This window comes from Roseomonas sp. OT10, assembly GCF_020991085.1.
GTDB lineage: Bacteria > Pseudomonadota > Alphaproteobacteria > Acetobacterales > Acetobacteraceae > Roseomonas > Roseomonas cutis.
In genome coordinates this window covers 559,513-671,904 of record NZ_CP087719.1, presented here as the reverse complement: position 1 = coordinate 671,904, position 112,392 = coordinate 559,513, and the positions used below count along the sequence as shown (strand labels likewise).

At 72.2% G+C, this 112,392-nt stretch carries 100 protein-coding genes and 1 tRNA gene (1 of these 101 only partly in view); 50 read left to right on the top strand and 51 right to left on the bottom strand.

From position 1 onward, the window contains the following. The first annotated feature begins 232 nt into the window (after positions 1-232). On the top strand, positions 233-1,387 hold the full coding sequence (locus LPC08_RS03135; protein ID WP_230451289.1) for a helix-turn-helix transcriptional regulator: 1,155 nt from the start codon (positions 233-235) through the stop codon (positions 1,385-1,387). Here the strand turns inward: LPC08_RS03135 and LPC08_RS03130 are convergent. Continuing rightward, positions 1,353-2,312 (bottom strand): dienelactone hydrolase family protein, encoded by a 960-nt coding sequence (locus LPC08_RS03130; protein WP_230451288.1) that lies wholly within the window; start codon positions 2,310-2,312, stop codon positions 1,353-1,355. The genes LPC08_RS03135 and LPC08_RS03130 overlap by 35 nt on opposite strands. Positions 2,313-2,569: 257 nt before the next feature. Here LPC08_RS03130 and LPC08_RS03125 point away from each other — a divergent pair, with 257 nt between their 5' ends. The 3 genes from LPC08_RS03125 to LPC08_RS03115 are packed head-to-tail and all read left to right on the top strand — an operon-like array spanning position 2,570 to position 5,765. After that, positions 2,570-4,048 (top strand): FAD-linked oxidase C-terminal domain-containing protein, encoded by a 1,479-nt coding sequence (locus LPC08_RS03125; RefSeq protein ID WP_230451287.1) that lies wholly within the window; start codon positions 2,570-2,572, stop codon positions 4,046-4,048. Further along, on the top strand, positions 4,045-5,241 hold the full coding sequence (locus LPC08_RS03120) for an FAD-binding protein (RefSeq protein ID WP_230451286.1): 1,197 nt from the start codon (positions 4,045-4,047) through the stop codon (positions 5,239-5,241). Before LPC08_RS03125 ends, LPC08_RS03120 begins: the two co-directional genes overlap by 4 nt. 35 nt (positions 5,242-5,276) lie before the next feature. After that, on the top strand, positions 5,277-5,765 hold the full coding sequence (locus tag LPC08_RS03115) for a GNAT family N-acetyltransferase (protein WP_230451285.1): 489 nt from the start codon (positions 5,277-5,279) through the stop codon (positions 5,763-5,765). 382 nt (positions 5,766-6,147) lie between these two features. On the opposite strand, the gene yddG is transcribed toward LPC08_RS03115, so the two are convergent. After that, positions 6,148-7,020 carry an aromatic amino acid exporter YddG gene (yddG, locus tag LPC08_RS03110; RefSeq protein WP_255702331.1) on the bottom strand — a complete coding sequence of 291 codons (873 nt, stop codon included), beginning with the start codon at positions 7,018-7,020 and terminating at the stop codon, positions 6,148-6,150. A 109-nt stretch (positions 7,021-7,129) separates the two neighbouring features. Between yddG and LPC08_RS03105 the strand changes: the two genes are divergently transcribed. After that, positions 7,130-7,492 (top strand): phage holin family protein, encoded by a 363-nt coding sequence (locus LPC08_RS03105; RefSeq protein WP_230451284.1) that lies wholly within the window; start codon positions 7,130-7,132, stop codon positions 7,490-7,492. A gap of 87 nt (positions 7,493-7,579) precedes the next feature. Here the strand turns inward: LPC08_RS03105 and LPC08_RS03100 are convergent, their stop codons facing one another. From LPC08_RS03100 to LPC08_RS03090, 3 genes are all read right to left on the bottom strand, one after another. Then, positions 7,580-8,584, bottom strand: a complete 1,005-nt coding sequence (locus LPC08_RS03100; RefSeq protein WP_230451283.1) for a Bug family tripartite tricarboxylate transporter substrate binding protein — start codon at positions 8,582-8,584, stop codon at positions 7,580-7,582. A gap of 2 nt (positions 8,585-8,586) precedes the next feature. Next, positions 8,587-9,570, bottom strand: coding sequence for a Bug family tripartite tricarboxylate transporter substrate binding protein (locus LPC08_RS03095; RefSeq protein WP_230451282.1), 984 nt, complete (start codon positions 9,568-9,570; stop codon positions 8,587-8,589). A 175-nt stretch (positions 9,571-9,745) separates the two neighbouring features. Beyond that, positions 9,746-10,495 carry an RraA family protein gene (locus tag LPC08_RS03090; protein WP_230451281.1) on the bottom strand — a complete coding sequence of 250 codons (750 nt, stop codon included), beginning with the start codon at positions 10,493-10,495 and terminating at the stop codon, positions 9,746-9,748. Between the two features lie 125 nt (positions 10,496-10,620). Between LPC08_RS03090 and LPC08_RS03085 the strand changes: the two genes are divergently transcribed. Next, positions 10,621-11,532 (top strand): LysR substrate-binding domain-containing protein, encoded by a 912-nt coding sequence (locus tag LPC08_RS03085; protein WP_230451280.1) that lies wholly within the window; start codon positions 10,621-10,623, stop codon positions 11,530-11,532. A gap of 34 nt (positions 11,533-11,566) precedes the next feature. Here the strand turns inward: LPC08_RS03085 and LPC08_RS03080 are convergent, their stop codons facing one another. Continuing rightward, positions 11,567-12,331, bottom strand: coding sequence for an IclR family transcriptional regulator (locus LPC08_RS03080; RefSeq protein WP_230451279.1), 765 nt, complete (start codon positions 12,329-12,331; stop codon positions 11,567-11,569). A gap of 119 nt (positions 12,332-12,450) precedes the next feature. Here LPC08_RS03080 and LPC08_RS03075 point away from each other — a divergent pair, with 119 nt between their 5' ends. The 7 genes from LPC08_RS03075 (at position 12,451) to LPC08_RS03045 (ending at position 21,771) form a co-directional block, all read left to right on the top strand. After that, positions 12,451-14,073, top strand: coding sequence for an ABC transporter substrate-binding protein (locus tag LPC08_RS03075; protein WP_230451278.1), 1,623 nt, complete (start codon positions 12,451-12,453; stop codon positions 14,071-14,073). 5 nt (positions 14,074-14,078) lie between these two features. Then, complete coding sequence (locus tag LPC08_RS03070; RefSeq protein ID WP_230451277.1) at positions 14,079-15,899, top strand: CocE/NonD family hydrolase; 1,821 nt, start codon at positions 14,079-14,081, stop codon at positions 15,897-15,899. Positions 15,900-16,090: 191 nt separating this feature from the next. Further along, entirely contained in the window at positions 16,091-17,698 is a 1,608-nt protein-coding gene (locus LPC08_RS03065; RefSeq protein WP_230451276.1) for an ABC transporter substrate-binding protein, read from the top strand. 9 nt (positions 17,699-17,707) lie between these two features. Further along, complete coding sequence (locus LPC08_RS03060) at positions 17,708-18,685, top strand: ABC transporter permease (RefSeq protein WP_230451275.1); 978 nt, start codon at positions 17,708-17,710, stop codon at positions 18,683-18,685. Further along, positions 18,682-19,572, top strand: coding sequence for an ABC transporter permease (locus LPC08_RS03055; RefSeq protein ID WP_441295826.1), 891 nt, complete (start codon positions 18,682-18,684; stop codon positions 19,570-19,572). The genes LPC08_RS03060 and LPC08_RS03055 overlap by 4 nt, the downstream gene beginning before the upstream one ends. Further along, entirely contained in the window at positions 19,569-21,218 is a 1,650-nt protein-coding gene (locus LPC08_RS03050; protein WP_230451273.1) for an ABC transporter ATP-binding protein, read from the top strand. Before LPC08_RS03055 ends, LPC08_RS03050 begins: the two co-directional genes overlap by 4 nt. Positions 21,219-21,285: 67 nt before the next feature. After that, complete coding sequence (locus LPC08_RS03045) at positions 21,286-21,771, top strand: L-2-amino-thiazoline-4-carboxylic acid hydrolase (RefSeq protein WP_230451272.1); 486 nt, start codon at positions 21,286-21,288, stop codon at positions 21,769-21,771. A gap of 98 nt (positions 21,772-21,869) precedes the next feature. On the opposite strand, the gene LPC08_RS03040 is transcribed toward LPC08_RS03045, so the two are convergent. Then, on the bottom strand, positions 21,870-23,477 hold the full coding sequence (locus LPC08_RS03040; protein WP_230451270.1) for an ABC transporter substrate-binding protein: 1,608 nt from the start codon (positions 23,475-23,477) through the stop codon (positions 21,870-21,872). A 141-nt stretch (positions 23,478-23,618) separates the two neighbouring features. On the opposite strand from LPC08_RS03040, the gene LPC08_RS03035 reads away from it, so the two are divergent. Beyond that, complete coding sequence (locus tag LPC08_RS03035; RefSeq protein ID WP_230451268.1) at positions 23,619-24,005, top strand: VOC family protein; 387 nt, start codon at positions 23,619-23,621, stop codon at positions 24,003-24,005. Positions 24,006-24,059: 54 nt separating this feature from the next. Here LPC08_RS03035 and LPC08_RS03030 read toward each other — a convergent pair whose 3' ends face one another. From LPC08_RS03030 to LPC08_RS03015, 4 genes are read right to left on the bottom strand one after another with little or no spacing between them, the layout of a single operon-like run. Continuing rightward, entirely contained in the window at positions 24,060-24,962 is a 903-nt protein-coding gene (locus tag LPC08_RS03030; protein WP_230451267.1) for an ABC transporter permease, read from the bottom strand. Next, positions 24,959-25,912 (bottom strand): ABC transporter permease, encoded by a 954-nt coding sequence (locus LPC08_RS03025; RefSeq protein WP_230451266.1) that lies wholly within the window; start codon positions 25,910-25,912, stop codon positions 24,959-24,961. The genes LPC08_RS03030 and LPC08_RS03025 overlap by 4 nt, the downstream gene beginning before the upstream one ends. 12 nt (positions 25,913-25,924) lie before the next feature. Continuing rightward, on the bottom strand, positions 25,925-26,941 hold the full coding sequence (locus tag LPC08_RS03020; protein ID WP_230451265.1) for an ABC transporter ATP-binding protein: 1,017 nt from the start codon (positions 26,939-26,941) through the stop codon (positions 25,925-25,927). A 10-nt stretch (positions 26,942-26,951) separates the two neighbouring features. After that, positions 26,952-28,004 carry an ABC transporter ATP-binding protein gene (locus LPC08_RS03015; protein ID WP_230451263.1) on the bottom strand — a complete coding sequence of 351 codons (1,053 nt, stop codon included), beginning with the start codon at positions 28,002-28,004 and terminating at the stop codon, positions 26,952-26,954. 203 nt (positions 28,005-28,207) lie between these two features. Here LPC08_RS03015 and LPC08_RS03010 point away from each other — a divergent pair, with 203 nt between their 5' ends. Next, a complete protein-coding gene (locus LPC08_RS03010; RefSeq protein ID WP_230451262.1) occupies positions 28,208-29,764 on the top strand; it encodes a sensor domain-containing phosphodiesterase in 1,557 nt (518 codons plus the stop codon). Positions 29,765-30,334: 570 nt separating this feature from the next. On the opposite strand, the gene LPC08_RS03005 is transcribed toward LPC08_RS03010, so the two are convergent. Together LPC08_RS03005 and LPC08_RS03000 are read right to left on the bottom strand one after the other, a co-directional pair. Beyond that, complete coding sequence (locus LPC08_RS03005; protein ID WP_230451260.1) at positions 30,335-31,951, bottom strand: ABC transporter substrate-binding protein; 1,617 nt, start codon at positions 31,949-31,951, stop codon at positions 30,335-30,337. 97 nt (positions 31,952-32,048) lie between these two features. Then, positions 32,049-33,200, bottom strand: coding sequence for a zinc-binding metallopeptidase family protein (locus tag LPC08_RS03000; RefSeq protein ID WP_230451259.1), 1,152 nt, complete (start codon positions 33,198-33,200; stop codon positions 32,049-32,051). Positions 33,201-33,380: 180 nt separating this feature from the next. On the opposite strand from LPC08_RS03000, the gene LPC08_RS02995 reads away from it, so the two are divergent. Further along, complete coding sequence (locus LPC08_RS02995) at positions 33,381-34,226, top strand: transglutaminase-like domain-containing protein (RefSeq protein WP_230451257.1); 846 nt, start codon at positions 33,381-33,383, stop codon at positions 34,224-34,226. A 63-nt stretch (positions 34,227-34,289) separates the two neighbouring features. Here LPC08_RS02995 and LPC08_RS02990 read toward each other — a convergent pair whose 3' ends face one another. The 6 genes from LPC08_RS02990 to LPC08_RS02965 all read right to left on the bottom strand — a co-directional run bounded on the left by LPC08_RS02990 (position 34,290) and on the right by LPC08_RS02965 (position 43,716). After that, positions 34,290-35,561, bottom strand: a complete 1,272-nt coding sequence (locus LPC08_RS02990) for a glycosyl hydrolase family 28-related protein (protein WP_230451256.1) — start codon at positions 35,559-35,561, stop codon at positions 34,290-34,292. A gap of 79 nt (positions 35,562-35,640) precedes the next feature. Beyond that, positions 35,641-37,467, bottom strand: a complete 1,827-nt coding sequence (locus tag LPC08_RS02985; RefSeq protein ID WP_230451255.1) for a DUF4214 domain-containing protein — start codon at positions 37,465-37,467, stop codon at positions 35,641-35,643. Between the two features lie 93 nt (positions 37,468-37,560). Beyond that, complete coding sequence (locus LPC08_RS02980; RefSeq protein WP_255702297.1) at positions 37,561-39,819, bottom strand: glycosyltransferase family 4 protein; 2,259 nt, start codon at positions 39,817-39,819, stop codon at positions 37,561-37,563. A 137-nt stretch (positions 39,820-39,956) separates the two neighbouring features. Continuing rightward, positions 39,957-40,913, bottom strand: a complete 957-nt coding sequence (locus tag LPC08_RS02975) for an acetyl-CoA carboxylase carboxyltransferase subunit alpha (protein WP_230451253.1) — start codon at positions 40,911-40,913, stop codon at positions 39,957-39,959. Positions 40,914-40,985: 72 nt separating this feature from the next. Beyond that, positions 40,986-41,825, bottom strand: a complete 840-nt coding sequence (locus LPC08_RS02970) for a phosphatase PAP2 family protein (RefSeq protein ID WP_230451251.1) — start codon at positions 41,823-41,825, stop codon at positions 40,986-40,988. Positions 41,826-41,898: 73 nt separating this feature from the next. Beyond that, positions 41,899-43,716, bottom strand: coding sequence for a chloride channel protein (locus LPC08_RS02965; protein WP_230451250.1), 1,818 nt, complete (start codon positions 43,714-43,716; stop codon positions 41,899-41,901). Positions 43,717-44,081: 365 nt separating this feature from the next. On the opposite strand from LPC08_RS02965, the gene LPC08_RS02960 reads away from it, so the two are divergent. Further along, the gene (locus tag LPC08_RS02960) at positions 44,082-45,251 is read left to right on the top strand and encodes a hypothetical protein (protein WP_230451248.1); all 1,170 of its coding nucleotides are present in this window, start codon (positions 44,082-44,084) and stop codon (positions 45,249-45,251) included. A gap of 492 nt (positions 45,252-45,743) precedes the next feature. Here LPC08_RS02960 and LPC08_RS02955 read toward each other — a convergent pair. Then, positions 45,744-45,833: transfer RNA gene (locus LPC08_RS02955), tRNA-Ser, on the bottom strand. A gap of 277 nt (positions 45,834-46,110) precedes the next feature. Between LPC08_RS02955 and rplU the strand changes: the two genes are divergently transcribed. From rplU to proB, 4 genes are all read left to right on the top strand, one after another. After that, on the top strand, positions 46,111-46,428 hold the full coding sequence (gene rplU / locus LPC08_RS02950; RefSeq protein WP_230451246.1) for a 50S ribosomal protein L21: 318 nt from the start codon (positions 46,111-46,113) through the stop codon (positions 46,426-46,428). A gap of 32 nt (positions 46,429-46,460) precedes the next feature. Next, positions 46,461-46,730, top strand: coding sequence for a 50S ribosomal protein L27 (gene rpmA, locus LPC08_RS02945; protein WP_230451244.1), 270 nt, complete (start codon positions 46,461-46,463; stop codon positions 46,728-46,730). A gap of 96 nt (positions 46,731-46,826) precedes the next feature. Continuing rightward, positions 46,827-47,939 (top strand): GTPase ObgE, encoded by a 1,113-nt coding sequence (gene obgE, locus LPC08_RS02940; RefSeq protein ID WP_230451243.1) that lies wholly within the window; start codon positions 46,827-46,829, stop codon positions 47,937-47,939. Next, a complete protein-coding gene (gene proB, locus LPC08_RS02935; protein WP_230451242.1) occupies positions 47,939-49,048 on the top strand; it encodes a glutamate 5-kinase in 1,110 nt (369 codons plus the stop codon). The genes obgE and proB overlap by 1 nt, the downstream gene beginning before the upstream one ends. Before the next feature lie 28 nt (positions 49,049-49,076). On the opposite strand, the gene LPC08_RS02930 is transcribed toward proB, so the two are convergent. The 5 genes from LPC08_RS02930 to LPC08_RS02910 form a co-directional block, all read right to left on the bottom strand. Next, positions 49,077-50,300 carry an MFS transporter gene (locus LPC08_RS02930; RefSeq protein ID WP_230451241.1) on the bottom strand — a complete coding sequence of 408 codons (1,224 nt, stop codon included), beginning with the start codon at positions 50,298-50,300 and terminating at the stop codon, positions 49,077-49,079. Between the two features lie 180 nt (positions 50,301-50,480). Continuing rightward, complete coding sequence (locus LPC08_RS02925) at positions 50,481-53,612, bottom strand: efflux RND transporter permease subunit (protein ID WP_230451240.1); 3,132 nt, start codon at positions 53,610-53,612, stop codon at positions 50,481-50,483. Next, positions 53,609-54,787, bottom strand: a complete 1,179-nt coding sequence (locus LPC08_RS02920; RefSeq protein ID WP_230451239.1) for an efflux RND transporter periplasmic adaptor subunit — start codon at positions 54,785-54,787, stop codon at positions 53,609-53,611. The genes LPC08_RS02925 and LPC08_RS02920 overlap by 4 nt, the downstream gene beginning before the upstream one ends. 122 nt (positions 54,788-54,909) lie before the next feature. Beyond that, entirely contained in the window at positions 54,910-56,046 is a 1,137-nt protein-coding gene (locus tag LPC08_RS02915; protein WP_230451238.1) for a DegT/DnrJ/EryC1/StrS family aminotransferase, read from the bottom strand. Positions 56,047-56,062: 16 nt separating this feature from the next. After that, positions 56,063-57,145 carry an NAD-dependent epimerase/dehydratase family protein gene (locus LPC08_RS02910; RefSeq protein WP_230451237.1) on the bottom strand — a complete coding sequence of 361 codons (1,083 nt, stop codon included), beginning with the start codon at positions 57,143-57,145 and terminating at the stop codon, positions 56,063-56,065. A 211-nt stretch (positions 57,146-57,356) separates the two neighbouring features. Here LPC08_RS02910 and LPC08_RS02905 point away from each other — a divergent pair, with 211 nt between their 5' ends. The 4 genes from LPC08_RS02905 to LPC08_RS02890 all read left to right on the top strand — a co-directional run bounded on the left by LPC08_RS02905 (position 57,357) and on the right by LPC08_RS02890 (position 60,589). Further along, positions 57,357-57,557, top strand: a complete 201-nt coding sequence (locus LPC08_RS02905; RefSeq protein ID WP_230451236.1) for a type II toxin-antitoxin system VapB family antitoxin — start codon at positions 57,357-57,359, stop codon at positions 57,555-57,557. 2 nt (positions 57,558-57,559) lie between these two features. Next, positions 57,560-57,952 (top strand): type II toxin-antitoxin system VapC family toxin, encoded by a 393-nt coding sequence (gene vapC / locus LPC08_RS02900; RefSeq protein WP_230452967.1) that lies wholly within the window; start codon positions 57,560-57,562, stop codon positions 57,950-57,952. A 352-nt stretch (positions 57,953-58,304) separates the two neighbouring features. Then, positions 58,305-59,126, top strand: coding sequence for an IS5 family transposase (locus LPC08_RS02895; RefSeq protein WP_230450819.1), 822 nt, complete (start codon positions 58,305-58,307; stop codon positions 59,124-59,126). Between the two features lie 125 nt (positions 59,127-59,251). Next, entirely contained in the window at positions 59,252-60,589 is a 1,338-nt protein-coding gene (locus tag LPC08_RS02890) for a Fic family protein (protein WP_230451235.1), read from the top strand. 44 nt (positions 60,590-60,633) lie between these two features. Here the strand turns inward: LPC08_RS02890 and LPC08_RS02885 are convergent, their stop codons facing one another. From LPC08_RS02885 to LPC08_RS02870, 4 genes are all read right to left on the bottom strand, one after another. Continuing rightward, positions 60,634-60,981: a RidA family protein gene (locus tag LPC08_RS02885; RefSeq protein ID WP_230451234.1), complete on the bottom strand. Its 348-nt coding sequence runs from the start codon at positions 60,979-60,981 to the stop codon at positions 60,634-60,636. 67 nt (positions 60,982-61,048) lie between these two features. Next, entirely contained in the window at positions 61,049-61,915 is an 867-nt protein-coding gene (locus tag LPC08_RS02880) for a metal ABC transporter permease (protein ID WP_230451233.1), read from the bottom strand. Position 61,916: 1 nt separating this feature from the next. Continuing rightward, positions 61,917-62,477, bottom strand: a complete 561-nt coding sequence (locus LPC08_RS02875) for a GNAT family N-acetyltransferase (protein ID WP_230451232.1) — start codon at positions 62,475-62,477, stop codon at positions 61,917-61,919. A 31-nt stretch (positions 62,478-62,508) separates the two neighbouring features. After that, positions 62,509-63,285, bottom strand: coding sequence for a metal ABC transporter ATP-binding protein (locus LPC08_RS02870; protein ID WP_230451230.1), 777 nt, complete (start codon positions 63,283-63,285; stop codon positions 62,509-62,511). Positions 63,286-63,464: 179 nt separating this feature from the next. On the opposite strand from LPC08_RS02870, the gene LPC08_RS02865 reads away from it, so the two are divergent. Then, the gene (locus LPC08_RS02865) at positions 63,465-64,787 is read left to right on the top strand and encodes a DUF445 domain-containing protein (protein ID WP_230451229.1); all 1,323 of its coding nucleotides are present in this window, start codon (positions 63,465-63,467) and stop codon (positions 64,785-64,787) included. Positions 64,788-64,799: 12 nt separating this feature from the next. Here LPC08_RS02865 and LPC08_RS02860 read toward each other — a convergent pair whose 3' ends face one another. Beyond that, a complete protein-coding gene (locus LPC08_RS02860; protein WP_230451228.1) occupies positions 64,800-66,305 on the bottom strand; it encodes a bifunctional serine/threonine-protein kinase/universal stress protein in 1,506 nt (501 codons plus the stop codon). 10 nt (positions 66,306-66,315) lie between these two features. Beyond that, complete coding sequence (locus LPC08_RS02855) at positions 66,316-67,053, bottom strand: metallophosphoesterase family protein (RefSeq protein WP_230451226.1); 738 nt, start codon at positions 67,051-67,053, stop codon at positions 66,316-66,318. A gap of 241 nt (positions 67,054-67,294) precedes the next feature. Between LPC08_RS02855 and LPC08_RS02850 the strand changes: the two genes are divergently transcribed. After that, complete coding sequence (locus LPC08_RS02850) at positions 67,295-69,502, top strand: CHASE3 domain-containing protein (RefSeq protein ID WP_230451224.1); 2,208 nt, start codon at positions 67,295-67,297, stop codon at positions 69,500-69,502. Between the two features lie 230 nt (positions 69,503-69,732). Beyond that, on the top strand, positions 69,733-70,896 hold the full coding sequence (locus LPC08_RS02845; protein ID WP_230451223.1) for a multidrug effflux MFS transporter: 1,164 nt from the start codon (positions 69,733-69,735) through the stop codon (positions 70,894-70,896). A gap of 513 nt (positions 70,897-71,409) precedes the next feature. On the opposite strand, the gene cysE is transcribed toward LPC08_RS02845, so the two are convergent. From cysE to LPC08_RS02830, 3 genes are read right to left on the bottom strand one after another with little or no spacing between them, the layout of a single operon-like run. Beyond that, a complete protein-coding gene (gene cysE / locus LPC08_RS02840) occupies positions 71,410-72,054 on the bottom strand; it encodes a serine O-acetyltransferase (protein WP_230451221.1) in 645 nt (214 codons plus the stop codon). Further along, the gene (locus LPC08_RS02835) at positions 72,054-73,076 is read right to left on the bottom strand and encodes a cysteine synthase A (protein ID WP_230451219.1); all 1,023 of its coding nucleotides are present in this window, start codon (positions 73,074-73,076) and stop codon (positions 72,054-72,056) included. Before LPC08_RS02835 ends, cysE begins: the two co-directional genes overlap by 1 nt. Then, complete coding sequence (locus LPC08_RS02830; protein WP_255702296.1) at positions 73,073-73,723, bottom strand: peroxiredoxin; 651 nt, start codon at positions 73,721-73,723, stop codon at positions 73,073-73,075. Before LPC08_RS02830 ends, LPC08_RS02835 begins: the two co-directional genes overlap by 4 nt. Before the next feature lie 168 nt (positions 73,724-73,891). Between LPC08_RS02830 and LPC08_RS02825 the strand changes: the two genes are divergently transcribed. The 3 genes from LPC08_RS02825 to LPC08_RS02815 all read left to right on the top strand — a co-directional run bounded on the left by LPC08_RS02825 (position 73,892) and on the right by LPC08_RS02815 (position 75,462). Next, the gene (locus LPC08_RS02825) at positions 73,892-74,473 is read left to right on the top strand and encodes an L-2-amino-thiazoline-4-carboxylic acid hydrolase (RefSeq protein WP_230451216.1); all 582 of its coding nucleotides are present in this window, start codon (positions 73,892-73,894) and stop codon (positions 74,471-74,473) included. 76 nt (positions 74,474-74,549) lie between these two features. Then, positions 74,550-74,786 (top strand): hypothetical protein, encoded by a 237-nt coding sequence (locus LPC08_RS02820; protein WP_230451215.1) that lies wholly within the window; start codon positions 74,550-74,552, stop codon positions 74,784-74,786. Between the two features lie 193 nt (positions 74,787-74,979). Next, entirely contained in the window at positions 74,980-75,462 is a 483-nt protein-coding gene (locus LPC08_RS02815) for a septal ring lytic transglycosylase RlpA family protein (protein ID WP_230451213.1), read from the top strand. Here the strand turns inward: LPC08_RS02815 and LPC08_RS02810 are convergent. Continuing rightward, a complete protein-coding gene (locus LPC08_RS02810; RefSeq protein ID WP_230451212.1) occupies positions 75,440-76,354 on the bottom strand; it encodes a LysR family transcriptional regulator in 915 nt (304 codons plus the stop codon). The two genes, LPC08_RS02815 and LPC08_RS02810, sit on opposite strands and share 23 nt — an antisense overlap. 91 nt (positions 76,355-76,445) lie before the next feature. On the opposite strand from LPC08_RS02810, the gene LPC08_RS02805 reads away from it, so the two are divergent. Then, positions 76,446-77,192, top strand: coding sequence for a sulfite exporter TauE/SafE family protein (locus LPC08_RS02805; RefSeq protein ID WP_230451210.1), 747 nt, complete (start codon positions 76,446-76,448; stop codon positions 77,190-77,192). Positions 77,193-77,283: 91 nt separating this feature from the next. Here the strand turns inward: LPC08_RS02805 and LPC08_RS02800 are convergent, their stop codons facing one another. Together LPC08_RS02800 and LPC08_RS02795 are read right to left on the bottom strand one after the other, a co-directional pair. Continuing rightward, the gene (locus LPC08_RS02800) at positions 77,284-79,179 is read right to left on the bottom strand and encodes a bifunctional sugar phosphate isomerase/epimerase/4-hydroxyphenylpyruvate dioxygenase family protein (protein WP_304622056.1); all 1,896 of its coding nucleotides are present in this window, start codon (positions 79,177-79,179) and stop codon (positions 77,284-77,286) included. A 127-nt stretch (positions 79,180-79,306) separates the two neighbouring features. After that, positions 79,307-80,146, bottom strand: coding sequence for a 3-oxoadipate:acetyl-CoA acetyltransferase (locus tag LPC08_RS02795; RefSeq protein ID WP_230451209.1), 840 nt, complete (start codon positions 80,144-80,146; stop codon positions 79,307-79,309). A gap of 214 nt (positions 80,147-80,360) precedes the next feature. Here LPC08_RS02795 and aroQ point away from each other — a divergent pair, with 214 nt between their 5' ends. The 4 genes from aroQ to LPC08_RS02775 all read left to right on the top strand — a co-directional run bounded on the left by aroQ (position 80,361) and on the right by LPC08_RS02775 (position 83,438). Beyond that, positions 80,361-80,813, top strand: a complete 453-nt coding sequence (gene aroQ / locus LPC08_RS02790; RefSeq protein WP_230451208.1) for a type II 3-dehydroquinate dehydratase — start codon at positions 80,361-80,363, stop codon at positions 80,811-80,813. Continuing rightward, the gene (locus LPC08_RS02785; protein ID WP_230451207.1) at positions 80,810-81,670 is read left to right on the top strand and encodes a shikimate dehydrogenase; all 861 of its coding nucleotides are present in this window, start codon (positions 80,810-80,812) and stop codon (positions 81,668-81,670) included. Before aroQ ends, LPC08_RS02785 begins: the two co-directional genes overlap by 4 nt. A gap of 177 nt (positions 81,671-81,847) precedes the next feature. Continuing rightward, complete coding sequence (locus LPC08_RS02780; protein WP_370643285.1) at positions 81,848-82,303, top strand: nucleoside deaminase; 456 nt, start codon at positions 81,848-81,850, stop codon at positions 82,301-82,303. A gap of 121 nt (positions 82,304-82,424) precedes the next feature. Then, positions 82,425-83,438, top strand: a complete 1,014-nt coding sequence (locus LPC08_RS02775; RefSeq protein WP_230451205.1) for a Bug family tripartite tricarboxylate transporter substrate binding protein — start codon at positions 82,425-82,427, stop codon at positions 83,436-83,438. Positions 83,439-83,900: 462 nt separating this feature from the next. Here the strand turns inward: LPC08_RS02775 and LPC08_RS02770 are convergent, their stop codons facing one another. The 4 genes from LPC08_RS02770 to LPC08_RS02755 form a co-directional block, all read right to left on the bottom strand. Next, positions 83,901-85,130 carry a pyridoxal phosphate-dependent aminotransferase gene (locus LPC08_RS02770; RefSeq protein ID WP_230451204.1) on the bottom strand — a complete coding sequence of 410 codons (1,230 nt, stop codon included), beginning with the start codon at positions 85,128-85,130 and terminating at the stop codon, positions 83,901-83,903. A 132-nt stretch (positions 85,131-85,262) separates the two neighbouring features. Next, complete coding sequence (gene fghA / locus LPC08_RS02765) at positions 85,263-86,111, bottom strand: S-formylglutathione hydrolase (RefSeq protein ID WP_230451203.1); 849 nt, start codon at positions 86,109-86,111, stop codon at positions 85,263-85,265. A 1-nt stretch (position 86,112) separates the two neighbouring features. Next, positions 86,113-87,240, bottom strand: coding sequence for an S-(hydroxymethyl)glutathione dehydrogenase/class III alcohol dehydrogenase (locus tag LPC08_RS02760; protein ID WP_230451202.1), 1,128 nt, complete (start codon positions 87,238-87,240; stop codon positions 86,113-86,115). 61 nt (positions 87,241-87,301) lie between these two features. After that, positions 87,302-88,084, bottom strand: coding sequence for an NUDIX hydrolase (locus LPC08_RS02755; protein WP_230451201.1), 783 nt, complete (start codon positions 88,082-88,084; stop codon positions 87,302-87,304). Positions 88,085-88,369: 285 nt separating this feature from the next. On the opposite strand from LPC08_RS02755, the gene LPC08_RS02750 reads away from it, so the two are divergent. Both LPC08_RS02750 and radC read left to right on the top strand, forming a co-directional pair. After that, positions 88,370-89,002 carry a JAB domain-containing protein gene (locus LPC08_RS02750; protein WP_230451200.1) on the top strand — a complete coding sequence of 211 codons (633 nt, stop codon included), beginning with the start codon at positions 88,370-88,372 and terminating at the stop codon, positions 89,000-89,002. Next, positions 88,999-89,760 (top strand): RadC family protein, encoded by a 762-nt coding sequence (radC, locus tag LPC08_RS02745; RefSeq protein WP_230451199.1) that lies wholly within the window; start codon positions 88,999-89,001, stop codon positions 89,758-89,760. The genes LPC08_RS02750 and radC overlap by 4 nt, the downstream gene beginning before the upstream one ends. A 38-nt stretch (positions 89,761-89,798) precedes the next feature. On the opposite strand, the gene LPC08_RS02740 is transcribed toward radC, so the two are convergent. Together LPC08_RS02740 and ahcY are read right to left on the bottom strand one after the other, a co-directional pair. Beyond that, positions 89,799-90,221, bottom strand: a complete 423-nt coding sequence (locus LPC08_RS02740) for a DUF4149 domain-containing protein (RefSeq protein WP_230451198.1) — start codon at positions 90,219-90,221, stop codon at positions 89,799-89,801. 17 nt (positions 90,222-90,238) lie between these two features. After that, a complete protein-coding gene (gene ahcY, locus LPC08_RS02735; protein WP_230452965.1) occupies positions 90,239-91,669 on the bottom strand; it encodes an adenosylhomocysteinase in 1,431 nt (476 codons plus the stop codon). Positions 91,670-91,868: 199 nt separating this feature from the next. Between ahcY and LPC08_RS02730 the strand changes: the two genes are divergently transcribed. Genes LPC08_RS02730 through LPC08_RS02715 form a run of 4 tightly spaced genes read left to right on the top strand, consistent with a single transcriptional unit; the run spans position 91,869 to position 95,689 of the window. Then, on the top strand, positions 91,869-92,900 hold the full coding sequence (locus tag LPC08_RS02730) for an extracellular solute-binding protein (protein WP_230451197.1): 1,032 nt from the start codon (positions 91,869-91,871) through the stop codon (positions 92,898-92,900). Next, positions 92,900-94,012: an ABC transporter ATP-binding protein gene (locus LPC08_RS02725; protein WP_230451196.1), complete on the top strand. Its 1,113-nt coding sequence runs from the start codon at positions 92,900-92,902 to the stop codon at positions 94,010-94,012. The genes LPC08_RS02730 and LPC08_RS02725 overlap by 1 nt, the downstream gene beginning before the upstream one ends. Further along, a complete protein-coding gene (locus tag LPC08_RS02720) occupies positions 94,009-94,884 on the top strand; it encodes an ABC transporter permease (RefSeq protein ID WP_230451195.1) in 876 nt (291 codons plus the stop codon). The genes LPC08_RS02725 and LPC08_RS02720 overlap by 4 nt, the downstream gene beginning before the upstream one ends. Positions 94,885-94,894: 10 nt before the next feature. After that, complete coding sequence (locus tag LPC08_RS02715; RefSeq protein WP_230451194.1) at positions 94,895-95,689, top strand: ABC transporter permease; 795 nt, start codon at positions 94,895-94,897, stop codon at positions 95,687-95,689. Between the two features lie 573 nt (positions 95,690-96,262). Here the strand turns inward: LPC08_RS02715 and LPC08_RS02710 are convergent. Next, positions 96,263-96,838, bottom strand: a complete 576-nt coding sequence (locus LPC08_RS02710; RefSeq protein ID WP_255702329.1) for an AAA family ATPase — start codon at positions 96,836-96,838, stop codon at positions 96,263-96,265. Positions 96,839-97,041: 203 nt separating this feature from the next. Further along, positions 97,042-98,496: a dihydropyrimidinase gene (gene hydA / locus LPC08_RS02705; protein WP_230451192.1), complete on the bottom strand. Its 1,455-nt coding sequence runs from the start codon at positions 98,494-98,496 to the stop codon at positions 97,042-97,044. 146 nt (positions 98,497-98,642) lie between these two features. On the opposite strand from hydA, the gene LPC08_RS02700 reads away from it, so the two are divergent. The 5 genes from LPC08_RS02700 to LPC08_RS02680 all read left to right on the top strand — a co-directional run bounded on the left by LPC08_RS02700 (position 98,643) and on the right by LPC08_RS02680 (position 102,068). Further along, positions 98,643-99,497 carry an NHL repeat-containing protein gene (locus LPC08_RS02700; RefSeq protein ID WP_230451191.1) on the top strand — a complete coding sequence of 285 codons (855 nt, stop codon included), beginning with the start codon at positions 98,643-98,645 and terminating at the stop codon, positions 99,495-99,497. A 76-nt stretch (positions 99,498-99,573) separates the two neighbouring features. Further along, positions 99,574-99,780 (top strand): hypothetical protein, encoded by a 207-nt coding sequence (locus LPC08_RS02695; protein ID WP_230451190.1) that lies wholly within the window; start codon positions 99,574-99,576, stop codon positions 99,778-99,780. 134 nt (positions 99,781-99,914) lie between these two features. After that, entirely contained in the window at positions 99,915-100,268 is a 354-nt protein-coding gene (copM, locus tag LPC08_RS02690) for a CopM family metallochaperone (RefSeq protein ID WP_230451189.1), read from the top strand. A gap of 39 nt (positions 100,269-100,307) precedes the next feature. Continuing rightward, on the top strand, positions 100,308-101,135 hold the full coding sequence (locus LPC08_RS02685) for an RNA methyltransferase (protein WP_230451188.1): 828 nt from the start codon (positions 100,308-100,310) through the stop codon (positions 101,133-101,135). A 222-nt stretch (positions 101,136-101,357) separates the two neighbouring features. Then, positions 101,358-102,068 (top strand): metal-dependent hydrolase, encoded by a 711-nt coding sequence (locus tag LPC08_RS02680; RefSeq protein ID WP_230451187.1) that lies wholly within the window; start codon positions 101,358-101,360, stop codon positions 102,066-102,068. Positions 102,069-102,530: 462 nt separating this feature from the next. Here LPC08_RS02680 and LPC08_RS02675 read toward each other — a convergent pair whose 3' ends face one another. Further along, the gene (locus tag LPC08_RS02675; RefSeq protein ID WP_230452964.1) at positions 102,531-104,306 is read right to left on the bottom strand and encodes an aminopeptidase P family protein; all 1,776 of its coding nucleotides are present in this window, start codon (positions 104,304-104,306) and stop codon (positions 102,531-102,533) included. A gap of 191 nt (positions 104,307-104,497) precedes the next feature. On the opposite strand from LPC08_RS02675, the gene LPC08_RS02670 reads away from it, so the two are divergent. Next, positions 104,498-104,854, top strand: a complete 357-nt coding sequence (locus LPC08_RS02670; RefSeq protein ID WP_230451186.1) for a DUF1127 domain-containing protein — start codon at positions 104,498-104,500, stop codon at positions 104,852-104,854. 92 nt (positions 104,855-104,946) lie between these two features. Here LPC08_RS02670 and LPC08_RS02665 read toward each other — a convergent pair whose 3' ends face one another. The 3 genes from LPC08_RS02665 to LPC08_RS02655 are packed head-to-tail and all read right to left on the bottom strand — an operon-like array spanning position 104,947 to position 108,607. Further along, a complete protein-coding gene (locus LPC08_RS02665; RefSeq protein ID WP_230451185.1) occupies positions 104,947-105,861 on the bottom strand; it encodes a 50S ribosomal protein L11 methyltransferase in 915 nt (304 codons plus the stop codon). Next, a complete protein-coding gene (locus LPC08_RS02660) occupies positions 105,861-108,107 on the bottom strand; it encodes an ATP-dependent helicase (RefSeq protein ID WP_230452963.1) in 2,247 nt (748 codons plus the stop codon). The genes LPC08_RS02665 and LPC08_RS02660 overlap by 1 nt, the downstream gene beginning before the upstream one ends. Before the next feature lie 5 nt (positions 108,108-108,112). Further along, positions 108,113-108,607, bottom strand: coding sequence for a pentapeptide repeat-containing protein (locus tag LPC08_RS02655; protein WP_230451184.1), 495 nt, complete (start codon positions 108,605-108,607; stop codon positions 108,113-108,115). 135 nt (positions 108,608-108,742) lie between these two features. Here LPC08_RS02655 and LPC08_RS02650 point away from each other — a divergent pair, with 135 nt between their 5' ends. Further along, entirely contained in the window at positions 108,743-109,624 is an 882-nt protein-coding gene (locus LPC08_RS02650) for a hypothetical protein (protein ID WP_230451183.1), read from the top strand. A 480-nt stretch (positions 109,625-110,104) separates the two neighbouring features. Here LPC08_RS02650 and LPC08_RS02645 read toward each other — a convergent pair whose 3' ends face one another. Further along, a complete protein-coding gene (locus LPC08_RS02645; RefSeq protein WP_230451182.1) occupies positions 110,105-110,833 on the bottom strand; it encodes a lysophospholipid acyltransferase family protein in 729 nt (242 codons plus the stop codon). A gap of 204 nt (positions 110,834-111,037) precedes the next feature. Beyond that, the gene (gene metF / locus LPC08_RS02640) at positions 111,038-112,090 is read right to left on the bottom strand and encodes a methylenetetrahydrofolate reductase (RefSeq protein ID WP_230451181.1); all 1,053 of its coding nucleotides are present in this window, start codon (positions 112,088-112,090) and stop codon (positions 111,038-111,040) included. A 141-nt stretch (positions 112,091-112,231) separates the two neighbouring features. Here metF and LPC08_RS02635 point away from each other — a divergent pair, with 141 nt between their 5' ends. Then, positions 112,232-112,392 carry the start of an MlaA family lipoprotein gene (locus LPC08_RS02635; RefSeq protein WP_230451180.1) on the top strand. The gene runs 628 nt beyond the window's last position, so the window shows 161 of its 789 coding nt (coding positions 1-161); it begins with the start codon at positions 112,232-112,234; its stop codon lies off the right edge, out of view.

Genomic DNA, 112,392 nt, shown 5'->3' with positions numbered 1-112,392 from the left:
TCCCCGCGCGGGAGGCGGACCCGTCCGTTACAGGAGAGAGGACCGCGGCACGGGCAAGCCCCGTGGTCCGCGGTTTTGTCATGCCCGGCCTCTTGCCCCAGGGCAGCCGGACCGGCGGGCAGCGGCGGCGTCCGGCCAGGGCGCCGGCCCGAACGGGAATTTTACCGATTCGATATGAAATCGGACCCTGCGGTGACCTTACGGTGCGGACCTCGCCGCGCCGAGGTCGCGCATGCCCGAACTCCTCCCCATCCCGGATGCCATCGGGGCCATCTACGCCGCCGCGGCCGATCCCTCGCTCTGGCCGGCGGCGCTGACCCGGCTGGCCGATGCCACGGGCGGGCTGGGCGGGATGATGGTCCACAACCTGGCACCGGACCGTGGCGGCTTCTGCACGGTCGGCCGGCTGCGGGACGACCTCAGCCGGCTCTACCAGCAACGGTACTACGACAACCCCTATAGCCACGGGCTGGCGGCCGCGCCGCCGGGGCAGCCGGTCATCGCCTCGGCCTGGGCCGACATGGAGCGGGTCCGCCGCTCCGCCCTGCAGGCCGACGTGCTCGCCCCCCAGCGCATCGTCGAGATGGTCTGCCTCACCCACCCCGCCTTCATGCAGAGCAGCAGCAGCGGCGGCTTCTCCGTCGTCCTGGACTCGCGGCAGGCGGCGGATGCGGGGCGGGTGGTCCGGCGCATGGCGCGGCTGGCGCCGCATCTGGGCCGTGCCCTGGATCTGGGGGTGCGGCTCGGCGCGACCCCGGGCGCGCCGCAGATGGCCGCCATGCTGGACCGGATGACGGGGGCGGCACTGCTCCTCGACGGGCTCGGCCGCATCCTGCAGGCCAATGCGATGGCCGAGGCGCTGCTCCGCCAGACTGACGGCCTCTCGGTCGAAGCGGCCGGCGGCCTGCGCCTGCGCCTGCGCGCCGCTATCCCGTCGGAGCAGCGTGCGCTGGCGCAGCGCCTGCGCCAGGGCCTGGCCACGGCGGCCGGCCAGGACGAAGCGCCGGGCGGGCCGCTGCGGCTGACGCGCCCCTCGGGCCGGCCTGCGCTGCTGCTCCTCGCCTTCCCGCTGCCGCCCGCCGCCTTCGAGCCCTGGCAGGCCTCCGGCCACCCCCGCCTGCTGGTGCTGGTGGTGGAGCCGGAGGCACCGCTGCAAGCCTCCGCCGCGCTGCTGCGCGAGGCCTTCGGGCTGACCGGGGCCGAGGCCCGGGTGGCGTGGCTGATCGCCGGCGGGATGAGCGTGCCGCAGGCGGCGGCGCGGCTGGGCGTCTCGCCGGCCACGGTGAAGACCCATCTCGCCGGCTGCTTCGGGAAGACCGGGCTGCGCTCCCAGACATCCCTCGCGCGGCTCCTCAGCGCGTTGCCACCGGCGTCGCGCCGACCGTGACGGCGCGCCCGGCCGGCGCCCCGGTCGGCGCCCCGGTCGGCGCGGTGGCCGCCTCCAGGAAGCCCAGGACGCGGTCGATCGCATCGGTGCTCACCACACTGTCCTGGCGGACCGGCGCGAGCCGCCCGGGCGCGATGGGCAGGGACACGGCCGCCCCCTGGGCGGCCCCGTAGTCCCAGCCATACGTGGCCAGCGGGTAGTCGTGCCACAGGCGCGGCATCCGCCCGAGCCCGGCCAGGCCGCGCCGCAGCGACGCACAGGCACCCGGCGGGTCGCGCGCATCGCGGCCGGCCCACAGCACCGCGACCGGGGCTCCGGACCAGGGCCGGTCCTCGGCATAGCCCTCCTGCGCCAGGGCGGCGCAACCGGGGTAGAGCGCCACATGGGCGGCCGGGCGCGGCCCGAAGGGGCCCAGCACCGACGTCGCCTCCTCCTCGGCCCCGGCCATCAGGGCGGTGCGTCCGCCGGCCCCCCAGCCGATCACGGCCAGGCGCGCCGCATCGATCTCGCCATCCTCGGCCAGCCGCGCGATCAGCTCGTGCAGGGCCTGGATGCGCCCGGGGGCGTCGGCCGCATCGTCGGGAGCGGTGGCGGGCCGGTCGCCATCCGCGGGGTGGGGATGCAGCTCGATCTCCAGCACTGCCCATCCCCGCCGGAGCAACGCATCCCCCAGGGCGAAGACCCGGTCGTCCAGCCCCTGCCCGTCATCCAGCAGGATCGCCGCGGGGTAGGGCGCCGTGCCGGCGGGGCGGATGAGCAGCCCGGCCAGGGCACCGGGCGGCAGGCCGGGCAGGTCGTGCCGCAGGGACAGGACCTCGGCCCGTTGCGCAGGAGCCGCGCGGGCCGCGGCCGGGCCGGCGACCAGGCCGGCAAGGCCGGCCCCGGCGAGGAGGGTGAGCAGGACGGAAGGCTGGCGGGTGGACATGATGGACCTCCTGGCGACGGCGTCTCCTGGGCCGGTCGCCGGCGTGTCCGGCCGACCGCGTCCGGGACGCTGCGGCGGAATTCGTTCCGATTCATCAACCGATCGGGGGAGAGGCGCCGCCGCTTGCCGGGGGCCGGGGCCGGGACCACCTCCGGCGGGCGGCATCCCTCCCGCGAAGGCGGCGGATGTGCCAGTCTGCCGGTCCGTCGCGGCGCTCCGCCGGGACGCCCGCGGCCTATCGCCTCAGGGAGTCGTCCATGATCCGCCTGCCCGAGCCGAAGCCCGAGATTCTCGCCCGGCGCGAGGAGATCGTCGCCGCGCTGCGCGCCATCGTCCCCGGGGGTCCGCTGGGCGAGGGGGTGATCGGCGAGGCGGTCCGCCTCCGCCCCTACGAGACGGACGGGCTTTCCGCCTATCGCCAGCCGCCGCTCGCCGTGGTGCTGCCGCAGACGACGGAGCAGGTGGCGGCGGTGCTGCGCTACTGCCACCGCAACGGCATCCGGGTGGTGCCGCGCGGGGCGGGGACCTCGCTCTCCGGCGGGGCGCTGCCGCTGGCCGATGCGGTGGTGGTCGGGCTGATGCGGATGAACCGCATCCTGGAGATCGACCTGGACGACCGCCTCGCCGTGGTGGAGGCGGGGGTGACCAACATCGGCATCACGAAGGCGGTGGAGGGCGACGGCTTCTTCTACGCGCCCGACCCGTCCAGCCAGCTCGCCTGCATGATCGGCGGCAACGTGATGATGAACTCGGGCGGCGCGCACTGCCTGAAGTACGGCGTCACCGCCAACAACCTGCTGGGCGTGAAGCTCGTCACCATCGAGGGCGAGGTCATCGACATCGGCGGCGATCACCTCGATGCCGCGGGCTATGACTGGCTCGGCCTGATCACCGGCAGCGAGGGGCAGCTCGGCATGGTCACGGAGGTGACGGTGCGCATCCTGCGGGGCCCGGAGGGGGCGCGCGCCATGCTCGCCGCCTTCAGGGCGAACGAGGTCGCAGGCCAGGCGGTGGACGCCATCATCGGCAGCGGCATCATCCCCGTGGCGCTGGAATTCATGGACAGGCCCGCGATCCATGCCTGCGAGGCCTTCGCCCATGCCGGCTATCCGCTGGACGCGGAGGCGATGCTGATCATCGAGGTGGAGGGCAGCCCGGCGGAGCAGGACATGCTGCTCGACCGCATCAAGGAGATCTGCGCCCGCTTCGACCCGATCAGCCTGAAGGTCTCGCAATCCGTCGAGGAGAGCATGGCGATCTGGAAGGGCCGCAAGGGCGCCTTCGGGGCCGTCGGCCGCATCTCGCCCGACTACCTCTGCATGGACGGCACCATCCCGACCGGCGAGCTGCCCAACGTGCTGCGCCGCATGGGCGAGATGTCGGACGCCTACGGCCTCAAGGTCGCGAACATCTTCCACGCGGGCGACGGGAACCTGCACCCGCTGATCATGTTCGACGCCAACGACCCGGAGAGCTTCCGCAAGGCGGAGGCCTTCGGCGCGGACATCCTGAAGCTGTGCGTCGAGGTCGGCGGCTGCCTGACCGGCGAGCACGGCGTCGGCGTGGAGAAGCGCGACCTGATGGACGTGCAGTTCGACGCGCGCGAGCTGGACCAGCAGCGCCGCATCAAGAGCGCCTTCGACCCGCAATGGCTGCTGAACACGGCGAAGGTCTTCCCGCTGGACGGTCTGCCGGAGGCGGCGCGCGCCACCACCCCGGCGCTGGCCGCGGAATGAGCGACCTGCTGGCCCCGGCCGACGAGGCGGGCGTGGCCGCCGCCGTCGCCGCCGCCCATGCCGCGGGCGAGCCGATCGCCGTGGAGGGCGGCGGCAGCAAGCGCGCGCTGCTGCGCCCGGTGCAGGCGGCGCGGACGCTGTCGCTGCGCAACCTCTCCGGCATCACGCTGTACAAGCCGCAGGAGCTGGTGCTCTCCGCGCTCGCGGGCACGCCGATCCCGGAGATCGAGGCGGCGCTGGCCGAGAAGGGCCAGCAGATCATCGCCGAGCCGCCCGACCCGCGCCCGCTCTTCGGCGGCGAGGTTGCGGCCACGCTGGGCGGCACGGTCGCGACCAACCTGTCGGGGCCCCGCCGTATCTCCTGGGGCTCGATGCGCGACCACGTGCTGGGCGTGCGCTTCGTGAACGGGGAAGGCGAGGTGCTGCGCTCCGGCGGGCGGGTGCTGAAGAACGTCACCGGGCTCGACCTGTGCAAGCTGCTCTCCGGCAGCCACGGCACGCTGGGCGTGCTGACGGAGGTGACCTTCAAGGTGCTGCCGGCCGCCGAGGCGACGGCGACGCTCGCCGTGCGCGTGCCGGACCTGGCGCGCGGGGTGGCGGCGCTCTCCGCCGGGCTGGGCAGCCCCTTCGGGCCGAGTGCGGCGGCGCTGCTGCCCGACGGGCTGCCGCGCTGGGGGCTGGACGGGGCGACCGCCCTCCTCCGCCTGGAGGACTTCGCCGAATCCGTCACCTACCGCGCCGGGCGGCTGCGCGAGGCGCTGGGCGCCTTCGGCCCGCTGGCGCTGATCGAGGGCGGCACGTCCCGCGCCCTGTGGCGCTCGATCCGCGACGCGGAGGCGCTGGGCGCCGCGCCGGAGGAGGCGGTCTGGCGCCTCTCGGTGCGCCCCTCGGCGGCGCCGGCGCTGGCGCGGGCGCTGCGCGAGGCGTTCGAGGCAAAGCTGCTGCTCGACTGGGGCGGCGGGCTGGCCTGGGTGGCCGGGCCGGCGACCGAGACCGCGCATGCCGCCGTGGTGCGGGCGGCCGTGGCGGCCCGGGGCAGCTTCACCCTGTTCCGCGCCCCGGAGCCGCTGCGCGCGGCCGTGCCGGTGATGAACGACGAGGTCGCGCCGCTCGCCGCCCTGTCCCTCCGGGTGAAGGCGGCGATGGACCCGCGCGGCGTGCTCAATCCCGGCCGCATGCGCGCCGGCCTCTGACGGCGGGCGCCGCGGTGCCGGGGGGCTGGCGGGCGATGCGGGCGGAGGACCTGCCCGCCGTCGAAAGTGTGGCGGCGGCGGTGCATGCCGACTATCCCGAGGGAGCCGCGGTCTTCGCCGAGCGTCTGCGCCTCTTCCCCGCGGGCTGTCTGGTGCTGGAGCGAGAGGGGACAGTGACCGGCTACGTGGTCAGCCATCCCTGGCACCGCTCCCGCCCCCCCGCGCTCGACACGCTGCTGTGCGCGCTGCCCGGCGCGCCGGGCACCTACTACCTCCACGACATCGCCCTGCTGCCGGCGGCGCGAGGCGGTGGCGCAGCACGGGAGGCGCTGCGACGGCTGGAGGCGCTGGCGCAGCGGCAGGGGCTGGCCGAGATCTCGCTGGTCGCCGTCGGTGGGTCCGCCCCGTTCTGGCGGCGCCAGGGCTTCCGTGAAGTGGACGATCCGGCACTCGCCGCGAAGCTGCGCAGCTATGGCGAGGATGCCTGCTTCATGCAGCAGGCGCTCATACCGGCGGCGGGATGACCTGACCGGTCGTGCTGTGGTGTTCCGGCGTCGGCACTGGGAGGGGACGCCGTCCCCTCCCAGACCCTCCCCTGCCGGGGCCACAAGCGGGCCCCGGTCCCCGCTGGGAGTCTGGTGCTGCGCGGCTGCCGGTAGCCTCCGGGCTGAACCCTGACGGAGCGCGGACAGGCGGGACTCTGAAGAAAGCTTTCAGAGGGCGTCAGCGAGTGCGGAGGCCGTACCCGCCGAGGAGCCAAGCTCCTCGGCGCCTCGACCCCGCTGCAGACTGTCCCGCGGCAGCGCTGATCGGGTCCAGGGCCCGCAGGGTCCTGGCGGAGTGGGGGTACGGGGGCGAGGCAGAGCCTTGCCCCCGGGGAACGGGCGCACCCTACGCCGGCAGGGATCAGGGCATCGCACCGTCCGTATAGCGGGCAGAGGCACCCCGCTCATCGTCGGCCCGTGCCGCCAGCCAGCCGCCGCCCACCACCAGCGCGCCCGACAGCAGCACCCGCCAGCCCGGCTCGCCCTCTCCCGTCACGAGGAGCAGCAGGGTGGAGACGAGGGGCACGGCGTAGGCCAGCGTACCCAGCAGACGCGGATCGCCCCGCTTCATGCCGATATCCCAGAGGAAGAACGCCAGCCCCACCGGCCCCAGCCCGAGCAGCAGCACTGCCAGCGCCTGCCGCGCATCCGGCAGCACGCTCGCCTCCGTCGCCAGATGCGCCAGGGTGCCGAGCAGCGCCGCGCCGAGGCAGAACCCCGCCACGGCCTCGGTCGGCACGGCGGCGAGGCGGCGGGCGGTAACGGAATAGAGCGCCCAGACCAGCGCGGCGGCCACGGCGCAGGCGAAGCCGGTCCAGGCGTCGGGCGGGAAGGCGGCGCCCGCGCCCACCAGCACGGCGCAGCCCGCCGCGCCCAGTGCCACGCCCGCCAGCCGGCGCGGCCCCAGGGGCAGGCCAAGGACCGGGGCGGAGAGCAGGACGATCAGCAGAGGCCAGAGGTAGTTCAGCAGGTTCGCTTCCACCGCCGGCGCCAGCGCGAGGGCCGCGAAGTAGAGCGCGTGGTAGGAGAAGAGCCCGCCCACCCCGTGCAGCCAGACGATGGGCGGCTGGCGCAGGTCGCCGAGGTGGCCGCGCGCGGCCACGATGCAAAGGGAGGCGACGCCGGCCACCGCCAGGGCCATCGCCGTGATCTGCATCGGAGGCAGGCCTGCCGCCAGGCGGGACAGCACGCCGAGCAGGGACCACAGGGCCAGGGCCCCGAGCCCGGCGAGCAGCGCCCGATCGTCGCGCCGCCCGGCAACCGCGCCGGAAGGGTCGCGTTGAGGGGGCGATGTGGAGGCCGTCCCTCCCGACCCAACCCCCAATGCCACGGACCCGACCATCATGGGCTTCTTGCTACGCACCGTTATCACCGCCATCGCCTTCTGGGCCGCTTCGCGGCTGGTGAGCGGTATCCAGATTCCCGGCGTCTTTGGAACCCTGATGGCCGCGATCGTCTTCGGGCTGGTGAACGCGGTGGTGCGCCCGGTGCTGGCGACGTTGTCGCTGCCGCTGACCTTCATCACCCTGGGATTGTTCACCCTGGTGGTCAACGCGGCGATGTTCGGTCTCACCGCGCTGCTGATTCCGGGCATGCGGGTCCAGGGATTCGTCCCGGCAATCCTGGGTGCGATCGTCGTGGCCGTCGTCTCCTGGATCGCCAACAAGGTCATCGGCGACCGCAACGAGACGCTGGCGACGCGCTGAACACCGGCCGTCCCGGCTCGCTCCGGGTGCGTGACGACGATCAGGCGCCGTGGCCCAGGCCACGGCGCCTGTTTCGTTGCGGGGGCATCAGCCCAGGCGGATCTCCGCCTCGCGGATCAGGCCGGTCAGGATGTCCTCCTGCTGCTTCAGGAAGCCGCCGAAGGCATCAGGCGTGCTGGCCACCAGCTCGCCGCCGGTCGGCTCCAGCCTGGCGCGCACCGTGGGGTCCTGCGCGGCCTGCGCCACGGCGGCCTGTATGCGACGCAGGATCGGCTCCGCCGTGCCGGAGGCGGCGAACAGGCCGAACCAGTCCACCATGTCGAAGCCGGGCAGCACCGTCTCGGCCAGGGTCGGAACCTCGGGGCAGGCCGGGGTACGGCGCCCCCCGGTCACGGCCAGCAGCCGTGCCCGCCCCGCCTGCGCCGCCTGGGCGATGGTCGAAGGCGTCAGGATCACGGCATCGATCGCACCCGATGCGACGTCGCGGGCCGCATCGGTGGCGAGGCGGTAGGGCGAGTGGATCATCCGCACGCCCGCACGGCGCTGGAACAGCTCGCCCGTCAGGTGCCCGATCGCCGCGGCCGGAGGGGTGCCGTAGGTCACCGCGCCGGGGCGGGCGCGCAGGGTCCGGACGAACTCCTCGATGCCCTCCGCCGGGTAGTCCTTCCGCACCGCCAGCACCTGGTTGAAGAGGCAGAGCTGCGTCACCGGGGCGAAGGCGGTGCGGAAGTCGAAGGGGATGTCCGTCAGCAGCAGCGGGTTGGTGACGTGGTGCGCCGCGCCGATGAGGAAGGTGTAGCCGTCGCGCGGCGATTGCAGCACGGCACCGGCGGCGGGCACGGCGTTGCCGCCCGTCCGGTTCTCGATGACCACGGGCTGGCGCAACAGCTCCGAGGCGCGGGCGAAGAGCAGCCGCGCCATGGTGTCGGCGGCGCCGCCCGCGCCATAGGGGATGACGATGCGCACCGGGCGCGCGGGCCATTCCTCCGCCCGCGCGCGCCCTGGCCACAGCGCCGGGACGCAAAGCGCCGCTGACAGCGCCGGCAACCCGCGCCGCCCGATCGTGGACATGTCCTGCTTCTCCCGCGTCATGCCTATCCGATGACCAGCCCCACGCGGCGGACGAGGTCTCCGATGCGCTCGTCCTCCCGGCGCAGGAAATCGGTGAACTCGTCGGGCGTGTAGGGCAGCGCCTCCGCCACGAATTCCTCCAGCCGCGCCGCCACGGCCGGACTGCGCATGATCGTCAGCACCTCCCGGTTCAGTCGCTCGACGACCGGCTCCGGCGTTCCGGCAGGCACGACGATGCCCGTCCAGGAGAAGAAGACGAGGTCGGGGAAGCCCGCCTCCGGCATGCTGGGCACGTCCGGGAAGGCCGGCAGGCGCCCTGGCTCGGCCACCGCCAGCAGCCGCACCTCGCCGGCGCGGTACAGCGGGACGAGGTTGAACAGCGCCTCGAAGGACACCTGCACCTGCTGCGCCGCCAGCGCGGTCAGGGCGGGGGCGGAACCGGCGTAGGGGATGTGCTCCACCTTCACGCCGGCCGAGAGCTTGAACGCCTCCATGAAGACGTGGCTGATCGTGCCGGCGCCGGAGGAGCCATAGGAGAAGCGGTCCGGCTGTGCCCGCAGCAGCGCCACCAGCTCCTGCACCGTGCTGGCGGGGACGGAGCGGTGCACCGCCAGCGCCGCCGGGGTGCGTGTCAGCGGCACCACCGGGCGGAAGTCGCGCACGGGGTTGTAGGGGATGTTGCGGTAGAGGTGCAGGTTGGTGACGAGGTTGGCGTTCGCCCCGAGCAGCAGGGTCTGGCCGTCCGGCGCGGCGCGGGCGACCTGGGCGGCACCGAGGCTGCCGGCCTGGCCCGGGCGGTTGTCCACCACCACCGGCTGCCCCAGCGCCGTGCCGAGCGGCGCGGCGAGGAGGCGGGCCAGCACGTCGGACACCTGCCCGGGCGGGAAGGGCACGACGAGGCGGATCGGCCGGTCGGGCCAGGCGCCGGAGGCACGGGCGGGGCCGGGCGACAGGGCGCGCAGGCCCGCGGCGCCGGCCGTGGCGGCCAGCAGGGTACGTCGGTCCATGAACGTTCCTCGGTTCTCGTTTTTCCCGCGCCGGACCGTCGAGGGCCCGGCGCGTCATGCCTGTCCGGATCGCCGCCGGGCTCTCACCCCGCGGCCGGCGCTGTGCCGGGGCCGGTGGCCGGCCCCCTGCGCGGGAGGCGGCGGCCCCTCCCGGCCGGCGCCGCGCGCCGCGCCGTCAGCCGCCGTAGAGCCGGGCGGTGATGGCCTGCATGGGGATGCCGGACTCGATCTCCTCGATCCAGGCATCCTCCTTGGCCGTCGCCTTCTCGCAGCGCTCCAGCACCTCCAGCACCCGGTCGCGCGGCACGAAGCACACGCCCGTGTCGTCGGCGATCACCAGGTCGCCCGCATCCACCGTGGTGCCGCAGACGGTGACGGTGCCGTTCACCTCCGCCGTCACCGCGCGCCACTTGCCGGTGACCGGGCTGCGCGCCGTGGACCAGATCGGGAAGCCGAGCCCGCGGGAGCGGCCGACATCGCGCACGCCGCCATCGACCACCCCGCCCGCGAGCTGCTGCCGCGCGCAGATGGTCGCGATGATGCCGCCCATGTTGGAGACGTCGGGGATGCCCTCGATCACCAGCACGTCGCCCGGCTCGGCCTGGTTGATGCCCTCGATCTCCGCCATGGAGGAGCGGCCCTCGCGCGCCATGTTCGCGCGGTCGAAGCGCTGCGGCACGTTGCGCACCGTCACCGCCCAGCCGATCACCACCTGCCCGTCCAGCGTCGGGCGCAGGGTGGAGGAGGGGATGGTCGCATCCACCCCCAGCTCGTCCAGCACGTCCGAGACGGTGCCGGTCAGGTCGCCCAGCGCCTTGAAGCGCGCGATCACCTCGCTGGCCGGGGTGGCGGGGCGGGCGTGGACCTGGGCGCCGGCGACGCGGCCGAGCGCGGGGCGGGCTTCGGAAGGCGGGTTGATATCCATGCGGGGCGCATCCCTGGCGTTGTTCCTCGCGGCCGAGGCTGGCGTCCGGAAGCGTGAAGGTCCAATCCGATCCGTGATGCCGACCGATACGGCGTCGCTATCGGTCGGAGCCGGGAGGGAGGGGGATGCGGGACCAGGTGGAGGTGCGCCAGCTCCGCTGCTTCCTGGCCGTGGCGGAGGAGATGAACTTCGGCCGCGCGGCGCGCCGGCTGGGCATGACGCAGCCGCCGCTGAGCCTGCAGATCCGCAACCTGGAACGCATCCTGGGGGTGGAGCTGTTCGACCGCTCCCGCCGCGCCATCGCGCTGACCGCGGCCGGCCGCAGCCTGCTGGGCGAGGCGGACGGGCTGATGCGCCACCTGGAGCGGGTGCAGCGCAGGCTGCGCGCCGAGGCGGAAGGCGCGCAGGGCCAGATCGAGCTGGGCACCGTCGCCTGGGGCTTCATGGGTCCCCTGCAGGCGCTGCTCTCCCGCCTGCGCCTCTCGCATCCGGGCATCGCCGTGGCGGTCGCCGAGGTGGGCACCGGCGAGCTGCTGGCACGGGTGCAGTCGGGCGAGTTCGATGCGGGGCTGGTCTGGGCGGACCAGGCCCGCGCGCCCCTGGCGATGCGCCCGGTGCTGGCGGCGCGGGCGATCCTCGCCGTCCCGTCGGGCCATCCCCTGGCGCGCGGCCGCGGCGCCGTGCCCCTGGCCGCGCTGGAGCCGGAGAGCTTCGTGCTCGTCCGCCGCAGCGCGACGCCGCCGCACCGCGACCGGGTGATCCTGGCCTGCACCGAGGCGGGATTCACGCCGCGCGTCGGGCATGAGAGCGCGTCCATCGCCTCGCAGCTCGGCATCGTCGCCTGCGGCACCGGGATCGCCCTGGTGCCCTCGGGCGCCCGCCGCCTGCCGGTCCCCGGCGTCGCCTTCCGCCGGCTCGACCGGGTGGTCGAACTCGGCACGCTGTCCATCGTCTGGAACGGCGACGAGCCCGCTTCCCCCGGCCTGCGCGCCCTGATCGCCGCCTCGGAGCCGAAGGGGTCCACGGGCCGGGAATAGCGCCGGGCCGAGGCCCCGGAGGCGCCCCCCTGTCCTAAGAAGCCGCCGCCCCCAGCGCCATGGACAGCCTCCGTGCCGCCCCGCGCAGCAGGTCCAGGATGGCGGCCACCCGTTCCTCGCCGAAGCGCTGCGAGGGCCCGCCGATGTGCAGCAGCGCCACCAGCACGCCGCGGTGGTCGCGCACCGGCACGGCGAGGCCGATGGCATCGCTGCTCAGCTCGCCGCGCGTGACGATGGCCTCCGCATCCCGCAGCCCCTCCAGCTCCCCCGCGAGGGCGGCGGCCTCGGCGGCGCCCAGCCCGGCCAGCACGGAGGCGCGCACCTCCTCCGGCGCCTGGGCGAGCAGCAGCTTGCCCGACCCGGCATGCAGCGGCCGTCGTCGCCCGACCACGGCGACGGAGCGGATGTCGCGGTCCGGCTCCCACTTGGCGATGCACAGCGCCTCCGTCCCGTCGCGGACGCGGAGCTGCACCGTCTCGTCCGTGGCGCGGCCCAGCTCGCGCATCACCGGCTGGGCCAGGCGGGCGATGTCGATCTGCGCGGCGGCGGCGCTGCCCAGCAGCAGGGCGGCGTAGCCGAGGCGATAGGCGGGGGTCTCGCCCAGGCGCGCCACCAGGTCGCGCCCCTCCAGCGTGCGCAGCAACCGGAAGACGCGCGCCCGGCTGTCGCCACAGCGCCGGGCGATCTCGCTGACTCCCAGGCCGGGATTCGCCGCGATGATGCCCAGGATCTGGATCGCCTTGTCCACGGCATCGACGGTGTAGTCGCGGGGCGCGGCCGGGGCGGTGGGCGTGGTCATGTCTTCCAGGGTGGCAGCGCGGCCCCCCGTTTACCAGATGAAACAGCGTTTTTCTCTGGTTGACAGCCGCACCACCCACGGCGCAAGGAGGCTCGGCGACGCTTCGGGAACCACCAGCCATGACCCCTGCCCCCGCCCTCCTCGGCCGATGCGCCGACTCGCGGTGGACACGCCGGCTGGCCTTTCTCGCCCTGCCCCTGCTCTGGACCGGCGCGGCGGCCGCCCAGGGGGGAAGCCGCGTCGAAGCGCGGATCGCCGTGCAGACCGAGACCTCCTCGATCGACCCGCACTACGCGCTGGTCGGCGCCAACCAGGCGATCGCGCAGCACCTGTTCGACCCGCTGGTGGGCTCGGACGAGCACCTGCGGCCCATCCCCGGCCTGACCAGCTTCTCCAACCCCGAGCCGGATGTCTGGGAGTTCCGCCTTCGCGACGGCGCCCGCTTCCAGGACGGCAGCCCCGTGACGGCGGAGGACATCCGCGCCTCGCTGGAGCGCATGCCCAAGGTGCCGAACAGCCCGGCGCCCTTCATCCGCCTCGCCGGCGTGGTGACGGCGGTGGAGGTGGTGGACGAGCGCACGATCCGCCTGCGCTCGCGTGGCGCCGATCCCTCGGTGATCCTGAACGCGATGACGGCCTACATCATGCCCGCCCGCATCGCGGCGACGGCAACGACCGCCGACTTCAACGCCGGCCGCGCGGTGGTAGGCTCCGGCCCCTGGCGCTTCGTGGACTGGACGCCGGGCGGGCCGCTGCGCCTCGCCCGCAACGACGCCTATTGGGGCGAGAAGCCGGCCTTCGAGCGCGCCACCATCCGCCCCGTGGCGGGCGACGCCGCGCGGCTGGCCGCGCTGCTGGCGGGCGACGCGGACCTCATCAACGCCGTCCCGCCGGGCGAGGTGGCGAAGCTGCGCGCCAACCCGGCGCTGGGCGTGACCGCCTCCACCTCCTCGCGCTTCATCTACATCGCGCTGGACCAGGGCAACGCCGTCTCGCCCTTCGTCACAGCGAAGGACGGCTCCGCCCTGCCGAACAACCCGTTGCGGGACGCGCGGGTGCGGCAGGCGCTGAGCCTCTCCATCAACCGCGCCGCGATCGTGGACCGCGTGATCTCCGGCGCCGCCCGCGCCGCGGGCCAGCTCGCGGTGGAGGGGCAGATCGGCTACGCCCCCGACCTCGCCGCCCCGGCCTTCGACGTGGCCGCCGCGCGCAGGCTGCTGGCCGAGGCGGGCTATCCCCAGGGCTTCCGCATCACCCTGCACTCGCCCAACAACCGCTATGTCGAGGACGACAAGACCGCCCAGGCGGTGGCGCAGTTCTGGACCCGGCTGGGGCTGGACGCGCGGGTGGAGGTGATGCCGTCCAACGTGTTCTTCACCCGCGCCGGGCGGCGGGAGTTCTCCGCCTTCCTGATCGGCTTCGGCCACACCACGGGCGATTCCTGGCTCGGCCTGTCGCAGGTGCTCCATACCTTCGACGCGGCACGCGGCCTGGGCGGGCTGAACCGCGGGCGCTACTCCAACCCCGCCTTCGACGCGCTGCTGGAGCAGGCGCGGCCGGTCGCCGACCCGGAGGCGCGCGGCGCGCTGATCCGCCAGGCGCAGGAGATCGCCTTCCGCCAGGACGCCGCCGTGCTGCCGCTGCACGTGCCGGACAACGTCTGGGCCCACCGCGCCGACCTGACCTATGCCGGCGGGCTGGAGGAGAACACCCTGGCGCAGAGCCTGCGGCCGAAGCGGTGAGCGCCATGAACCGCACCGAGCACAGGGTCCCCTGCCGCGACGGCGTGCGCCTCGCGACCGATGTCTACCTGCCCGAGGGCGAGGGCCCCTGGCCCGTCATCCTGGAGCGCACCCCCTACGGCAAGCGCGAGGTCTCGCGCTCCGAGCGCACGGCGGCCGATCCGGTGCCGGTGCGGCGCGAGGCGATCGCGGCGTATTTCACCGCCGCCGGCTATGCCGTGGTCTACCAGGATTGCCGCGGCCGCTACGGCAGCGAGGGCGAGTTCGTGAAGTACCTCGCCGATGGCGAGGACGGCTACGACGCCTGCGCCTGGATCGTCGCGCAGCCCTGGTGCAACGGGCGCATCGGCACGATGGGCCTCTCCTACGCCGCGCACACCCAGGCGTCCCTGGCCTGCCTGGACCCGCCGGGCCTCGCCGCGCAGATTCTCGATTCCGGCGGCTTCTCCGACGCCTGGCAGGGCGGCATCCGGCGCGGCGGCGCCTTCGAGCTGAAGCAGGCGAGCTGGGCCTTCAACCAGGGCGCCCTCGCGCCCGAGACCCTGGCCGACCCGGTGCGGCGCGCCGCCTTCGCGGGCGAGGACCTGCGCGCATGGTTCACCCGCTTCCCCTGGAAGCGCGGCCATTCCCCCGTGCGCCACGCGCCGGACTACGAGGGCTACCTGTTCGAGCAGTGGGAGAGCGGCGCCTTCGGCGACTACTGGCGCAAGCTCGGCATCTACGCCAAGGGCTGGCACGACCGCTACGCCGACGTGCCCTGCGTCCACATGTCCTCCTGGTACGACCCCTACCCGCGCACCGCGACGGAGAACTTCCGCGGCCTGCGCGATGCCGGGCGCGGGCGGCCCTCGCTGATCCTGGGTCCCTGGACGCATGGCAACCGCAGCCAGACCGCCTTCGGCGAGGTGGAGTTCGGCGCCCACGCCACCATCGATTCCTGGGCCGGCGACTGGCGCGAATTCCGCCGCCGCTTCTTCGACCGCTGGCTGAAGGGCGAGGCGAACGGGGCGGAGGACGACCCCGCCGTGCGCGTCTTCGTCATGGGCGGCGGCAGCGGGCGGAAGGACGCGGCCGGCCGGCTGGAGCATGGCGGGCACTGGCGCAGCGCGAGCGACTGGCCGCTGCCGGGCACGCGCTTCGCCGATTTCCACCTGCATGGCGACGGCCGGCTGGACGAGGCGGCGCCGGAGCCGGATGCCACGCCGCTCTCCTGGGATGCCGACCCGCGCCACCCCGTGCCCACCATCGGCGGCGCCATCACCTCGATGGAGCCGGTGATCACCGGCGGTCCCTATGACCAGCGCGAGCGGCCGGACATGTTCGGTCACCGCGCGCCCTTCCTGCCGCTTGCCTCGCGCGCCGACGTGCTGGTGTTCCAGACCCCGCCGCTGGAGCAGGACGTGACGGTGATCGGTCCCGTGGTCGCGCACCTCTGGGTGGCGTCGGATGCGCCGGACACGGACATCACCGCCAAGCTGGTCGACGTCTACCCGGCCGGCGCGGACTGGCCGCAGGGCTTCGCCATGAACCTGTGCGAGGGCATCCTGCGCTGCCGCTACCGCGACGACCCCTCTGACCCGAAGCCGCTGCAGCCGGGCGTGCCGGTGCCCGTGACGGTGGAGCTGTTCCCCACCGCCAACCTGTTCAAGGCCGGCCATCGCATCCGCCTGGACATCGCCGCCAGCGAGTTCCCCCACTACGACCTCAACCCCCAGACCGGCGAGCCGGAGGGGGCCTGGCGCCGGATGCGGGTGGCGGTGAACACGCTGTTCGTCGATGCGGCGCGGCCCTCGCGCCTCGTCCTGCCGCTGGTGCCGGCCGGCTGAGGCCAGGGTGCCGGAGGGTCCGGGGTTTGCGATGGTCGTCGCCGGGCCCGCCGGGAGGATCGCCTTCTCCCGGGACCGGCGTCGGGAGGATGGATGGCCCGCCGGTCGGCCATGCGGTTCGGGCGCTGCTTTGACCGGCGCGTCAGGCTAGGCTCTGCTGCGACGCGACATTCCTTCCGGAAGGAGCCCCCATGCCCGCGACCCGCCGCGACCTCCTCCTCTCCGCCGCCATGGGGGCCGCCGCGGCCCTGGCCCCCGGCCGGCTGCTGGCCCAGGGGGGTGCGCCGCAGCGCGGCGGCGTGCTGACCGTGCACATGAGCGGCGAGCAGCGCATCCTGAACCCCGCCCTGCGCGCCTCGACGGGCGTCTACATCATCACCAGCAAGATCATCGAGGCGCTGTTCGACCTCGACGCCGAGGGCAAGCCGACCCCCGTGCTGGTCGATACCTGGGAGGGGACGCCGGACGGGCTGACCTACACCTTCCGGCTGCGCCAGGGGGTGAAGTGGCACGACGGCAAGCCCTTCACCTCGGCCGACGTGCAGTACAATGCCATGGAGCTGTGGAAGACCCAGCTCAACTACTCCACCCAGCTGCAGCAGTACCTGACGGCAGTGGACACGCCGGACGAGCACACGGCCGTCTTCCGCTACTCCCAGCCGATGCCGGCCAACCTGCTGACCCGGGCGCTGTGCGACCTGGGCTATGTCGTGCCGAAGCACCTCTTCGCCGGGACGAACGTGATCGACAACCCGGCCAACACGGCCCCCGTCGGCACCGGGCCGTTCAAGTTCGTGCAGTACGAGCGCGGCCAGTACGTGATCGCCGAGCGCAACCCGGACTACTGGCGCCAGGGCCAGCCCTACCTGGACCGCATCGTCTGGCGCTTCATCACCGACCGCTCCGCGGCGGCGGCGGCGCTGGAGACGGGGCAGCTCCAGGTCTCCGCCTATAACGGGCTGACGCTGTCGGACCTCGACCGGCTGAAGACCGACGCCCGCTTCACCGTCACGACGAAGGGCACGGAGGCCAACGCCTTCAACAACACGCTGGAGTTCAACCACCGGCGCAAGGAGCTGGCCGATGTCCGCGTGCGGCGCGCCATCGCCCATGCGATCGACGTGCCCTTCTTCATCGAGAACTTCCTCTACGGGCTGGGCCGGCCGGCGACCGGGCCGATCCCCTCCTCCTCCACCCCCTTCTACCCGGTGGGCGCGACGCCGCCCTATCCCTTCGACAAGAAGAAGTCCGAGGCGCTGCTGGACGAGGCGGGCTACCGGCGCGGCGCGGGCGGGGTGCGCTTCTCGCTGCGGCTGGTGCCGATCCAGAACGGCGAGGACGTGCCGCTGCTCTCCACCTTCATCCAGCAGTCGCTGGCGGCGGTGGGCATCCGGGTCGAGATCGTGAACCTCGACATCGCGGGCGCGCTGTCCACCGTCTACCGCGACTGGAACTTCGACCTGGCGACCGGCTGGCACCAGTACCGCGGCGACCCGGCCGTCTCGACCAGCGTGTGGTACCGGTCCGGCAGCCCGAAGGGCGCGCCCTGGACCAACCAGTGGGGCTGGAAGTCCGAGAAGATCGACGAGCTGACCGACCGCGCCGCCGCCGAGCTGGATCCGGCGAAGCGCAAGGCGCTCTACGCGGAGTGGACCAAGGCGATCAACGAGGAGCTGCCGATCTGGATGGTGACGGAGCGCGAGTTCCAGACGGCTATCAGCAAGCGGGTGCAGAACGCGCTGAACCAGCCGCGCTGGGGGTCGAGCAGCTGGCACGACACCTGGCTGGCGGCGGGCTGATCCGGGGGCATGCGCGTCCTCGCCCTGGCGCTGCGCCGGTTGGCGGCCAGCCTGCCGACGCTGCTGATCATCCTGGTCGGCCTGTTCCTGCTGCTCCAGCTCGCCCCCGGGGACACGGTGGACGCGCTGGTGGCGCAGATGGGCGGCGGCGATCCCACGATGATCGAGACGCTGCGCCAGTATTACGGGCTGGACGCCTCGGTGCCGGTGCAGCTCGGCCGCTACCTCTGGCGGCTGGTGCAGCTCGACCTCGGCCAGTCGGCCATCTACGGCAAGCCGGTGGCCGAGGTGATCCTGGAGCGCCTGCCGCCCACCCTGCTGCTGATGGGCTCCTCCCTCTCCCTCGCCTTCGCGGGGGGGATGGCGCTGGGGGTGGTCGCGGCGCGGCGGGTGAACCGCTGGCCGGACACGCTGATCTCCACCATCGGGCTGATCTTCTACGCCACGCCTTCCTTCTGGTTCGGGCTGATGGGAATCGTGCTCTTCGCGGTCAACCTGGGCTGGCTGCCGCCGGGCGGGTACGAGGAGATCGGGGCGGGCTACACCGGCCTGCGCCGGGCGGGCGACATCGCGCTGCACCTGGTGCTGCCGACGGTGACGCTGGCGCTGATCTTCCTCGCCACCTACCTGCGGATCATGCGGGCCTCGATGCTGGAGGTGATGACGCTGGACTTCATCCGCACCGCCCGGGCCAAGGGGCTGGGCGAGACGGGGGTGGTGCTGCGCCACGCGCTGCGCAACGCCCTGCTGCCGATGGTGACGCTGGTGGGGTTGCAGGCGGGGACCATGCTCGGCGGCTCGGTGGTGGTGGAGAGCGTCTTCGCCCTGCCGGGGCTCGGGCGGCTCGCCTATGAATCGGTGGTGCAGCGGGACCTGAACACGCTGCTGGGCATCGTCTTCGTCTCCGCCCTGCTGGTGATCTCGGTGAACTTCGTGGTGGACCTGCTCTACGCGCGGCTCGACCCGCGCATCCTGGCGGGGCGGTGAGCGCCGTGTCCGCCGCCGTGGAGAGCGCCGTCGAGGCCGCCCCCATCGCCCGCCCCGGCTTCCTGGGGCGCTACCTGCGCAGCCCGGTGGCGGTGATCGGGCTGGTGCTGCTGCTGGCCGTCCTCGCCGCCGCCCTCGCCGCGCCCTGGATGTTCCCGCGCGACCCGCTGGGCCTGGCCGGGCGACCGCTGCAATGGCCCGGCGCCAACCCGCGCTTCTGGTTCGGCACCGATCCCTCGGGCCGCGACATCGCGGCCCAGATCTTCCACGGGGCGCGGGTGTCGCTGCTGATCGGGCTGGTGGCCACGACGATCTCGGTGGCCATCGGCATCGGGATCGGGGCGCTGGCCGGCTATTACGGCGGCTGGGTGGACGATGCGCTGATGCGGGTGACGGAGGCCTTCCAGACCCTGCCGAACTTCCTGCTGCTGCTGGTGCTGGTGGCGGTGTTCGGCTCCGACATCACCACCGTCACGGTGGCGATCGGCCTCGTCTCCTGGCCCGCCACGGCGCGGCTGACGCGCGCGGAGTTCCTGACGCTGCGCTCGCGCGAGTTCGTGCAGGCCTGCCGCACGCTGGGCATGGGCGATGCGCGGATCATCTTCCGCGAGATCCTGCCCAATGCCCTGCCGCCGGTGATCGTCTACGCCTCGGTCGTCATGGCGACCGCGATCCTGCTGGAGAGCGCGCTGGCCTTCCTCAACCTCTCCGACCCCAACGTCGCCTCCTGGGGCAACATGATCGGGGCGGGGCGCAGCGTGCTGCGGGTGCAGTGGTACGTCTCCGCCATTCCCGGCGTTGCCATCCTGGTGACGGTGCTGGCCGTCTCGCTGGTCGGGCAGGGGCTGAACGACGCATTGAACCCGCGCCTGAAGGCCGATGCATGAGCGCGCTGCTGTCGATCGAGGGGCTCTCCGTCGCCCTGCCGAAAGGCGCGGACCGTCCCCATGCGATCCGCGACCTGTCTCTCTCGCTGGCCAAGGGCGAGATTCTCTGCGTGGTGGGCGAGAGCGGCTCGGGCAAGTCGATGCTCGCCAATTCGGTGATGCGCCTGCTGCCCGCCGGCGTGCGGGCCGAGGCGGGGCGCATCCTGCTCGACGGCGAGGACCTGCTCGCCCTGCCGGAGCCGGCGATGCGCCGGCTGCGCGGCGAGCGGATCGCCATGATCTTCCAGGAGCCGATGACGGCGCTGAACCCGCTGCGCTCCATCGGCGACCAGATCGGCGAGATGTTCCGCATCCACACGGCGCTGCCCGCCGACGAGGTGCGGCGCCGTAGCCTGGAGCTGCTGCGCGAGGTCCGCCTGCCCGATCCGGAGGCCGCGCTGCGCGCCTATCCGCACGAGCTGTCCGGCGGGCAGCGGCAGCGCGCGATGATCGCCATGGCGCTCGCCCTGGAACCGGACGTGCTGATCGCGGACGAGCCGACCACGGCGCTGGACGTCACCACCCAGGCGCAGATCCTGCACCTGATCCGCGAGTTGCAGCGCGAGCACGGTACGGCGGTGCTGTTCATCACCCACGACTTCGGCGTGGTGGCGGAGATCGCCGACCGGATCGCGGTGATGCAGCATGGGCGGCTGGTCGAGGAAGGGCCGGCGGATTCCGTGCTGAACCGGCCGCAGCATCCCTATACCCGCGCGCTGATCGCCTCCGTCCCGCCGCTCACCCCGCCCGCGCCGCGGCCGGTGGCGGAGGCCGCGCCCATCCTGGTGCTGGAGCACGTCTCCAAGACCTACCGCTCCGGCGGGCTGCTGGCGCGCCACCGCCGGGTGACGAAGGCGGTGGACGATGTCTCCGTCTCCCTGCCGCGCGGCGGCACGCTGGGCATCGTGGGCGAGAGCGGCTCGGGCAAGTCCACCCTCGCGCGCTGCATCGTGCGGCTGCTGGACCCGGATGGCGGCTCCATGCGCCTGCTCGGCCGCGACGGCGCCGCGCCGGTCGACCTGGCGACGCTGACGCGGCGGGGGATGCGCGCGCAGACCGGGCGGGTGCAGATGGTGTTCCAGGACCCCTATGCCTCGCTGAACCCGCGCCGCCGCGCCGGGGAGTTGGTGGCGCAGGGGCCGATGGTGCATGGGGTCCCGAAGGCCGAGGCGATGGCGCGGGCGCGGGAGCTGTTCTCGCTGGTCGGGCTGCGCCCCGACGCGCTGGACCGCTTCCCGCACGAATTCTCCGGCGGCCAGCGGCAGCGCATCGGCCTCGCCCGGGCGCTGGCGCTGCGGCCGGAGGTGCTGGTGGCGGACGAGGCGGTCTCGGCGCTCGACGTCTCCGTCCAGGCCCAGGTGCTGCGGCTGCTGGCGGAGCTGCGCGAGCGGCTGGGGCTGTCGGTGGTCTTCATCACCCACGATTTGCGCGTGGCGGCGCAGATCTGCGACCGGATCGCGGTGATGCACCGCGGCCGCGTGGTGGAGGAGGGCCAGGCGGCGGAGGTCTTCGGCGCGCCGCGCGATGACTATACGCGATCGCTGCTGGCCTCCGTGCCCGGGCGCGGCTGGACGCCGCCCGTGGCGCTGGCCGAGGCGGCGGCGTGAGCCCCGGTCGCCACGGGCCGGCGGCCCGAAGGCGTGGATCGGCACGGCCGAGGGGAAGGAGGGAGCGATGACCGAGGTGCTGCCCATCATCGAGCGCCGCCGCATCGAGGCGGAGTTGCTGAAGGAGGTCTACGAGACGCTGAAGGCGAAGCTGGGGATGGAGGAGGCGAAGGCGCTGATCGCGGAATCCGTCCGCCGCTCCGCCATCGCCCAGGCGCGGGAGTTCGCCGCGACGGAGCCGGGCGGCACCAGCCTGCGGAGCTTCATGGACATCCAGAAGCACTGGACCGCCAGCGGCGCGCTGGAGATCGAGGTGGTCCGCAAGGCACCCGACGCCTTCGACTTCAACGTCACCCGCTGCCGCTACGCCGAGATGTACCGGGAGATGGGGCTGGCCGAGATCGGGCCGCTGCTCTCCTGCCAGCGCGACGGCGCCTTCTGCGAGGGCTACGACCCGAAGCTGACCATGGAGCGCAGCCAGACCATCATGGGCGGGGCGAGCCACTGCGACTTCCGCTACCGCTATGCCGGGGGCGACGCCCCGGCAGCGTGAGGCCCCTGCCCCGTGGCAAGGGGTCCCGGGGACCCCGCCCCTGACGGACGGGGCTCCCGGGGGATCAGGCGGAGCCTTCTCCCCCGGGCCACGGCACGCTACCCCAGCGTCGTCAGGTCCTGGAACCAGTGCTGCGCCTGGACGTAGCTGCGCACGTTCCGCCCCAGCACATGCGGGTTGGTGTCATGGACGACGAAGACCAGCAGCGCCTGGTCCACCACGCGCTCGTGGACGCGGGCGAACAGCCGGTCCTGCTCGGCCGGGTCGAAGGACCGCACCGCCTGGTCGATCAGCGCATCCGTCTCCGCATCCTTGTAGTGCGACCAGTTCACCCCGACCGGCGCCGCCTGACCGGAGTGGAAGAAGCGCACCAGCGCGTAGAGCGGGTCGGAGGTGACGTAGGCGATGTTGTTCGCCGTGATGCCGCGCATCGACTCATGCGCCGCGCCGTTGCGCCAGGCGGTGTAGAGCACCTCCAGCTCGACGGGCTGGAACTCCACCTCGATCCCGACCTCGCGCCAGGCCTGCTGGATGAACTCGTTCATCGGCATGGACAGCATCTGCCCCGACCCGCCGGTGGCGATGATGAACTTCGTCTTCAGCGGGTTGCGGGGCGAGAAGCCCGCCTCCTGCACCAGCTTGCGCGCCGCGTCGGGGTCGTAGCGCACCTTGAAGCTGGGGTTGCCGTACCAGGGCGAGGCGGCGTCGACCACGCCCGTCGCCGGCCGCGCCAGCCCGCCGAGCAGGGTCACGATGTCGTCGCGGTTGATGGCGAGGTTCGCCGCCTGCCGCAGGCGCAGGTCGCGCCAGGGCGAGCCCTCCAGCATGGAGAGGTGGTAGTTCCAGACATGCGGCGTGACGTTGTCGACCACGCGGTTCCCGGCGGCCTTGAGCTGCGGCACCATGTCCAGCGCGGGCGTCTCGATCAGGTCCACCTGACCGGAGAGCAGCGCGTTGGAGCGCGTCACCGCATCGGGGGCGCAGACGAGGGTGAGGCGGTCCAGCTTCGCGCGGCGCTCCGGGTTCCAGTAGGCGTCGTTGCGCACCAGCTCCGCACGCTCGCGTGGGACGAGGCGGGCAAGGCGGAAGGGGCCGGTGCCGGAGGGCTCCATCGCGAAGCGCTCCCAGGAGCGGCCGAGCTTCTCGTACTGCGCGGGCGAGGAGACCAGGAACCAGAGCATCTGGTAGGGGAACAGGCTGTCCACCGCCTTGGTGGTCAGCTCCACCGTCATGCCGTCCAGCTTCTTCCACGCTGCCAGCGACGGCAGGCGCGGCCGCACCTGCGCCGCCTGGCGCTGGTCGAAATGCGGCGCCTGCGGGTTCATCACCTTCTCGAAGTTCCAGATCACGGCATCGGCGTCGAAGGCGGAGCCGTCGTGGAATTTCACGCCTTCGCGCAGCTTGAAGACCCAGCGCTTGCGGTCGGCGGGATCGGCCTCCCAGCTCGTGGCGAGGCCGGGGATCATCCGGCCCGGCCGGTCGGCGACGTTCAGCTCCCAGGCGACGAGGGAGTCGTAGAGGGTCAGGCCGGTGAACTGGTAGGCGCCGGCGCCGCGATCCGGCTGGCCGGTGGTGAGCGGGATGTCCGCCATGGAGATGCCGTAGCGCAGGGCGCGCTCGGACTGGGCCATGGCGGGGATGGGCAGGCCGAGGGGCAGCGCGGCGAGGCCGCTGGCACCCAGCAGGGCGCGGCGGGAGAGGGTCATGGGTGGGGCTCCGGCTCGTTCTGGCCGGGTCGCAGCAAGCGACGTGCCGTGGCGCCCAGGCGGCAGCACCATTCCGCGCCCGGATCCCTCGCGGCGCCGGACCGTGGCATCCTGCCGTCCGGGCTTCCTGGGGGAGAGAGGATGATCGACCATGTCGGCATCGCGGCCACGGATTTCGCGGCGTCGCGCCGCTTCTACGACGCCGCCCTGGCCCCGCTCGGCATCGCCGTGGTGATGGAGGTGACGCCGGACCAGACGGGCGGGTTCCACAGCCTCGGCTATGGCCGGGAGGGGAAGCCCTTCTTCTGGCTGTCCAGCGGCGGACCGCGTGGCGCGGGGATGCATGTCGCCTTCACGGCGCCGGACCGCGCGACGGTGCGGGCCTTCCACGCCGCCGCCCTGGCGGCGGGCGGCCGGGACAACGGTGCGCCCGGACTGCGGCCGCACTACCACCCCGACTATTACGGGGCCTTCGTCCTCGATCCCGACGGCATCAATGTGGAGGCCGTCTGCCACCGCCCCGGCTGACCGGCGGAACGCCCCTTGGGGGCGTGGGGAGAGACCGCGACTCTCCCCCTTCGCCTATCCCCGCACGTCCATCGCCGTCCGCAACCCGTCGCTGACCATGTTGAAGCACACGCTGGTCACGAAGATGCACAGCCCCGGCAGCATGGCGATCAGTGGCTGGGTGTAGATCGCGGTGCGCAGCGTGTTCAGCATCAGCCCCCATTCCGCTTCGGGCGGGCGGGTGCCCAGGCCGAGGAAGGAGAGGCCCGAGGCCAGGATCATGGAGACGCTGATCAGCGAGGTGGCGTAGACGAAGATCGGCCCCAGCACGTTGGGCAGCACATGCGCCCGAACGATGGTCAGCGCCCCCGCCCCGCTGGCGCGCGCGGATTCCACGTAGTCGAGGTTGCGGACGGAGGTGGTGGTGCTCTCCGCCACGCGGATGATCTGCGGGATGAAGACCAGCACCAGCGAGAGCATGGCGTTGGAGATGCCCGGCCCCAGCGCGCCGGAGATGGCGACGGCCAGCAGCACGGAGGGGAAGGCATAGAACACGTCCGTGGTGCGCATGATCGCCATGTTCACCCAGCCGCCGGCGAATCCCGCGACGATGCCCAGCGTGCCGCCGATGACGAAGGCGATCAGCACGGGGGTGATGCCCAGGAACCAGGAGAGCCGCCCGCCATAGAGCAGCCGCGTCAGCATGTCGCGCCCCAGCTCGTCCGTGCCGAGGGGGTAGCGCCCGTCCTGGAACCAGACCGGCCGGAGCCTGCGGATCATGCTGGTCTGGTAGGGGTCGTGCGGCGCCAGCAGCGGCGCGAAGATGATGGCCAGCGCCATCAGGATCAGCACCGCGCCGAAGAACAGCGTCACCGGGTCGCGCGACAGGCGGCGCCAGACCCCGGCCCAGTAGCCGCGGGAGCGCGTGGAGGCCGCGGGCGGGACGACGACGGAGGGCGTGGTCGCGGTCGCGCTCATGTCCGGCGGATCCTGGGGTCGAGGGCGGTCTGCAGCAGGTCCACCGCGAGGTTGAGGATCACGAAGAAGATCGCCAGCGTCAGGATCGTGCCCTGGAGCACGGGGATGTCGCGCTGGAAGATGGCGCTGTTCAGCAGGAAGCCGGTGCCGGGCCAGGAGAACACCGTCTCCACCAGGATCGAGCCGCCCATCAGGTAGCCGAGCTGGAGCCCCATCACCGCCAGCACCGCCGGCGCCGCGTTCTTCACGACATGCAGCGCGATGCCCCCCCGGCGCAGCCCCTTGCCGCGGAGCGTGGTGACGAAGTCCTGGTTCAGCAGCTCCATCACCACGCCGCGCACGGTGCGGGTGATGATGCCCATCGGGATCACGGAGAGCGTCAGCGCCGGCAGGATCAGGAACTGCACATGCGCCCAGTCCCAGCGCCATTCGCCCGATCCGCCCGGCCCCGCGCCCATGGCCGGCAGCCAGTTCAGGGTGACGCTGAAGAACACCACCAGCACCATGCCCAGCCAGTAGTGCGGGATGGAGACGCCCGCCGCCGCCAGCCCGACCGCCAGCTTGTCCAGCCAGGTGCCGCGGAAGATGGCGGCGACGGTGCCCAGCAGCGTGCCCATCACGAAGCCCATGCCGGCGGCGACGAGGGCCAGCATCAGCGTGTTGCCGACCGCCGCGCGCAGGTCGGCCGTCACCGGCCGCCCGGTGGCGAGCGACCGGCCCAGGTCACCCTGGACGACGCGCAGCAGCCAGATGCCGAACTGCACCGGCAGCGGCTTGTCCAGGCCGTATTCCTTGCGGATCTGCTCCACCACCTCGGCCGGGGCGTCGGCGGGGACGATGGCGTTCACCGGGTCCCCGGGCGCGATCTGCACCAGCATGAAGCAGACCAGGCCCACGGCCAGCGCGATGGGGATGGCGTAGAGGACGCGGCGGACAAGGTAGAGGAACATGCTTCCCTCGGGTCAGGCGGCGTCGGGCACGCGGATGCAGCGCGCCTGGTGGCCGGGGGTGGGGCCGCGCAGCGCGGGCACGGCGGGCAGGCACGCCTCCTCGACGAAGGCGCAGCGGGGGGCGAAGGCGCAGCCCTGCGGCAGGCGCTCCAGGTTGGGCGGCGCGCCGGGGATGGTGGTCAGCCGCTCGCCGCGCATCCCGGCATGCACGGTCGCGCCCAGCAGGCCCCGGGCATAGGGGTGCAGCGGGTCGCGCATCAGCGCGCGCACGCTGCCGTATTCCACGATCTTCCCCGCATACATGACGGCGACGTGGTCGGCGACCTCGCCGGCCACGCCCAGGTCGTGGGTGACGAAGATCACCCCCATCCCCAGCTCCTCCTGCAAGCGGCGCAGCAGCAGCAGGATCTGGATCTGCACCGTGGCGTCCAGCGCCGTGGTCGGCTCGTCGGCCAGCAGCAGCTTGGGGCGGCAGGAGAGGGCGATCGCGATCATCGCGCGCTGGCGCAGCCCGCCGGACAGCTCGTGCGGATAGGCCTCCAGGCGCCGCTTCGCGGAGGGCACCTGCACCAGCTCCAGCATCTCCAGCGCGCGCCTGTCCGCCTCGGCGCGGCCGACGCCCTCGTGGCGCATCACCGTCTCGGCGATCTGGCGGCCGATGGTGAAGACCGGGTCCAGCGCCGTCATCGGCTCCTGGAAGATCATCGAGACCAGCCCGCCGCGCAGATCGGCCAGTTTGCGTTCGGGCATGGCGAGGATGTCGTGCCCGCCCACCCGCAGCGTGCCCTTCAGCCTCGTCCGCCGCGGCGGGTTCAGCCCCATCAGCGCGCGCAGCGTCACCGACTTGCCCGAACCGCTCTCGCCCAGGATGCACAGCGACTGGCGCTCCGCCAGGTCGAAGGACACGCCGTTCACCGCGTGCACGGTGGCGTCGCGGGTGACGAAGCGGACCTCCAGGTCGCGCACATGCACCAGCGGCTCCGCGGCGGGGGCGGCGCGGACCGGGGCTTCCAGGACGGCAGCGGACATCAGGCGCTCCTCACGCCGCCAGCCGCGGCGCGCGGCTGTGGCCGCTGCCGGGCACCACCATCAGGCAGGCCGCCTGCTGCCCCGCCGGGGCGGGCGCCAGTGCCGGCAGCACGGTCGCGCAGACCGGCTCGGCGAAGGCGCAGCGGGGGTGGAAGCGGCAGCCGGCGGGCGGGTTGATCGGGTTGGGCGGGTCGCCGGTCAGCGGCGGCTCGGTGCGGCGCAGGTCCGGATCCATCGAGGGGCGGGAGGCGAGCAGGGCGGCGGTGTAGGGGTGCGCGGCCTCCGCGTAGATCGCCTCCGCCGGCCCGATCTCGACGATGCGGCCCAGGTACATGACCAGCACCCGGTCGGACATGTACTGCACCACGTTCAGGTCGTGGCTGATGAAGACGTAGGTCAGCGCGAACTGCGCCTTGAGGTCCTGGAGCAGGTTCAGCACCTGTGCTTCCACGGACTTGTCCAGCGCCGAGACGGGCTCGTCCAGGATCACCAGCCGGGGGCGCAGGGCGAGCGCGCGGGCGATGTTGATGCGCTGCCGCTGGCCGCCCGACAGCTCGTGCGGGTAGCGGCGGGCGAACTGGTCGGGGTTCAGCCCCACCGCCGCCAGCAGGTCGCGCGCCCGGGCGCGGGAGTCGCGGCGGGCCAGGCCATGCACCTCGGGCGCGAAGGCGATGGATTCCTCGATGGTCAGGCGCGGGTTCAGCGAGGCGTAGCTGTCCTGGAAGACCATCTGCACCTGGCGGCGGTACTCCTTCATGGTCAGCCCGCCGGGGCCCACGATCTGGCCGTCGAAGATCACCTCGCCGGCTGAGGGCGCCATCAGCGCCATGATAAGCCGCGAGGTGGTGGACTTGCCGCAGCCGGATTCGCCCACGATGCCGAGCGTCTCGCCCTTGCGGACCTCGAAGGTCATGTCGTCCACCGCCCGCACCACCCCTGCCTTGCGGCCGAAGAAGCCGGATTTCAGGGGGAAGTGCTTGGTCAGCCCGCGCACCGTCAGCAGCGGCTGGGCGGGGCCGCCCAGGTCGGGCAGAGGGGCGAGCAGGGTAGAGGCGTCCGACATCAGGCTCCGCGCGGCAAGGGGCTACCGGGCGGCAAGCAAGCTTCAGGCCATGCGGCCCGGCTGAGGGATTCCCGGCCGCCCCTCGCCGGCAACCCAAGATTCACTTTGCGGCCGGCAGAATGGTCGCAAGCCGGATCGGCCGCCGCGGCGGCGCCTCCCGCCCGGCCGAGGTGCCGAGGGAACAGCATGAGGCTGACGCCAGCATGACCGTGCCGCTGAGCCAGAGCGAACGATACGTGGCCTTCGCCCTCGCGAGCGCGGAGCTTCTGATCGAGACGAGCGTCGACGGGACCGTTACCTACGCCGCCGGCGCCTTCGAGCGGTATTTCGGCGTCCCGGCGGCGAGCCACCTGCACCGCCCGCTCTTCGACATCGTGGCGCCGGCCGACCACGGCCCGCTGGAGGCGAAGCTGTTCCTCCTGGCCGGGGGCGGACGGCTGGCCCCGACGCCGATCCGCCTGGCCACGGCGCAGCAGCCGCCGATGCTGCTCTCCGGCGTGCCGGTCACCGGCCCGGACGGGGCGATGCACCTCTGCCTCCACATCGCCCGCCTGCCGGATGCGGAGCCCGCCCCGCACCTCGTCGCCAGTCGCACCGCCTTCGCCGGGCTGGTCACCGCCCGCATGGCCAAGAGCCGCAACGGCGTGGCCACGCTCGGCCTGCTCGAGATGACGGGACCGCAAGGGCCGCTCTCGCCGCACCGGGAGGTGATGGAGGAGCTGAGCCAGGTCCTGTCGCGCAAGACCGGGGCGGTCCGGTTCGGCGAACTGGCCCAGGGCCGCTACGGCGTCATCCCGGAGGACCCCGAGACCGACCTGGCGACGATGGCCGGCCAGATCGAGAGCCTGCTGTCGCAGCAGGGCGTCCTCGCCCGCGTCGGCGCGACCGCCCTGCCGGTCAGCCAGGCGGGCCTGACCCCGGTCCAGACCACCCGCGCCCTGCGCCACGCGCTGCTCGCCTTCGCCCAGGGGGGTGCGGGGCACCTGTCCGGCGCCGGCTTCGACGACGGGCTGCGCGGCTTCGTGGCCGCAGCCACCGGCAAGGCGGAGGCGATGCGCCGGGCCTTCACGGCCGGACGCTTCCGCATGGCCTACCAGCCGATCGTCGGGCTGGCGGACCGGCGGACGCATCACTACGAGGCGCTGATCCGCCCCGTGCCCACCCCCGACCTGCCGATCAGCGCGCCGCAGGAGATGGTCACCTTCGCCGAGGCGGTGGGGCTGTCGGAGGAGATGGACGCGGCGGTGCTGAACACCACCATCCGCGCCCTGCGGCGGCGCCGCGACATCAGCATCGCGGCCAATCTCTCCGGCCTGTCGCTCCAGAGCCAGGGCTTCCGCGAGCATTTGATGGCCCTGCTGGACGCCGAGCCCTGGCTCTCCGGGCACCTGATCGTGGAGATCACGGAAACGGCGGAAATCGCGCAGATGGACGAGGCGGTCGCGACGGTGAAGGCCCTGCGCGAGCGCGGCGTGGCGGTGTGCCTGGACGATTTCGGCGCGGGCGCGTCCGCCTTCCACTACCTGCGCAGCTTCTCGGTGGACTGCGTGAAGCTCGACGGCATCTACGTCCACGGTGCCGTCCACAGCCCGCGCGACCGTGGCTTCATCCAGGCGATCCAGGGCTTGGCCAGCCGCCTGGGCGCGAGCGTCGTCGCCGAGCAGGTGGAGACAGAGGAGGAATGCGCCCTGATGCGCGAGATCGGCGTGGATCACGGCCAGGGCCGGCTGTTCGGCAGCCCCGCCGACCTGCCGCCCTGAGCGGCGCCGCGCCGGGCGCCCGGGCGGCCTTGGGCCGGGGAATGGGGTCGCGCCTCCCCTCCCCCGCCCGCGATCCGGCCGCCACACTCATACGGACGGCGGGATGCGTTGACGGCTGGCGGCTGGCGGCTGTGGCCCGGGGGCAAGGCTCTGCCTCGCCCCCGATACCCCCACTCCGCCAGGACCCTGCGGGCCCTGGACCCGATGGGCGCTGCCACGGGACAGCCGGATACGGGGTCACAGCGCCGAGGAGCATGGCTCCTCGGCGGGTACGGCCTCCATGCTCGCGGACGCCTTCTGAAGTTTTTCCAGAGTCCTGCCTGTCCGCGCTCCGTCAGGGTTCAGCCCGCAGGCTGACGGCAGCCACGAAGCACCAGACTCCCAGCGGGGACCGGGGCCCGCTTGTGGCCCCGGCAGGGGAGGGTCTGGGAGGGGACGGCGTCCCCTCCCGGTCCGACGCCGGAACATGACGGCACGACGGGTCAGGAGATTCTACCGGCCGTATCAGGCCCGTTGTTTGGGGCCCGGCCCCGACCCCTAGCGAAGCGGGCCCGGGACAGGCGGGTGCGGTCAGCCCACGGTGATCGGCGTCAGGTCCTGGAACCAGTTCCGCGCCTGGACGAAGCCCTTGACCTTGGGCGACAGGGCGCGGGCGTTCAGGTCGTGGCCGACGAACAGGAACAGGGCATCGTCCACGATCTTCTGATGCGCGGCGGCGATGATCTTGTCCTGGGCCGCGGGGTCGAAGGTCTCCTGGATCTGCTTGAAATAGCCGTCCATCTGCGGGTCGGCGTAGTAGCCCCAGTTGGTGCCCCGCGGCGCGACCAGCCCGGATTGCAGGTGGCGGATCAGCGCCGTGAAGGGGTCCTGGCTGAAATAGGAGTAGTTCAGCGCCGTCGCCCCGCGCACGGACGGGTCCTTGGCCCCGGCGCGCCAGGCGTTGATGACGGCGTTCCACTCCATCACCTCGAACTCGACCTGGATGCCGACCTCGCGCAGGTTCTCCTGGATCGCCTCGTTCATCGGCAGCGGCTGCATCATGCCGGAACCGGAGGAGGGGATGATGACCTTCGTCTTCACCGGATTGCGCGGGCCGAAGCCCGCCTCGGCCAGCAGCTTGCGGGCGCCGTCCGGGTCGTGCTTCGCGCGGAAGGTCGGGTTGCCGAACCAGGGGTTGTCGGGCGTCAGCAGCCCGATGCCCGGCAGCATCTGGCCGTCCAGCATCCCCGCGATGCCATCGCGGTCCAGGGCGAGGTTGGCCGCCTTGCGCACCCGGATGTCGCGCCAGGGCGAGCCCTCCAGCATGGACAGGTGCCAGACCCAGTTGTGCGGGTACTCGTTGGTGACGATGCGGAAGCCGGCCGATTTCAGGCTGGCGGTGACGTCAGGGGCGGGGGCCTCAATGAAGTCCACCTGCCCGGCGCGCAGGGCGGCGGCACGGGTATTGGCCTCCGGCAGCGGGATCAGGATCAGCTTCTCCAGCTTCGGCCGACGCTTCGGGTCCCAGTAGTCGGGGTTGGGCACCATCACGCCGCGCTCGCGCTGGACGAACTCCGTCATGCGGAAGGGGCCGGTGCCGGAGGGGGCGTTGAGGAAGGCGTCCCAGGACTTGCCGACCTTCTCCCACTGCGCGGGGGAGGACATGGTGATCCAGGCGATGCCGTAGGGCAGCAGCGCGTCCACCTCGCTGGTGCGGATCTCCAGCGTGCGGGCATCGAGGGCGGTCGCCTTGGCCACGGAGGGGATGCGGGACCGCCCCTGCGCCGCCTGTCGCGGGTCGAACTGCGGGGCGGCGCTGTCCAGCAGCTTCTCGAAGTTCCACTGCGCCGCATGGGCGTCGAAGGTGGAGCCGTCGTGGTACTTCACCCCCTCCCGGATGGTGAAGAGCCAGCGCTTCGGATCGGCCGGGTCCACCTTCCACTCGGTGGCCAGTCCCGGAACCAGCCGGGAGGGCGCGTCGGACCGGGACAGGTCCCACAGGATCAGGCTGTCGAAGACGGTATAGCCGATGAAGCGCTGCCCCTCGCCGCCCTGGTCCGCCTGCCCGTTGGGCACGGGCACGGCAGCCGCCGTCATGCCGATGCGCAGGGTCCCGCCGGGCGCCTGGGCCAGGGCCAGGTCCCAGGGCAGGGTCGAGGCGACCAGGGAGGCCCCCCCGGCGGCGAGGAGGGAGCGGCGGGTGGCCATGGGACATCTCCGAGCGGATAGCCGGTCCCGCCATGCAGGAGACGGGCCAACCGCCCCTCTCCCTGGCGCGGCGTCCCCCGGCCGATCGCCCGAAGCCTCAGGCCGGCGCGGGGATTTCCCCCTGCGGCTCCGCGTTCAGCGTCGCATCCGGGGCATCGGGCGGCGCGGTGTCCTCCGGCTCCGGGGCGGCCTTGTCCGACACGGCCGAGGAGCGGATGAGCTCATGGATGTAGCGGAGCTTGTCGATCACCACGGGCGACAGCACGAAGGGGTAGAGGTCCGGCTGGCCCATGCTGCGGTTCAGGCTGTTCACCGCGAAGGCCAGCGGCAGCCAAGCTTCGATGATCCGGTTGAAATCCTTCTCCTTATAGGGGTCGAAGGTGATGTCGGCGCTCATGTCGCCCGTCTTGTCGATGCGCGGGTTGATGGACAGGCCGAAGGCGGCCGCCGTCTCCAGCGTATCGATGATGTGCAGGTAGTGCGCCCAGGTCTCGGCGAAATCCTCCCAGGGATGGGCACTGGCGTAGTTGCTGACGAAGTTCATCTGCCAGTCCGCCGGAGCGCCCTGGGCGTAGTGGGTCTTCAGGGCCTCGGCATAATCCTGGCTGTCGTCGCCGAAGACCGCGCGGCATTCGTCGAGCCGCCCGGCATCCTGCACCAGCCTGTCCCAGAAGTAGTGCCCGACCTCGTGCCGGAAGTGGCCGAGCAGGGTGCGGTAGGGCTCGCCCAGTTCCTTGCGCAGCCGCTCGCGCTCCGCATCGTCCGCCTCCTTCAACCGGATGGTGATCAGCCCGTCATCGTGACCGGTCATCACCTTGCCGCCGTCGGCGGGATCGCTGAGGAAATCGAAGGCAAGGCCCGTCGGACTCTCCGCCCGGGTCTGCAACGGCAGGCAGAAGCGCAGCAGCGTGTAGAACAGCCGGTGCTTGGCGAATTCCAGCTTCTGCCAGTTCTCCAGGTTCTCGGTGACCGTGGTGTCCGGAATCGTGTGGTTGTGCCGGCAGGCGGCGCAATAGGCCTCGCCGGAATCGGCGGGGACGGTCCAGTTGCAGACCCCGTGCTCGACGTTGGTGCAGAACAGCCGCGGGCCGGATGGCTGCGCCAGGGGTTGCCAGGCGCCGTCCGCATCCTCCAGCGCCGAGAGGGTGGCGAGGTCAGGCAGGTAGCCCAGCCGGTGGCCGCAACTCTCGCACCGGGTGTTCTCGAAGTAGAGCGCCTGACCGCAGCTCTGGCACTTGAACAGTCGCATGGGGGGTGTGTCCGGTTGGGCGCAATGGGTGTCGGCGCAGCAACGCCGCAGGTGCCGGCAGTTTTCAGGGCCGCCGCGTGACCTTGCCGAAATCGTGCCGGGCAGGCATGCCGCGGCGCAGCGCAACCCTGCCGCCCCTGCCGCGATGCAACATCATCCGACAGCCGGAAAGATTCCGCCATGGCCTTCGTGATGGGGTGCACCCTCACCTACCGCGTCCAGCAGCCGACACCCTTCGTCTTCAACATCGAGGCGCAGCGCTTCGAGGGGCAGGTCGTCGAGCAGGAGACGCTGACGATCGAGCCCGACCTGCCGGTGGAACGCTGGACCATGCCGGAGAGCGGCAACCGCTACCTTCGCGTCCTGGCCCAGCCCGGGGAGCTCACCGTCCGCTACGAGGCCCAGGTCTCCCTGGCCCGCACCCTGGAGGAGCCGGCCAGCATCCAGGAGGTGCCGATGGCTGAGCTGCCCCTCGCCGTCCTGCCGCACACCTATCCCAGCCGCTACTGCCAGTCGGACAAGCTGGACCGCTTCGCCCGGCGGACCTTCGGGGGGCTGGAGCCCGGCTACCGGCGCGTCAACGGCATCTGCAACTGGATCTGCGACAACGTGGACTACATCCGCGGCTCCTCGGACGCGCTCACCTCCGCCTTCGACACGGTGACCCAGCGCGCCGGGGTGTGCCGCGACTTCGCGCATCTGGGCATCGCGCTCTGCCGCGCGCTGGGCATCCCCGCCCGCTATGTCAGCGCCTATGCCTTCCGGCTGGACCCGCTCGACTTCCACGCGGTGTTCGAGGCCTTCCTGCAGGGGCCGGAGGGGCCGGGCTGGTACCTCTTCGACCCCACCCGCATGTCCGCGCCGGATGGGCTGGTGCGGATCGGCATCGGGCGGGATGCGGCCGAGGTCGCCTTCGCCAGTCCCTTCGGCGAGGTGGAGTACGACCCGCCGAAGGTCTTCATTCGCAAGGAAGGCGAGATGGAGGACATCATCACCACGCAGGCGGTGCGGAGCGAGGCGGCCTGACCGGACGCTGAATCCACGACGATTCCCCGCCAGGTGCGGGGACGCTACACCTCCCATGCGGGCTCAGCGCCCACCGGGCAGGTCATTTTGCCAACCGGGTGCGACAACGTTGCTCACGGCCACCTGCGCGTCCGGCGCAGCCTGAAGGAGTATGCCTGGTCCTGGTGCCAGATCCGTGGCCACAAGGTTGGAGAGTGCAGCCCGGCCGCCGGACTGAATCTGGATCAGAGGGTTCCGGTAGGACCCCCGACTCTGCTTGTTGAAGGTCAGGCCGTTGGCGACGAGGCGGACGCGCCCACCGGTGCGCAGATGCACAAAGTCCCGGGCCGCCGTATTGAAGCTGCAGGTGGCAAGGTTGAAAGCGACCCCCGCCGACAGCTCGATGCCCGGCAAGGACAGGTCACGGCTGCTCAGGAAGTTGCAGCCTGTCACGTCGATCACGCCGCCCTTTCCCACGATCCACTGCGCCCGTTCCAGCCCCGTGGTGAAGGTGCAGGATTGCACGCGCAAGCTGGCATACTCGGACACTAGGCCGCCCTGTGTGTCGAAGGTCACGCCGATCAGGGTGCCGAACGGGCTGCCCGCAGGGCTGCGCCTGAAGACCACCGCCCGCTGCAAGCCGAAAAGGATGCTGTTGTCCAGGTGGAAGTCGTCGCAACGACCGCACAGGATGCCGTAGGCTTGGCCGTCGCGGTAGATTTCCCCCTGCTTCGGCGTCAGCCCGAAGGGCCAAGCGTGGAGGCGACTGATCCTGACGCTGTCCAGCGACCCGTCGATCCAGATGGCCGTGTCCAGGGCGCTGATTTCCAGTTCGTTGATTGCCGCACCGCCAGAATTGCCGCGCATGTCGATACCAACGATGGCGCGCTGGATCAGTAGCCGGTCGACGCGGAAGCGCGGCGCGCCGACCGCCCGGATGGCCGGCGGGTAGGGAATGAGGTTCGAGCGGTCGTTGCCCTCCGGCTGGGCAAAGGCGATCCCGAAGTCCCGCAACTGCGCCCCTGGCTCGCCACTCGCCATGCTGAACACCGCCGCGCTCGAACGATCGAACTCAGGTCGGACGAGGATGGAGGAGACCCGGGCGCCAGCCCCAGCGAGGATCTGGCCCCGTGCGAGTTCGAGGCCGCGCGACACACGAAACCGGCCGGGCGGCAGGTTCACCGGTTGGCCCGTAGCCAGCGCCCGCCGTAGGGGGGCCGTATCGTCAGCCATACCATCGCCCACGAGTCCCTGCGGCACGATCCCGCCAACGGCGGGCGTCACCTGTGCCTGTAAGGTCCCGGGAAGGATGATGGGGCTGGTCAGCAGTGCGAGAAGGGACCGACGCTGCAGCATGGCTCAACTCCTCTCGCGCCCTCCGGCTCGCCCCGGGGCCCGCGAGCCAGCACGGCGCAAGCGGGCCTATGTCCTGACCCTATCTCGGGTCGAACTGGTGGCCCAGGAAGGTGTTCAGCACCCGTGCCTGGGAAAGCCCAGCCTTCAACGTGAGCAGGAAGAGCGTCTCGGCCCGCTCCGCAATGTCGAAGACCTCCAGCACCGGGGCATAGTGCGGGCGCACCTCGCCCATGTCATGCATCAGGACGCGCGGAGCGGAGACGGGATCGGGACAGGCAAGGGCCACGGACAGGCAGCATGCCACGCGAAAGCGCCCGTCCACAAAGACGAGATCGGGCTTGGTCGCGGCCGCCCAGCCTGCTTGCGTGTAGGCAGGCCAGCGCGCCCTGTCCTGCTCGCCGGCGGGCATGCCCCAGGGGCCGACGGGCCCGATGTCACCATGCAGCAGCCTCACCCGTCCGGCCGAGATGGCATGCGCCACCTCGGGATGGCTGGCCACGCCGGACACCCAGCGTGGGTCGGAATCCACGGCGACGATGCTGCCAAACCCGGCACGTACCGCTGCCAGGGTCGAGCCGCCCATGCCGAATTCGAGGTAGCGACCCGCTCCCGCGGAGAAAACCCGCTTGAGCAGGGACAGCTCGGCCGGGCTCATGCGCGGCGTCTCGAGGATCGCGGGGTTCAGCGGGACCGAGGCGGCAGTTTGTGGTTGTGACTGCGGCTGGGCGATCTGAGATGCCCCGCCAGCCGGCCGCCGTTGCTGGAACTCGCGGCTCCGTGACAGGGCATCGATGATCTCGGCTGCCGTCTTTGTGCCTGTCCGCAGCGCACTCTCATAGGCCCTGAGGCCGGTTGGGTCGGGGGCGCGCTTCAACAATCCAGCATAGGCCGCGTGGAGAAAGTCCGCGCGGGACAAGGGGAAATCCTGCGGGGAACGAACTGGGGTCGCAGGCTCGGGAACCTTGGCATTCTGCGACAGGCTGACAAAGGCAGCGCGGTGCGCCCGGCGGGCCTTGTCCGCGATCTCCGAGAGCCGCGCCGCGGAGGGAAAGTCGAATCCGTCGGGCGGGTCCGGATAGACGGCCGTCGTGCCGAAGCCAGCCCTTTCATAGATTGCCTGGGTGAAGTGGGTCCCTTCCTTACCGATGTAGTGGCCATACACCGGGAAGCACATCACTCGGACAGTACCCAAGACGTTATTTGCGATCTCTTTCGCGGCGTCCTGAGAAGTGGCGGGGTGCGGGAAGCCCAGTTCCTCGAAATACCGGCGGATTTCCTGGGAGGGCCGCTTGCCGTACTCGACCCCGGCCACGAGCTTCAGGTAGCCCAGGACGATCTCGCGCTGCCGCAACCATTGCCGTCGCGTCAGCGCGAAGCCCCAGTGGTGATGCATCTGCACCACCTCGCGTCTTCGGCGCGACTGCTCCGCCAGGTCGGCCTTGTGGTATCCGTAGGCTGCCACGTACCCGACGCGCTCTTCGTTCAGGGCGTAGTCGGCCATCATGTCCAGCGCTGTCAGATAGTGCGGCGACAGCACCATGTCGTCTTCAAAGAAGTAGGCCACCTCAGCCCCGAGCGTCTCGAAGACATGCCTCTCTGCTCGGTCGAAATTCAGGGCAATGCCAAGGTTGTGCGGCGCCAAGTGCACGTGCCCTCCTGGCAAGGCAGCGCGGAAGACTGTCACACACTCCGGCTCGGGCCCGGGCTCGACCAACCCATCCCCCTGGGCGAAGCGGCTCCTTTGTCCATCCTGGAAGAGGTGGACCCGCCCCTCCTCCACTGGCCCGCTCTGCTCCTTCAGGCTCCTCAGGACCTGGGCAAGCATGTCAGGCCGGTTGAAGGAAAGGATGACGATGGGGGGGGCGGCACGATTGTTTTGCGCCATGACAGCGGCTTCCTCGTTCATTCTTCCGGCCGGCACCCCGGATGTTAACGGCAAGGGTGGACTCGCACGAGTCCGGCCCGCGGCAGGAGCCGACCCGGCGCGGCGGCAGGTCGGCTACGCCGCGGCTTGGTCCAGCAGCAGAATCTCCATGATCTCCTGGCGACTCACCGCATCCGCCGCCGGTGCCCAGGCCAGCCCCACCAGCCCGACGGCGAAGCGCCGGTGATCAGGGCCTGCGGACGTCGCTGAACGGTCGAGCGTCAGATGAAGCGCGACCCGCCCCTCCGCCCCCACCTTTGCCCGCAGTCGCACCATCGTTCGGGTGTTGGCCCAGACCGGGAACTGGCGCACCTCCTGCTCCTTGCCGGATGCAGTCTTGCGACGACGTGTCGTTGTCGAGTCGATGGTTAGGATATGACCGCTGGCCTGCGGGGCGCCGATCACCTGAACGTAAATGACAGCCTCCTCGCCCTCCGGCACATCCGCTCGGAAGGCGAGGCGCCCTTCCTCCCCCCGCATCCAGACACCGAAGTCCTCGCAATCGTACCAGCCGCCGGCCAGGATGGCCCGGGTGGGGCAGGTCAGGTAGCCATCGGGCAGGCCGTGCCCCAGCCGCGGGCTGAGGTCGCCCGGCAAGAAGACGACTCCCGTGGGGAAGGTGGGCAGGGCCTGCGCAGCGGAGGCCGGGATGTTCTGCGCCAAGCGTGCGACGGCGGCCAGCAGGTCCCGCGTGACATCCTCCCAGCCGCGCGGCTGGAAGCGCTCGGCGATGTCCTGGCGCCGCCGCTCGCGATAGCCTGGCTCAAACAGCATCCGCCGGAGGGTGACCAAGCCTTCCCGCAGGTTCAGCGGATCGATGTAGTCCACCAGGTCGCCGCCGACCTCGGGAATGGAGGAGGTGGAGGAGGCGACGCAGGGCGCGCCGTAGGCCAGGCTTTCGCCTACCGGCAGCCCCCATCCCTCGACAAAGGAGGGGAACGCGGTGAACAGGCAGTTGCGGTAGAGTGTTCCCAGTTCATCGTCGGTCAGATCGTGCAGGATGTGCAGCCTTCCATCCAGGTGGCCCGTGTCGCGCAGTTGCGCCATCAGGTCGTCCACTCGCCAGCCTGGGCGTCCGACGAAGACGAGGTCCGGCACCTGTTCGCCTGCCGCCAGCATCTCCCGCCAAGCGCGAAACAGGTAGGCGTGGTTCTTGCGGGCCTCGATGGTGGAAACGGTGAGGACGTAGGGCACGTTCTTCAGCGCCGCGATGCCCGGCGTCCAGCGGTCCAGCGCCGCATCGGCCCGTCCCCGCCGCCGCGCCTTCACCGGCTTCAAAACATGAGCGAGCGTGACCGCCTCGACCGGGATATGCGAGAGCCCCGCCCTGCCCAACAGCGAGCGCACCTCGACCGCCACGTGCTCGCTGATGGTCAGGATGAAGTCGAAGGCCAGCAACGCGTCGCCCAACGCCATGCCGAAGTGAAAGGCCAGTGCCCAGTCGCAGAACTCCGGATGGGTGATGGGGATCAGGTCGTAGATGTAGACGCCGACCCGCAGCCCCTCGCCCTTCAGCCGGCGGCCGTTCTCGATCACCTGCCGCAGGCCCCAGAAGGCGCCCAGGATCAGGAATGTCTGCCCGGCCTTGGGCGTGAGGGGCACGGCCAGAGACTCAAGCGTCTCGATCAGCGTGCGCAGGCGCGCGTGTTCCACCACCGGCCCGGTCGCATAGCGGATCATGCGTGTCAGAGCATCGGAAGGCAGCGCCAGAAGCCCAGGGCCCATGCTCAGGTTGGTGCTGACGACGAAGCGATGCCGCCCTACCTGCGCCACCGGCAGCGCCAGCACCTGCTCAATGACGTTCGCCTGCACCCGCTGGATGCCGGACAGGGTCTGGTGCGCCTTCAGGTATCCCAGAAGGTCCGTGACGTCGTAGAGGGTAATGGACGCTGCTGCATCTCCGCCCCAGGCCTCCATCAGATCCTCGGCCAAGTCGGCCTCGCCAAGCGCCACCAGCTCCCGGTATGCCTCCGGCGATGCCTGCAACTCCAACGCGATGCGCAAGGCCTCCACCGCCTCGGCGTCCTGACCTGCCAGCCTCAGTGTGCGGCCCAGCTGGAGATGGCCGTCCATGTCGTCAGGTCGCAGTTCGGTGGCGCGGCCATAGGCGGCTTGGGCCTCCGGGAACAACCCTTGCTCCTTTAGCGCGTGGCCGAGCTGAATCCAGATGGGTGCATCATCCGGTTGCGTCCTCAGATGAGCGCCGTAGGCCTCAGCGGCTGCCCGCCAGTCCTTTCGGTCCCGTGCCTCGTCCCCCGCGGCACGGAAGCCGTGCTGGTCTGGCGCATCAGGCGAGGCGCCGGGGGGCAGGAGGCGAAATCCACGTTCCAGCACGGCAATCCCCCAGTTGTAGACAGGCCGCGATTCTTACCCGGAAGAGTTGAGCCCATCCGCAGATTCAAGGAAAGCTTGTCGAAACGAGAGTAGCAAGACATGTGCCTGCCCCGGGGCGCCACTGCGGGCGCGACCACTCACACCACCCCGTGACGCCCCATCTCCAGGAACTTCTCCCGCCGCCGCGCCCGCAGCGTCGCCCCGTCCAGCGCCAGCAGCGGCTGCAGCGCCTGCCAGACCTGCTCGCCCACGGCGGCCACCGTCGCCTCCGGGTCGCGGTGCGCCCCCCCCAGCGGCTCGTCCACCACGGCGTCCACCAGGCTGAGCCGGCGCAGATCCTCGGCGGTCAGGCGGAAGGCTTCGGCCGCCTGGGGTGCCTGGGCGGCATCGCGCCAGAGGATCGAAGCCCCGCCCTCGGGCGAGATCACGCTGTAGATGGAGTGCTCCAGCATCAGCACGCGGTCGGCCGCCGCCAGCGCGATGGCGCCCCCGGAGCCGCCCTCGCCGATGATGGTGGCGATGAAGGGGACCGGCGCCTCCAGCCCCGCCTCGATGGAGCGGGCGATGGCCTCCGCCTGGCCGCGCGCCTCCGCCTCCACGCCCGGGAAGGCACCGGCGGTGTCGACAAAGGAGAGGATGGGCAGGCCGAAGCGCCCGGCCAGCTCCATCAGCCGCCGCGCCTTGCGGTAGCCCTCGGGCTTGGCCATGCCGAAATTGTGCTTCACCCGGCTGTCCGTGTCGGTGCCCTTCTCCGTCCCCAGCACCACCACGCCATGCCCGCGGAAGCGCCCCAGCCCGCCCACGATCGCCGCGTCGTCGGCGAAGGCGCGGTCCCCGGCCAGCGGGGTGAACTCCTCGATCAGCCCGGCGATATAGGCCAGCGCCTTGGGCCGCTCCGGATGGCGGGCCACCTGGGTCTTCTGCCAGGGGGTCAGCTTGGCATAGGTGGAGGCGAGCAGCTTCTCCGCTTTGTCGCGCAGCCGCCCCACCTCCTCGGCCACGTCGATGCCGCCCGCATCGGTGGTGCGGCGCAGCTCCTCGATCTGGCCCTCCAGCTCGGCGATCGGCTTCTCGAAATCCAGGAAGTGGCGCATTGCGGGTCCGGTCAGGGGGGTCCGCCCCGGCAGGATGCCCAGAGGCATCCGGGAGCGATCGGATGGGGGCTGCTAGCCCAGCCGGCCCGATGAAGCCACCCCCTGCCCTGCCCCGGCGTCCCCGGATGGCGGCGCCGCCCCCCCGGCCCGGACCGCCTCGCCCGTGGCGGGGCCCGCCGCCCTTCGGGGGACCGGCCACCCCGCCCCCACCGCCGGCAGGAAGAAGCGCGCGGCCTGCCAGCACAGCAGCGCCCAGGCCGCGCCGACGCACCAGCCGGCCAGCACGTCGCTGGGCCAGTGGACCCCCAGGTAGATGCGGCTGGCGCCCACCAGCAGGGTCGTCGCCACCGCCAGGCAGAGGATATAGACCTTGAGCCGCCGTCGCCGCTGCACCCGCATCAGCAGCGCCCCAAGGGTGAGGTAGGTCACGGCGGAGAGCATGGCATGGCCGCTGGGGAAGCTCGCCGTGTAGACGGCGACCGCATGCGGCACGAGGTCGGGGCGCGGCCGCTCGAAGCCCGACTTCAGCAGGCTGCTCAGCAGCATGCCGCCCCCCACCGAGAGCAGCACCAGCCACGCCGCCGCCCGCTGGCGCGAGAGCAGCAGATACCCCGCCGCCGCCAGGGTGGCGCCGCCCAGGATCAGGTGACTGCCCAGCGCCGTCATGTCCCGCGCCGTCTCCTCGAACCAGCGCGGGCCCAGCGGCTCGGACGGGTCGGCGGGATCGCGCAGCGCCAGGAGGATCGCGCGGTCGAGCCGCAGCGTGTCCCCCTCCACCACCTCCCCCGCCAGCTCGACGAAGCCATAGAGCGCGACGGCCACGCCGAGGATGGCGAGCAGGCTCCGCCGCTCGCGGCGGATCACCTCGCCGCCCTGCCCGGCCAACCCCGCCAGCCGCCCGCGCAGCGTCATGCCGCCCTCCTTCCGCCGGGTCCCTTCCCGTCCCGGCCCCCGCCGCCGGCCAACGCCGCGGGCGGCCTGTCCATCAGAGCAGCCCCGCCTCCTCGCGACGCCGCTTGTCCAGTTCCTCGCCATAGCGGCGGAGCAGGTGCGCCTCGGTCAACAGGCCGAGCACCTGGCGGCTTTCCGCCCCGTCCACCACCGCCAGCGCCTCGGCCTCCGCCTGCTCGAACAGCGTCATGGCCTCGCGGGCGTTCATGGCCGGCAACAGGGCCCGGTCGCGGTAGCGCAGCAGTGCCGCCACCGTTTCCACCTCCGGCCCGGCGGCCTGCGCCTCGGCCACCAGCACCAGACCGGCATAGCGCCCCGCCTCGTCCACCACGGCGACGCGCTGGGTGGAGCCCAGCGGGAAGTCGCGCCGGAAGGCACCCAGCCGCATGTCCGACCGGACCGTCCGCAGGTCGCGCCGCATCATCTTCCCCACGGTCAGGTCGCGCAGCCAGCCGATGTCGTGCGGTCCGCGGATCGCCTCGCCCCGCAGGTGGAAGCGCCAAGTCGCGAAGGAGTAGCCGAACAGCCGCCGCACCACCGTCCCGGCCGCGATCACCGCGACCAGCACCGCCCCCGCCACGGCGAAGTCGCGCGTCGTCTCCAGCGCCAGGAAGGTCATGGCCAGCGGCGCGCCGACCACCGCCGTGCCGAAGGCGCTCATCCCCACGATGGCGAGCAGCATCGGGTCCACCCCCGGCAGCGCCAGCCCCGCCAGCAGGGCGAAGCTCTTGCCGGCGAGCCCGCCCAGCAGCAGCGAGGCGAAGAACAGCCCGCCGCGGAAGCCGCTGCCGATCGAGACGGCCGAGGCGACGGATTTCAGGATCAGCAGGGCCAGCAGGGTCTGCACCGCCATGTCCGTCGCCAGCACGCGGTGCAGCAGCCCGTGCCCGGCCGAGAGCACCCCCGGGGTGACCAGCGCCAGCAGGCCCACCACCAGCCCGCCGGCAGCTGGCCGGAGCATGGCCCAGGGGACGATGCGGCGCAGGCCGGATTCCACCACCGTCATCCCGCGCATCAGCGCGATGGCGATGCCGCCGCAGAGCAGCCCCAGCAGCAGGGAGAGGAGATAGGCCACTCCGTCCGGCTCGGCGATCCCGCCCGCGACGGCCAGCGGCTCCGCCTCGTGCAGCAGCCCCGATACCAGCGTGGCGGTGACGGCGCTGGCGATGACGGGGGCCAGGGCGGGGATGGCATAGGTGCCGATCACCAGCTCGAAGGCATAGAAGGCCCCGGTCAGCGGCGCCCCGAAGGCGGCGGCGATGGCCCCGGCCGCGCCGCAGCCGACCAGCACCCGCAGGTCGCCGCGCCGCAGCCCGCAGGCGAGGCCGAGCCGCGAGGCGACGCTGCCCCCGGCCTGGGTATAGGCCGCCTCCAGCCCCACCGAGGCGCCGAAGCCGTTGGAGACGATGTTCTGGCTGCCGACCACGACGCTGTCGGCCAGCGACATCCGCCCGCCATGCAGGGCATTCGCCTCGATCGGGTCCACCGGCGCCTTGGACCGCCAGCGGGCGATGCCGAGGTTCAGCACCCCCAGCAGCAGTCCCCCCAGCACAGGCATCAGGACCAGCATCCAGGGCGCGGTACCGCGGTCGGTGCTGAGGCCGTGCTCGGCGCCCGAGCCGAAAAGGGGGGCCTGGAGGGCATGGGCCGCAGCGCCCATCAGGGTGGCGAGCATCCCGCTGGCCGCCCCGACCAGGATGCCGAGCAGCAGCAGCCCCAGCTCCCCGCGGCGGAACCAGCCACGCAGCGCCGCGGCGCCGCGCAGCGGATGGATGGCCAGGCGGAGGCGCCGCAACGCCCGGCCGGTCTCGCGGCGAACCGGGCGGGCGGCCGTTCCGGCTTCCGCGCTCATCGCCGGCCGCCGGGGCGGGCGGGACCGCCCCCGGGCAGCGGTGCCATCGCGGTCGCGGCGGGGCGCGGACGGAACGGCCACATGGCGCGGGACTCCCTGGGCGGACGGGCCGTGACCCGACATGGACCGGCATAGAGCGTTTCCGGTGCGCATGCGTTCACCGCAAATGCGCCGACAGGATGTTCGGAGAGCAGGTTTGCGCCGCCGGAGCGATGCCGCCCCACGGCCACCCGGAGCCGCACCGGGGACACGGGCCGGAAGGCCGGGGCGGATGGTCCGTCCCGGCTCAGCATCCCTTAACCGGGTCGGGCCAGAATGGCCGGGCCGGCAACCCCCGCCGGCCAGCCAGGGAAAGACGGGACGCCATGCCTCGCCCACCGTCCCCGCTCCGCCCGACCGAGCTCTGGTCCTGGACCCAGAACCAGGCGGAGGAACGCGACCGGACCGAGCTGCTGGCGCGCTGGATGGCACGCTACGCCGCCCCCGACGCACTGGAACGCTGGTACGCGGCGCCGCCATCCCAGGGCGGGCCACATGCCTTCGCCGCGCTGGTGCAGCAGCCCGGACTGCTGCGCCGGCTCTCGCCGACCTGGGCCTCGCTGCTGGTCCGCGACGCCGAGGACCATGCCCAGGGCCTTGCCGGGCTCAGCGACAAGGCGGGCAGGCCCACCCCGATCGCCGCGGCGGTGGCCGAGGTCCATGGCGCCATCAAGGCCTGGCGCCTCGCGCGCCCCGGCCCGCCCGCGCCGCTGCGGGCGGGTGCCATGCCGCATCCGCTGCTACGGCGGGCCCGGGGACCGGCGGGCGGGCGGCTTCCCGGCGGAAGCCAGCCCGCGGGTTCCGGAGCGGAGACGGACAGGCCGGAGGTCCCGGCGCCGCGCGAGGGCGCCCCGGGGCAGGCCCTGGCCGAAGCCATGGCGGCGGTGGCGCGGATCGGCGCGTCGGGGCTCGGCCGGATGGGCTTCCAAGACGCGCAGGTGCTGGCCGCCGCCGTCACCCGTCATATCGGCGGGCAGTTGCGCGCCGGCACCCTGCCCGCCTCGGCCTGGGGGACGGCGCGCGATGCGCTTCTGTCGTTGCAGGCACACAGTGCCGAGACGGGGGCCTACCTTTTCCTGGCCGAACGCTATGCCGCGCAGGGGGAGCGCTCCGCCGCGCATGGCGCTGCGGAGCTGTCGGCCGACCTGGCCGTCTGCGGCGCGGCGGCAAAGCTGGGACGCGGCACACCGCCGGAATGGCGGAACTGGTCGGTGGCCGAGGAGGCGCATGCCTTCGCCGCGCTGATGCTGGACCGCCAGGCGCCGGAAACTCTCGCTGCTCCGGAGCGCGCACGCCTGCTGCGTGCCTGGCGCCGCGCCGCGGCCGCGCTGGAGGGGCTGGGGGAGGCCCCGGCCGGAAGCGAGGACCCGGCGGAGACGGCACGCCGTCTGGTCGCCTGGCACATGGGCACGGACCGGCCGGCAGCCGGACGTGCCGGCTCCGTCCCCGCTACCGGCCGGAAAGGCGGCAGGCAGCCCGGGCCGTTTCCGCCCTGAAGTGGACCGCGCAGTCCGCGGTATGGTCTTTGACGAGCCCATGGCTTGCGGCTGGCGCACACCGCAGTCGGACCGAAGAAGGCCCCGCCATGCTCCCTGAGGTCGCGAGCCATCGCCACCAAGGTCGTGGAGGCTTCGGCCCGGTGCGGCGGCACCTCGCCCGACCCTGGCTTGAAGCGCCGGTCACGATGGCGGGCGATGCCCGTATCCTGCAGCAGGAGCGTGACAGCCGCCCTGCCGAAACGGGCTGAGGCGGTCGATCGCAAGGCCGTGGACGGCGACGCCGAACCTCTCCCGCTTCGCCAGGATGGTCCGCCTGCTCAGTTCGACTGGAAGCCTTCGGGACATGTTCCTTGAGCAAGCGGCGGGCGTCGACCGGGAAGCCATTCCGTGTCGTGACAGGCCGGGTATCCGGGTGTGGCAGCGCGGTGGTTCGGCCCATCAGGACCAGGGATGGCCGCAATCATCGGTCAGCCCAGCCACGGTGAACCATGGCGGAGAGGGTGGGATTCGAACCCACGGTACAGTTGCCCGTACTTCGGTTTTCGAGACCGACCCGTTCGACCGCTCCGGCACCTCTCCACGGGGCTCGTCCGGCACCTGCGGGTGCCGGACGAGCGTGGCGGCGTATAAGGGCGGACCGGCCGGGGCGCAACCGGGCCGCGGGCTCGAACCCACCCTCTCCGCCGACTTCCCCGGCTCCCGCCCAGTCCGGCAGCCGGGCAGCCATGCCGGGGCCGGCCCGCTGCGGCGTTGACGCGGGACCGTCACGGCCGCTATATGCGCCCTCCCCGGCGGCGTCCCTGGCGCGGCCGCATGGCCGCGTTCGGCCATCCCGTTCAGACCAGCAGGCGTACCGATGACCTACGCAGTGATCCGCACCGGCGGCAAGCAGTACCGCGTGACCCCCAACGCGGTCCTGGCCGTCGAGAAGCTTGAGGCCGAGCCCGGCCAGACCGTGACCTTCCAGGACGTGCTCGTCCTCGGCGGCGAGTCCGGGGTGACGCTGGGCGCCCCCACCGTGGCCGGCGCCACCGTCACCGCCACCGTGCTGGAGCAGAAGCGCGGCGAGAAGGTGATCATCTTCAAGAAGCGCCGCCGGCAGAACAGCCGCCGCAAGAACGGCCACCGCCAGCACATGACCGTGCTGCGCATCGCCGACATCGCCGCGGCCTGACCGGTCGGCTGTAGAGACAGGAGACACACCCCATGGCTCACAAGAAGGCCGGCGGCTCCTCCCGCAACGGGCGCGATTCCGCCGGCAAGCGGCTCGGCGTCAAGAAGTTCGGCGGCGAGCGCGTCCTGACCGGCAACATCCTGGTCACCCAGCGCGGCACCAAGATGCTGCCGGGCCGCAACGTCCTGGTCTCCCGCGACCACTCGCTGCAGGCGACCGCGGATGGCCAGGTGAAGTTCGACCGCGTGGCCGAGGGCCGCGTGCGCGTCAGCGTCGACCCGCTGCCGGTGGCGGCCGAGTAACACCCGCCCTCGCCCTTCCAGGCGAATCGCTTTGCGGACGGGGGCCCCAGCGGCCCCCGTTTTCGTTTCCGCTCTCTTTCTGGCTCCCCTCCCCCGATGAAGTTCCTCGACGAAGCCAAGGTGTTCCTGAAGGCCGGCGATGGCGGCGATGGCGTGATCGCCTTCCGCCGGGAGAAGTTCATCGAGTTCGGCGGGCCGGATGGCGGGAATGGCGGCAAGGGCGGCGACGTCCTGATCCAGGCGGTCGACGGGCTGAACACCCTGATCGACTTCCGCTACACGCAGCATTTCCGGGCCAGGAAGGGCGGCAACGGTGCCGGTGCCGACCGCACGGGGGCGGGCAGCGACGACGTGGTGCTGAAGGTCCCCGTCGGCACGGTGGTGCTGGACGAGGACAAGGAGACGGTGCTGGCCGACCTCACCCGGGTCGGCCAGAAAGCGGTGCTTTGCCGCGGCGGCGATGGCGGGCACGGCAACGCGCACTTCAAGACCTCGACCAACCGTGCCCCGCGCCGGGCGGACAAGGGCTGGCCGGGCGAGGAACGCTGGGTCTGGCTGCGCCTCAAGCTGATCGCCGATGCCGGGCTGGTCGGGCTGCCCAACGCGGGCAAGTCGACCTTCCTGGCCGCCTGCTCGGCCGCCAAGCCCAAGATCGGCGACTACCCCTTCACCACGCTGCACCCCCAGCTCGGCGTGGTGCGGCTGAACGCGTCGGAGGAGTTCGTCCTCGCCGACATCCCCGGGCTGATCGAGGGCGCGCATGAGGGGGCGGGACTCGGCGACCGCTTCCTGGGCCATATCGAGCGCTGCGCCGTGCTGCTGCACCTGATCGACGGCACCCAGGCCGACCCGGTCGCCGCCTGGCGGACCGTGCGCGGCGAGCTCGAGGGCTATGGCGGCGGGCTGGTGAGCAAGCCCGAGATCCTGGCGCTGAACAAGACGGACGCCATGACGCCGCAGGCCCGCGCCTCCCGCATCAAGGCGCTGGAACGCGCCACCGGCCGCCCCGTGCTGCTGCTCAGCGGCGCGACCGGGGAAGGGGTTCAGCCGGCGCTGCGGGCCCTCGCCGATGCGGTGATCGCCTATCGCGCCGAGAACGCCGCCCGCCCCGCCGCGCCGGACGTGATCCGTGCCCCCGCCCCTCCCCCCAAGGCGCCGCCGGAGCCGGTGGCGTATTCCGACTGGGGGGACGAGGAGGAGGAGGGCTGATGGAGCTCGCCTCCGCCCGGCGCATCGTCGTCAAGGTCGGCTCCGCCCTGGTGGTGGACCCGGCCACCGCCGCGCCCCGCGCGGACTGGCTCGATTCGGTCGCCGCCGACCTCGCCGCGCTGCGGGCCGGCGGGGCGGAGGTGGTCCTCGTCTCCTCCGGCGCCATCGCCCTGGCCCGCCGCGCCCTCGGCCTGACCCAGCCGCGCCTGCGGCTGGAGGAGAAGCAGGCCGCCGCCGCCGTCGGGCAGATCCGTCTGGCGGGGGCGTGGCAGGCGGCCTTCTCGCATCACGGCCAGACGGCCGCCCAGCTTCTCCTGACGCTGGAGGATTCTGAGGACCGGCGCCGCTACCTCAACGCCCGCGCCACGCTGTCCACCCTGCTCGGCCTGGGCTGCATCCCCGTCATCAACGAGAACGACACGGTCGCCACGGCGGAAATCCGCTTCGGGGACAATGACCGCCTCGCCGCCCGGGTCGCCGAGATGGTGCAGGCGGATGCGCTGGTGCTGCTCTCCGACATCGACGGGCTCTACACCGCCGACCCCCGCCGCGACCCGGCGGCGCGGCATCTGCCGGTGATCGAGCGCGTGACCGACGAGATCATGGCCATGGGGGGCGAGCCACCGCCCGGCTACTCCTCCGGCGGGATGCGCACCAAGCTGATCGCGGCGCGGATCGCCAACGGCGCCGGCTGCGCCATGGCCATCGCCATCGGCACCAAGCCGCATCCGCTGCAGGCGCTGCTGGACGGCGCGCGCTGCACCTGGTTCCTGCCGGCGCCCGAGGGCCGCACCGCCCGCAAGCGCTGGATCGCGGGCAGCCTCGCGCCGCTGGGCACGCTGGTGGTGGACGAGGGCGCGGCCCGGGCGCTGCGCCACGGCAGCTCCCTGCTGCCGGCCGGGGTGCGCGGGGTGAGCGGGAGCTTCGAGCGCGGTGACCCGCTGTCCGTCCGCGACGCGACCGGACAGGAGATCGCGCGCGGGCTGTCCGCCTATGATTCGGAGGCGGCGGCGCGGATCGCCGGGCGGCGCAGCGAGGAGATCGAGGCGATCCTCGGCTGGCGCGGCCGGGACGAGCTGATCCACCGCGACGACCTGGTGGTGCTGTAGCCGGGGGTCCGGGTCGGCGGCCGGCCGGTCAGGCTTCGCCCCGGCCGGCACGCCCCTCCCGCCGCAGCCCCAGGGCGACGACGGACACCAGCAGGGTGTAGACGCAGCAGCCGACCGCCTGCCAGGCGAGCGGGATGCCCGCGTCGATGAGCAGGCCCATCAGCACGGGCGAGGCGCCGCTGGCCACCACCGCGCCGGCGCTGGCGACGGAGCGGACCCGGGCGAGGTCGGCCGGGCCGAAGAGATCGACCCACAGCGCCGTGGACAGGGTGGAGCCGATCGCGGCGGACACCGCCATCAGCACCATGTAGGCCAGCGCGACCCAGGGCGCGGTTCCCACCGACAGCAGGACGAGGCCCAGTGCCTGCGGGATCAGGAAGCTGGACAGCACCCGTGCCGGCCCCAGCCGGTCGATCACCGGGCCGATGGCCAGCGCCGCGACCGCCTGCACCAGGGCGAAGGCGGCGAAGCTGGCGGCGACGAGGGTGAGGTCCCAGCCCTTCTGCTCGGCCAGGCGCGCCTGGTGGAAGAAGAAGCCGGTGATGATGAAGGGGTTGGCGAGCAGCGCCGGGCAGGCGAGCCAGAGCCTTCGGTCGCGCCAGAGCGGGGGTGGCCGCGCCGCCCCCGCCTCCCCGCCCGCCTGGCGGCGGCGCAGCGGCAGGTCCCCGGCCCGGGGGAGGAAGCGCAGCGCGAGCGTAACCCCCGCCAGCACGAAGGCGGCGTTCAGCGCCCAGGCGATCCGCCAGCCGAGGCGTTCCATCAGCAGCACCGCCAGGATGGGCAGGACCGCCTGGGCGATGCAGATGCCCAGGGAGACCACCCCGACCGCCTTGCCGGCATCCTTCGGGAAGGCCCGCGCCGTGGCGGTATAGGCCGTGTGGGTCATCAGCCCCTGGCCGCCGAGGCGCAGCCCGTAGAAGGCGACGGTCAGCATCACGGCGTTCAGGCTGGCAGAGGCGAGCAGGCAGGCGCCGGCCAGCAGCAGCGCGACGCACCAGGTGAAGCGGCGGACGGTGGTGTAGTCGATCAGCCGCCCGGCCCAGCCGAGGGTCAGCGCGCTGAGCAGGGTCCCCACCGCATAGGCGGTCCCGAGCCCGCCGTCGCTGAGATGGAAGGCCCCGCGGAAGAACGAGCCCGAGACGGCGACGAAGTAGGTCTGGCCGAAGCTGGAGAGGGCCAGCAACAGCGCCCCGAAGAGCAGGGGCCGCCAGTTCTGGCGTGAGAAGTCGAGATAGGCCTGAAGCATCGTCATCCCGGTCTTGCGGCCCGTCCGGCGCCCGGAGCGTCTGCGGGCCGCGATCGTCTGCTCGGAACCGCCCCGGGCGTGGTGTCAGGGGCATCCCCGCGTGGTCGGAGCCGTCCGGAGCGTGAATCGCGCGACAGAACAGAGGGCCAGACCATGGTCCCCGCCTCCGTGAGCGGGGATCATGGTCTAGCGAGGCTGGGCGGCGCCGTCCCGGCCGGGGAGCCGGGCCTTGGCCCATTCCCGGACAGTCTGCACCGCGACGTAGAGCACGGGGATCATCAGCAGGCCGAGCAGCGTCCCGACCAGCAGGCCGCCGAACAGGGTCATCCCGATGGAGCGTCGGCTTGCCGCCCCGGCGCCGCTCGCCAGGACCAGGGGCAGGACACCGAGGATCGAGCTGAAGGCCGTCATGACCAGGGGGCGGAAGCGCTGGCTGGTACCTTCCAGCGCGGCCTCCAGGGTGCCCATCCCCTCGTCCCGGCGCTCCTTCGAGAACTCCACGATGAGGATGGCGTTCTTGGCCGCCAGGCCGATCAGCAGCAGCAGGCCGATCTGCGCGTAGAGATCGATCGGCATACCGGCCAGGGCGAGGCTGGCGAGCGCGCCCAGCACGGCAACGGCGACCGAGAGCATCACCGCGAGGGGCACGCTCCAGCTCTCGTACTGGGCAACGAGGAACAGGTAGGTGAAGAGGATCCCGACGACGATGATCGCGGCTGTCTCCGCGCCGGCCTGCCGCTCCTGCAACGCGAGTCCGGTCCATTCGAAGCCGAAGCCCTCGGGCAGGCTCTCCGCCGCTATCGCCTCCATGCGGTCCAGCGCCGCGCCGGTGCTGACCCCCGCCGCCTGCCCGTTGATGGAGACGGCCGGGAAGAGGTTGTAGCGGCCGATCGCGTTGGGCCCCAGCGTGTCCGACAGGACGAGGACGGCGCGGAGCGGCACCAGCTCGCCCGTGCTGTTGCGGACGTGCTGCCGCTCGATGTCCGCCACCCGGCCGCGGAACCGCGGCTCGTCCTGGATGCGGACCTGGAACACACGGGACAGCATGTTGAAGTCGTCCACATAGGCCGAGCCGAGATGCGCCTGCAGCGTCTCGAAGATGGCGGCGGGCGACACGCCCAGCAGTTCCGCGCGGCGCCGGTCGATCTCCAGGAAGACCTGCGGCGTGTCCGCCCGGAAGGTGCTGAACACGCCGGCCAGCCCCGGCGACTGGTTCGCGCGGAAGACCAGGCCGCGCATCGCCTCGGCGAGGTCCTCCTGACTCTGCCCGGCCCGGGCCTGCAGGCGCATGTCGAATCCGCCGGTGGTGCCGAGCCCCGGGATGGCGGGCGGCACGAAGGCGACGGCCGTGCCCGCGGTGACGGCGGCGAAGCGGGCGCGCAGATGCGCCAGGATGCCGTCGAGGCTCTCCTCCGCCCCCCGCCGCTCCCGCCACGGCCGCAGCGAAGCGATGATCATGGCCGAATCGGAGCCGCCGCCGCCGATCATGCTCGTGCCGGCGATGCCGATGACGCCGGCGACGCCCGGCGTCCCGTGCAGGATCCCCAGCACCTCGCCCATCGCGACCTCCGTCCTGTCGAGCGAGGCGGCGTTGGGCATCTGGAGGTTCACGAAGACGTAGCCGAGGTCCTCCGTGGGGATGAAGGCGGTCGGCAGGCTGCGGAACAGTCCGAGCGTCCCGGCCAGCACCGCCGCCATGACCACCCCGGCCAGCGCCAGCCGCCGGCCCAGGCGGCCGAGCAGGCCCAGGTAGCCCCGCCTCGACCGGTCGAGGGCGGCATCGAAAAGTGCGAAGAGCCGCGCCCGGCGCCCGCCGGGCGGGCGCAGCAGGATGACGCAGAGGGCCGGGCTCAGCGTCAGGGCGTTGACGGTGGACAGGGCGATCGTCGCCATGATCGTCACGGCGAACTGGCCGTAGAGCTGCCCCGTGACGCCCGAGATGAAGCCGATGGGCAGGAACAGGGCGGCCAGCACCAGGGTCGTGACGACGATCGGCGCGGTCACCTGCCGCATCGTCTCCAGCGTCGCCTCGGCGACGGGCAGGCCCCGCTCCTGCATCAGGCGCTGCACGCCCTCGACCACGATGATGGCGTCATCGACCACCAGACTGATGGCCAGCACCACGGCGAAGAGCGTGATGGTGTTGGCCGAGTAGCCGAGCGCGAGGAGGATGACGAACCCGCCCAGCAGGGAGACGGGGATGGTCAGCATCGGGATGAGGGTGGCGCGCCAGTCCTGCAGGAAGACGTAGGTGACCAGGATGACCAGCAGGAAGGTCAGGCCGAGCGTGACGGCGATCTCCCGGATCGTCTCGCTGACGAATGCCGTGGTGTCGAACACCACGGTCTGCGCCAGGTCGTCCGGGAATTGGCCGCTGGCCCGCTCCAGCTCCGCCCGGACGGCGCCGGCGACGTTCAGGGCATTGGCGTCCGGGGAGGCGTAGATGACGACGGTGGCGCTCGGCTGCCCGTCGAAGCGGGAGCGGATGTCGTAGGACTGGGCGCCCAGCTCGATCCGGGCCACGTCGCGGAGGCTGACGATCGCCCCGTCCGCATTGGTCCGCAGCACGATCTCCCCGAACTCCTCCGGCGTCTCCAGCCGGCCGCGCGCCATGATCGTCAGCTGCAGCTCCTGCCCCGCCGGGGCGGGGGCGGAGCCGATCAGCCCGGCCGAGGCCTGAGCGTTGTGCGAGCGGATCGCCGCCATGATGTCGGCCGCGGTGAGGCCCAGGGCCTGCATCCGGTCCGGGTCCATCCACACCCGCATGCTGTAGGCCGGGCCGAAGATGCCGACCTCGCCGACGCCGGGAACGCGGGCGAGGGCATCGCGCAGGTTCACCGAGGCGTAGTTGCTGATGAAGATCTCGTCGTGCGTGCCCCGCGGCGAATGGAGCGCGACGCCCATCAGCATGCTGGTCGAGCGGCTGCGCACGGAGACGCCGGTCTGTGTGACGGCGGGCGGCAGACGGGGGGTGGCGAGCGCGACGCGGTTCTGGACGTTCACCTGGGCGATGGCCGGGTCCGTCCCGACGCGGAAGGTGACCGTCAGGGAATAGCTGCCGTTGTTCCCGCTGGAGGACGACATGTACAGCATGTCGTCCACGCCGTTGACCTGCTCCTCGATCGGCGCGCCGATGCTGTTCATCACGACCTCGGCGCTGGCGCCGGGATAGCTGGCGCTGACCTGGATCTCCGGCGGCGTGATGGGCGGGAACTGCGCCACCGGGATCAGGGTGAGGGCCAGCAGCCCGGCGATGGCCGTCACCACCGCGACGACCATGGCGAGGCGCGGTCGCCGGACGAAGACCGCGGAGATCATGGGCGCGCGGCACCGGCGGGCATCCGGGCCGCGCCGGGGCCGGCCGGGCCCTCCGTGGCCGGCACGGCGCGGACCGGGGCGCCCGGCCGCGCGTTCTGGAAGCCTTGGACGATCACCCGCTCGCCGCCCCGCAGCCCGTCCTCGACGACCCAGTTCTGGCCGATCTGGGCACCGACGCGGATACGGCGCAGCACGACCCGGTCCTGCTCGTCCACCAGCAGGACGAAGCGGCCCTCGCGGTCGAGCTGGACCGCGCCAAGCCGGACGACCGGGCGGCGCCGCGCCTCGGCCGGACGCACCGCCAGCGTGACGAACTGGCCGGGCACCAACAGTCCCTCCGGATTCGGGAAGCGCGCGCGCACGGGGATGGTGCCGGTGCGGGGATCGAACTCGTTGCCGATGAACTCGATCTCGCCGGGATGGGCGTAGACATGGCCGGAGGAGAGCACGAGGCTCGGGACGAAGCCCCCCTCCGCCCGCCCCGCCGCCGGCCCGGTGCGGAAGTCGAGGAGGCTCTGGTCGCTCACCGAGAAGACAACACGGATCGGATCGGTCTGGACGATGCGGGCGAGCGGCCCCGAGGAGGGTGCCACGAGGCTGCCCACCGCGAAGGCCGAATGGCCGATCCGGCCTGCGAAGGGCGCCCGGATGCTGGTGTAGCCGAGGTTCAGCTCGGCCTGCCGCAGGCTGGCCTCGGCCGACAGGACGCCGGCCCGGGCGCGGTCGCGCGCGGCCTGGTTCTCCTCCAGCACGGCCTGGGATGTGGCCTGGGTCCGGCGCAGCTCCTGGCTGCGCTGGAAGCGGCCCTCGGCGTCGCGGAGGTCGGCCTGGGCGCCCGCCAGGCTGGCCTGGGCGGCGGATAGCGACGCCTCGTAGCCCGCGCTCTCGATGTGGAAGAGTTCCTGGCCCTCCCGGACCATCTGCCCCTCCTCGAAGCCCCGCGTCTCCAGGAAGCCTTCGACGCGGGAGCGGACGTCGACCGCGTTGACGGCCTCCACCCGCCCGAGGAACTCGGTGCCCGGGGCAACCGCCTCAAGCGCCACGGGCAGGACGACGACGGCCGGCGCCTGGGCCGGGGTTGGGGCCTGGGCGTTCGCGCGGAGGGGCGCCGCGAGCAGGGCCGCCAGGACGGCCGGAAGCAGCCTCCGGAACCGCAACGAGAAGATGGCGTGCATGTGGCGGCCCCCTGGCCGGCCCAGCATTTCACGGGCGGCGGGGGCCCACAACGCAACCGCCCGCCGTGTCCCTCCGCCGGAGCAGGCCGCGCCGGATGCCTCCATCCGGCCGGAACACGGCGCTATCCCAGGCTGCGCAACGCGGCGCAGACCCGCTCCACCTGGGCGTCCGTCAGTTCCGGGAACATCGGCAGGCTCAGCACCTCGCGCGCCGCCTGCTCCGTCTCGGCACAGCCGGCGGGGCCCAGGGCCACGCGCTCGCGGTAGGCAGGCTGCTGGTGGACGGGCACGGGGTAGTGGACGCCCGTGCCGATCCCCTGCGCCCGCAGCCGGGCCTGCACCGAATCGCGGGCCGGGCAGCGCAGGACGTACTGGTGGAAGACATGGGTCGTGTCCTCCCGCCGCACCGGCGGGGCGAAGGGCGTGCCCTCCAGCGCGGAATCATAGGCGGCGGCGATGGCGCGGCGGCGGGCGTTGTTGGCGTCCAGCCGCGGCAGGCGGGCGCGCAGGATCGCGGCCTGGATCTCGTCCAGGCGGGAGTTCACGCCGACCACGTCCGAGACGTAACGGGAGCGCCAGCCATACTGCCGGATGGCGCCGATCCGCTCGGCAAGCTGTTCGTCCGTGGTGGCGATCACCCCGCCATCGCCCAGCGCGCCGAGGTTCTTGGTGGGGTAGAGGCTGAAGGCCGCGGCCTGGCCCAGCGTGCCCAGCTTCCGCCCGCCCAGCATCGCGCCATGCGCCTGGGCGCAGTCCTCGATCAGCGCCACGCCGGCGGCGGCGCAATCGGCCAGCATCGGCTCCAGGTCGCAGGCCTGGCCGTAGAGGTGGACGGCGATGGCGGCGCGGATCGGCGGCAGGCCGGGCGGCGGCATCTCCAGCACCGCCGCCAGCTCCTCCGCATCCATGGTGTAGGTGTCGGGGTCGATGTCGAGCAGCAGCGGCGTGGCCCCCGCCATCTCGATCGCCGCCACCGTCGCGACGGCGGTGTGGGAGACGGTGGCGACGGTGCAGCCGGGACCGATGCCCAGGCCGCGCAGGGTCAGCGCCAGCGCATCCGTGCCGTTGGCGCAGCCGATGGCGTGCTGACCCTCGCCGAGCCAGTTCGCAAACTCCAGCTCGAAGCGCTTGCCCTCCTGGCCGAGGATGTACCAGCCGGAGTCCAGCGCGCGGGCGACGGCGGCGTCGATGGCGGCCTTCTCGGCGCGGTAGCCGGCGCCGGGATCGGCCTGGGGCACGACGAGGTCGGGGGCGTTCATGGCGTCTCGTCCTGCCTCAGAGGTAGTCGGCCAGCCGGGGGCGGAACCAGTCCACGGTGCGGCGCAGGCCCTCGGCCAGCGTCACGCGCGGGGCCCAGCCCGTGGCGGTGCGGAAGGCGCTGTCGTCGGCGTGGAAGGAGCCGATGTCGATCGCCGCCCGGTCGGCCGGGAAGGAACGGGTTTCGTAGCTCCCCTGCCCTGCCGCGTCCACCAGGGCATCGGCCAGGTCGCGCAGCGAGATCGGCGGGCAGCCGCCGATGTTGAAGGCGCGGCCCTCGCAGCCGACCACCGGCCGCGCGGCGGCGGGCGCCTCGCGCTCCAGCAGATCGCCGGGCAGGGCGCGGCGCGGCGGGCCGAGCGGGCCGGGGGCCGTCACCTCCGCGCCGCCGTCGCGCATCATGTTGACGGCGGCGGTGATGAAGGCCTCCACCACGTCGTCGCTGTGCGCCAGGTCGCGGAGCTGCTCGCCGCCCCAGACCTCGAAGGGCGCGCCTTCCAGCACGCGGCGGATCCAGATGCCCAGGAAGGTCTGGCGGTGGTCCTTGATGCGCAGGCGCGGGCCGTAGCAGTTGGTCAGGCGGAGCGCGGTGACGCGGCGGCCCTGGATGCGGTTCTCCAGCAGCCAGTACTGCTCGCCCGCCCATTTCGACACGCCGTTGAAATCGGGCGGGACGATCGGGTGCGCCTCGTCCACCGGCAGGTATTGCGGGCGGCCGTAGAACTGGCGGGTGGAGGCGTGGACCACCACGGCGTTGGGCGCGCCGTTGCGCATGGCGCCGATCAGGCGGAGCTGGATCTGCGCGTTGATGGAGAGGTCGCCCAGCGGGTCCAGCATGGAGCCGGCGTGGGAGGTCTGGGCGGCGAAGTTGAACAGCACGTCCACGCCCTCGCAGAGCGGGGTCACGTCCGCCGTGCGCAGGTCGGCCACCACGAGGCGGGCGCCGGAGCCTTCCAGGTTGTGCGGGTTCGCGCCCATCTCCGGCAGCATGGCGTCGACGGCGATGACGTCCGCGCCGCGCCCGGTCAGGGCGTGGCAGAGGTTGGAGCCCAGGAAACCGGCCCCGCCGGTGACCAGAACACGCTTGCCACGCCAGTCCATCCGTCACGCCTCTCTGCGGCCGCCAGGGGCGGCCGGTTGGGTTGGGGTGCCCCCGGGGTGGGGGCGATGGGAGGTTGTAGCAGGGTGGGCGCGGCGGGGCGTGGGCGGGATTGCGGCGGGAGGGGGGCGGGGGGTGACGGGGTGTTGCGGGGGTGGGATGGGGCGGCGGTCGTGTGTATAGTACCTCGAATAAATACACATCGAGGGTATCATGCGGACCAACATCGAGATTGACCCTGCCCTGATGCAGGAGGCCATGGCGGCCACCGGCCTGCCGACCATGAAGGCCACGGTGGAGGAGGCTCTGCGCCGCGTGGTGCGGATGGCGCGGCAGAAGCAGGCCGGCGCGGCGCTGGCAGGGCTGGGTTGGGAGGGCGACCTCGCCGCGAGCCGGGAGGGGCGCCAGCCTTGATCGTGGTGGATAGCTCGGTCTGGATCGACCACCTCCGCGACCGGGCGGAGCTGCCGCATGTGCGCTGGCTCCGCGCGGCTTTTGGCGAGGAGGCCATTTTGGTGGGGGATTTGATCCTGTTGGAGGTGCTTCAGGGCGCGCCGGATGAGCCACGGGCGCGGAAGATCGAGCGGTTGCTGCGGGAGTTCTCTATCGAGGCGATGCTAAACGAGGCGACAGCTGTAGAGGCGGCACTAAACTATCGGACGTTGCGCAGCAAGGGCGTCACAGTGCGGAAGACGATCGACCTGATCATCGCTACCTTCTGCATCGAGCGGGATTACGCGTTGCTACACGATGATCGGGATTTCGAGCCGATGGAGCGGCATCTGGGGCTGCGGGTCTTGGCAGTTTGAGCATGCGTGTCACATCCCTGGCGCCGATGTCAGGCAGCGCAAGCGAGGCCGCCCGGCGGGCCCGGTGCCTCTCGTCAGAAGCGTGTTGCCGCCACCCTTGACGTGCGAGGTGCTCGTCCTCTTGCAATGAGGATGGATCTGCTGGGGCGGCGTTGGCGGACACATCTGACTCGCCGGTTTGGGCGGAAAGGCAGATACGGGCCAGCGCTGCGCATCTATCGGCGCCAGACACCGAAGACTGGAAATCTGAGAGCCTGATCCGAAATTAAGTTGAGTGGTATCAGCGGGTTAGCTTGACGCCAGCCCAGGTCATTGATTCAGGGGTTTTTGCGAAAACTTCCGGAGATCAACGATGTGGACCGATACCACTCGGGCGCAGTATGCCCGTGCGGAACTGGCTTTGCCAAGCGATTTGACCGATGCCGAATGGGCACTGCTGGAGCCGTTCTTTCCGCCAGCATCGCATGTGGGCCGCCCGCGCAAGTGGCCACTCAGGCGGATTGTCGAGGCGATCCTGTATCTGCTGCGTGGCGGCCTGCCGTGGCGGATGCTGCCGCCCTGCTTTCCGCCGGTCTCGACGGTGCGGCGCTGGTTCTACCTGTGGCGGGACAATAGGCTGTGGTTGTCATTGAACCATGCTCTGTTGCTGATCGCCCGTGAGGGGACGGGTCGCGAAGCCTCGCCCAGCGCCGGGGTAATCGACAGCCAAAGCGTCAAAACCACGGAAAGCGGCGGACCTCGGGGCTATGATGCGGGCAAGAAGACCAAGGGCCGCAAGCGCCACATCCTGACCGACACCGACGGCAATCTCGTCCATGCGGTAGTCCACACCGCCGACATCCAGGACCGTGACGGTGCGCCGCTGGTGCTGGCCGAGATCATCAAGCGCTTCCCGTGGCTGCGCCATGTCTTCGCCGATGGTGGATATGCTGGCGACAAGCTCAGGGACGCCCTCCGGCGGATCGGCAAATGGACCGTCGAGATCGTCAAACGGTCAGATGCCGCAAGAGGGTTTGTCGTCCTCCCGCGCCGTTGGGTTGTCGAACGCACACTGGCTTGGCTCAATCGGAACCGCCGCCTCGCCAAGGACTTCGAGCAGACCATCGCATCGGCTACCGCATGGCTCTTCATCGCCTCGATCCAGCTCTTCGCACGCCGCATCGCAAGGCCATGAAATCACGCCGGATAATTATGAATCAGACTCTGAACGCTTCATCTGCGTCATCGACAGCAGCAGTATTGGCCGCATGAGGTCTACGGCTACAGTGCTCGAAAGCGCCCGAGACGTAGGTGGGATCGATGCTCCAGTTCAACTCAAGTCCATACTCGCTTAGTGTTGAATCCACTCACCAAGTTGTCGCGCGTCTGCGCGCTATTGAGGAGCGTGTTGCCCTGCTTCGACAGCAGGGAACCCTCACCAAGCAAACTCTACTCGACTACTATGGGCTGAAAAGATTTGAGCAGATTGCGGAGTCTAATGCTATTGAAGGAAGCACGCTTTCTGTCGGAGAAACCGAAGCAGCTGTACTAAAGGGCATAACAATTACCGGCCATGATCCGGGATATGTCCGCGATGCAATAGCTCTCGATAAGGCACTGACCCGAGTGGTTGATATTGCAAAAAATCGAACTACTCCAACAGACATCGATCAACTGAAGGAAATCCACAATTTGCTACTCGGCGACCGACCGGGAGCAGGCGCTTTTAGATCAGAGCGAGTAATTATCAGCGGATCAAATCACACCCCACCAAAAACATGGCACGAAATTATATTACATATGGAGCACTGGCAGAAGTGGTCATTAGAAAACAAAGATGCACCGGCGCCGTTTAGATCTGCGTTATTACATGCGTGGTTGACTCATATACATCCGTTTATCGACGGAAACGGACGAGTCTCAAGAGCAATAGGAAACCTTGAATTAATTCGCGCGGGCTATCCGCCAATTATATTCAAAAAATCGGAGAGGGATCGTTACATTGAATGTCTTTCCGAAGCGGACGATGCGGGCGATATCCGATCATTTATGGACTTGGTATTTGACCGCACTGAGGGAGCTCTGACCGGACTTGAACTTTCCGCCAGGAAGCAGCAGGGCTACAGCCCTGCAATAGAGCGGCTTCGCAATCAACAAAAGCAGCAACTTACTATCTGGTCTACGGGTGTGAAGCTACTTGCTTCAGTGATCGAACATCAATTGACGCGCGCACTGGAGGCTACTGGCGGAAGGGTTATTACGAAGATTTTTGATGGCCTCATCGATCTGGAAGATTACACTGATATTTGCGCGGGTAGAGCAATATCTGGCGGCTGGGCGTTCATATTAAACATTCAGGTTCCTGGAATGCCCAAACTTGAGAAACTAGTCTTTATGCAACCGAGAAGCCAGTCAATGTACCACAGGCTAGGCCAAGAAAGCGGACCTTCGCTTTATTGGTCACGCGTCAATCCTGCGGGTTACCCAAAATGGATGAGGGACGGAAATCATTCTCCGTATGCCATTGAGGTCACATCCAGGTCCGGGAGTGGTGACAACTGGGTCGCGCTTCTGGCTGACGGAAAATTCGTTGAGCTGACCACAACCGACTTGGCGAGCAAGTTCTCCGACGCGCTGTTGCATCAGGTCGGACATTGAAGTCCACTTTGGATCGCTTACACCTCTCCCCACAACGTCCCGACTTACCCCAACGCTACCCCCGTAATCTCCACCTTCCAAGCCGGGTTCACCAACGCCCCCTGAATCGTCATCCGCGCAGGCTTCGACCCCTGATCCAACCACCGATCCCACGCCCGGTTCATCCCTGCCGCATCCCGGATATCCGCCAGCACCACCGTCACCGACAGCAGCGCGCGCTTATCCACCCCGGCCTCGGCCAGCAGCGCATCGATCTGCCGCAGGATATCCTCGGTCTGCCCCTCGGCATCCAGCGTCGCGTCATCCGCCACCTGCCCGGCGAGGAAGATCAGCCCCCCGCCGATGGTGGCGCCGGACAGCCGCTCTTCCTCGGCGAGTCGTCGGATGGTCATGGGCCTGCGCTCCGGGATTCGGTCTCCCCCGCATCCTGCCCGGTCCAGCGCCTGGAACAACCGGGGTTCACCCCGCCAGATGCCGCCGCCGCACCCAGCGCCCCAGCAACCCGTCCACCGGCCCGGCGACGGTGGACACCGCCCACAGCCCGCCCGCCACCAGCACGATGGCCGGCCCGGTCGGCACATCCGCATGGAAGGACAGCAACAGCCCCGCCACCGCCGAGAGCAGCGCCAGCCCGACCGAGGCCCGAACCATCCCCCCCAGCTCCGCCGCCCAGTGCCGCGACGCGACGGCGGGCAGCATCATCAGCCCCACCGCCATCAGCGTCCCCAGCGCCTGGAAGGCGGCCAGCACGTTCAGCACCACCAGCGCCAGGAACAGCAGGTGCCAGGCCCCGCCATGCGCGCCCTCGGCCGCGGCGAACTGGGGGTCGAAGCTCTCCAGCGCCAGCGGCCGCCACGCGAAGGCCAGGGCGAACAGGGTGACCACGGACACGCCGGCCATCATGAACAACGCCCCGTCATCCACCCCCAGCACGGAGCCGAACAGCAGGTGGGTCAGATCCACCGCCCCCCCGCGCGCCGACACCATCGCGACGCCGAGCGCGAGGGCGACGAGGTAGAGCGCGGTCAGCGTCGCATCCTCCCGCCCCCCCGTCGCGCGGGACAGCGCCCCGGCGCCGAGGCTGACCGCCAGCCCCGCGACCAGCCCGCCGAGCGACATGGCGGTGACGGACAGGCCGGCGATCCAGAAGCCGGCGGCGATGCCGGGCAGGATGCCGTGGGCCAGCACGTCGGCGGACAGGCTCATCCGCCGCAGCATCAGGAAGACGCCCAGCGGCGGGGCCGCCAGCGACAGGGCCAGGCAGCCGACCAGGGCGCGGCGGAGGAAGCCGAACTCGACGAAGGGGCCGAGGAGCAGGTCGTACACGCTATCCCCCTTCGGGCTGGTCCAGGGCGAAGTGCAGGGCGGCCATCCCGAAGACCTCGATGGCCCCCTGCGGCACCATCCCCAGCCGACGGACGACGCCCAGCGAGGCATCGTTCCCCGGCGCCACGAAAGCCTCGATCCGCGCCAGCCCCAGCGGGCCGAAGCCCCAGGCGAGGGCGGCGCGCGCGGCCTCGGTGGCGTAGCCCCGGCGCCAGTGGTCGCGCCCCAGCATCCACAGCACCTCGGTCACCCCACCGCCCCAGGGCAGCCAGCGCAGCCCGCACTGGCCGATCAGCGCCCCCGTCTCCTTCAGCACCACGGCCCAAGGGGCATAGCCCGGCCCGCTCGCCCAGCCGGCGGACCACAGCCCGACCAGACGCGCGGCATCCGGCCCGGCGGTGGCGGCGGCCGCCTCGCCGCCCGGCAGGAAGCGCAGGGTCTCCGGATCGGCGCGCAGCGCGGCCAGGGCCGGCGCATCGGCCTCGGCGAAGGGGCGCAGGAGCAGGCGGGGCGTCTCCCGCACCACCGGCCCGCCGGCCCAGCGGAGGACCGGCCCGATCATGGCGGCACCGGTCACGACGGAGGCACGGCCGTCAGGCCGCGAGCGGCCGGTCGCAGCCCTCGGCATCCGCGTCCCAGGCCTCGGCCATCATCCGGGCGCGCAGGCGGTTCTCGGCGCAGAGCACCTCGGCGGTGGGGCCCCAGGCGATGGCCTCGCGGGCCAGCAGCAGGCAGTCGGGGAATTCCTGCCGCACCAGTTCCAGGTCGTGCAGCACGGCCAGCACGGTGCGGCCCTCGCCATGCCAGCGCCGCACCAGGCGCAGCAGGTCGGCGGCGGTGCGGGCGTCCACGGCGTTGAAGGGCTCGTCCAGCAGGATCACCGGCGCGTCCTGCACCAGCAGCCGGGCGAAGAGCAGCCGCTGGAACTGCCCGGCGGACAGCGCCGACACCGGCCGCTTGCCGAACCCCTCCAGCCCCACGGCGGAGAGCGCGGCCAGAGCGGCCTCGCGGTCGGCGGCGGTCGCGCCACGGAAGGCGCCGAGCCGGGACCAGTGCCCCAGCATCACCACATCCAGGCAGGCGATCGGGAAGGACCGGTCCAGCGCCGCCCCCTGCGGCAGCAGGGCGATGCGGCCGCGCGGCGCCGTCACCCGCCCCTCGGAGGGCGCGTGCAGCCCGGCGATGGCGCGCAGCAGGGTGGTCTTGCCCGCCCCGTTCGGCCCGACCAGCGCGGTCAGGCTGCCCGGGGCGAAGCGGCCGGAGACGTGGTGCACCGCGGGCCGTCGGCCATGCGTCACCGTGACGTCGGAGAGGGTGATGCCGTCATTGGCCCCCGGAGGACGCGCCGGGGCGTGGTGGTGCGCGCTCACGCGGCGAGCGCCCAGGCCACCGCCAGGGCGAGCAGCCCGGACAGCCCGGCGGCCAGCACCAGGCGCGGCGCGAGGCCGGCAGAAAGCGCGAGGGGGTCGGTGAGCCGCGACATGATGTTACGACATAACATTCCAGCCGGCCTGGACAAGCCTTCTCCGCGCGTCCAACTCCGCGCGCCATGCAGGGCAGTCCTTCCCCCGAACCCTTCCTCCCCTCCCTGAACCCGCGCAGCGCGGCCGACGAGGCGCTGCGGCAGAGCCTGCGCCGCCACCGGCTGCTGGCCACCGGGCTGCTGGCCGGGATGGCCGGGCTGACGGTGGGGGCCTATGCCCTGCCGCCCGGCTGGTGGACGGACCTGCTCCAGGCCAGCGCCAAGGCCGGCCTCGTCGGCGGGCTGGCCGACTGGTTCGCGGTGACGGCCCTGTTCCGCCGCCCGCTCGGCCTGCCCATCCCGCACACCGCCATCATCCCGCGCCAGAAGGTGCGGCTGGGCCAGTCGCTCGGGCGTTTCGTCGCGGACCATGTGTTCACCGAAGGCGAGGTGGCGCGGCTGTTGCAACGGCTGGACCTCGCCTCTGTCATCGCGGGCGTGCTGGCCGACCCCAAGGCGACCCAGCCCGCCGCCCGCGCCGTCGCCACCGCCCTGCCGCGTCTGCTGGCCAATGTGCAGGAGGGGCGGGCGTCGAAGGTGATGCTGCGCCTCCTCCCCCGCCTCGCCGACGGGCCGGCGGCGACCCGGCTGCTGGCGCGCACCCTGCGCACCCTGGTCGAGGGCGGGCGGCACCGCGACGTCTTCGACCTGGCGCTGCGCGAGATCCGCGCCGTCCTGCGCACCCGCGAGGCAGCGCTGCGCGAGGAGGTGGAGAAGCGCGTGCGCGAGCAGGGCGGCTCGCTGGTCGGCTGGGTGGCCGGGGCCTATGTCGCCCGCCGCGTCGTGACGGCGGTGAACGAGGCGCTGGACGAGGCGGTGTCCACGGAAGGCGGCGAGAGCAGCCTGCGCGCCGCCTTCGACGAATGGGTGATGCGAGAGCTGGACCGGCTGGAGCGCGACCCGGAGCGCGCGGCGCAGATCGGTGCGGCGCTGGGCGCGGCGCTGCGGCATGAGGTGGTGGCGGGCTGGCTGGACGATGCCTGGCACCGTCTGCGCTGGGCGGTGGAGCTGGACGCGGCGAAGCCGGAGGGGCGGATCGCAAGCCTCGCCCAGGCGGCGCTGTCCAACGGCGGCAAGGTGCTGTCCGAGGACCCGGCCGCCCGCGCCCGGGTGAACGCGGCGCTGGAGGGGCTGCTCCTCCCGCTGCTGCCAGAGGCGCAGAAGCGGCTCTCCGCGTTCATCGCCGGGGTGGTGGCGAACTGGGACACGGCGACGGTGACGGAGAAGATCGAGCTGCGCGTGGGCCGCGACCTGCAATACGTGCGGATGAACGGCACCATCGTCGGTTTCCTGGCCGGGGGCGTGCTGTTCGCCCTGCTCAGCGCGGTGTTCGGGAAGGTCGCGTTCTGACGCGCGGCGCCCTTACGCCCGCATGCGCGGCCGCACCACGGTGACCGTGCAGGGCGCCTTGGCGGCCACCTCGCCCGACACGGAGCCCAGCATCGCACGGCGCAGCGAATTCGCCCGGGCGCCCATGACGATATGGTCCACGTGGTTCGCCGTGGCGTAGTCCAGCAGCGCCGTCGCGGCGTCGCCCGCCTCCAGCACGTGGAAGGTGACCTGCTCCTCGGACAGGCGCAGCGGGCGCGCCCAGTGGCGCAGCTGCACCAGCCGCTCCACGTGGCTGCTGCGGCCCTGGCTGTCCACCGCCGGATCGGCCAGCAGCAGCCCCTGCCGCAGCACGTTGACGCAGGCGAGCCGGGCGCCCGGGAACAGGCGCAGCACCTGGCCGATGGTGTTGCGCAGGGGATCGGCCAGGGACAGGCCCTCGGCCGAGAGATCCACGGCGACCATGACGATCGGGGCGCCCACGAGCTGCCGCCAGGCGGGGGTGAGGCGCGCCTCCTGCGTCCCGGCCGCCGGCCCCGCCGGTCCCCCGGGCCGCCCCGCCGGCCCCGGCGGGGCGGGCGGCCGCGGCAGGGGCCGCCCCTGCACCGTCGCCGAGGGGGCGGCGATCCGCCGGCGCAGCACGGCCAGTGGCCCGTCGCGCCCCTGGCGCTCCGCCCGTGCCGTCAGCGGCACGGAATCCGGGTGCCGGAGCGCGAAGGCGAGCTGCGCCGCCGTGGGATGGCGTGCCGAGGGCTGCACCTCCAGGCTGCGCAGGATGACCTCCTGCAGCCAGGGCGGCAGGTCCGGCCGCAGCCGGCGCGGCGGCAAGGGATCGCGCCAGAGCCGCTTGCGCACGGCGGCGATGTGCTGCGGGTCGCCGAAGGGCAGCACCCCCGTCGCCAGGTAGTAGAGCGTCACGCCCAGCGCGTAGAGGTCGCTGCGCGGTTCCGACCGCGTCCCCAGCACCTGCTCCGGCGCCATGTAGGGGGCGGTGCCGTAGGGCAGGCGGAACTCCTCCTCGATCAGGTCCGGCAGCAGCGCGTGGTGCGACAGGCCGAAATCCACCAGCACCGCCACGGGCTCGCCCCCCTCGGCCGGCGGCGGCCGGAACAGGATGTTGGCCGGCTTCACATCGAGGTGAAGCACGTGCTGGCGGTGGACCGAATCCAGCGCCGTGGCGACCCGCGCCCCGATCGCCGCCACCTCCGCCACCGGCAGCGGGAACTCCCGGCGCCGCGCCAGCAGCGAGGCTCCGGGCAGGCATTCCATGACCAGGTAGGGCTCCGCCTCGAAGCCCACCGCGGCGATGAAGCGGGGCACATGCGGGCCGGACAGCCGGGGCAGCACCATCTGCTCCATCTCGAAGCTGACGATCGCCCCCGGATCGGACGCCGCAAGCCGCGGCACCTTCATCAGCAGCGGGCCGGGATGGTCGGGATGGGTGACGGACCACAGCGCCGCCATGCCGCCCTCGTGCAGCACCCGCTCCAGCTCGAAACCGTCCAGCACCTGGCCGGCGCGCAGGGAGGCGGCGGGCATGGCGGCGGCCTCAGCGCCCCTCGGCCAGCCGGTCGGCCAGCACCGCGGGCAGGCCGGCCGCCCGAATCTTGGCCGCCGCCGCCGCGACGTCGTAGGACACCCGCATCCAGCGCAGCTCCTGCCGCTCCGTGTCGAACAGCCCGTAGCAGGCATCGGGGTTGCCGTCGCGGGGCTGCCCCACCGCCCCCAGCACCGCCAGCCAGCGCCGCGGCCGGGTGAGCGGCACGGGCATGCCGCCGGCCGGGACGAAGCGGCTCACCCGATCGGTCGCGGTCAGCCCGTAGAGGCCCGGGACATGGACATGGCCGCAGATGGTCACCCGCGCCGCCGTGGCCAGCAGGCTGCGACGCGCCTCCTCGGCCCCCAGCACGTAGCGCCAGCGGGGGGGATCGGAGGCGTCCGCATGGACGTAGAGCCGGTCCTCATCCTCGGCCGTCATCGGCAGGGAGCGCAGGAAGGCCTCCGCGCGCGCGTCGAGGCGCGTGCGGGTCCAGGCCATGGCCGCCTGCGCCACCGGGTTGAGCGGGGAGCGGCGCCAGACGGCCTGGTCGTGGTTGCCGAGCAGGACGACGGCGCCGCGCTCCCGCCATTCCATCACCGTCTCGACCACCCAGACCGGATCGGCGCCATAGCCCACCAGGTCGCCCAGGAAGACCAGCCGCTCCGCGCCCGCCTGCCGGGCGTGCTCGAGGCAGGCCGACAGCGCTTCCCGGTTGCCATGGATGTCGGACATCAGGGCGATCAGCATCGTGCCAGCCCATCCCCTTCGCGTCGCGCATGCCCCGGCGGCGGCATGGTAGGGCCATGCGCGGCTCCGGCGCCAACCGGGCCCGCGCGGCCCCCGCCGTGCCCCGCGCCGTCCCCCACGGGCGTGCCCGGCCGGCGGCGCGGTGGACACCTCCCGCGCCGCGCCGCACTATGGCGACCTCGCCCGCCGGCGCGTGCCCGCTTCCACCCGCCGGCACCGCCTTCCTCCTCGCGCCGAGTCCATGACCCGAAAGACCGTCTTCCGCGCGAACCTGATGGTCTTCGCGGCTCTGGCAGGAATGCTCGCCCTCACCGGCCTCGCGGCCTGGGAGCGCTGGTGGGCGGCCGCCGAGGCGCGCGTCTGGGTGCAGCACACCGCCGAGGTCCTCTCGACCACGCGGGACATGGAACTCGCCATGCGGGAGGCGGAGTCCCAGCAGCGCGAGTATCTCCTGGGCGCGGATCCGAAGGTGCTGCCGGCCTACGAGGCGGCGCTCGGCCAGATCAGCGTGCTGCAAGGCGACCTGCAGCGGCTGACCGCGGACAATGCGGCGACGCAGGAGCGGCTGCGTGCCCTCGCCCCCTTGTTGCAGCAATGGGTGGCGGCGCTTGCCCAGGGAGTGGAGCTGCGGCGCAGCGTGGGGCTGGAGGCGGCGCTGCGGGTGACGCGCAGCGACGCGGCCATCCAGCGCCAGGCGGAGATCGCCGCCCAGTTGGCGGCGATGAAGCGCCAGGAGGAGGCGCTGATGGCCCGTCGCCTGGCCGCGGCCGACTCCGCCAATGCCCTGACCCGCTGGCTGGTGCTGGCGGTCGCCCTGCTCACCACGGCCTCCCTGCTCTGGGCGGCGCTGATGCTCAACCGCGCCTGGCGCCAAGCCTATGACATGGAGTTGCGGCAGCGCGCACTGGCGCAGCGGCTGCAGACCTCGCTGGACAGCCTCAGCCAGGGCGTGGGCGTGTTCAGCGCGGACCATCTGTTGCAGCATTGGAACGAATGCTTCCAGGTCCTGCTGCAACTGCCCGATTCCCTGCTCCTGCCCGGCACCCCCTACGCCGCCTTCACCGAGCACGGCCTGTCGCCGGGCGGCATCGAGCTGGAGAGCGAGGCCCAGCTCGCGCATGGCCGCGCGCTGCAGCCGGGCGACCACGTCGTCTATGAGCGCAGCCGCCCGGATGGCCACCAGATCGAGCTGCGCCGGACCGCCATGCCCGGCGGCGGCTTCGTCCTGACGCTGAGCGACATGACCCAGCGCGTCCGCACCGAGACGGTGCTGCGCGAGGCGCAGAAGATGCAGGCCATCGGCCAGCTCACCGGCGGCATCGCGCACGACTTCAACAACCTGCTGATGGTCATCCTCGGCAACCTGGAATTCGTCCGCGCCAGGCTGGGGCCGGAGCAGGCGGAGGATTCGGTGCAGCAGCGGATCGAGCGCGCCGTCTGGGCGGCGCAGCGCGGCGCGACGCTGACGGCCCAGCTCCTCGCCTTCGCGCGGCGGCAGCCGCTGGCGCCGCAGCCGCTCAACCTCTCCGCCACCCTGCCGCAGATGGTGCCGCTGCTGCGGCGGACGCTGGGCGAGCACATCGACGTGCGCTTCATCGACGCCGCCGGCCTCTGGCCCGCCATGGCGGACGCGGCGCAACTGGAGAGCGCGGTGCTGAACCTGGCGCTGAACGCCCGCGACGCCATGCCGGGCGGCGGGCGGCTGACCATCGAGCTGGCGAACAAGGTGCTGGACGAGGCCTATGCCCGCGAGCATGCGGAGGTGACGCCGGGCAACTACGTCATGCTCGCCGTCTCGGACACCGGGCACGGCATGTCGCGCGAGGTGATGGACCGGGTCTTCGAGCCCTTCTTCACGACCAAGCCCGACGGCAAGGGCACCGGGCTGGGCCTCGCCATGGTCTGGGGCTTCGTCAAGCAGTCGGCGGGCCATGTGAAGGTCTATTCCGAGCCGGGCGAGGGCACGGCGGTGAAGCTCTACCTGCCGCGCGCCGTCGCGGCGCCGGGCGCCGTCCCGCGCCGCGGCGACGCCCCGGTCGCGCTGCCCCGCGGCGACGCCTCGGTGCTGGTGGTGGAGGACGAGCCGGAGGTGCGGGAGATCGCGGTCGCGATCCTGCGCGAGCTGGGCTACCGGGTGCTGGAGGCCGGCGACGGCGAGGAGGGCCTGCGCGTCTTCGGCGAGCACGCGGCGGACATCGCGCTGCTGCTGACCGACGTGGTGCTGCCCGGCAAGGTGCGCGGCCGCGAGTTGGCCGAGCGGATCACCGCGATCCGGCCGGGCGTGAAGGTGCTCTACATGTCCGGCTACACGGAGAATTCCATCGTCCACCATGGCCGGCTGGACGATGGCGTGCACCTTCTGGGCAAGCCGTTCAAGCGCGAGCAGCTTGCGGTCAAGGTGGCGGAGCTGCTGGCCGACGTCCCGCCCGCCAGCCGCCAGCCGGGCTGAGGCGCACGGCGCCCCCAACGGGCGCCGGCCGGCCGGCCCACGCGGCGGCGAAGGCCACGGCCCTCTCCCCCGCCAAGGCGGATCCGCCGCGGCGGAAGGGCGGCGCCTCGCCACGATCCGGCGCCGGGACACGCGGGACCGGCCATCGGGGGTTGCCCCGGGCGGCCGGCTTGGGCATCGGAAGCCGGCAGGGCAGGCGACGCCCTCCCCCTTTTTCCTCCCGGACGACCATGCCCTCCTGGCTTCCCCTGCTGCTCGGCTTCCTGACGGCGATCGGGCCGATCTCCACCGACATGTACCTGCCCGCCTTCCCGGCGATCGAGGCGAGCCTGCACAGCGCGGCCGGGACGGCGCAGGTCACCCTGGCCACCTGGTTCCTCGGCCTGGCCTGCGGCCAGATCGTGCAGGGCTCGCTCGCCGACCGCTTCGGGCGCCGCGCCCCCTTGCTGGTGGGGACGGCGATCTACACCGCCGCCTCGATCGGCTGCGCCCTGGCCACCGACATGGCCAGCCTGTCGCTGTTCCGCCTGCTCGCAGCGCTGGGTGGCTCAGCCAGCGCGGTCATCCCGCGCGCGGTGGTGCGCGACCTGACCGAGGGGCTCGCCTCCGCCCGGCTGATGTCGCGGCTGATGCTGGTCATGGGTGTGGCGCCGATCCTGGCGCCGACCCTGGGCGGACTGCTGCTGGACCTGGCGGGCTGGCGGGCGATCTTCTGGGTGAGCGCGGCCTATGGCCTCGCCTCCACCCTGCTGGTCTGGCGCCTGCTGCCCGACACCCTGCCCGTGGAGCTGCGCACCCGACTGGGCGCCACGGGCCTCCTGGCGCGCTACATCGAGGTGGCGCGCGACCGCTCCTTCATGGCGCATGCGCTGCTGGGCGGCGCGGCCATGTTCACGGTCTTCGCCTTCATCAGCGCCGCCCCGGCCTTGTTCATCAACGGCTTCGGCCTGTCGCCGCGCAGCTTCGCGCTGCTCTTCGCCGTCACCGCCAGCGGCTTCATCGGCGCCTCGCAGCTCAACCCCTGGCTGGTCGCGCGCTTCGGACCGGGACGCGTCATCACCGGTGCCACCCTGACGGCCGCGGCGGCGGTGCTACTGCTGCTGGCCGGCGCCCTGACGGGGATCGGCGGGCTGCCGGGCATCTTCGTGCCGGCGGTCCTCGCCCTGGCGACCAGCGGCCTGATCCTGCCCAATGCCGCGGTCGGCGCCCTGGCCCGGCACGGGGCGCGGGCGGGCTCCGCCTCGGCCCTGCTGGGGACGCTGCAATATGCCATGGCGGCCATGGGCAGCATGGCGGTGGGGCTGATCGGCGAGGGCCGGGCCACGCCGATGGCCCTGGTCATGCTGCTGGGCGTGCTGCTGGCACTGGCCGCAGATGCCTGGCGCCGGCGCTGAACGCGACGGCCAGGCGCGCCCCGCTGCACCCCGGGACCGCCAGGACCCCGGATGCCGCGCCCGAACGGCGCGGCGGGCCGGCGGGAATGATCCGTTGTTCTGCGTGTTCCAGCGGCGGACCGGGAGGGGACGCCGGCCTGCGGCATCGACGCCGTGCGTCGATCCCCGTCCCGGCCCCTCCCCTGCCGGGACCACAAGCAGGCCCCGGACCCCGCTGGGAGTTGGCTCTTCGCGGTAGGAGTCAACCTGCGGGCTGAACCCTGACGGAGCGCGGACAGGCGGGACTCCAGAAAAGAGTTGTAGGCGTCAGCGAGAGCTGCGGCCGTACCCGCCGAGGAGCATGGCTCCTCGGCGCCTCGACCCCGTCGCAGTCATCCGCGCGGCAGCGCCAAATGGGTCCAGGGCCCGCAGGGTCCTGGCGGAGTGGGGGTATCGGGGGCGAGGCAGGGCCTTGCCCCCGGGGCCACGGGCGCACCCCGCGCCGGCACGGATCAGGGCATCCCGCCGTCCGTATCAGGGGACCGGCCGGCGTTCCAGCCGGGCCTGCAGCGCGGCCAGCTCCTGGCGCAGCGCCGCGATCTCCTCCTCCACCGGGTCGGCCAGGCCGGGGGTCAGTCCGTAGCCTGGGCCGGTGGCGGGCACGGAGGGGTGTTCCGGGGGCTTGGCGGGGATGCCGACCACGACCGTTCCCGCCTCCACGTCGCGCACCACCACTGCATTCGCGCCGATGCTGGCCCCGGGGCCGACCCGGATGGGCCCCAGCACCTGGGCGCCGGCGCCGATGGTGACGTTGCTGCCGATGGTGGGGTGGCGCTTGCCGGGGCGCGTGGTCAGCCCGCCCAGGGTGACGTTGTGGTAGATCAGCACGTCGTCGCCGATCTCCGCCGTCTCGCCGATCACCACCGCCATGCCATGGTCGATGAACAGCCGCCGGCCGATCCGGGCGCCGGGGTGGATCTCGATCCCCGTCAGGAAGCGGGAGAGGTGGGAGACGCAGCGCCCCGTGGTGCGCCAGCCGCGCCGCCACAGCGCATGCGCCAGCCGGTGCCACAGCACCGCGTGCAGCCCTGCGTAGCAGAGCACCGTCTCCAGTCGGCCCGGGCGCGCCGGATCGCGCACCCGGATCGTGTGGCCCACCTCCCGCAGCTCGCGCAGCATCAGCCCGCCAGCCAGGACGGGACGGGCAGCCCCTTCTCCCGCAGGAAGTCCGGGTTGAAGAGCTTGGACTGGTAGCGCGAGCCACCGTCGCACAGGATGGTCGCGACGGTATGGCCGGGCCCGAGGTCGCGCGCCACGCGGATGGCGGCGGCGACGTTGATGCCCGCGCTGCCGCCGATGCTCAGCCCTTCCTCGGCCAGGAGCTGGAAGACCTCCGCCAGCGCCTCGTCATCGGGAATCTGCACCGCGTCGTCGATCGGCGCGCCTTCCAGGTTGCCCGGAACGCGCGCGGCCTGGCCGATGCCCTCGGTGACGGAGTTGCCCTCCGACGCCTTGACCGTCCCCGTCTTCTTCCAGCTGTAGAGCGCGCTGCCGAGCGGATCGGCCAGCACGATGCGGATCTCCGGGTTGCGGGCCTTCAGCGCCCGTGCCGTGCCCGCCAGCGTGCCGCCGGTGCCGCAGGAGCAGGTGAAGGCGTGGATCCGCCCCTCCGTCTGCTCCCAGATCTCCGGTCCCGTGGTCTGCTCGTGCGCATGGGCATTGGCGAGGTTGTCGAACTGGTTGGCCCAGATCGTCGGCCCCTCCTGCGCCAGCTCCTCCGCCAGGCGGCGCGAGAAGTGGACGTAGTTGCCGGGGTCCGCATAGGGCTTGGCCGGCACCAGCCGCAGGTCCGCGCCGATCATGCGCAGGAAGTCGATCTTCTCGCGGCTCTGCGTCTCCGGCATCACCACGACGGAGCGCCAGCCGCGCGCATTGGCGGCCAGCGTCAGCCCGATGCCGGTATTGCCCGCCGTCCCCTCCACCACCGTGCCCGGCCGGAAGGGGGTGAGCAGGCCGCGCTGCACGGCGTCGCCCAGGATGCCCAGGGCGGCGCGGTCCTTCACGCTGCCGCCCGGGTTCATGAACTCCGCCTTGCCCAGGATCTCGCAGCCGGTCAGCTCCGAGGCGCGCTTGAGCCGGATCAGCGGGGTGCGGCCGACCGCACCCCAGAATCCGTCGGCGAAGCCGGTGGGGTAGCTCACGCCCCCTCCTTGGTCACGGTGGGCGGCAGCTCGACCCAGCGGAGATAGGGCTTCTCGGTGGTGAAGCCCTGCGGGAACTGCTTCTTCGCATCCTCGTCCGAGAGCGAGGCGAGCACGATGGCCTTGTCGCCCGGCTTCCAGTTCACCGGCGTCGCCACCTTGTGCCGGTCCGTGGTCTGCAGGCTGTCGATCACCCGCAGCACCTCGTCGAAGTTGCGGCCGGCGCTGGGCGGGTAGATCAGCATCAGCCGGATCTTCTTGTTCGGATCGATCACGTAGACGGTGCGCACCGTCACCGCCGGATCGGCCTCCGGATGGATCATGCCGTAGAGGTTGCTGACGGTCTTGTCGGGGTCGGAGATGATGGGGAAGTTCACCGCCGTCCCCTGGGTCTCCACGATATCCGCCTCCCAGCCGGCATGGCGGTCCAGCGTGTCCACCGACAGGCCGATGGCCTTCACGCCGCGGCGGTCGAATTCGGGCTTCAGCCGGGCGGTCATGCCCAGCTCGGTGGTGCAGACGGGGGTGTAGTCCTTGGGGTGGCTGAACAGCACGCCCCAGCTGTCGCCCAGCCATTCGTGGAAGCGGATCTTCCCCTGGGTGGTCTCCGCCTCGAAATCCGGGGCCACCTGTCCGAGCTGCAGCATGCGCATTCCTCCATGGGAGTTCGTTCGCCGCGCATGTGGGCACGGCTCCCGCCCGTCCACAACACCCCGCGCGCAAACACGATCGTGAATCGTGCTTTACCGCGTCGGGCCCGTGCCGCCTCCGCCGGGAGCGATTGACGCCTCCCAAACCCGGCGCATCATCCGGCCATGGACGACGAGCGCGAGATCCCTTCCCCCGCCCTGCCCGCGGAGGAGCCTTCGCCGGAGGAGCGGGCGGCACGGCTGGCGGCGGAGCTCGACGCCGCCTTCAAGGCGCGCGGCCGGCTCTACTGGGATCTCTACCTCACCCTGCGCGAGGCGCATGGCGAAGCGGAGGCGGAGCGCCTGCTCGCCGCGGCGATCGAGCGGCGCGGTGCAGCCGCCGGCCAGGCGCTCTTCGCCGGGCTTGCGGCACCGACGCCGATGCGGGTGGCCGAGACCTTCCTGACCCGTGCCAGCCCGGACTGGGGCCGCCTCTTCCCGCACGCCATCCGCGCGCGGACGGATGGGACGGTGCGGGTGCTGGTGCGGCGCTGCCCGCTGAAGGAGGCCTGGGAGGAGGACGGGCGCAGCGAGGCGGAGATCGCCCTGCTCTGCCGCATCGCCGGCCGGGCCGATCATGGGGTGTTCGGCGCCAGCGGCGTCGGCTTCTCGGCCGAGACCTGGGTGCCGGGCGAGGAGGGGTGCTGCCGGCTGACCTTCGCCCCGGGCTCGCCCGGGGGTGGCCCCGGCGGCACGGCGGCGGGCTGAGGCCCCCTTCCCGTCGGACGGAACCCGGCTACCTTCTGTTCCGAGAGGCCGCAGAGCCCGAACAGGGAGGACGACGATGACCGAGTCCGAGATCCACGATTACCCGACGCAGCCCACGGACTACCTGCCGCACGTCATCGCGCGCTGTGTCGAGAAGGCGGACCGCACCCGCCAGCCGCATCGCTTCAGCCTGAACGGCGCCACCGTCATCGTCCGGCCGGGCCAGTCCAGCGCCGCCGTGCACGAGGAGGTGCAGCGGCAATGGCAGGCGGCGCACCAGCACGTTCCCGCTTCCTCCGACGCGCCGGGCTGAACCTCCGCGCCACGCCCGCCCCGGCCGGGGGGCCGGAAGGGTGGGCTGTGGATGCCACAGTCCGTGCACATTGCAGCGAGGGCGGCCGAGGCCGCATCCCAACCCCCCGAACCGGGCTATCCTATGGTTCGGAGGTTGAACGATGACAACGTGGTGCCGGCTGCTTCTCACATTGGGGCTAAGCCTTTCGGCGATGACCCTCATGGCGGCTGGTCCGCAGGAGCCGTCGGGGTCGGTGGTGGAGCTGACGCGCCCCGGCGCCCGGCTCCTTGGCCCGCAGGGCAATGACCGTTCCGGCCGGCTGCGCCAGGGCGAGGCGGGGGTCATGGCCCGCACCCCCGGCGAGCGCATGGCCAATGGCGAGCGCTTCGACCCGGAGGCGGCGATCGCCGCGAGCAGCACCCTGCCGCTGGGCACCACGCTGCGCGTGACGAACCTGGAGAACGGCCGCGTCACCATGGTGCAGGTGCAGGACCTCATGCCGCGTGGCGATGACCGGCTGCTCGACCTCAGCCCTGGCAGCGCCCGCTTCATCCAGATGGTGTCCGCCGGCACCCGGGTGCAGGTGGCGCCCCTGGCGGTGCCGCAGGCCGATGGCAGCTTCCGGCTGGGCGAGGGCACCGGCCTCGCCGGCCAGCGCGCCGCCATGGCGGTCAGCGAACGGCCGCGGGACTGACGGCCACCCGCTGCCCGCCGAGCAGGTGGGCGGCGAGGCGGCGGGCGTGGGAGGGCAGCTCCTCCATCCGTCGCGCCACGAGGTACAGCCGCCTCTCGGCCCAGGCATCGGTCAGCGGCACGGCACCCGGGCCGCCCCCCAGCCAGCGCCGCGCCGCCGCATCCGGCACTACGGCCATTCCCGCCCCGAGCGCGACCATGCGGCAGACCGCCTCCAGCCCATGGACGCGGGCACGCAGGCGCATGCGCCCGCCCACCCGCCGGGCCTGCTCCAACAGATGGCGGTGCAGCGCGCTGTCCCCGGCCAGGCCGATCAGGTCGCCGCCCAGGGCCTCGGCGAAGGCGATGCGCTCCCGCCCGGCCAGCGCGTGGCCCGGCGGCAGGGCGAGGACGAGCTGGTCCAGGCGGAACAGGTGGCGCTCCAGCCCAGTGAGGTCGGCATGCCCGGCCGCGACGCCCAGATCGGCCTGCCCCTCCGCCACGGCGCGGGCGACCTCCGGGCTCGGGCGCTCGTCGAGATCCACGTCCACCTGCGGGTTCGCCACGACGAAGCCGGCCAGCAGCTCCGGCAGGAACTCCGAGGCGGCGGCGGTATTGGCCAGCAGCCGCACATGGCCCTTCAGCCCGTGGGCGTATTCGCCCAGCTCCCCGCGCATCCGCTCGACCTGCCCCAGCACCTGCCGGGCGTGGTGCAGCAGGGTCGTGCCGGCCGGGGTCGGGTGCACGCCGCGCCGGCCCCGCTCCAGCAGCGGCACGCCGACCTGGACCTCCATATCGCGTATACGGGCGCTGGCCGAGGCGAGGGCCAGCCCGGCCCGCGCCCCGCCCGCGGTGATGCTGCCCGCCTCCGCGACATGCAGGAACAGGCGGAGGTCGGTGAGGTCGAGATGCATGGCGGGCCCTTTCAGCCTTCGCCAAGGCCGAAGGCTGGCGCTGCCAATCCCGCATTGTGCATCGGCCCCCGCCAGCCGCAACCTCCGGCCCATGACGGATCTCCCGGCGCACCTCCCCCTCATTGCCGCCACCTTTCTCCTGGCCGGGCTGGTGAAGGGGGTGATCGGCCTGGGCCTGCCCACCGTGGCGATGGGACTCCTGGGGATGGCCATGGCTCCGGCCGAAGCGGCCGCGCTGCTGCTGGTGCCTTCGCTGGTGACGAATCTGTGGCAGCTTGCGGCCGGCCCCCGGTTCGGGCCGCTGCTGCGGCGGCTCGCGACCATGATGCTGGGCATCGTGGCGGGAAGCTGGGCCGGGTCGGGCCTGCTGGCGGGAGACCATGCGGGGCTGGCCCAGGCCGGCCTGGGGATCGCCCTGCTCGCCTATGCCGGGCTCGGCCTGACCCGCTGGCGCTTCCACGTGGCGCCGCAGGCGGAGGCCTGGGCCGGCCCGCTCGTGGGAATGGCCACGGGGCTGGTCACGGGGGCCACCGGCGTCTTCGTGCTGCCGGCCGTGCCCTACCTCGCGGCGCTACGGCTGGAGCGTGACGCGCTGGTCCAGGCGCTGGGCCTGTCCTTCACCGTCTCCACCCTGGCGCTGGGCGCGGGGCTGGCCTGGCATGGCGCCCTGCCCATGCCCTCGGTCGGCGCCTCGCTCCTGGCCCTGGTCCCGGCCCTGCTGGGCATGCTGCTGGGCGGCCGGCTGCGCTCCCGCGTGCGGGCGGAGACCTTCCGCCTCTGCTTCTTCCTCGGGCTGCTGGGCCTGGGCGCGGAGATCACCCTCCGCGCCCTGACCTGACCCGGGGTGCCGCATCGCCTCCCCGGGGGCCCTTCGCGGATAGGGGGCGGGGCCCGCCACGGCCCGTGCGCCCATGACCCGCCTAGGCGCCCTACCCGGCGGCGGCCGCCGCGCGCAGCCGCGCCTGGGCCGCCAGGCGGACGGGGGCGTTGGGGGCGCCGAAGCCGGCGTAGCCGCCCTCGCGCTCGACCAGCTCGAAGAAGAAGCGGTCGGCGAAGGCGGCGGTGTAGGCGTGCAGGAACTCGCCCCCCGCGGCCTCCCGGTCGTAGAGCAGGTTCAGCGCCTGCAGCGCGGCAAGGCGCTCGCCATCCAGGCCGAAGCGCGCGTCGAGGTCGTCGTAGTAGTTCTCCGGGATCGGCAGCAGCGGCGCGCCGCGCGCGGCGGCGTCGGCCACCGCCGCGCGGATGTCGGCGGCGCGGAAGGCGACGTGGTGCACGCCCGCGCCGGCGAAGGCGGAGACGAAGCGGCCGGTGGCGGTCCCGCGGTCCTCCGAGGCGTTGAGCGAGAGGCGGAAGCTGCCGTCCGGGCTGACCATCGCGCGGCTGCGGACGAGGCCATAGGGGTCGGGCAGCTCGAACAAGGCCTGCGGCTCCATGCCGAAAAGGCCGCGCCAGAACAGGATCATCCCGTCCATCTGACCAGGGGCCAGGGCGAAGGCGAGGTGGTCCACCGCCTCCAGCGTCGGGCCCGCGGGGTCCTGCCCGGGGAGGAGGTGGAAGTCGTCGGCCCAGAAGCTGCGCCCCGGCTCCTCCGGCTGGACCAGGTAGAGCAGCGTGCCGTCCGGCGCGCGCACCGCCGGGATGCGGCGCTCGCCGGCGCCGACGCGCTCGCGCCAGGTGGAGCAGAGCAGCGCCTCCGCCCGCGCCAGGGTGGCGGCGGTGTCGTCCACCCGCAGCGCGATGGCGCAGACGGAGGGGCCGTGCATCTCGAAATGCTCGGAGGCGGCGCTGTCCGGCTCGGCGTTCAGCACGATGTTGCAGCCGCCGCGGCGATAGAGCACCACCGCCTTGGAGCGATGCTCGCCGGCCAGCCGGAAGCCCAGCGTGCCGAGGAAGCCGGCCAGCTCCGCCCCGCTCGCCTCGTCCACGGCGAATTCCAGGAACTCGACGCCGTGCAGCACCGGCAGCGGCGGCAGCGGCGCGGTGGGCACCGCCTCCGTGCCGGCGGCGGCCTCCACCAGGATCAGCGAGCGCAGCCCGTCGCGGGCGTTGCGGCGGGCGGGGGCGGCGCGGAACTCGTCGTTGAAGATCTCCAGCGAGATCGGGCCGCGATAGCCGCTGGCCAGCACCGCCTCCAGGAAGCCGGTGACCGGCAGGGCGCCCTGGAAGGGGAAGTTGCGGAAGTGGCGGCTCCACTGGAGCACGTCCATCTCCAGCTTCGGCGCGTCGGCGAGCTGGACGTAGAAGATGCGCCCGCCCGGGATCTCCGCGATGCCGGCGGGGTCGTCGCCCAGGGAGAGCGTGTGGAAGCTGTCCACGATCAGCCCCAGGGCGGGGTGGTCGGCGCGGGTGACGATGTCCCAGGCCTGGCGCCAGCGGCTGGTGTTGCGGCCCCAGGCCAGCGCCTCGAAGCCCACGCGCAGCCCCCGCGCGGCGGCGCGCTCGGCCATCTCGCGCAGGTCGGCGGCGGCGCGGGCCGGGTCGTCGATGCAGGAGGGCTGCACGTTGGAGCAGACCAGGACGAGGTCCGTGCCCAGCTCCTGCATCACGTCGAACTTGCGCTCGGCGCGGGCGAGGTTGCGGGAGCGCTGCGGCTCCGGCATCGCCTCGAAGTCGCGGAAGGGCTGGAAGATGTCGATGCGCAGGCCCAGCCCCCCGGCGATGGCGCGGACATCGGCCGGCGTGCCGTTGAAGGTGAGCAGGTCGTTCTCGAAGATCTCCACCCCGTCGAAGCCGGCGGCCGCGGCGGCCTCCAGCTTGTCCGGCAGGGTGCCGCTCAGCGAGACGGTGGCGATGCTCTTGGGCAGGCGCAGCGGCGTGGCGAGCATGGAGAGCGGTTCCGGTGCAGGAGAGGCGGCGGCCCGCTCGGGACTGCCGGAGGCGGGTCGCCCCCGGGGATCGGGCCCCCGGGGATCGGGGCGGAGGCCCCGCGCGGCCGGGCGCGGGGCCGTCCGTTCAGGCGGCCGGGACGGGCTTCAGCTTCAGCAGGGCGCGCGCCTCGGCCGGGGTGGCGACGGGGCGGCCGTAGGTCCCGCAGAGGTCGGCCACGCGCTTCACCAGCTGGGCGTTGCTCTCGGCCAGGGTGTTCTTGTCCCAGCGGATGTTGTCCTCCAGGCCGGTGCGGACGTGGCCGCCCATCTCCAGCGCCCAGTGGTTCACCTCCAGCTGGTGGCGGCCGATGCCGGCGGCGGTCCAGGTGGCGTCGGGCAGCATCTCGCGCAGCTTCTGGACCTCGAACTCCAGGATGTCGCGCTTGGCCGGCAGGGCGTGCTTGACGCCGAGCACGAACTGCACGTGCGGCGGCGGCTTCAGCAGCCCCTGATTCACCATGTCCACCGTGTTGTAGAGCATGGCGAGGTCGAAGGCCTCGATCTCCGGCTTGATGTCGTAGTCCAGCATCTGCTGCGCCAGGTGGCGGATGAAGTCCGGCGGGTTCTCGTAGACGATGGTGGGGAAGTTGACCGAGCCGGTGGCGAGCGAGGCCATGTCCGGCTTCAGGTAGAGCATCGCGCCCCGCTGCTCCATGGAGCGGCCGCGGCCGCCGGTGGAGAACTGGATGATGATGTCGGGGCAGTGCTTGCGGATGCCCTGCTGCAGCGCGTCGAACTTCGCCGGGTCGGAGGAGGAGGATTCGTCCTCGTTGCGGACGTGGACATGGACCAGGGTCGCGCCGGCCTCGTAGGCTTCGTGGGTCGATTCCACCTGTTCCGGCACGGAGATTGGGACCGCCGGGTTGTCCTTCTTGCGCGGCACCGAGCCGGTGATGGCGACGGCGATGATGCAGGGATCGGCCATGGGTTCCTCCTGTTTCGACGCTCGGCCCCACCGCCTCGATAGCAGCTTGCGACGCGGCTGGGCAGGAGGCCGCGGAGGGCGGGAGACGTTGCGCGCTCCACGCGTTGACATGGACGTACCGGATAGTACATAAACGGACAAGCCCGTTCGCCCAGGGATGGACCCGCATGGGCCGCCCGGCGCTACAAGGGCGCGGCAGAGGGGAGAGCGCGCCATGGCCGCCAGCCGAATCGTCTATGTCCTGAACGGTCCCAACCTGAACCTGCTGGGCAAGCGCGAGCCGACGATCTACGGCCGCGAGACGCTGGAGGATGTCGAGGCCGAGTGCCGCGAGCTGGCCGAGAGCCTGGAGCTGGAGATCGAGTTCCGCCAGACCAACGCCGAGTTCCAGCTCATCGACTGGATCCACGAGGCACGCGAGATCGCGGGGGGCATCGTCATCAACCCCGCCGGGCTGACCCATACCTCGGTGGCCGTGCGCGACGCGCTCGCCGCCTGCGACTTCCCGATCTTCGAGGTCCATATCTCCAACATCCACCGCCGCGAGGAATTCCGGCATCACTCCTATGTCTCCGGCGTGGCGACGGGCGTGATCTGCGGCTTCGGCACCCAGGGCTATCCGCTGGCGCTGCAGCGCCTGTCCCGGCTGATGGAGGACGTGGCATGAGCTGGGCGGAGAAACGCCCCGTCCTGGCCGGGCTGATCGGCGCCGGCATCCAGGGCTCGCTGACCCCCGCCCTGCACGAGCGCGAGGGCGCCGAGCAGGGGCTGCGCGAGATCTACAAGCTGATCGACCTGGACCGGCTCGGCGTCACCGCCGACGCCCTGCCGGAGATCCTGACCGCCGCGAAGCGCATGGGCTATGACGGGCTGAACGTCACCTATCCCTGCAAGCAGCGCATCATCCCCCTGCTCGACGGCCTGTCCGACGACGCCCGCGCGCTGGGCGCGGTGAACACCGTCGTGCTGCGCGACGGCAAGGCGGTGGGCCACAACACGGATTGGTGGGGCTGGGCCGAGGCGTTCAAGCGCGGCCTGCCGGACGCCCCGATGGGCCGCGTGGTGCAGCTCGGCGCCGGCGGTGCGGGGGCGGCGGTGGCGCATGCCGCACTGACCCTGGGCACGGGGCGGCTGAGCTTGTTCGACGTGGACGCCGCGCGCGCCGCCGACCTCGCGGCCGAGCTGTGCGGGCGCTTCGGCGCCGGCCGCGCCGTGGCGGGCGAGGACCAGGCGGAGGCCGTGGCGGCCGCCGACGGGCTGATCCACTGCACCCCCACCGGCATGGCGAAGCTGCCCGGCCTGCCGCTCCCGGCGGAACTGCTGCACCCGCGGCTGTGGGTGTCGGAGATCGTCTACTTCCCGCTGGAGACGGCGCTGCTGAAGGCGGCGCGCGCGATCGGCTGCCGCACGCTGGACGGCGGCGGCATGGCGACCTTCCAGGCGGTGGAGGCCTTCCGCCTTTTCACCGGCATCGAGCCGGATGCGGAGCGGATGCGGCGCCACTTCCTGTCCATGGTGGGCTGACGGCGCCATCCTGAGGGCGCCGCCCCCCATCCCGCCACGCGGCGCGGGCGGCGGGTCGGCCCGGTGCGGCGCATCCCCGGTCTCCGGGATGCGCCCCGGCCGCCACCCGTGCATCCTGGCCGCCATGACGCAGCGGGGGACGGGATGGACGACGCGCTCTCGGACACGGATCGGCGCTTGCTCGCGAAGGCCATCGCCCTCTCGCACGAAAGCCGCGCGGCCGGGCACCACCCCTTCGCGGCGCTGGTGGCGGACGCGCAGGGCGAGGTGGTCGTGCAGGCCGGCAATGACAGCCGCCCGCCCGGGGGCGACCCCACCCGCCATGCCGAGCTGGTCGCCGCGGCCGGCGCCGCCCGCCGGCTGACGGCCCAGGCGCTGCAGGGCGCCACGCTCTACAGCTCGGCCGAGCCCTGCGCCATGTGCGCCGGGGCCATCTACTGGTGCGGCATCGGGCGGGTGGTCTACGCCCTGTCGGAGCGCCGGCTGCTCGCCCTGACCGGGGCGCATGCCGAGAACCCGACCCTCTCCCTGCCCTGCCGCGAGGTCTTCTCGCGCGGCCAGCGCCGCATCGCCGTGCTCGGCCCGGCGATGGAGGAGGACGCCGCCAGCGCGCATGCGGGGTTCTGGGCGTAGCGCCGCCGCCGCCCGCGGCGCGGTATCCCGCGATGTGGGGCCTGCCGCCCGGACCACACCCTGGACGCGCGCGGGCACGGCGTGCTGTTGGGGCAGGAAAGAAGCCGAGCGAGGTTCCGCCATGCCCCACCGCCCCCTCTCCCGCCGCCCGCTGCTGGGCACCGGCCTCGCCCTGGCCGGCACCGCCCTCGCCCCCCGGGCCTTTGCCCAGGGGGGTGTCCCAGGGGGCGGCGATGGCTGGCCCGACCGGCCGGTGCGGCTGGTGGTCCCCTTTCCCGGCGGCAGCACGCCCGACCTGGTGGCGCGCTCCATCGGCGGCTACCTGGCGTCGCATCTCGGCCAGCCGGTGGTGGTGGACAACCGCGCGGGCGCCGGCGGCAACATCGGCACCGACCTCGTGGCCAAGGCGACGGACGGGCATACGATCGGCCTGTCCATCAACGGTCCCATCACCACGGCGCCGGCCCTCTTCCCCAGCCTGCCCTATGACCCGCTGCGCGACCTGAGGCCGATCGCCATGGCGGTGCGCGCGCCGCAGCTGCTGGTCATCGCCCCCGGCGTGCCGGCACGGGACCTGAAGGGGTTCCTGGCGCATGTGAAGGCCAATCCCGGCAAGCTCTCCTTCGGCTCGGTCGGCGCCGGCTCCGGCGGGCACCTGGCCATGGTCGAGCTGATGGCGCGCGAGGGGCTGCGGATGGAGCACATCCCCTATCGCGGCTTCCCCCAGGCGGTGCTGGACCTCGTCGCCGGGCGGATCGAGACGATGATCGTCACCATCGGCGCCGTGCTGCCGCAGGTGCAGGAGGGCAAGGCCATCGCCCTGGCCTCCACCGGCGAGCGCCGCGCCCCGGAGGTGCCGGAGGTGCCGACCCTGGCCGAGGCAGGAATCTCCGACGCCACCTCCTATGGCTGGTCCGGCCTCTTCGCCCCGGCCGGGATGCCGGAGGCCCATCGCGCCCGGCTGGAGGCGCTGGCCGTCGCCGGCTTCAAGGAGCCCGTCGTCCGCGCCCCGCTGGAGAAGGCAGGCTTCGAGGTGATGGGCCTGTCGTCCCGGGACTTCGCCACCTTCATCGCCGCCGAGACGGCGCGCTGGGGCGGGCTGATCGAACGCCTCGGCATCCGCGCGGAGGGGTAAGGGCGGGGATTCCCAGAGGGGCGGCGCCCCCACCCTTGGGTGCGGCATCATACGCGCGGCGTGATGTGCTGACGTCTGCCGGACTGGCGCCCGTGGCCCGGGGGCAAGGCTCTGCCTCGCCCCCGTACCCCCACTCCGCCAGGACCCTGCGGGCCCTGGACCCGAAGGGCGCTGCCGCGCGGATGATTGCGACGGGGTTGAGGCGCCGAGGAGCCATGCTCCTCGGCGGGTACGGCTACCGCACTCGCGGACGCCTACAACTCTTTTCTGGAGTCCCGTCTGTCCACGCTCCGTCAGGGTTTAGCCCGGAGACTGACGCCCACCGGAAGCACCAGACTCTCAGCGGGGACCGGGGCCCGCTTGTGGCCCCGGCAGGGGAGGGTCTGGGAGGGGACAGCGTCCCCTCCCGGTCCGACGATGGAACACCACAGCGCGACGGGTCGCGACATCCCGCTGTCCGGATCAGGCCAGGAAGAACGCCCGCAGCCTCGCCACTGCCTCGCGGGCCAGCTCCGGCGAGATGGCGAAGCAGAGGCGCAGGCAGCCGGCGCCATCCTCGCCGAAGGCGGTGCCCGGCGCCACGCCGACCTTGGCCTCGAACAGGATGCGCTTCGCCAGGGCACGGGCGTCGTCCTCCCCCTCCACGGAGAAGAACAGGTAGAAGGCCCCGTCCGGCGCGCGCATCCGCAGCTTCGGCAGGCCGGACAACCCCTCCACGAAGATCGCGCGGCTCTCGGCGCAGCGGCCGACCATGGTGCGGATGAAGCCGTCGCCCTGTTCCAGCGCCACGATGGCGGCGTGCTGGATGAAGGTCGGGATGGAGGTGGTGCTGTACTGGCCGATCTTGGCGAAGGTGGCGTCCATCCCCTCGGGGAAGACGATCCAGCCGGCGCGCCAGCCGGTCATCGCCCAGTTCTTGCTGAAGGTGTTCGTCACCAGCAGCCGGTCGTTCGGGCCGCAGAGCTGGAGGAAGGAGGGCGCGATCGCGTTGCCGTAGGTGAAGTGGTTGTAGACCTCGTCGGAGATGATCCAGATGCCGCGCTCGCGCGCGAAGGCGACGAGGCGCTCCATGTCCGCCCGCGGCATCATCCAGCCGGTCGGGTTGGAGGGGGAGTTGACGATGATCGCCTTCGTGCGCGGCGTGACGGCCGCGAAGACGTCCTCCAGCGGCAGCACGAAGCCCCCCTGCGCGTCGCGGCGGAAGGCGACGGCGACCGGCGCGCCGCCGCAGATCCGCGCCGCCTCGACCATGTTGGGCCAGGCGGGGGCGTGGTAGATCACCTCGTCACCCGGCTCCAGCAGCGCCTGGAAGGCCTGCATGATCGCGTTCATGCCGCCCGCGGTGATGGAGAAGCGGGAGGGGTCCACCGCCACCCCCCAGTGCCGCGCGTGATAGGCGGACAGCGCCTCGTGCAGCTTCGGCAGGCCCAGCGAGTAGGTGTAGCGCGTGTGGCCCTCGCGCAGGGCGGCGACGGCGGCCTCGGTGACGATCTCCGGGCTCGGCAGATCCCCCTCGCCGATCCACAGCTTGATCACCGCCGGGTCCTCGCGGGCGAGGTCGGCGATCTCCGCGATCTGGCTGGCGCCCAGGCCCTGGATGCGCGCGGGCAGGTCCGCCGCCGGGGCGGGCATGGCGTGCGACGCCTGGCCGGGCGGACGCTGGGACGGGTGCAGGTCGGGTTCGGCGTCCATCGGGTTCCTCGGGGCGGCCTCGGGCGGAGCGGGGCGGCATAGAGCGGAACGCGGGGGGCGGGAACCCACGAAGGGCGAAGGGCCGCCGTGCGGGGAGCGGAGAGGCGCGGCGGCCGCCACCCCGCCCGCCCGTCAGGCGCGCAGCCGCTCCGCGTGCCAGGCCAGGTGGTCCGCGATGAAGCTGCTGATGAAGAAGTAGGAGTGGTCGTAGCCCTCCTGCATCCGCAGCGTCAGCGGGATGCCCGCGGCCTTGCAGGCCTCGGCCAGCAACTCCGGCTTCAACTGCTCGGCCAGGAAGGGGTCGGCCGTGCCCTGGTCGACCAGGATCTCCGGCAGCAGCGCCCCGTCCTCGATCAGCGCCACCGCGTCGTGTCCGCGCCACCCCCGCCCCGCGCCGAGATAGGCGCGGAAGGCCTTCACCCCCCAGGGGCAGCTCATCGGCGCCACGATCGGGGCAAAGGCGGAGACGGAGCGGAAGCGCCCCGGATGCCGCAGCGCGAGCGTCAGCGCCCCGTGCCCGCCCATGGAATGGCCGGTGACGGATTGCCGCGCCCTGTCGGCGGCCGGGAACGCCGCCGCGATCACGTCGGGCAGCTCGCCCGTGATCCAGCTCTCCATGCGGAAATGCGGTGCCCAGGGGCCCTGCACCGCATCCAGGTAGAAGCCCGCGCCCTGGCCGAGGTCGTAGGCCGCGTCATCCGCCACGCCCTCGCCGCGCGGCGAGGTGTCGGGGACCACCAGCATGATCCCCAGCTCGGCGGCGACGCGCTGCGCCCCCGCCTTCTCGGTGAAGTTCGCCTCCGTGCAGGTCAGGCCGGAGAGGAACCACAGCACCGGGACCTTGGCATCGCGCAGCGCGCCGTCGCCCGCTTGCGGCGGCAGGTAGACGCCGAATCGCATCGGCACGCCAGTCGCCGCGCTGTCATGGCGGCAGACCAGCTGGGTGCCGCCGAAGCTTCTCGCGCGGGAGACGACCTCCATCTCAGTAGATCACGACGGAGCGGATCGACTTGCCCTCGTGCATCAGGTCGAAGCCGTGGTTGATGTCGTCGAGGCCCATGGTGTGGGTGATCAGGCTGTCGATCTCGATCTTCCCCTCCATGTACCAGTCGACGATCTTCGGCACGTCGGTGCGGCCGCGCGCGCCGCCGAAGGCGGTGCCCTTCCAGACCCGGCCGGTGACGAGCTGGAAGGGGCGGGTGCTGATCTCGCGCCCCGCCTCGGCCACGCCGATGATGATGCTCTCGCCCCAGCCGCGGTGACAGCATTCCAGCGCCTGGCGCATCACGTTCACGTTGCCGGTGGCGTCGAAGGAGAAGTCGGCGCCGCCGCCGGTCAGGTCCACGATGGCCTGCACCACCTTGTCGTTGCCGACCTCGTTCGGGTTGACGAAGTCCGTCATGCCGAACTTCCGGGCCATCTCGACCTTGGCGGGGTTCAGGTCCACGCCGACGATCTTGTCCGCGCCCACCATGCGGGCGCCCTGGATGACGTTCAGACCGATGCCGCCCAGGCCGAAGACCACCACGTTCGCGCCCGGCCAGACCTTGGCGGTGTTGATGACGGCGCCGATGCCCGTCGTCACGCCGCAGCCGATGTAGCAGATCTTGTCGAAGGGCGCGTCCTCGCGGACCTTGGCCAGCGCGATCTCCGGCAGCACGGTGAAGTTCGCGAAGGTCGAGCAGCCCATGTAGTGGAAGAGCGGCTTGCTGCCCCCACCGGCCGGCTCGCAGTGGAAGCGGCTGGTGCCGTCCGGCATCACGCCCTTGCCCTGGGTGGCGCGGATCGCGGTGCAGAGGTTGCTGCGCTGGGACAGGCAGGTTTTGCACTGCCGGCATTCCGGCGTGTAGAGCGGGATGACGTGGTCGCCGGGCTTCAGGCTGCGCACGTCCTTACCGACCTCGCGCACGATCCCCGCCCCCTCATGGCCCAGGATGGCGGGGAACAGCCCCTCCGGATCGGCGCCCGACAGGGTGTAGGCGTCGGTGTGGCAGATGCCGGTGGCCATCACCTCCACCAGCACCTCGTTGTCGCGCGGGCCTTCCACGTCGATCGTCTCGATGGTGAGCGGCTTGCCGGCGGCCCAGGCGACGGCGGCACGGGTCTTCATGGGCGGTGGTCTCCCCGGGGGATGATCGGTCCCGCCAGGGGACCGCGACACTCCCCCCGGGTTAGCCCGATTCGCCGCCCGGCAAAATGGCGGCGGCGGACGGCCGTGCCCGCGCCGGCCCCTCGAGCCGCCGGCGGTCGCGCCCCTGGAACCAGATCAGCGGCCGACCGGGCCGCGCCACCTCCGGCAGGGCCATCAGCGCCCGGAACTCGGCGAGCACCTGGGCGGTGATCGGGGCCAGGTCCCGCTCCGGCGTGCCGCTGACGGGGTACCAGCCCAGCGCCTCCAACTCGCCGCTGCCCGCCAGCCCGCCCTGCGCCGCGTCGGCCGGGGCGGTGAGGAAGCGGGCGTTGAAGCGCACCGGGCTCATCGGCGGCGTCACGGCACGGCAGAGATAGTCCAGCGCCGCCAGATCCGGCCGCAGGGCGCCGCCCGGCCCGGCATCGCCCAGACGGAGGCCGGTCTCCTCCCACAGTTCCCGCACCGCCGCCGTGGCGATGGCCCGCGCCCGTGCCGGGGTGGCCCGGTGTTCCAGCGCGCGCCGGGGCTCCGGGCGCAGCGGGCTGGCCAGTGGCACCCGGGAATCCGCGGCATCCACCCGTCCGCCGGGGAAGACCAGCCGGCCGGGCATGAAGCGGTGCCGGCTGCTGCGCACGCCCATCAGCACCTCGAGCCCCGCCGGCCCCTGGCGCCAGAGCAGCAGCGTCGCGGCATCCCGTGGCCGGACCGCGCGTGCGGGGGGCGGCTCGCCGGCGGCGGTGAAGTCCGTGGCGCGGAAGGGGGGCGGCTCCGGCGCAGCCTCTCCCGGCGGTGGCCCTTCCTCCCGGCGTGCTTTCCCGTTCATGGCCGCCAGCCTCGCATCTCGGACCGCGGGGCGGAAGGCTTCCGCCGTGCCGGACGCGGCGGCACGCGGCACCTCCTGGACGGCACCTCGTGGGTTGTGCGACGCCTCGCCGTCTGCAACCATGAATCCCTGCGCGATCCAGGACGGAACCGCACAGGATTGCCGATGCCCCGAGACGTCACGCCCGGCGAAGGGCTCTCCCTGCCTTTGCCACCCGGCCGGTCTGCGCCTCCTGGTCTGGAGAGGCCCTTCGCCACCACCGGCCCCCAGGGTCATCGCGCGCGCATGCGCGACCGCCTGCTGGCCGGCGGTCCGGACGCCCTGCCGGATTACGAGGTGCTGGAGATGCTGCTCTTCCTGGGCATCCCGCGCCGCGACACCAAGCCGCTGGCCAAGGCGACGATCAACCGCTTCGGCAGCCTTGCCGCCGTGCTCGGCGCCACCCCGGCCGAGCTGCGCCAGGCGCCCGGCCTCGGGCCGGACAGCGTCGCCGCCCTGAAGCTGGTGGAGGCAGCGACGGCGCGGCTGACGCGTGCGGAGTCGGTCGAGCGACCGCTGCTGAGCAGCTGGGACCGGCTGATGGACTACCTCGCCTTCGCGCCCATCGGCGCGGCGCCGCTGCGGGTCCTGTTCCTGGACAACCGCAACCGGCTGCTGGCGGACGAGCCCTGGCCCGCCGCGACGGAGGCGCCGCAGCCGCGCGACGTGATCACCCGGGCGCTGGAGCTGCACTCGACCGCGCTGATCCTGCTGCAACGGCAGCCGGCGGGCTGGACGGGGCCCGGGCGGCCGGAGGCAGCGCTGTCCACCCGGCTGCGCCGTGCCGCCGCGGTGCTGTCCATCGTGCTGCACGACCACCTGATCCTCGGCGGACCGGAGCCGGTCAGCCTGCGCCGTGCCGGGCTGCTGGCCGCATGAACCGGCCGTCGCCCGGCTTCGCGGATGCCACCGGCTTCCCCGATGGCTTCGCGCGGCCGGATCCGCTGCTCAGCCCGGCTTCCCCTCCCCCGCCGCCGCCGGGCTGCGCCCCCCGCCTCCTGCGCGAGGCGCTGGCGACCCAGGGGGCGGATGCGCTGTCCGACGAGGATCTGGCCACGCTGCTGCTGGGCTTCGTGCTGCCCGTGGACAGCCGCCCCCTGGCCCAGGCCGTCCTGCGCCGCTTCGGAAGCTTCGCCGCCCTGCTGGCCGCGCCGCAACGCGAGCTGCGCGCGGTGCCGGGGCTGGGCACCCATGGCATCTCCGCGATCAAGCTGGTGCACGCGGCGGCGCTGCGCCTGGCCCGGGCGCAGGTGATGCACCGGCCGGTGCTGGACCGCTGGGACGCGCTGATCGCCTATCTGACCGCCGCCCTGGCACGGGAGCGGGTGGAGCAGTTCCGCGTGCTGTTCCTCGACGGGGAGCACCGGCTGCTGGCGGATGAGGCGCAGGCGCGCGGAACGGTGAACCACACGCCCGTCTATCCGCGGGAGGTGGTGAAGCGCGCCCTGGAGCTGCGCGCCGCCGCGCTGATCCTGGTGCACAACCACCCCAGCGGCGATCCCACGCCCTCGCGCGAGGATCTGGCGATGACGGAGCAGGTGCGCGAGGCGGCCGAGAGCCTGTCGATCGACCTGCACGACCATGTCATCGTCGGCAACGGCCGCCACCTGAGCTTCCGGCAGGAAGGGCTGATCTGATCGCGGCCAGCCGGGCGCGTCTCGGGCCCGTCCGGCCGTCAGGTCGCGAAGCGGGTCAGGATCACGGCACCCACCAGCATCTGCGCCAGGTTGACCAGCACCGAGAGGCGGTGCCCGCGGGCGAAGCGCCGCCGGGCCACGGCATCGCCCGCCTGCGCCGCGTCGGAGGCGGCGTTGATCGCCGGCATCAGCCATTGCCGCAGCCAGCCCGCCACGCCGGCGACGAGGAACATCGCCAGCGCGTCGAAGGGCCGCACGAACAGCAGCGCCACACCGGCCAGGGCCGCGGTGCCCAGCACCCAGAGGTAGTAGACGGGGAAGACCTGCCGGATGAAGGGCCCCGAATGGGTGGCCGGCAGGCGGGTGAAGACCAGCGGCGCGACGCCGGCGGCGAAGTAGGCCATGCCGCCCAGCATCAGGGCGGTGGCGAACAGCGCCAGCAGCGTCGCGGCCCCCGTCATCTCAGCACACCGTCAGGTCAGTAGCGGTACTGCTCGGTCTTGAAGGGACCGGCCTCGGGCACGCCGATGTAGTCGGCCTGCTGCTTGGACAGCACCGTCAGCTTCGCGCCCACCTTCTCCAGGTGCAGGGCCGCGACCTTCTCGTCCAGCTTCTTGGGCAGGGTGTAGACCTGCTTGCCGTAGGCCGAACCGTTGGTCCACAGCTCGATCTGCGCCAGGGTCTGGTTGCTGAAGGAGGCGCTCATCACGAAGGAGGGGTGGCCCGTGGCGTTGCCCAGGTTCACCAGCCGGCCCTCGGAGAGCAGGATCAGGCGCTTGCCGTCGGGGAACTCGATCTCGTCCACCTGCGGCTTCACGTTCTCCCACCTGTAGTTCTTCAGCGCCGCGACCTGGATCTCGCTGTCGAAGTGGCCGATGTTGCACACGATCGCGCGGTGCTTCATCGCCCGCATGTGGTCGATGGTGATGACGTCCACATTGCCCGTGGCGGTGACGAAGATGTCGGCGCGCGGGGCGGCGTCCTCCATCGTCACGACCTCGTAGCCCTCCATCGCCGCCTGCAGCGCGCAGATCGGGTCGATCTCGGTGACGATCACGCGGCAGCCGGCGTTCTTCAGGCTGGCGGCGGAGCCCTTGCCCACGTCGCCATAGCCCGCGACGCAGGCGACCTTGCCGGACATCATCACGTCCGTGCCGCGGCGGATGCCGTCGACCAGGGATTCGCGGCAGCCGTAGAGGTTGTCGAACTTCGACTTGGTGACGCTGTCGTTGACGTTGATCGCGGGGAAGAGCAGCCGCCCCTCCTTCGCCATCACGTAGAGGCGGTGCACGCCCGTCGTCGTCTCCTCCGACACGCCCCTGATGCTGGCGGCCAGCTTGGCGAACCAGCCCTTGCGGGTGGCGACCAGCTCCTTGACCAGGGCGTAGAAGACCTCCTCCTCCTCGTTCGTGGGCTTGTCGAGGAAGGCGGTGTCGCCCTGCTCGGCGCGCAGCCCGTAATGCACGAGGAGGGTCATGTCGCCGCCGTCATCCAGCAGCAGGTTCGGCACGCCGTCCGGGTTCTCGGCGGTCACGGGCCAGTCCAGCGTGCGGCGGACGTAGTCCCAGTACTCCTTCAGGCTCTCGCCCTTCACCGCGAAGACCGGCGTGCCCGTGGCGGCGATGGCGGCCGCGGCGTGGTCCTGGGTGGAGAAGATGTTGCAGGACGACCAGCGGACATCGGCGCCCAGCGCCTTCAGCGTCTCGATCAGCACGCCCGTCTGGATGGTCATGTGCAGGCAGCCGGAGATGCGGGCGCCCTTCAGCGGCTGGTCCTTGCCGTATTCTCGGCGGATCGCCATCAGGCCGGGCATCTCGTCCTCGGCCATCGACAGCTCCTTGCGGCCCCAGCCGGCGAGGGAGAGGTCGCGGACGACGTGGTCCGTGGCGGGCTGGTGGGTGTCGGGCATGGCGTCGGTCGTTCCGGAATCGTTGGGGCGCAGCGGCGGGCCGGCCGGGGCCGGCGGCGAACGCACATCAACATATCCTTATGTGATTTGGCGGCGCAGGGGAAGCCTTTCGCGCCCGGCCGGTCGGCCGGCCGCATGGCATGCCCATTGCATACAAATCCGTCATCCTTCGTCCATGCGATGACCGGGAGTCTCCCCCATGCACCGTCCCACGCGCCGCCACCTCCTGGCCGGCTCCGCCGGCCTGGCGGGCCTTCTCGCCGCCCCGGCGGTGCTTCGCGCGCAGACGAAGGAGATCTTCGTGGGCGGCCCCGCCTCCCCCGGGCTGACCGACGTGCTGTTCCCGCTGATCGAGCGCAAGCACGGCTTCAAGATCCTGTTCGAGGGCTCCAACTCCCTCGTCAACCTGGAGAAGATCCGCGCCAACAAGGCCCGCCCGACCATGACGGTGACGATGATGGACGACCCCGTCCTGATCCTCGCCGAGCGGGAGAAGGTCATCACCCCGCTGAAGGGCACGGCCATCCCCAACCTCGCCGACCTCCGCGCCGATGCGAAGCCGCGCGACGCGATGTGGGCGAACTGGTGCCTGCCCGCCGCCTCCATTGCCTACAACACGGACAGCGTGAAGCCCTCCCCCGCCTCCTATGCCGAGGCCTGGGACCCGAAGTACCGCGACAAGGTCATCCTGATCTCGATGCGCATCACCCAGGCGGTGGTGCCGCTGATCGCCGCCGCCCACCTCGCCACCGGCAAGCCGCTGGCCGACTGCCTGAAGGAGGCGGATGCGGGCATCGAGAAGCTGAAGCAGATGAAGCCCAACATCCTCCAGGTCACCAGCAACACGCCCCAGGCGCAGCAGCTGCTGGAGACGGGCGAGATCGACCTCTTCCTCAGCCCCGACAGCCGCTCCGTCCTGTTCCGCAAGTCCCAGGGCGCGCCCTGCGACCTGGCGCGGCCGAAGGAGGGGACGGTCGCCATGCCGGCCGGCGTCGCGCTGGTCGCCAACGGGCCGAACCCGGAACTGGGGATGAAGTTCATCGACGAGCTGCTGAGCCCCGAGACCCAGGCGATGGTCGCCAAGACCTTCTTCTCCAGCCCCACCAACACCAAGGCCGTCCTGCCGGCCGGACTGAGCTTCCCCGAGCTGACGGTGCTGGACTGGGAGTACTTCGCCGACAACCGCAACCGCTGGATCGAGCGCTTCGAGCGCGAGATCTCGGGCGGCTGATGCTGATCGGCCCGCGCCCGGCGGCGGGGATGCCCGCCGCGACGCTGGAGACGGCGGAGCATCTGCGCGTCACGGGGGTGAGCAAGCGCTTCGGCGCCGCCACGGTGCTGGACGACCTCTCCCTCTCCGTGGCGCGGGGCGAGTTCGTCTCCCTCCTCGGCCCCTCCGGCTGCGGCAAGACGACGCTGCTGCGGCTGGTCGCGGGGCTGATGCGTCCCGATCGCGGCAGCATCGCCGTGGGGGGCGCGGACATCACCCGGCTGCCGGCGCACCGGCGCAACATCGGCGTGGTGTTCCAGAACTACGCCCTGTTCCCGCACCTGACGGTGGCCGAGAACCTGGCCTTCGGCCTGCGCGCCCAGGGCGCGCCACGATCCGGTCGCGCCGCCCGGGTGGCGGAGGCGCTGGCGCTGGTCCGCATGGGCGAGCATGCCGACAAGCCCGTCACGGCGCTGTCCGGCGGCCAGCAGCAGCGCGTGGCGGTGGCCCGCGCCCTGGTGGTGCGCCCCTCCCTGCTGCTGCTGGACGAGCCCTTCTCCGCGCTCGACCGCAAGCTGCGCGACACGATGCAGGTGGAGCTGAAGGGGCTGCTGCGCGAGGTCGGCATCACCGCCATCTTCGTCACCCACGACCAGGAGGAGGCGCTGGTCGTCAGCGACCGGATCGCCGTGATGAACGCCGGGCGGATCGAGCAGCTCGCCGATCCCGCCACGCTCTACGGCAGGCCGGCGACGCTCTACGTCCTGGACTTCGTCGGACGCTCCACCCGCCTGACCGGCCGGGTGCTGGAGAGCGCGGGCGGCGAGGTGCTGGTGGAGACGGCGCTGGGCCGGCTGCGCGGGCGCGGCAGCTTCCTGCCCGGCTCGCCCGTGGTGGCCGCGATCCGCCCCGAGGCGATCGCCCTGGCCGGGGCGGCAGAAGAGGGCCTGGCCGTCCGGGTCGCGGATGTCAGCTTCCTCGGCTCCCGCGTGCAGCTGCATCTGGACCTGCCGGCGGAAGGGCCGGATCGCGGCATGGTGGAGCTGACCCGCCTGCCCGAGGGGATCGCCCCCGGCAGCGCCGTCCGGCTGGTCCTTCCGCCGGACGAGGTCATGGTCTTCCCCGCGGCATGAGCGCGACCGCCGCCTCCCTCCCGGCCGCGGCGCCCGTCGCCGCGGCGCGCCCGTCGCTCGATCCGCTGGCCCTGCTGGCCCTGCCGGCGCTGGCCTTCATGGCCGCCGTCTTCGCCCTGCCGATGCTCCTGCTGCTGGTCACCTCGCTGCGCGGGGCGGAGGGGTTCAGCCTGGCCGGCTACGCGAAGCTGCTGGGCGATCCCTACTACCTCAACGTGATCGGCCGCTCGCTCTGGCTGGGGCTGACCACCATGCTGGGTGCCGCCCTCCTGGGCTACCCGGCGGCCTTCGCCCTGGCCCGGGCCAAAGGCTATTGGCAGGTGGTGCTGTTCTCGCTGGTCTTCCTGCCGATGACGGTCAGCGTGATCGTGAAGTCCTTCGGCTGGGCGATCATGCTGCGCCGGGACGGGATCGTGAACTGGTTCCTGCTGTCGGCCGGCTGGATCGACCGGCCGCTGCGCCTGCTCTTCACCGAGGAGACGCTCTACATCGGCATGATCAACGTCTTCCTGCCCTTCATGGTGCTGCCGATCTATTCCGGCGTGCGCATGATGGACGCCCGCCTGCCGGAGGCGGCGGCGACGCTGGGCGCCGGGCCGCTCTTCCGCTTCCTGCACGTCATCCTGCCGCTCAGCCTGCCCGGGCTGGTGGCGGGGGCGACGCTGGTCTTCTCCCTGGCCGTCGCGGCCTATGTCACGCCGCAGCTCCTCATCGGTGAGCGCTACATGACCATGTCGATGGTGATGGCGAAGGCCTTCCTGAACCTGCGCGACTGGCAGCTCGGCGCCTCGATGGCCGCCATCCTGCTGGCGGTCGCGGTGGTGGTGGTGGTCGGCGCGGCGCTGCTGCAGCGCCGGCTGGCGCGGCGGTGAGGAGGCGCGCATGACGGAACGGCTGGGCCCGGCCTTCTGCTGGACGATGCTCGTGGTGGTGCTGCTCTTCCTGCTGCTGCCCATCCTCGTCGTCATCCCCGTCTCCTTCAACGAGACGGCGGTGTTCCGCTTCCCGCCGGTCGGCTTCTCGCTGCGCTGGTACGAACGGGTCTGGCAGATCGACGCGCTGCTCTCCGCCCTCTGGCTCTCCGCCAGCATCGCCGCCCTCTCCACCGCCATCTCGCTGGTGCTGGGCACGCTCTGCGCCGTCGCGCTGGTGCGCGGGCAGGTGCCCTGGGGGAATGCGATCGCCACCTTCATGGTCTCGCCGCTGATGCTGCCGGGCCTGGTGCTGGGCATCGCCCTGCTGCAGGCGGCGCGCGAGGTCGGGCTGCGCGACGCCTGGTGGTCGCTGCTGGTCGCCCATGTGGTGATCACCATGCCCTTCGTGATGCGCACGGTGCTGGCCAGCCTGTCGCTGTTCGACTTCGCGCTGGTCGACGCGGCCCGTACCCTGGGCTGCTCCTACCCGCTCGCGCTGTGGCGCGTGCTGGTGCCGGCCATCCTGCCCGGCTTCCTCAGCGGCGCGCTCTTCGCCTTCTTCGCGTCCTTCGACAACTACCCGGTTTCCATGTTCCTGGTGGATGTCCGCACCAAGACCCTGCCCATCCAGTTGCTGAACCAGCTGGAAACATCGCCGGACCCGACGCTGGCCGCGGTCTCCGTCCTGCTGATCGGGCTGACCGTGCTGATGCTGCTGCTCTGCGACCGGCTGGTCGGGCTGCGCCGGATGGCGGCGCTGTAGCGTCGCCGGAAGCCGCCGACACGCCCGGCGGCTGCCCGGTGTCGGAAGCGAGCAGGGCTGCGATGCCGATGCGCTCTGGCACGACCTGCACGCCAAGGGTACGAAGCCCGTCATCCCAGGCCGCCGCTGCCGCAAACGTTCCATCCGGTCGCCGGGTCATACGGACGGCGGGAGCCCTGATCCGTACGGGGGTGGTACCCGTAGCCCGGGGGCAAGGCGCCGCCTCGCCCCCGATACCCCCACTCGGCCAGGACCCTGCGGGCCCTGGACCCGATGGGCGCTGCCGCGAGGCTGTCTGTAACGGGGTCACGGCGCCGAGGAGCCATGCTCCTCGGCGGGACCGGCCGCCGCACTCGCTGACGCCTTCTGAGCTTTTTCGGAGTCCCGCCTGTCCGCGCTTTCCCCGGGATCAGCCCGGAGACTGACGCTCACCACGGAGAGCCAGACTCCCAGCGGGGACCGGGGCCCGCTTGTGGCCCCGGCAGGGGAGGGTCCGTGGAGGGGACAGCGTCCCCTCCCGGTCCGACGATGGAACACCGCAGCGCGACAGGTCAGGTCATCCTGCCGTCGGCATCAGTCATTCCCTGCGGTTTGAACAAGCGCCGGTGTCAGCGTCTCCTGACCCGTCCCGACAGGCGCATCGAGAGACGCCAGCACGAAGTCGGCGCGCTGCGCCGTCGTCGTCTTCGGCAGCGGGATCACCTCGTAGCCCAGGGCCGGGAATGCCCGCATCAGGCGATCATACTCCGCCACCGCCGCGTCGAAGCCATGCTGGCGATCCGCGTCCGTCACATAGATCTCCGGCCAGGGCGGGGCCATGAACATGCGGCGATGGTAACGATGCGTCAGGCAGAGAGAGCGCAGGGCCGGATCGCCGGTCAGCGCCTCCAGCGCGGACGCCGCGTCCACCAGACCACGATCGAAGAACACCCAACCTTCCTGATCCGGGGCGGTCCTCCGGTCATCCAGCGCCATCTCGATGGCACGGCGCAGGAACGTCGCCAGATCGACCCAAGGCAGCGCGCTGCCGCCGGAGGCCAGCTCCTCGCCGATGATGCGACGGCCGGGCTCCTCGACGACCGTATGGCCGCGCACGCTCAGCTCGGTCATCAGGGTCGACTTCCCGCCGCCTGAGCAGCCCGAAATCACGACCAGACCTTTCGCCACGAAGCCTCATCCTTTCGTGGAACATCGGCGGATGCGGGAGGCGCGTCCAGCCACGGTTCCGTGCCGCAGGCCGGCAGCACGGGATCCGAATCAACCCGCCAGATCAATGGCCCGATCGAATTCCGGCCCCAGTCCGATGCTGGGGCCGGGAGGCGATGCCGGCCCGCCGCCCGGGGGCGGCGCCCTTACGCCGGCACGCCGTCGACCGGGTTGAACGGCCCCGGGAACACCCCGCGCGGCGCGATCAGCGGATAGGCGTCACGCGCGAGGAACCGCCCGCCGCCGGGGCCGGTGACGATCTCGCCCTGGTCGCAGACGACGGTGCCGCGCACCAGCGTGGTCACCGGCCAGCCGGTCACGCGCATGCCTTCATAGGGCGTGTAGTCGCTGCCATGGTGCAGCAGGCTGTTCGTGATGGTGACTTCCTTCGCCGGATCCCAGATCGCGAGGTCCGCGTCGGACCCCACGGCGATGGTGCCCTTGCGCGGATGCAGGCCGAAGAGCTTGGCCGGGTTGGTGGCGGTGATGGCGACGAAGGTCGGCAGGTCGATGCGGCCCTTCGCCACCCCTTCCGAGAACAGCACGGGCAGGCGGGTGGCGATGCCGGGCAGGCCGTTGGGCACCTTGGTGAAGGGGGCGTCCTCGCCGAAGGCCTTCTTGCCGTCCGGCCCTTCCCAGCGGCTCGGCGCGTGATCGGAGGAGACGTTGCCGATCACCCCGGCGCGGATCGCGGCCCAGAGCGCCGCGTGGTCCGCCTTGCTGCGGGCCGCGGGGCTGAAGATGTACTTCGCGCCCTCGAAGCAGGGGCGGTCCATGTCCTCGGCGGTCAGGGTCAGGTACTGCGGGCAGGTCTCGGCCCAGACCTTCAAACCGCGCGCCTGGCCGCGCGCCACCTCCTCCGCCGATTCCGCGCCGGAGACGTGGAAGACCTGGATCGGCACGTCGAGCGCCTCGGCCATGGCGATGATGCGGTGGGTGCACTCGCGCTCCACCACCATCGGCTTCACCCAGCCGTGGTATTTCGGCGCGGTGAGGCCGGCGGCGAGCAGGGCGTCGCGATAGAACTCGATCATCTCGTGATGCTCGGCATGCACGCAGACGATGGCGCCCAGGCGGCGTGCGGCGGCGAGGATCCGCAGCGCCTCGCTGTCCGTGACCCGCGCCCCTTCGTAGGTCAGGAAGATCTTGAGCGAGCGGTGCCCCGCCTCGACCAGCGGCGGCAGCTCCCGTTCCAGCAGATCCGCCGTCGGGTCGGTCAGGATGAGGTGGAAGGCGTAGTCGATGCGCGAGGCCTTCGCCAGCTCGTGGTAGGCGGCGACCTTGTCCGTCAGCGTGCCGCCGCGCGGCTGCCGCGCGAAGCAGATCACCGTGGTGGTGCCGCCTGCGGCCGCCGAGGCGGAGGCCGTGTCGAAGCTGTCGGCGTTGCGCAGCGGGGCCTTCGGCGGCTCCTCGATATGCGCGTGGGTGTCGACGCCGCCAGGCAGGACGAGGCGCCCCGCCGCGTCGATCTCGCGCAGGCCGGGCCCGAGGTTGCGGCCAAGGGCGGCCACGACGCCGTCCGCGATGCCCACGTCGCAGGCAGTGACGTCGCTTGCGGTCACGACGGTTCCGTTCCGGATCACGCAATCGAAGGATGCCATGCGCCACCACCTCCCGATGTGATGAGACCATCGCGGCCCGGAGCCGCGAGGCGCCGCAGATGCGGTCGCGCCCCGCGCAGCAAGCCGCATGCCGCGTGGCACCAGGCTTGCTGCGCGGCGCCGAGCGCACCCACAGGAGCATCCCCATGGCCCGGCACGATCTGTTCGTCCGCCTCGGTCCCGTCCTCTACCGCGTCGAGCGGCCCTGGGGGCGGCTGCCCGAGAGGGCGGGCCGCGTGACGGACGTGGCGGCGGATGCGGCGGGCCGCGTCTTCGTCCTGCTGCGCACCGATCCCTATGTCGATGCCGCGGCCCCGGCGGTCGCGGTGCTGTCGCCGGAGGGCGACCTGCTCTCCGCCTGGGGGGCGGAGGAGGTGGCGGACGGGCACATGCTCACCGTCTCCCCCGACGGGCGCGTCTTCGTGGTGGATCGGGACGCGCACGAGATCATCATCTTCGACCGAGACGGCCGCCGTCTCGGCGGGATCGGCACGCGCCACCGGCCGGAGGAGCCGTTCAACGCGCCCAGCGACGTCGCGTTCGGCCCGGATGGCAGCCTCTACGTCGCGGACGGCTATGCGGCGACGCGCATCCACCGCTTCGCCGCCGACGGCACGCCGCTGGGCGCATGGGGCGAGCCCGGCTCCGGCGAGGGGCAGTTCACCACGCCGCACGGCATCTGGGTGCTGCCCGACGGCACCGTGGCGGTGACCGACCGGGAGAACGACCGGCTGCAGCTCTTCACCGCCGAGGGTCGCTTCCTGCGCGCCTTCGGCAGCATCCCGCGCGCCATGGACGTGGTGGGCGATGCGGCGGGGAACCTCTACGTGACCGACCAGGTGCCGCGCCTGTCGATGTACGACGCGGCGGGACGGCTGCTCGGGCGCGCCCGGCCGGTGCTGAACGGGGCGCACGGCATGTGGCGGACGCCGGCGGGGGTCTTTTACCTGGCGGAGGGAAACCCCAGCCGCCTGACCCGCCTCGTGCCGGTGGAGGGCTGACGGCGCCGTCCGCCCGGCAACCGCGCCGGGTCCGCGGCCGTTCCGCTTGGCAGCAGCGGCCCAGAGGAGCGAGCGCATGAGCGACGACCCGACCAACAAGCCGACGGATGTCAGCCGGAGCCTGCCGACCTCGGCGGAAGCCGAGGAGGAGCCGGTGGGCAACCCGGCCAGCGACGCGGCGGCGATGGCGGGCGCGGATGGCATCCCCGCCGCGGCCGGGGCGGGGGCCGCCCGGCGCCCGCAGGAGGCACGGCCCGGCGCGGGCGAGCGTCGCTCGCCCTGACGGGGGCCACCTCGACGGTAGCCGCACCGATAGCAGCCGCCGTGGGTGGCGCTCCGGATCGTGTCCGGGTCGTGCTTGACCTTCCAGCGTGGGAAGCCGGCATGCCCGGCCGAGCACGAACGGAGCAAGGACCGATGATCCGCCACCTGCCGCTGGCCGTCCTCCTGACGCTGGCCAGCCCCGCCCTGGCGCAGCATGCCGGGCATGACGGCTCGCCGCCCTCTGCCTCCGCCTCCTCCCCCAGTAGCCGGGCCTATGAGGAGGCGGCGCGGCGGATGCACCGGGGCATGACCGAGCCGCTGACCGGGGATGCCGACAAGGACTTCCTGAACGGGATGATCCCGCATCACCAGGGTGCCATCGAGATGGCCCGGATCGTCCTGCGGTACGGCCGGGACCCGGAGGTCCGGAAGCTGGCGGAGGCGATCATCGCGGCGCAGGAGCGCGAGATCGCCGAAATGCGCGCGATGCAGCAACGACTCCGCTGAGGCTGGACACCCGTGCCCCGGCAGGGCACGGGGCGCGGCATGACCGGACGTGACAAGGAGGGCGGGGCGGACCTGCACCCCGCCCCGGGCGAGAGCCCCATCGTGGTGCTGGTGCGCCCGCAGCTGGCCGACAACATCGGTGCCACCGCGCGAGCCATGGCCAATGGCGGCCTGTTCCACCTGCGGCTGGTCGCCCCCCGGGATGGTTGGCCGCAGCAGCGGGCCTGGGCCGCGGCCAGCGGCGCCGGGCGCATTCTCGACGCGGCGACGGTCCATGCGACGGTGGCCGAGGCGCTGGCCGACTGCCAGAGGGTCTTCGCCACCTGCCCCCGCCCGCGCCACGTGGTCATCCCCATCCGGACCGCGCGCGCGGCGGCGGAGGACCTGCGCGAGATCAACGGCCGCGGCCTGCGCGCCGCGGTGCTGTTCGGTCCGGAGCGCGCGGGGCTGGACAACGACGACATGGCCCATGCCGACACCTGGGTTCGCTATCCGCTGAACCCGGCGCACATGTCGCTGAACCTGGCCCAGGCGGTCATGGTGCTGGCCTATGAATGGTGGACCGCTGCCGATGCCACCCCGCCACGCCACCTCATGACCAACGAGACCCGCGTCGCCACCAAGGGCGAGCTGGAGAACTTCCTCGACCGGCTGGTGGGCGAGCTTGATGCCGCGGGCTTCCTGGACAACCGGCCCAAGCGGCCCGGCATGGTCCGCAACCTGCGCCACTGGTTCCAGCGCGGCGAGGTCACCGAGCAGGAGCTTCGCACCCTTCACGGCGTGGTGACGGAGCTATCCCGCGGCCGGATGCGCCGGGGCTGGCCGGATCCCGAGGATGACGGCTCCGGCGCCGGCGGCCCGCGCTAGAACCCGGCAGACGCGCCCGCGTGCCGTGCCCAGCGCCGGGGGCGGCGGGCGCCGGACACCCGGGCCGCGCGGCATCGGCCGGACCAGGGCGGCGATCACCGCCGGACATCCAGGGGACGGGCACATTCCACCCTTGCGCCGCGACGCCGCGGGGGGATCGGGCCGGTTCCGCTGCGGGGCGATCCGCTCTACAGCCGCGCAAGACCAAGGATGGAGGCGACGATGCGTATCACCTGGTTCGGCCATTCGGCCTACCGGCTGGAGTTCGGGCGGTCGGTCGTGCTGATCGACCCGTTCCTGTCGGGCAACGGCACCTTCGGGGGCGATGCCGAGGCCGCGACGGCGGGCGCGACCCACATCCTGCTGACGCACGGCCATGGCGACCATGTCGGCGACACCGTCGCCATCGCCCGGCGCACCGGCGCGAAGCTGGTCGCCACCTTCGAGCTGTGCCAGTTCCTGGGCGCCAAGGGCGTGGCCGCGACCGACCCGATGAACACCGGCGGCACCACCGACCAGGGCGAGTTCAGCGTCTCCCTCACCATCGCCTTCCACTCCTCCTCGGAGATGGACGCCAACGGCGTGCTGCAGACCCTGGGCCTGCCCAACGGCCTCGTCGTCACGCCCAAGGACAAGGCGGAGCCGGTGGTCTACCACATGGGCGACACGGACATCTTCTCCGACATGGCCCTGATCGCCGAGCTGTACGACCCGGCGGTGGTGATGGTGCCGATCGGCGACCGCTTCACCATGGGGCCGCGCAGCGCCGCGCTTGCGGTCCGCCGCTTCCTGCCGAAGGCGCGGACGATCCTGCCCTGCCACTACGCCACCTTCCCGCCCCTGCTGCAGTCCCCCGAGCCCTTCCTGCGCGAGATGGGCGAGCAGGCCGGCCGCGTGCGCGTCCCCGCCATCGGCGAAGCCTTCACCGCCTGATCCCGGCCCGCGCAGGGCCCCGGCCCAGGCAGCCGGGATCACGCGCGGGGGCGGCGGCGTGATGCGCTGACGTCTGCCAGACTGGCGCCCGTGGCCCGGGGGCAAGGCTCCGCCTCGCCCCCGATACCCCCACTCCGCCAGGACCCTGCGGGCCCTGGACCCGATCAGTGCTGCCGCGGGACAGCCGGACACGGGGTCGAGGCGCCGAGGAGCCATGCTCCTCGGCGGGTACGGCCTAAGCCCTCGCTGACGCCTACGAAGTTCTTATGGAGTCCCGCCGGTCCAGGCTCCGTCAGGGTTCAGCCCGCAGGCTGACGGCAGCCGCACAGCGCCAAACTCCCAGCGGGGTCCGGGGCCCGCTTGTGGCCCCGGCAGGGGAGGGTCTGGGAGGGGACAGCGTCCCCTCCCGGTCCACCGCCGGAACACCACAGCACGACGGGTCAGGGCATCCCGCCGTCCGGATCAGGCCGGATCATCCTCCAGCGGGGCGCAGGCGGCGGCCAGCCATGCGGCCGTCGCCGCGTCCAGCCGCGGCCCGACCTCCTCCAGGACCCGGGCGTGGTAGGTATCGACCCAGTCGCGCTCCACCGCCGTCAGCAGAGCCGGCTGGATCAGGCGGCGCTCATAGGGCGTCAGGGTCAGCGTCTCGAAGCTCAGCCAGGGGCGGCCCGAGAGCCCCGGCCCGGCGGCGCGCACCAGCAGCAGGTTCTCGATGCGGATGCCGTAATGGCCGGGCAGGTAGAAGCCCGGCTCGTCGGAGAGGACCATCCCCTCCTCCAGCGGCACGGGCTTCGCGGCGCGGGAGAAAGCCACCGGCCCCTCATGCACCGAGAGGAAGGAGCCGACGCCGTGCCCGGTGCCGTGGTCGTAGTCCAGCCCGGCATCCCAGAGCGGCCGGCGCGCGATGGCATCCAGGTGCGGCCCTGCCACCCCCTTGGGAAAGCGCAGCGTGGCCAGCGCGACATGGCCCCGCAGGACGCGGGTGTAGCGCTCGCGCAGCTCCGCCGGTGCGGGACCGGGTCCGGTCCAGACGGTGCGGGTGACGTCCGTGGTGCCGTCGAGGAACTGCGCCCCGCTGTCGATCAGGACGCACTCCCCCGCCCCGATGCGCCGGTCGCCCGCGGGTGTGGCGCGGTAGTGCACGATGGCGCCGTTCGGTCCGCTGCCGACGATGGCGGGGAAGGACTCGCCCCGGAACAGCGGCAGCTCCGCGCGGAGCGCCAGCAGCCGCTTCGCCACGCCGGTCTCCGTTAGCCCGCCCTCCGGCGCCTCGGCGGCCAGCCAGGCCAGGAAGCGCGCCAGCGCCAACGCGTCGCGCGCATGGGCGGCGCGGCTGCCGCCCTGCTCCACGGCGTTCTTGCGGGCGCGCGGCAGGCGCACGGGATCGTCGCCGGCGGTCACCGTGGCACCCGCCTCGCGCAGCCGCATCCCGTACCAGGCGGGGGTGACGTCCGGGTCCACCCGGACCACCTTGCCCCCCAACGCATCCAGCGCGCTGGGCAGCCGCTCCAGGGGCTGCAGCGCCACGGCATTGCCCAGATGCGCGCGCAGCTCCGGCGTCACCTTCACCGGGTCGATGAACAGGTCCACCGCCCCATCCGCATGCAGCAGCGCGGCGGACAGCGCCAGCGGCGTGTTCTCCAGGTCGCCGCCGCGCAGGTTCAGCAGCCAGGCGACGCTGTGGGCATCGGCCAGCACGGCCGCATCCTGCCCGGCCTCCCGCAGGGCGGCAGCGGCCTCGGCGCGCTTCGCCGCGGAGTCCTGTCCCGCATGCTCCGCCCGGTGCGGCACCGCGGGCGCCGTGGGCGGGGCCGGCCGCATGGCGCCCCAGGCGGCGTCGAGGGGATTGGCCTCCAGCGGCACCAGCACGGCGCCGGAGGCCGCCAGCCGGTCGATCGCCGACTGCGAGTGCAGCCGCGGGTCGTAGCCGACGCGCCGGCCCGCCGCGTGCTCCTTGAGCCAGTCCTGCGGCGGCTGCTCGGTCAGGTGGCGGCGTTCCCACAGGGCCGGGTCCGCCTGCTGCTCGGCCTGGGTGGTGTAGCGCCCGTCGATGAACAAGGCGGCGCGCTCCGGCAGCACGATGGCGAGGCCGGCACTACCGGTGAAGCCGGTCAGCCAGGCCAGGCGCTCGGCCGACGGGGGAACATACTCGCCCAGATACTCGTCCGCCCGAGGAACCAGGAAGCCTTCCACGCCGACGCCAGCGAGTCGTGCGCGCAGGGCGTCCACCGGATTCATTTTGCTCACGAAGGCGCGACCTTCCTGAAAAACATGTTTCACCCGCATTTCATGCGCTCAACGCATGTCTAACGGGCCGGATCGGCACGACCCTTTTCCAGGCCGAAGCCTATCTTCCGGCCACGACGCGCGTCGAGACGATGCCGGCAAGGGGCCGGGCGCCGACGCAGCCCGATGATTGAGAGACTTCGATGAACACCCGGATCACCAAGGTCGAGACCGCGCTGATGATGCCGCTGGTCGCCAACGAGTCCGAGCCCTCCCTGCCGCACCTGATGCAGCAGGCCCAGAAGATGCGCGACCAGGCCTTCGGCGCGAAGGTGCGTGGTTTCTTCGCCCGCATCGGCGACTTTGCCCGCCGCCAGCGCGCCATGGCCGAGCTGCGCGAGCTGACCGACCGCGAGCTGGCCGATATCGGCCTGACCCGCGGCGAGATCGCCTATGTCTTCGACCGTCCGGCGCAGCCGGCCGTCACTGCCCCCGCGGCGCAGGTCATGACCCTGCCCAAGGCGACCAACGATCGCGCCCAGGGCCGCCTCGCCGCCTGACGGACTCCCGGCGACAGCGCCGGGTGGTCGACCAAATCATGCGTCATTTGCATGACTAGATCGCGGCGCCCTCCGGGGCGCCGCTGTCGTTTTCAGCGCTTCCGCAGCACCAGGGTGGACCAGGGGCCGAGGTCCAGCCGCCGCTCCAGCACCATCCCCTGTCGCCGGTGTGCCGCCAGCACCATCCGCACCTGGGTCCCCAGCAGCCCGGCCAGGATGGCCGTGCCGCCCGGGGCGAGATGCAGGGCGAGGTCCTTCGCCATGGCGCAGAGTGGCCGCGCCAGGATGTTGGCGAAGACCAGGTCGTAGGTCCCCGTCCCCACCGAGGGCGAGCGCCAGCCATCCGCCAGCCGCGCCCGCAGCAGGTTCCGCAGGCCGTTCATCCGCCCGTTCTCGTCGGCCACCCGCACCGACCAGGGCTCGATATCCGTCGCCAGGACGGGGCGGCGCAGGATCTTGGCCGCCGCCATGGCCAGGATGCCCGAGCCCGTGCCGAGGTCGAGGATTCGCCTCGGCCGACGCGCCGCCACCCGCTCGAAGGCCGTCAGGCAGCCCTGGGTGGAGGCGTGCTCGCCCGAGCCGAAGGCCAGCCCGGCATCGAGGCGCAGCACCACCCGGTCCCAGCGGCGCGGGTCCGGCACATGGGTCGGGCGGATCAGGAAGCGCGTGCCGACCGGCTGTTCCGGGAAGGCCTCGACGGTGCGGGCGAGCCAGCCCTCCGCCTCCGTCTCGCTGCGCTCCGGCGGCCCGGCCTCGTGGCCGCTGACCAGGGCGGCCAGCGCCAGGGCGGCGGCCAGTGCCGCCTCGTCGCCGTTGCGGTCCCACACCGCCTCGATGCGCCAGGTCTCCTCGGCCGGCGGCTCGCGGAAATAGCCCACCGTCCGGCAGACGCTCTGCAACGCCGCCTCATAGGCGGGCACCGCCTCGTCCGGCAGGTTGGTGAGCACCAGGGTCTCCAGCGGCACGGCATGGCGTTGGCCGGGGGGTGTCCAGACGGGGCCGGGCATCACGCCTTCTCCACGAAATTGCTCAGCACGCGCTTCAACCCGGTCTTCTCGAATTCCACGTCCAGCCGGTTCTCCTCCACCCGCGTCACCCGGCCATAGCCGAACTTCTGGTGGAAGACGCGGCTGCCGACGGCGATGGCCTCCGTGCGGGCGGGGCGCTCCTGCACCTCCCAGCTTCCCGCCTCGATCACCTTCGGCTTGCGCGTGCCGATCGGAAAGCCGCCGCCGAAGACGCTGGGGGTCTCGACCAGCTTCGTCCGCCGCATCGCGGCCGAGCCCTGGCGCTCCACGGCGTCGTCCGGCAGCTCGTCGAGGAAGCGCGAGGGGATGGCCGTCGTCCAGTTGGCGTAGATGCGCCGGTTGGCGGCGTGGCTGATGATGACCCGTCGGCGCCCCCGGGTGATGCCGACATAGGCGAGGCGGCGCTCCTCCTCCAGCGACTTGGTGCCGCCCTCGTCCAGCGCGCGCTGGTGCGGGAACAGCCCCTCCTCCCAGCCGGGGAGGAAGACCAGGTCGAACTCCAGCCCCTTCGCCGCGTGCAGCGTCATCAGCGAGACGCGCTCCCCTTCGGCGTTCTCGTCGTTCTCGGTGACGAGGGCGACGTGCTCCAGGAAGCCCGCCAGCGTCTCGAACTCGCCGATGGCGCGCAGCAGCTCCTTCAGGTTCTCCAGCCGCCCCGGCGCCTCGGGCGACTTGTCCTGCTTCCACATCTCCGTATAGCCGCTCTCGTCGAGCATGGTGGCGACGGCGACCACATGCCCCTCGCGCTGCATCAGAGCGCGCCAGCGGCGGAACCCCTCGAACAGCTCGCGCAGCGCCGCGCGCGGCTTGGGGCGGAAGGCCTCGGTGAAGGCCAGCTTCTCGGCGGCCAGCGCCAGCGGCATCCCCTGCTCCCGCGCGGCCACGTGCATCTGCATCAGCCCGCCGTCGCCCACGCCGCGGCGAGGCACGTTGACGATGCGCTCGAAGGCCAGATCGTCGCTGGGCTGCTGCAGGATGCGCATGTAGGCCATCGCGTCGCGCACCTCGGCGCGCTCGTAGAACTTCAGCCCGCCGACGACGCGGTAGGGCACGCCGAGCGTGATCAGCCGCTCCTCGAAGGCGCGGGTCTGGAAGCCGGCGCGGACGAGGATCGCCATCTCGGCGAGCGAGAACTTCTGGCGCTGCGCCTGCTCGATCTGCTCGCCGACCATGCGGGCCTCCTCCTCGGAATCCCACAGCGAGACGACGCGGACCTTCTCGCCCTCCGCGTCGTTGCGCCCGGCGCGCAGCGTCTTGCCCAGCCGCCCCTCGTTCTTCGCGATCAGCCCGGCGGCGGCGGCGAGGATCGGTTTCGTGGAGCGGTAGTTGCTCTCCAGCCGCACGATCCGCGCGCCGGGGAAGTCCTTCTCGAAGCGGAGGATGTTCTCCACCTCTGCGCCGCGCCAGGAATAGATCGACTGGTCGTCGTCCCCCACGCAGCAGATGTTGCGGTGCCCCTGCGCCAGCAGCCGCAGCCAGAGGTACTGCACCGTGTTGGTGTCCTGGTACTCGTCCACCAGGATGTAGCGGAAGGCGCGGTGGTACTGCGCCAGCACCTCCGGCTGGGTGCGCAGGATTTCCGTGACGTGCAGCAGCAGGTCGCCGAAATCCACCGTGTTCAGCTCGCGCAGCCGGTCCTGGTACGCCGCGTAGAGCGCGCGCGCCCGGCCGTTGGCGAAATCCACCTCCTCGGCCGGCGTCACCCGCTCCGGCGTCAGGCCGCGGTCCTTCCAGCGCTGGATCGTCGCCATCAGCTGCTGCGCCGGCCAGCGCTTCTGGTCGATGCCCCCCGCGGCCTCCATCACCTGCTTCAGCAGGCGCATCTGGTCGTCCGTATCGAGGATGGTGAAGTCGCGCGTCAGCTTCACGTATTCCGCGTGCCGCCGCAGCATGCGGGCGCAGAGCGCGTGGAAGGTGCCCAGCCACAGCCCCTCGGCCGGGCGGCCCAGGATGGCGGCGACGCGCTCGCGCATCTCCTTCGCCGCCTTGTTGGTGAAGGTCACCGCCAGGACCTGGTTCGGCCAGGCCTTCCCCGTCATCAGGATATGGGCGAAGCGCGTGGTCAGCACCCGCGTCTTGCCCGTGCCGGCCCCGGCGAGGACCAGCAGCGGGCCGTCCACCGTCTCCACCGCCTCGCGCTGCTCGGGGTTCAGGCGGGCGAGGTAGTCGTCGGGCGCGGCCGGCGCCGGCGCGGGGGGGCCGCGGCGTTCCCCGCCGCCGAACAGCCCACTCACTGGCAGTTCCCCACCGAGCCCACGGCGCAGATCCGTTCGCCATCCGTCCAGCGCGCCCCGTCCAGCATCGCGCCCGAGAGGTTGGCCCCCGTCAGGTTGGCGCCCGTCAGGTCGGCCTTGCTCAGGTCGGCGCGGAACAGCGTCGCGCGGCGCAGATCCGCCTTGCGCAGCGTCGCGCCCTGGAGGTTCGCCCGCGTCAGGTCGGCGCCGAGCATCACGGCCCCGTCCAGGCTGGCCCCGCTCAGGTCGGCCGAGACCAGCCGTAGCTGCATCGCCTCCGCCCCGGTCAGCTTCGCGCCCGCCAGGTTGGCGCGCGACAGGCTGGCATCGCGCAGCACGGCGCCGGAGAGGTCCACCCCGGCGAGGTCGCGCGAATCGTTCAGGCAGCGTCGCCAGTCCACCCCCGGCGCCGGCGAGTCGTTGCAGGCCGAATGGGCTGCGGGTGCCAGCAGCAGGAGGACGGCCAGGGTGGGGAGGTATCGTGCGCGCACCGCCCGGCATATAGAACGGGAGGCGAACCCGGCCAACCGCACCGCGCCGGGCCCAGGCCCCATGACGGGAGACGCCCCGCCCTGCTGCTCCGTTTCCTCGAATGGTCCGCCCGCAGGGGCAGCGCCCTGCTGGCCGTGGGCATCTTCGCCGGGCTGCTGCTGCCGCCCCTGGCCAGCCTGCTGCACGGCGTGGTGACGCCGGTGGTCGCGACGTTGATGACCCTGGTGTTGCTGCGCGTCGATCCGGCGCAGGTGCTGGGCTGGCTGCGCCGCCCCGGTCTGGTCGCGGCCGTGCTGGCCTGGGTGCTGCTGGCCTGTCCCGTGCTCGCCTGGGCCGTGGCCCGGGCAACCGGGCTGGACGGGCCGCTGGGCATGGCGCTGGTGCTGATGGCGACCGGCTGCGCCGCCACCTCCTCCCCCGCCTTCGCACGCCTGGTCGGGTTGGACGGGGAGCTGAGCCTCGTCGTCGCGCTGCTCTCCACCCTACTGGTGCCGCTGACCGCGCCGCCGCTCGCGCTGGGGCTGCTGGGGGTGGACCTGTCGCTCTCCATCGGCGGGCTGATGGGACGGCTGGCGCTGGTGGTCGGGCTGCCGCTGCTGCTCTCCCTCGCCATCCGGCGGGTCGTGGCACCCCCCACCCTGCACCGCTGGGGCCGCGCGGTGGACGGGGCCGTGGTGCTGCTGGTCGTGCTCTACGGCTTCGGGGTGATGGACGGGGTACTGGCCCGGCTGCTGGCCGAGCCGGGGCTGGTTCTGGGGGGCCTGGCCCTGGCCTTCGCCGGCTCCTTCGGGCTGAACGCCGCGACCGCGGTCGCCTTCCTGGGGGCCGGACCACGACCGGCGCTCTCGGCCGGGCTGCTCTCGGGCAACCGCAACATGGCGCTCTATCTGGCGGTGCTGCCCGCCTCGACCGATCCGGTGGTGCTGCTCTTCTTCGCCCTGTGCCAGTTCCCCCTCTTCCTCAGCCCCTTCCTGCTGCGGCCAGTCTACCAGGCCCTGCGCGCCAGCGAGGCATGATACGGATGGCGTGATGCATCGCCGTCTGCCGGCGTGGGACCCGTTCCCCGGGGGCAAGGCTCTGCCTCGCCCCCGTACCCCCACTCCGCCAGGACCCTGCGGGCCCTGGACCCGATGGGCGCTGCCGCGGGACAGCCTGACACAGGGTCACGGCGCCGAGGAGCTTGGCTCCTCGGCGGGCACGGTCTCCGCCCTCACTGACGCCTTCTGAAGTTTTTCCAGAGTCCCGCCTGTCCGCGCGCCGTCAGGGTTCAGTCCGGAGGCTGACGGCAGCCACGGAGAACCAAACTCCCAGCGGGGACCGGGGCCCGCTTGTGGCCCCGGCAGGGGAGGGTCTGGGAGGGGACAGCGTCCCCTCCCGGTCCGACGCCGGAACACGGCAGCACGACAGGTCAGGTCATCCCGCCGTTGGTGTGAGGCCGCTCCTGCCCGGCAGGCTCAGCAAACCTGTGGAACGGGGGCATCGGGCCACGGGGTCGTTCAGGCGTGGCGGCGGGCCAGTGGCCGGGCGGGGCCACCGAGGGCCTCGGCGGCCTGTTCCATCGTCCGGTCCAGGGCGGCGCCGAGCAGCTCCATTCCCTGGGCCAGCTCCTGCTCCCCGGGGAGGATCGGCGTCCCGGCGACCGCCACGCAGCGCGCGAAGGGCAAGGGGATCATCATGCGGTCCCAGCTGCCGGTGCGGCAGAGCGGCCGCGCCTGGGCGCCGCAGGGAACGATCGGCACGTCCGCCATGGCGGCGAGGCGCAGGCAGCCTTCCGACATGCGGCGCCGCGGCCCGCGCGGGCCGTCCGGCACCACCACCGCCACGGCGCCCTGGCGCAGCCCCCGGAGCAGGCTCTGCCCCGCGGCGCGCCCGCCCTTCGAGGTGCTGCCCGCCACCGTGGTCAGCCCGAAGCGGCCCAGCAGCCCGGCGATCAGGCCGCCGTCGCGGCTTCGGGAGACCAGCACCAACCCGGGCTTGCGCACCAGGCCGGGCTCCGCCTCCCAGAAGGCGGACCAGGCCAGCGGCATCAGCGGCAGGTTCTCGTGCCAGAAGGCCAGGATGAAGCCGCCGGGCCGCCCGGCCAGGTCGCGGAGGGCGCCGGTGCCCTGCAGCTCCCAGCGCGCGGTGCGGCGACAGAGCCCGAGATAGACCCCCAGCAGCCGGGTGATGGCCCGGCTTCGCAGGGTGGCCTTGAGCGGCGAGTGGCGCCAGGAAGCGGCGGTCACGGAAGGACGACTCCGGCGTGGCGCCGCGCCGCGGGGCGGGGCGCGCCTGGCCGGCACGGCACGATCAGCATGAGGCAAAATCCGTGGGTCAATTTCCCACAACGGCTTGGCCGATGGCCGCGCCGCCGTCCCGCCCCTTATGCGGAGAAAGCAGAAGCTCGACCAGGGAATTCGGGCCATGCCCCGTGGCGCATGGCCGGCGCCCTACCCTTTCGCGGCCTGCTCCGCCGCCCGGACCTTGGTCTCCTCCGCCACGCCGGAGGCGCTGGCGGGCTGGCTCGGCGCCGGTGGCCGGACCCCCAGGATATGGGCGATGGCATAGGTCAGGTCGGGGCGGTTGAGGGTGTAGAAGTGGAACTCGTCCACCCCATTGGCCTGGAGCAACCGGACCTGTTCCGCCGCGACGGTCGCGGCGACCATGCGGCGGGTCTCGGCGTCGTCGTCCAGCCCCTCGAAGAGCTTCGCCATCCAGCCCGGGACGGACGCGCCGATCCGTGCCGAGAAGCTGCTCATCTGCTTGAAGTTGGACACGGGCATGATCCCCGGCACGATCGGCACGGTGATGCCCGCGGCCAGCGCGTGGTCGAGGAAGCGCAGATAGGTCTCGGTGTCGAAGAAGTACTGGGTGATGGCGCGGGTCGCCCCGGCATCGATCTTGCGCTTCAGGTTGTCCAGGTCGTTCCGGGCCGAGGTGGCGGCGGGGTGGACCTCCGGATAGGCCGCCACCGAGATCTCGAAGGGGGCGACCCGGGCCAGCCCCTCCACCAGGTCGGCGGCATAGGCATAGCCCTCGGGATGCGGCTCGTAGCGCTCCACCCCGGCGGGGGGGTCGCCGCGCAGCGCGACGATGTGGCGGACGCCGGCGTCCCAGTAGCCGCGGGCGACCTCGTCCACCTCGCCGCGCGAGGCGTCGACGCAGGTGAGGTGGGCGGCCGGAACCAGCCCCGTCTCCTTCACGATCCGCGCCACCGTCGCATGCGTCCGCGCCTGGGTGGTGCCGCCGGCGCCGTAGGTGACGGAGACGAAGCGCGGGGCCAGCGGCTCCAGCCGGCGGATGCAGGCCCAGAGCTGCGCCTCCAGCGCCTCGGTCCGGGGCGGGAAGAATTCAAAGGACAGCGAGGGGGGAGGCAGCGCGGCCGGCGCCGGCAGGGCGCCGAATCGCGGCCCGGTCAGCCAGCGCCCCAGGACATTGGGGCTGCCGCCCGCGGCGTGCCGCGACGCAGGAGGCCCCTCTGCGGGATTGGCAAGATGATTCATGACGCCCTAAGATCCTCTTGGCAGTATGTCCAGAATGGGGGCGGGACCTCCCGCCGTCACCTTATGTCGTGCTGCGCCACATCGCTCCAGGGCGGCCGGGCTGCTATGCTGGAGTTCGATACGATGAGGAACCCCCGCGCGATGCGTCCCTTGCGGTTTCTGGCCCTGGTGCTCGTCCTCGGGGTTTCCGCCTGCGCCACCCGCCCACCCGCCGACGATCCGGAGGCGATCGCCGAGTTCGAGCAGACCAACGACCCGGCCGAGCCGACCAACCGTGTCCTCTTCGCCATCCACCAGGGGAT

Coding starts and splice junctions, on each gene's coding strand:
- obgE (WP_230451243.1), top strand. CDS start 46,827: ATGAAGTTCCTCGACGAAGCCAAGGTGTTCCTGAAGGCCGGCGATGGC.
- LPC08_RS02845 (WP_230451223.1), top strand. CDS start 69,733: ATGCCCTCCTGGCTTCCCCTGCTGCTCGGCTTCCTGACGGCGATCGGG.
- proB (WP_230451242.1), top strand. CDS start 47,939: ATGGAGCTCGCCTCCGCCCGGCGCATCGTCGTCAAGGTCGGCTCCGCC.
- LPC08_RS03090 (WP_230451281.1), bottom strand. CDS start 10,495: ATGGATATCAACCCGCCTTCCGAAGCCCGCCCCGCGCTCGGCCGCGTC.
- LPC08_RS02875 (WP_230451232.1), bottom strand. CDS start 62,477: ATGATCGGGCCGGTCCTCCGCTGGGCCGGCGGGCCGGTGGTGCGGGAG.
- LPC08_RS02990 (WP_230451256.1), bottom strand. CDS start 35,561: ATGCTGCAGCGTCGGTCCCTTCTCGCACTGCTGACCAGCCCCATCATC.
- LPC08_RS03105 (WP_230451284.1), top strand. CDS start 7,130: ATGGGCTTCTTGCTACGCACCGTTATCACCGCCATCGCCTTCTGGGCC.
- copM (WP_230451189.1), top strand. CDS start 99,915: ATGATCCGCCACCTGCCGCTGGCCGTCCTCCTGACGCTGGCCAGCCCC.
- LPC08_RS02720 (WP_230451195.1), top strand. CDS start 94,009: ATGAGCGCGACCGCCGCCTCCCTCCCGGCCGCGGCGCCCGTCGCCGCG.
- cysE (WP_230451221.1), bottom strand. CDS start 72,054: ATGCTGCGCGAGCTGCGGGAGGTGGGCCACACGATCCGGGTGCGCGAT.
- fghA (WP_230451203.1), bottom strand. CDS start 86,111: ATGGAGGTCGTCTCCCGCGCGAGAAGCTTCGGCGGCACCCAGCTGGTC.
- LPC08_RS03050 (WP_230451273.1), top strand. CDS start 19,569: ATGAGCGCGCTGCTGTCGATCGAGGGGCTCTCCGTCGCCCTGCCGAAA.
- LPC08_RS03065 (WP_230451276.1), top strand. CDS start 16,091: ATGCCCGCGACCCGCCGCGACCTCCTCCTCTCCGCCGCCATGGGGGCC.
- LPC08_RS02725 (WP_230451196.1), top strand. CDS start 92,900: ATGCTGATCGGCCCGCGCCCGGCGGCGGGGATGCCCGCCGCGACGCTG.
- LPC08_RS03020 (WP_230451265.1), bottom strand. CDS start 26,941: ATGTCCGCTGCCGTCCTGGAAGCCCCGGTCCGCGCCGCCCCCGCCGCG.
- LPC08_RS02975 (WP_230451253.1), bottom strand. CDS start 40,913: ATGCGCCACTTCCTGGATTTCGAGAAGCCGATCGCCGAGCTGGAGGGC.
- LPC08_RS02675 (WP_230452964.1), bottom strand. CDS start 104,306: ATGAATCCGGTGGACGCCCTGCGCGCACGACTCGCTGGCGTCGGCGTG.
- LPC08_RS03120 (WP_230451286.1), top strand. CDS start 4,045: ATGAGCGACCTGCTGGCCCCGGCCGACGAGGCGGGCGTGGCCGCCGCC.
- LPC08_RS03005 (WP_230451260.1), bottom strand. CDS start 31,951: ATGGCCACCCGCCGCTCCCTCCTCGCCGCCGGGGGGGCCTCCCTGGTC.
- LPC08_RS02770 (WP_230451204.1), bottom strand. CDS start 85,130: ATGGACGCCGAACCCGACCTGCACCCGTCCCAGCGTCCGCCCGGCCAG.
- LPC08_RS02910 (WP_230451237.1), bottom strand. CDS start 57,145: ATGGACTGGCGTGGCAAGCGTGTTCTGGTCACCGGCGGGGCCGGTTTC.
- LPC08_RS03100 (WP_230451283.1), bottom strand. CDS start 8,584: ATGACGCGGGAGAAGCAGGACATGTCCACGATCGGGCGGCGCGGGTTG.
- LPC08_RS03010 (WP_230451262.1), top strand. CDS start 28,208: ATGACCGTGCCGCTGAGCCAGAGCGAACGATACGTGGCCTTCGCCCTC.
- LPC08_RS02740 (WP_230451198.1), bottom strand. CDS start 90,221: ATGACGGGGGCCGCGACGCTGCTGGCGCTGTTCGCCACCGCCCTGATG.
- LPC08_RS02815 (WP_230451213.1), top strand. CDS start 74,980: ATGACCCTCATGGCGGCTGGTCCGCAGGAGCCGTCGGGGTCGGTGGTG.
- LPC08_RS02930 (WP_230451241.1), bottom strand. CDS start 50,300: ATGACGATGCTTCAGGCCTATCTCGACTTCTCACGCCAGAACTGGCGG.
- LPC08_RS02965 (WP_230451250.1), bottom strand. CDS start 43,716: ATGAGCGCGGAAGCCGGAACGGCCGCCCGCCCGGTTCGCCGCGAGACC.
- LPC08_RS02670 (WP_230451186.1), top strand. CDS start 104,498: ATGAACACCCGGATCACCAAGGTCGAGACCGCGCTGATGATGCCGCTG.
- LPC08_RS02830 (WP_255702296.1), bottom strand. CDS start 73,723: ATGCTGCAGCTCGGACAGGTGGCCCCGGATTTCGAGGCGGAGACCACC.
- LPC08_RS02865 (WP_230451229.1), top strand. CDS start 63,465: ATGCAGGGCAGTCCTTCCCCCGAACCCTTCCTCCCCTCCCTGAACCCG.
- LPC08_RS03130 (WP_230451288.1), bottom strand. CDS start 2,312: ATGTCCACCCGCCAGCCTTCCGTCCTGCTCACCCTCCTCGCCGGGGCC.
- LPC08_RS02775 (WP_230451205.1), top strand. CDS start 82,425: ATGCCCCACCGCCCCCTCTCCCGCCGCCCGCTGCTGGGCACCGGCCTC.
- LPC08_RS02920 (WP_230451239.1), bottom strand. CDS start 54,787: ATGCACGCCATCTTCTCGTTGCGGTTCCGGAGGCTGCTTCCGGCCGTC.
- LPC08_RS03135 (WP_230451289.1), top strand. CDS start 233: ATGCCCGAACTCCTCCCCATCCCGGATGCCATCGGGGCCATCTACGCC.
- hydA (WP_230451192.1), bottom strand. CDS start 98,496: ATGGCATCCTTCGATTGCGTGATCCGGAACGGAACCGTCGTGACCGCA.
- LPC08_RS02825 (WP_230451216.1), top strand. CDS start 73,892: ATGGACGACGAGCGCGAGATCCCTTCCCCCGCCCTGCCCGCGGAGGAG.
- LPC08_RS02785 (WP_230451207.1), top strand. CDS start 80,810: ATGAGCTGGGCGGAGAAACGCCCCGTCCTGGCCGGGCTGATCGGCGCC.
- LPC08_RS02995 (WP_230451257.1), top strand. CDS start 33,381: ATGGCCTTCGTGATGGGGTGCACCCTCACCTACCGCGTCCAGCAGCCG.
- ahcY (WP_230452965.1), bottom strand. CDS start 91,669: ATGCCCGACACCCACCAGCCCGCCACGGACCACGTCGTCCGCGACCTC.
- LPC08_RS03125 (WP_230451287.1), top strand. CDS start 2,570: ATGATCCGCCTGCCCGAGCCGAAGCCCGAGATTCTCGCCCGGCGCGAG.
- LPC08_RS03045 (WP_230451272.1), top strand. CDS start 21,286: ATGACCGAGGTGCTGCCCATCATCGAGCGCCGCCGCATCGAGGCGGAG.
- LPC08_RS03115 (WP_230451285.1), top strand. CDS start 5,277: ATGCGGGCGGAGGACCTGCCCGCCGTCGAAAGTGTGGCGGCGGCGGTG.
- LPC08_RS02915 (WP_230451238.1), bottom strand. CDS start 56,046: ATGAACGCCCCCGACCTCGTCGTGCCCCAGGCCGATCCCGGCGCCGGC.
- LPC08_RS02755 (WP_230451201.1), bottom strand. CDS start 88,084: ATGAACGGGAAAGCACGCCGGGAGGAAGGGCCACCGCCGGGAGAGGCT.
- LPC08_RS02695 (WP_230451190.1), top strand. CDS start 99,574: ATGAGCGACGACCCGACCAACAAGCCGACGGATGTCAGCCGGAGCCTG.
- LPC08_RS03000 (WP_230451259.1), bottom strand. CDS start 33,200: ATGCGACTGTTCAAGTGCCAGAGCTGCGGTCAGGCGCTCTACTTCGAG.
- LPC08_RS02750 (WP_230451200.1), top strand. CDS start 88,370: ATGCGCGACCGCCTGCTGGCCGGCGGTCCGGACGCCCTGCCGGATTAC.
- LPC08_RS02665 (WP_230451185.1), bottom strand. CDS start 105,861: ATGCCCGGCCCCGTCTGGACACCCCCCGGCCAACGCCATGCCGTGCCG.
- LPC08_RS02680 (WP_230451187.1), top strand. CDS start 101,358: ATGCGTATCACCTGGTTCGGCCATTCGGCCTACCGGCTGGAGTTCGGG.
- LPC08_RS02805 (WP_230451210.1), top strand. CDS start 76,446: ATGACGGATCTCCCGGCGCACCTCCCCCTCATTGCCGCCACCTTTCTC.
- LPC08_RS02850 (WP_230451224.1), top strand. CDS start 67,295: ATGACCCGAAAGACCGTCTTCCGCGCGAACCTGATGGTCTTCGCGGCT.
- LPC08_RS03025 (WP_230451266.1), bottom strand. CDS start 25,912: ATGTTCCTCTACCTTGTCCGCCGCGTCCTCTACGCCATCCCCATCGCG.
- LPC08_RS03070 (WP_230451277.1), top strand. CDS start 14,079: ATGAACCGCACCGAGCACAGGGTCCCCTGCCGCGACGGCGTGCGCCTC.
- LPC08_RS02970 (WP_230451251.1), bottom strand. CDS start 41,825: ATGACGCTGCGCGGGCGGCTGGCGGGGTTGGCCGGGCAGGGCGGCGAG.
- LPC08_RS02985 (WP_230451255.1), bottom strand. CDS start 37,467: ATGAACGAGGAAGCCGCTGTCATGGCGCAAAACAATCGTGCCGCCCCC.
- LPC08_RS03060 (WP_230451275.1), top strand. CDS start 17,708: ATGCGCGTCCTCGCCCTGGCGCTGCGCCGGTTGGCGGCCAGCCTGCCG.
- LPC08_RS02760 (WP_230451202.1), bottom strand. CDS start 87,240: ATGAAGACCCGTGCCGCCGTCGCCTGGGCCGCCGGCAAGCCGCTCACC.
- LPC08_RS02730 (WP_230451197.1), top strand. CDS start 91,869: ATGCACCGTCCCACGCGCCGCCACCTCCTGGCCGGCTCCGCCGGCCTG.
- aroQ (WP_230451208.1), top strand. CDS start 80,361: ATGGCCGCCAGCCGAATCGTCTATGTCCTGAACGGTCCCAACCTGAAC.
- LPC08_RS02810 (WP_230451212.1), bottom strand. CDS start 76,354: ATGCATCTCGACCTCACCGACCTCCGCCTGTTCCTGCATGTCGCGGAG.
- LPC08_RS02905 (WP_230451236.1), top strand. CDS start 57,357: ATGCGGACCAACATCGAGATTGACCCTGCCCTGATGCAGGAGGCCATG.
- LPC08_RS02685 (WP_230451188.1), top strand. CDS start 100,308: ATGACCGGACGTGACAAGGAGGGCGGGGCGGACCTGCACCCCGCCCCG.
- LPC08_RS02885 (WP_230451234.1), bottom strand. CDS start 60,981: ATGACCATCCGACGACTCGCCGAGGAAGAGCGGCTGTCCGGCGCCACC.
- LPC08_RS02800 (WP_304622056.1), bottom strand. CDS start 79,179: ATGCTCGCCACGCCGCTGCGCCTGCCCAAGAGCATCGCCACCGTCTCG.
- LPC08_RS03080 (WP_230451279.1), bottom strand. CDS start 12,331: ATGACCACGCCCACCGCCCCGGCCGCGCCCCGCGACTACACCGTCGAT.
- LPC08_RS03035 (WP_230451268.1), top strand. CDS start 23,619: ATGATCGACCATGTCGGCATCGCGGCCACGGATTTCGCGGCGTCGCGC.
- LPC08_RS02895 (WP_230450819.1), top strand. CDS start 58,305: ATGTGGACCGATACCACTCGGGCGCAGTATGCCCGTGCGGAACTGGCT.
- LPC08_RS03030 (WP_230451267.1), bottom strand. CDS start 24,962: ATGAGCGCGACCGCGACCACGCCCTCCGTCGTCGTCCCGCCCGCGGCC.
- rpmA (WP_230451244.1), top strand. CDS start 46,461: ATGGCTCACAAGAAGGCCGGCGGCTCCTCCCGCAACGGGCGCGATTCC.
- LPC08_RS03095 (WP_230451282.1), bottom strand. CDS start 9,570: ATGGACCGACGTACCCTGCTGGCCGCCACGGCCGGCGCCGCGGGCCTG.
- LPC08_RS02925 (WP_230451240.1), bottom strand. CDS start 53,612: ATGATCTCCGCGGTCTTCGTCCGGCGACCGCGCCTCGCCATGGTCGTC.
- LPC08_RS02855 (WP_230451226.1), bottom strand. CDS start 67,053: ATGCTGATCGCCCTGATGTCCGACATCCATGGCAACCGGGAAGCGCTG.
- LPC08_RS02960 (WP_230451248.1), top strand. CDS start 44,082: ATGCCTCGCCCACCGTCCCCGCTCCGCCCGACCGAGCTCTGGTCCTGG.
- LPC08_RS02715 (WP_230451194.1), top strand. CDS start 94,895: ATGACGGAACGGCTGGGCCCGGCCTTCTGCTGGACGATGCTCGTGGTG.
- LPC08_RS02795 (WP_230451209.1), bottom strand. CDS start 80,146: ATGGCCGATCCCTGCATCATCGCCGTCGCCATCACCGGCTCGGTGCCG.
- LPC08_RS02860 (WP_230451228.1), bottom strand. CDS start 66,305: ATGCCCGCCGCCTCCCTGCGCGCCGGCCAGGTGCTGGACGGTTTCGAG.
- radC (WP_230451199.1), top strand. CDS start 88,999: ATGAACCGGCCGTCGCCCGGCTTCGCGGATGCCACCGGCTTCCCCGAT.
- LPC08_RS03015 (WP_230451263.1), bottom strand. CDS start 28,004: ATGTCGGACGCCTCTACCCTGCTCGCCCCTCTGCCCGACCTGGGCGGC.
- LPC08_RS03085 (WP_230451280.1), top strand. CDS start 10,621: ATGCGGGACCAGGTGGAGGTGCGCCAGCTCCGCTGCTTCCTGGCCGTG.
- rplU (WP_230451246.1), top strand. CDS start 46,111: ATGACCTACGCAGTGATCCGCACCGGCGGCAAGCAGTACCGCGTGACC.
- LPC08_RS03040 (WP_230451270.1), bottom strand. CDS start 23,477: ATGACCCTCTCCCGCCGCGCCCTGCTGGGTGCCAGCGGCCTCGCCGCG.
- LPC08_RS02890 (WP_230451235.1), top strand. CDS start 59,252: ATGCTCCAGTTCAACTCAAGTCCATACTCGCTTAGTGTTGAATCCACT.
- LPC08_RS02820 (WP_230451215.1), top strand. CDS start 74,550: ATGACCGAGTCCGAGATCCACGATTACCCGACGCAGCCCACGGACTAC.
- metF (WP_230451181.1), bottom strand. CDS start 112,090: ATGAATCATCTTGCCAATCCCGCAGAGGGGCCTCCTGCGTCGCGGCAC.
- LPC08_RS03075 (WP_230451278.1), top strand. CDS start 12,451: ATGACCCCTGCCCCCGCCCTCCTCGGCCGATGCGCCGACTCGCGGTGG.
- LPC08_RS02700 (WP_230451191.1), top strand. CDS start 98,643: ATGGCCCGGCACGATCTGTTCGTCCGCCTCGGTCCCGTCCTCTACCGC.